The organism is Parvibaculum sp. (assembly GCF_039973015.1).
Taxonomy (GTDB): Bacteria; Pseudomonadota; Alphaproteobacteria; order Parvibaculales; family Parvibaculaceae; genus Parvibaculum.
Window position 1 is genome coordinate 172,351 of sequence record NZ_JBDWLT010000002.1, and the last position, 111,775, is coordinate 284,125.

Here is a 111,775-nt window from a genome sequence, read left to right on the forward strand (position 1 = left end):
ATGTGTGCTGAAGGTCGAGGATGCGGTCCTGCAGTTCAAGCTGGCTGCGCTTCAGCTTGATTTCCGTTTGCTTCGTCTGGGTGATATCCGTTTCGACGACGATGTAATTGCGGATCGTTCCGCGCTTGTCGCGGATCGGCCGTACCTCGACAGAGGCCCAGTATTGTCGGCCCTGTTTGGTCAGGCTGATCGTCTCGACATTGCGGGATTCGCCGTCTGCGGCGGACTCCGCGAGAATTTTCAATGCGCCCGCACCCGGGTGGTGGCCCAGGATTTCCGCCGGGCGACGCCCTCCCACATCGGAATGGATGAAGCCCGTCATACGGGCAAAGCCCGCATTGCTCCAGAGGATGACGCCGGTGCGGTCGGCAATGAGCACACCTGCATCCGTGCCGTTGGCAACGAGAGCAAGACGTTCGTTTTCCCTCAGACTGTATTGGAGACGTCCGAAGACCTGTGCGAAAAGGCCTGAGAGGTCGTCGATTTCGCCCTTTGGAATATGGGTGGGTGGCTCGAACCGGCCGCGTCCGCTTGCTCGCACGGCCGTCGCAAGCCGCTCAATGGGGCCGATCACCGCTTGGTGTAAAAGAACGAATAGCGCCGCCATGAGAACGATGGTCGTGACGACGCGACGGAACAACGAGGCGAGAATGGAAGCCTTGAGGTCCGCGCGTGCAGGACGCAGATCGACGAAACTTACTGTACCCAATTCTTCGCCTGGAACGGCAGCAGCATAGACCCAGCCGTCGATACCCCCGAAGGCCATCTCGAAACTCTGCGGACGAGCCAGGATGAAGCTTGCATTGATCGCAGTGCGAACTTCCGGATCGGTGAGGAATTTCTGCGTGTCGGGAATGCGCGCTTCGTCCTCGCCGGTCAACACGCGTCCGGCGGTATCGGTCAGGTAGATGGCAAGAACGTCATCGTTCCATATCGCCTCGCGCCGGACGGCCTGCGCTGCTTCGACGGGGCCGAAATCGTCATCGAGCCTGGAGCGCATCGCGAGGTGATCGCTGATTGCGGCGGCGCGCTGTTCGACATTTGCGAACATCACGTCGCGCAGCTGATAATAGTCGATGAGAGACTGGAAGGCGGTAATGACCAGAAGCAGCGTCAGCATCTTCAGCGCGAGAGCGCGCGCCGTTGGCCCGACCAGCGAGCGCAGCAAGTGATGAATGAAAGCGCTGCTTATGACCTTGCGCATAGACGTGCGTGTCCTGCCGGAATTCCGGCCCGCAAATGTTGAGGCCTCTCCCGGCCACATCACCCTTTCGGATACGAGCCTTGTCATAACAGCGTGAGGGTTAATAGGCGGCTAAAGCCTCCATTTCGGCACCCCGTTGAAGCCCCCGTTTTCGAACTCTTTTAATCTTTTGAGATTTGGGCGCGCTGAGGCGTTTGGCGGCATGCGCATGTCGTCAATGCAGGCTAGGGTGACAGCATTGTTCTTCCTGATGAGGCCAACGGGATAATTCATGTCGATCCGCAATCTCGATCTTATGTATGCCCCGAAATCGGTCGCTCTCCTGGGCGCAAGTGCCAGGAAGGGCTCGGTCGGGAACGTCCTTCTCCGTAATCTTCTGGCGGGCGGGCTGCCGGGGCCTGTCTGGGCGGTGAACCCGAAGGGCGGGCAGATGGAGGGCGTAGACGTCTTCAAGGATGTCGCCAGCTTGCCGGAGGCACCGGATCTCGCAGTCATTGCGACGCCGCCCCAGACCGTGCCGGGCCTTGTCGATGAACTCGGCAAACGGGGCACCAAGGCCGCTGTCGTCATTACGGCCGGCTTTGGCGAGCTTGGCGAAGAGGGCCGAGCTCTTCAGGCGAAGATGCTTGAAGCGGCAAAACCTTATCTCCTGCGCATTGCCGGGCCGAACTGCATCGGCATTGCCGCGCCTGGAAACGGGCTCAACGCCTCCTTCGTTCATGTGCCGCCGGAAAAGGGCAATGTCGCCTTTGTTTCGCAGTCGGGTGCTGTCGTTACCGCCGTTCTGGACTGGGCATCGAGCCGCGGCATCGGTTTCTCGCACATCGCCTCGATCGGTGGCATGGCCGATGTCGATTTCGGCGACATGCTCGATTATCTCGCCGCCGATCCGAAGACAAAAAGCATCCTGCTCTATATCGAATCCGTCACCGATGCGCGCAAGTTCATGTCGGCGGGCCGGCAGGCCGCACGTCTGAAGCCCGTCATCGTCATCAAGTCCGGCCGTCACGAGGCGGGCGCGAAGGCCGCGGCTTCGCATACGGGTGCGCTCGCCGGATCGGACGCTGTCTATCAGGCTGCCTTCCGGCGCGCGGGCATGTTGCGCGAGCTCGGCATCGAGGATCTCTTCGAGGCGGTGGAAACGCTTTCCGCCCGCTCCGAGCGCCGCCCGATCCTGGGCGATCGCCTCGGCATTCTCACCAATGGCGGTGGCGTTGGTGTCCTCGCGACCGACTTTCTGATCGATGAAGGCGGGCGGCTTGCGGAAATCTCGAAGGAAACCATCGCCGCGCTCGACGCTGTCCTGCCGCGCACATGGAGCCATGCCAATCCCGTCGACATCATCGGGGATGCGGGGGCCGAGCGTTACGCGCATGGCATGGAAGCCTTGCTTCAGGACAAGGGTGTCGATGCCGTTCTCGTCATGAACTGTCCGACGGCGGTGGTGAACAATCTGTCTGCCGCACAGGCAGTCATCAAGGCTGCAGAGGGGTCCAGCAAGCCCGTTTTCACGAACTGGCTCGGCGACAAGGGTGCGCGCGATGCCCGTCAAGCCTTTCAGGCGCATCGTATTCCGACATATGATACGCCGACAGGCGCGGTGCGCGCTTTCATGCTTCATGTCAGGCATGACAGGAACCAGCGCCTTCTCCTCGAAATTCCGCCTGCCGGACCGGCGCAGCCGATGCGCGACCTTGCAAAAGCACGCTCGCTTGTCGAAACGGCGCTATCGGAGAAGCGAGAATGGTTGAGCGAAGCGGAAGCAAAATCGCTGCTCGCCGCCTATGGTATTCCGGTGGTCGATACGCGCATCGTGTCCTCTGCCTCGGAAGCGGCGAAGGTCGCGGATGAAATCGGCTATCCCGTCGCACTCAAGATTCTTTCGCCCGATATCACCCACAAGAGCGATGTCGGCGGCGTGGCGCTCGGCCTGGAAAGCGCGGAGGCGGTGGAGGAGGCGGCTTCGCGTATGGTTGCACGGATTACACATCTCCGCCCGGCTGCCGACCTCGAAGGTTTCACCGTGCAGCAGATGGTGAGCAAGTCCGATGCCTTTGAACTCATTCTCGGCATCGTGGACGATGTGACCTTCGGCCCGGTCATTCTTTTTGGACAAGGCGGCACGGCGGTGGAGGTCGTGCGCGACAAGGCGATGGCCTTGCCGCCGCTAAATCGTACGCTGGCGCAAGATCTCATCTCCCGCACTCGCGTGGCGCGCCTTCTGGAAGGCTATCGCGGGCGCCCGCCCGCCGACCTTGCCGGCATCGAAACGGCGCTTATGGCGCTGGGCGATATTGCGGCGGACAATCCGGAAGTCGCCGAACTCGATATCAATCCGCTCTGGGCGGACGAAAAAGGGGTGATCGCGCTCGATGCGCGGGTGCGTATCCTTCCCGCCAAGAGCAAGGGCACGGCGCGTTTCGCGATCCGCCCTTATCCCACCTCGCTTGAAGGCAAGGTCGAGGACCGGGAAGGCCATGTTTATCCGCTTCGTCCGATCAAGCCCGAGGATGCGGCGCTTATCGATGAGTTGCTGGAACATACGGACCCCGAAGACGTGCGGCTGCGCTTCCTGTCGCCGCTTCGCAAGCTGCCGCGTCAGCTCGCCGCGCGTCTCACCCAGATCGATTATGACCGCGAGATGGCGTTCGTCGTTTTTGCGGATGAGAGCCGCGTGGAGGTGGTAGGCGTCGGCCGGCTTTCGGAAGACCCGGACCGGGAGCGCGCGGAGTTCGCGATCCTTGTGCGCAGCGACTTGCATGGCCACGGGCTTGGCTATTCGCTGATGCAGGAGCTCATCGCCTATGGCCGCCGCCGGGGTATTGGCGAAATCTTCGGTCATGTGCTGCGGGAAAATCGCGGCATGCTCAATGTCTGCGATGATCTCGGCTTCACCCGCCATGCGATCGAGGGCGATCCGACACTGCTCGAAACGCGGCTCAAGCTTTCCTGAGAAAGCGGGGAGACGGAAAAAGGGGCGCCGGATGGGCGCCCCTTCGCATTTGCGCGGCGGACTTGTCAGTCGGCGGCGGTCGCCAGCGCGCCTTCGAGTGTTTTCGTACCCGATGCCGGGGCCGAAATCTCGATCCGGCGCGGCTTCAGCGCTTCGGGCACGCGGCGTACGAGGTCCACATGAAGAAGCCCGTTTTCGAGATGGGCGCCGCTCACCTCCACATGGTCGGCGAGCTGGAAGCGGCGTTCGAAGCTGCGTCCGGCAATACCGCGATGGAGATAGTTGGTCTCTTCGCTCTCCGCGCGCTTGCCGCTGATCGTGAGAACATTCTGCTTCACCTCGATGTCGAGATCGTCCTGGCCGAAGCCGGCGACCGCGAGGGTAATGCGGTAGTCGTTCTCGCTGGTGCGTTCGATGTTATAGGGCGGATAGGTGGGTGCCGTTTCCTGCGTCACGGAATCGAGCAGCGACTGGAGTTGGTCGAAGCCGACGGTCGAACGGTAAAGGGGAGAAAAGTCGAATCCACGCATGTTCACATCCTCGTTCAAAGCGATGTTATCGAAAGGGGGCGTCAGCATTTCACCGCCTGATGGCCGGTGGCTCACGTCCCTCCGGGCCCGTCTCTCCGGCTCCCGGCTCCATTTATTTGGGAATTTCGCGTTCCCGCTTCAAGATGGGTATAAGGTCTCGAAAAGCGGCTTCTGCCGCCGGTTTCGGAGGGGGAAGATCATGAGGCATATGTTTTCCAGCCTGCTTCTGGGGGCAGCGCTTGTGCTGGGCGGCGCGGCGCAGGCCGAAGACATGGGCACCATCCGCCTGGGCGCCGCCGTCTCGCTCACAGGAAAATATTCCTCGAATGGCGCCTTCACGCGCAATGGCTACGACCTTGCCGTGAAACGCATCAACGAGGAGGGGGGCGTCACCGTCGAGGGCAAGTCCTACAAGCTCGAGATCGTCTATTACGACGACGAGTCAACGCCGGCCCGCGGCGCGCAGCTTGTCGAGCGGCTGATCCAGCAGGATGGCGTGAAGTACCTTCTCGGGCCCTATTCGTCGGGCCTCACGGAAGCGATTGCGCCCGTGACCGAGAAATACGGCGTGCCGATGGTCGAGGCGAATGGCGCCGCCGTGTCGCTTTTCCGGAAGAACTACCGTTATCTCTTCGCCGTTCTCTCCACCACGGACCAGTATCTGCGCGGCGCGGTCGATCTTGCAGCGAAAGTCCATGACGACCCCTCGAAGGTTCGCGTCGCGATGGCCTTCGAAAACGATCCCTTCTCGCAGGATGTGCGCGAAGGCGTCATGGAGGACACGGCGAAGCACGGCATGAAGGTCGTGATCGACGACAAGCTGCCGCCGGAACTCAACGACATGTCGGCGACGCTCACCAAGGCGAAGGTGCTGAAGCCCGACCTTCTGCTGCTTTCCGGCCATGACAAGGGCGCGGCGCTGGCCGTGCGTCAGGTCGCGGACCAACGGCTCAACCTGCCGATGATGGCGCTCACGCATTGCGACAGCGCACAGATCGCGGAAAAGTTCGGCGCTGCCGCCGAATACACGCTCTGCGCCGCGCAATGGGCGTCGACCCTGAAATATGCGGATGAGCTTTTCGGCAGCGCTGCCGACTATGCGATTCTCTATGAAGAGACCTATGGCCATACCGCGCCTTACCAGGCGGCCGAATCGAGTGCGGCGGTGCAGGTGTTTGCTGATGCCTTTGAGCGCGCCGGGTCTCTCGATCCGGCGGTCGTGCGCGACGCGCTGTCGGCCACGGACATGATGACGTTCTACGGCCCCATAAAATTCGACGAGACAGGAAAAAATGTCTCCAAGCCCACCGTTCTCTTTCAGGTGCAGGACGGCAATTACGTCGTGGTCTATCCGCAGGAATTTGCCGAGGCAGACTTCATCTGGCCGACGCCTGAATGGTCCGAGCGCTGATGCCGAGGGAAAACCTTGCTCGATAATCTGTCACTCTCCTTCCAGTATCCGTCGCTTGCGGCCGATGTCATCCTGAACGGGCTTCTCATCGGCGCGATCTTCGCGCTCGCCGCCTATGGGATGGCGCTGGTCTGGGGCGTGCTCAACATCGTCAATGTCGTGCAGGGCGAGCTTGTCGTGCTGGGCGGCTATGTCACCTTTCTGGCCGTGCAGGCGGGATTGCCGCCTCTTCTCGGCTTGCCGCTTTCGGCGGTGGTCATGTTCTGCGTTGGCTGGATTATCTACCGCGCGATTATCTTTCGTGTGGTCGACAAGGACATCTTCATTTCCATTCTCGCGACTTTCGGCCTCTCGATCCTGTTCCAGCAGCTTGCGAACGCCGTTTTCGGTTCGGATGTGCGCACCGTCGATGCGGGCCTCGGCTCGCTCCACCTCTTCGATGGCACGGTCACGCTCTCCTATGTGAAGCTCCTCGCCTTTCTCCTCGCGCTCGGGGCGGGTCTGCTGCTCTGGATCTTCCTCCGCCATGCCCGTCTCGGACAGGCGATCCGCGCCACGGCGCAAAACCCGCGCGCTGCACGTATCCTCGGCATCGATACGAACCGCGTCTATGCCATGACCTATGCGCTTAATGGCGCGCTATGCGGTGCAGCGGGCAGCCTCGCCGTCATGGCCTGGACGATCCATCCCTATATCGGCCTGCCCTATACGGTTCGCTCCTTCATGGTTGTCGTGGTCGCGGGCGTCGGCAATGTCGCGGGCGTCGTTGCTGCCGGGCTCGGCCTCGGCGCGCTTGAAAATGTCGCGGGCTTCGTCTTCGGCGTCGAATTCCAGATCGCTTTCGTGTTTGCGCTGATGGTCGTCATTCTCGTCTGGCGCAATGCGATGGCCGCGCGCAAGCGGGGCTATCTCGAATGAACCGTCTCTTCACTCTGCGTTTGAACGACTGGCAGATTGCCGCGGTGCTGGCCTTTCTCGGTCTTGCCGGGCCGTTTCTCTTGCCCGGCCTTGCAACGCAGATTGCCTTTCTCTGGCTCATGGTCGTCTTCGCGCTCACCTGGGACATGCTGGGCGGGCGCATGGGCTACAATTCCTTCGGCAATATCGTCTTCTTCGGCATTGGCTGTTATGCCGCTGCCGTCGTGCAGCGCGATGCGGGGTTCGCCTATTTCGAGGGGCTTGGGCTCGGCCTTCTCGCGGGCGCCTGCCTTGCCGTTCTGGCGGCGGTCGTCTTCGGGGCGGCCATGCTTGGCATTCGCGGGCATTACTTTGCGATCGGCACACTCGGCCTCGGCATTGCGGCAGGGGAAATCGCGGCAGGCTGGGATTATGTCGGAGCTGGCTCCGGAATGGCCTTGCCGCTTTATCCGGGCGCGCTCGGGCAACGGGAAATCTTCTTCTGCTATTCGCTCTTCGTGCTTGCCGCGATCTGCTTTCTTCTCTTTCGCTGGATCTATTCGACGCGCTTCGGCCTTGCGCTCAATGCGATCCGCGACGACCACGACAAGGCGGATGCGATGGGGCTTCGCACCACGCCGATCAAGATTTTCGCCTGGGCGCTTTCCGCGTTGTTTCTCGGTATCTCGGGCGGGCTCGCCGCCAACATGATCGGCTTCATCGACCCGCGCGATGTCGCCTTCGCGGGCGCGACCTTCGGCGTCTGGATGGTTCTGATGGCGATACTCGGCGGCAAGGGCACACTCTGGGGGCCTGTCCTTGGCGCTTTCGTGTTCCATGTGACGCAGGAACTTTTCTGGACCTATCTGCTTGGCTGGCAGCGCGTTGCGCTCGGCCTGCTCATCGTCGTCATCGTCGTCTTCTTTCCGCAGGGCATCATGGGCTGGCTTGCCGAGCGGCGTGCGAGGGCACTCTCATGAGCGCGCTTCTCGAAGTGAAAAATGTCACCAAGAGTTTCGGCGGCGTCGTTGCGAACCGCGATGTTTCGCTCATTGTTCGGCAGGGCGAGATCGCCGGGCTCATCGGTCCGAACGGGTCGGGCAAGACAACGCTTTTCGGTTCCATCACCGGCACCCATGCTGTCGATAGCGGCGATATCCTGTTTGAGGGCCGTTCCATCGCGCATCTGCGTCCCGCGCCCATCGCGAGGGCGGGGCTTTTGCGTACCTGGCAGCAGACGCGCGTCTATGGCGAAATGTCCTGCGCAGAAAACATGACGATCAGTGCGCGCGAGGCGCAGGGCCATGTGTTTTCGCTGCTCCGGCCCGTGCCCGCCGCCACGCGCCGCCGGGGCGACGATCTGCTCGCCTTTGTCGGGCTCCATGAGAAGCGGATGGAAAAGGCGGGAAGCCTCAGCTTCGGCCAGCAGAAGCTGCTCGAATTTGCGATGGCGCTGATGAACGAGCCGAAGCTCCTCCTGCTCGACGAACCGACGGCGGGCATCAACCCGACGCTGATCAACGGTCTGATCGATCGTCTCCGCCGCGCGAATACCGAGCTCGGTGTGACGCTGCTCGTCATCGAACATAATATGCGCGTCATCATGAACCTGGCGCATCGCATCACCTGTCTTGCGTATGGTGAAGTGCTTGCGGCGGGTACGCCGGAGGAGGTGCGCGACGACAAGCGCGTCCTCGATGCCTATCTCGGGGTGGCATGATGGCCGATGAAAAGGAAAAGAGTCTCGCAGGCGGTTACGGCGAGGGAACGGTCGACACCGTTCTCTCGGTTGGTGATGTGGCGCGCGAGGCTGAAGCCATGGCGCGCGCCGTCCCGCGCGAGGAAATTGCGGCGCTCGCAGAAGGCTCGCCGCTTCTCACGCTCGATGCGCTTCATGCCGGTTACGGCGCAATGGAAATCCTGCACGGGATCGATCTTGCCGTCGGTGCCGGGCAAAGTCTCTGCCTTGTCGGGCCGAACGGGGCGGGCAAATCCACCGTGCTTCATTCGATTTTCGGCTTCACGAAAATCTCGTCCGGTCGCGTCTTCGTTTCGGGGCGCGACATTACGAAACTTTCCCCAAGCGAGAAGCTCCGCGATGCGGGCATCGCCTATATCCTTCAGGATAATTCGGTCTTCCCGGACATGACGGTTGAGGAGAACCTGCTGATGGGCGGTTATCTGCTCGCCGATCAGGCGAAAGCACGGGAAGCAGCGGAGCGCATCTTCGCGCGTTATGACCGTCTGGCGAAGCGCCGCTCGGAGCGCGCCCGCGTTCTCTCCGGTGGCGAACGGCGTCTGCTCGAAATCAGCCGGGCGCTCATCATGGACCCGAAGGTGCTGCTGGTAGACGAACCCTCCATCGGCCTCGAACCGCGCATGATCGACATGGTCTTCGAAATTCTCGGTGACCTGCAAAGGGCGCAGGGCAAAACCATCGTCATGGTCGAGCAAAATGCAAAGCGCGGGCTCGATTTTGCCGATACCGGGTATGTCCTGGTGTCTGGCCGCGTCGCGCTTGCGGGGCGCGGCGACGCACTTCTGGAAAACCCGGATGTAGGCCGCCTCTTCCTCGGCGGCTGACCTTCCAAAATCCGCAGAAATCCTCATCCGAACCTGAACACCAGATGAACGGCGCGGCCATGAGCCGTTCAGTCGTTGGCGGGCATTCTTTGCGCGAATACGGGGTCGAGCGATTGGAAGGACAAAATGATGAACAAGTTTGTTGTTTCGGCCAGTCTCGCCGCAGCCCTCGGCTTTGCCTTCCCGGCCGCCGCGAGCGCGGTGACACTGGCATCCGCAGTCACTGTGCATGCCGGTACGCAGGTCGAACTGGCGCATGGCTCCAGGCACTATCACGGGCATCGCCGCCATTACGCACCTCCGCCGCGTGTGGTGCATCGCTATCATCACCGGCAGGTAAGGCCCTGGACGCATTGGCGGCCTTATGTGGTGCAGCACCACTATCACAGCTTCGGTGCGCCGGTTTACTACTCGTCGCATCCGACCTATGGGCCCTATTACCGGGTACGCGCGCATGACCGTTCCGATGTCGCGATCTGGCTCGGCATCAGCGCGATCACTGGCGCCATTCTCTTCTCGAACTACTAACTTCGAGGGGGAGCAAGAGGAAAGGCCCCGTATCGGGAGGTGCGGGGCCTTTCTGCTTTCCGTTATGTCCGTTTCAGGGCCGCATCGTCGTCCTGTAGGGGCCAAGCTCGATGGCGCGGCGCGGCTCCACCCAGTCGAGCCAGTCGCAGAGTTTCGCGCGTGTTTCGCGCGGGTCGATCAGCTCATGTACGGAAAAGCCTTCCGCACGAGGGAAAGGCGACTGCCCCGCCGCGAGCTTTTCTTCGAGTTCCGCGCGCAAGGCTTCGGGGTCGTCCGCCGCCGCGATCTGGCGCGCAAAGGCAACCGCCACGCCGCCTTCCACGGGCAGTGCGCCTGTCACCGCGCTCGGCCAGGAAAGCACATAGCCCTCCGGCCCGAAATGCGCAGCACCCGCGACGCCGAAGACCTTGTGCACGATCACGCTTGCCCAAGGCACACGGCTCTGCATCACCGCTGCGATCGCTGCCGTGCCGTGGCGGATGGTCGCCGCCTTTTCGGAGGCTGAGCCGATCATGAAGCCCGGCTCGTCCACGAAAGAGAGGATCGGCAGATTGAAGGTGTTGCACATGTCTGCGAAACGGCGGAGCTTCTGCGCCGCCTGCGCGGTCATCGCGCCCGCATAAAAGTGGCAGTCATTCGCGATCACACCGACGCTCTTGCCGCTCATGCGCGCAAGCCCGGTGATGAGAGAGGGGCCGAAGCGTCGCGTCATCTCGAAGAAGCTGCCCTTGTCGACGACCGCCTTCACCACCTTGCGCATGTTGAAGGGCTTGCGCCTGTCTCTCGGCACGATGTCGCGCAGGCTTTCCTCTTCCCGGTCGCGCGGATCGTCCGTTTCGATGTCGGCCGGCCGCTGCCATACATTGTCCGGCATGTAGGAGAGGAAGCGCGCGATTTCCTTCAGCGCCTCTTCCTCGTTCGCCGCCACATTGTCGATGACGCCGGAGCGCGAATGAATGTCCGAGCCGCCCAGTTCTTCCTTGGTCAGGTTTTCGTCAAGCGCGCGGGCGACCACTTTCGGACCGGCGATCAGCACCTGCGCGTCTTCCGCCATCACCGAGAAATGCGAGGCGACGAGCCGCGCGGCGGGCATGCCCGCCACGGCACCGAGCGCCGCCGTCGCCACAGGCACTTCGCCCAGCACCTGCGCGATGGAGCGGAAACGCGGCGTCGAGAAAACGGGGTCGCCGAGCGGCCGCGCATTTCCCTTGCCAGCGGAACCGGCGACCGAGCCGCCGCCGCCTTCGTGAAGCCGCACCAGTGGCACCTTGTAGGTGAGCGCCAGTTCCTCGGCATAGACGCTCTTGCGGAGCCCCGCCGGGTTCGGCGAGCCGCCCTTCATGGTGAAGTCCTCGCCGCCGACCGCGATCCGCCGCCCGTTTACCTTGGCAAAGCCGAGCACGTAGTTCGCCGGCTCGAAATCGACGAGATTTCCCTCCTCGTCGAAATGCGGCACGCCCGCGCCTTCGCCCAGTTCCTGAAAAGATTTCTCGTCGGCCAGTGCCGCGATCCGCTCGCGCACGGTGAGGCGGCCCTTCTCGTGGTGCCGTTTCACGGCTTCCTCGCCGCCCTGACGCTTCGCGAGGTCGCGGCGGCGCCTGATTTCGTCGGTTTCCTTTTCCCAGCTCATGACCTGGCGGTCCTCCCTGTCGCGAAGCCGGAACCCTAAAGGAAATCGGTTTCAGCCCAAAGCCTGTTGGGCGGAGCAAAACGGATGTTATGATCGGACAAAACGAGGCAAGGGACGGAAATCATATGGCAAGCGGCAAGGGCGAGACGCTTACGGCCGGCCCGCTAAAGGCAGCGGAGGACGAGATCGAGGCAATCCTCAAATCGACGCTCGCAGGCGGCGGTTCGCTCGGCGCGGTGCTGAAATTCGTGCATCCCGGCGCGGGCGTCGTCGTCATTGACGGCACGAAGACGCCGAACGAGGTTCACCGTCGCGACATGCCCGCCGATTGCACGGTTCATGTCGACCCGATGCTCAATCTCGCGATTTTCCAGCGGCATATCGACCAGAACACGGCCTTCCGGCAGGGCCGTATCCGCATCGTCGGCGATGTTTCCGTCGTTGCCCGGCTTCGCCCGATCATGCTCCGGCAGTCGCATGCGACGGAAGACGGGTTTCGCGAGTGAGCGCCCCTGTCATCCTCATTCCGGAGAACCCGATGCCGGAAGGCGGCGAGGCCTTCTGGCTGAAGACAGCCGATGGCGCGCGTCTGCGCTACCTCACATGGAAAAATGATGCCGCACCGCGCGGTACAGTGTTTCTGTTTGGCGGGCGAACGGAATTTGCCGAAAAATATTTCGAGGTGATCGGCGAGTTGCGCGCGCGCGGTTTTGCCGTCGCAACGCTCGACTGGCGCGGGCAAGGCCTTTCGGACCGTCCGCTCGCAGACGGCCGCAAGGGGTACATTGCCGACTTCGATATTTTCGACCGCGATCTCGCATGTTTCATGCGCGAGGTGGCGCCGTCATTCCCAAAACCGTGGACGGCGCTCGCGCATTCGATGGGCGGACAGATCGTGTTGCGTGCGCTTCACGATCAACCCGGCTGGTTTTCGCATGCCGTCTTCTCCGCGCCGATGTTCGGGCTCAATTTTCCGAAATGGGTGGAGCGGAGCATCCGCACCATGGTCAACCTTTATCATGTGCTCAGCCAGGATGAGCGTTATTTGCCGGGCAGCAGCGCGAAGTCGAATGACGAAATTCCCTTCGAGGAGAACCTCCTGACCCATGACGAGCGGCGCTATGAAATCCTGCAGGCGCTGACGCGGGCGGAGCCGAGGCTCGGTCTCGGCGGGGCGACGGTGGGCTGGCTTCATGCTGCCTTCCGCGCGATGGATCAGTCGGCGGCACCCGCCTATCTCGCCGATGTGAAAGTGCCTGTCCTCATTTTTGAGGCCGCGAAGGACAAGCTGGTCTCGCCGCGCTCTCTTTCCCATGCTGCCGCGCATATGCCAGAGGCAACGCTTGTCGTCGTGCCTCATGCGAACCACGAAATTCTGATCGAGCGCGACGCCGCGCGCGCCGTCTTCTGGGAGGCCTTCGACAATTTCATGAAGGCAGGCTGAGGCGTCAGCCCTTCGCCGCGCCTTCGAGAATCTTCAGCGCCTGTTCGTGCAGCTCACCATTCGCGGCCGCCACCACCTGCCCGCCATTCTGGGCGTCGCCGCCAGCCCAGTTCGTCACCACGCCGCCTGCATTCTCGATCACGGGGATCAGCGCCTGAATGTCATAGGGCTGGAGCCCGCTTTCGATGACGAGGTCGAGCGTGCCCGCCGCCAGCAGGCAATAGAAATAGCAGTCGCCGCCAAAGCGCCGCAGCCGCACCCTGGATGAAATCTCACGGAAGGCTGCTTTCTCGTCCTCAACGTCGAACATGGCCGGGTCGGTATTGCCGAGCAGCGCTTCTTCGAGCTTCGTGCAGGCGCTGGTCTTGAGGGGCTTCGTGCCCATCGGGCAGATCAGCTCGCTGCCGCCGGGTCGTCCGACAAAGCGTTCGCCGATATAGGGCTGGTCCATCAGGCCGATCACGGGCCGCTCGCCGTCGTTCAGCGCGATCAGCGTTCCCCAGAGCGGCACGCCCGAGATGAAGCTCCTTGTGCCGTCGATGGGATCGAGCACCCAGGTGAGCGGGCTCGTGCCCGTTTCCTTGCCGTGCTCCTCGCCGAAGATGCCGTGGTCCGGGTAGCGTTCGCCGATCAGCTTGCGGATCGCCGCCTCGCCGTCGCGGTCGGCCGCCGTCACAGGATCGAAGGCGAAATTGCCGCGCTTGTTGTCGACCGCAAGCCCGGAGCGGAAGTGCGGCAGCGTCACCGCCGCTGCGGCGTCGGCAAGATCGAGCGCGAAGCTTGCCAGTTCGTCAATTTCCTGGGGGTCGAGCATGAAGGCCTCTTTGTGAACAGCCGGCATATTGGAGCCCGTGACCGCGCTAGTCCAGCCGGTAAACCCGCTTCGCCGTGTCGTGAAAGAGGTTCTGTTTTTCGCTCTCGCTGAAGCCCCTGGCGATCTTTTTGAAAGCGTTCCACAAGACGCCATAGGAGCAGGAGAGCTTGTCGACGGGGAAGTTGCTTTCAAACATGCACCGCTCCGGCCCGAAGACGTCGATCGAATGGAGATACCAGTTGCGCGTTGCCTCCACGAGTTCATCCGATGTCGGCGGCAGGTTGCGCTTGTGCCAGCCGAAACCGTTCACCGCCATGTTGATGCCGCCGAGCTTGGCGACGACGTTCGGGCAGGCGGCGAGTTCGCTCACATCCTTCTTCCACTGTTCGAAGATTTCGCCGCGCTTGCCGCTATATGGGCCGATGCCCAGCGGTCCGCCGAAATGATCGAAGACGATCCGTGTGCCGGGATGGTCGCGTGCAAGTTCCGTCAGTTCCGGGATCTGATGATGATAGAGCCAGGCGTCGAAGGAAAGCCCGTAGCTTTCGAGGCGCGCGAAGCCCTCGCGGAAGGAGGGCAGGCCGAGCAAACCCTTGGGCGGCGCGGTATGCGAGGCGCGGATGTCGGGGTTCGGGTCGAAGGCGGCGGCGTGGCGGATGCCGCGAAACCGGTCCGGCGCGCGCGCGATATGTGCGTTCAGCACTTCGTCCACGGCATTACCGAGACGCAGATCCGCAAAGCCGACAATGCCTGCGGCAACGCGTGTGTCGCCGAAACCGCCGCTCGCCGATTTCGCGGCGATGCCGTTTACATATTCGGTTTCGCCGAGAGGCTTCAGCGCCTCGGGTCCGCCGTCGCGATACATCGCCTTGCATTCGACGAAGACGGTCTGGCGGATGTTATGGCCTTGCGCCAGGTCCGCCAGGATCTCGTCGAGTTCGTAGCGCGATCCGGGATGGTCCCAGAGATGATGATGCGGATCGATGATCGGAAGCTCCGGCTCAAGCGCCTCTTCCTTCACCTTTGCCAGCCAATCCGGGTTCCCGGCCATGTATCTCTCCTCCCTCGTTTATTTTGCGGGAAGAGTGGCATTGGCCGGGACGAGAGGCAATGGAAGAGGGCTTAGCCCGCCTTCGCGTATTTCTTGCGGTCGTTCGGGTCGAGCCAGCGCTTGCGCAGGCGAATCGACTTCGGCGTCACTTCCACCAGTTCGTCCTGCTCGATATAGGCAATCGCCTGTTCGAGCGTCAGCGGGCGCGGCGGCGTCAGGCGCACGGCTTCGTCCTTCGACGTCGTACGGATATTGGTGAGCTGCTTTGCCTTCAGCGGGTTCACGTCCATGTCGTCGGGCCGTGCATTCTCGCCGATGATCATGCCGCGATAGACCTTCACGCCGGAGCCGATGAAGAGAGTGCCGCGTTCCTCGAGATACCAGAGTGCGTAGGGAACGGAGTCGCCATCGCCCGTCGAAATCAGCACGCCGTTGCGGCGGCCTTCGATTTCGCCGCGATAGGGCTCATAGGCCAGAAAGATGCGGTTCATCACGCCGGTGCCGCGCGTGTCGGTCAGGAATTCGCCGTGATAGCCGATCAGGCCGCGCGAGGGGCAGTGGAAGATAATGCGCGTCTTGCCCGCACCGGTCGGCCGCATGTCGACCATTTCGCCTTTGCGGTTCGAAATCTTCTCGATAACGACGCCGGTATATTCATCGTCGACGTCTACCGTCGCTTCCTCGATGGGTTCGAGGCGCTTGCCGTTCTCGTCCTCGCGGTAAAGCACACGGGGACGCGAGATCGAAAGCTCGAAGCCTTCGCGGCGCATGTTCTCGATCAGAACGCCGAGCTGCAATTCGCCGCGGCCCGCCACTTCAAAGGCGTCGCGGCTTTCGCTGTCCGACACCTTGATGGCGACGTTCGATTCCGCTTCCTTCAACAGCCTTTCGCGGATGACGCGCGATTGCACCTTCGTGCCTTCGCGGCCGGCCAGCGGGCTGTCATTGATTGAAACGGTGATCGAGAGCGTCGGCGGATCGATCGGGAGGGCGGCAATCGCTTCCGTCACGGACGGGTCGCAAATCGTGTCGGCGACGGTGCCTTCCTGAAGGCCGGCGATCGCGACGATGTCGCCCGCCATGGCTTCCTCCACCGGAACGCGCTGGATGCCGCGGAACGCAAGCACCTTGCTGAGGCGGCCTTTTTCGATGGTGGCCACATCGCCGTCTTTCGGCTGACGCAGCACCTGCACGTTCATGTTCGGCTTCGCCGTGCCTTTTTCGATGCGGCCGGTGAGAATGCGCCCGAGATAGGGGTCGCTCTCGATGGTCGTGACAAGCATCGCGAAGGGTTCGGTCTCCGAGCCGTCGTTCAGGGCAGTGGGTTCGGGGAAGTGGCTGAGGATTTTGGCGAAGAGCGGCTTCAGGCCGTTATCCTTCGCATCCGGGGCGTTCAGGTCTTCCGTTGCCCAGCCCTGCTTCGCGGACGCGAAAATGGTCGGGAAGTCGAGCTGTTCGTCCGTCGCGCCAAGGGCTGCGAAAAGGTCGAAAGCCTCGATATGCACTTCGTCGGCGCGCGCGTCCGGCCGGTCCACCTTGTTGATGAGCACGATGGGTTTCAGACCGAGGGCCAGTGCCTTCGAGGTCACGAACTTCGTCTGCGGCAGCGGGCCTTCAGCCGCATCCACCAGCAGCACCACGCCGTCCACCATCGAGAGAATGCGCTCCACCTCGCCGCCGAAGTCGGCATGGCCGGGCGTGTCGATGATGTTGATGCGGGTGTGGGTGCCGTCCTCTTCGATCCAGTCGACGCTGGTGGGCTTGGCGAGAATGGTGATGCCGCGCTCGCGCTCCAGGTCGTTGGAGTCCATCACGCGCTCGGCAACCTGCTGGTTGTCGCGAAAGGTGCCGGACTGGCGCAGGAGCTGGTCGACCAGCGTCGTCTTCCCATGGTCAACATGGGCGATGATCGCGATATTCCGAATAGACATTATGTTCCGCCGGGGCATGGGCGTTTTCGGGAACGGAGGCCACCTGGTCTGCGAAGGGGGCTTTCCGTCCGGAAAACGCGAAAAAATCGGGAATCCGGCGGCCCGGCCGCGCAAATCGGAGGAGGCGCGGGGACGGCAGGAAATTGGGCGCCTTATAGCGGTTTCAGCCCTTCGCCACAAGATTTCCTTCGCGGGTGCGGAACAAGCCCCGGGGCAGGGTTAATTCCCCGCCCCGCACAGCCTTATTTTGCTGCGAGTGCCTGTTTCATGACGGCGGCGCCCTGCTCCATCATGCCGCGCACAGATGCTTCCGCCTCGGGGGGCAGAAAGTCGGCGAGCCAGACGAGGCGGCAGGCGGTCTCCCCCTCCGGGATGACCTGAAACGAGGCATGATGATGGCTCATCAGCTCGTTCGGCCTCACGGAATAGGCGAGGCGCATGGCCTCTCCGTCGAGGTCCACGATGAGTTCCTGCGCGATGAAGCCGGTCTCGAAGGTCACCGTCCGCAGGTTTCCCTCAAGCCTCGTGTCCGTCACGAAGCCCGGCACGAAGCGTGTGTGGATCGCCCCCACGTCGCGCACGGCGTCCCAGACGCTTTCGGCGGGAGCGGCGATCGGCATGTCCAGTCTGATCGACGTCATGTCATTCCTCACTTAAGGCAAACGGCTTCGACATTGTTGCCGTCCGGGTCGATGAGGAAAGCCGCATAATAAGTCGGCGCATAATCGGCGCGGATGCCGGGTGCGCCATTGTCCTTGCCGCCTGCTTTCAGCCCCTCTTCGTGAAACCCGTCCACTGCCGCCCGGCTGGGCGCCGCAAAGGCGAGGTGAATGCCTTTCCCCGCGCCCTTCGCGAGATAGAGCGCGGGCGTCTTTGCGCCGAAGCCCTTCATCGCCGCATCGTCGTAACAGAGTTTTGCGCCCAACGGTTTCAGCGCCGCGCCGTAGAACTCGGTCGCCTTGCCAAGGTCCTTCACCTTCAATTCGATGTGGTCGTACATCGTCTGTCCTCCGTTGTGGCGCGCGACATCCGCGCGCCTCTCGAAGGTCAGCGTGGCAGGGGAGGGCTCAGGCGTTCTTGGAGGAAGTTGCGCTCGCCTTTGGCCATCTTCCGGAATTCGCGCGGCGAGACGCCTGCTGCCCGGCGGAAGGTGCGCACGAAGTTCGACAGGTCGCCGAAGCCGACATCATAGGCTATGCCGGTCACGCTGCGTTCCTCGTTCGCGAGAAGCCGCGCCGCGTGGCGGAGCCGGGAGCGCACGAGATATTGATGCGGCGTCACGCCCAGCACCTTCGTGAAGCTTCGCAGAAAATGGTAGAGGCTGAGGCCCGCTTCGTGCGCCGCCTCTTCGAGGCCGATATCGCGGTGCGAATATTCGTCCATAAAGAGCGCGGCACGGACCGCGCGCCTGCGCTCAGGCGCGCTTGCCGTCACGCTTCTTTCCGTGGTGCCCGTCGCGACTTCGACGAAACGTCCTGCGAAAAGGAGGCCCGCCTCGTCGAGGCCGACATCGCTACGCCCTTCGGCTGCCGCCTGCGCCAGTTCGCCCAGCACCATCATTTCCGGCAGCGGCGGCAAATGCGTCAGACGGCGCAGGGCCGCGCTCCCGCTGATCGTTTCGGCAAGCTCGGGCGCGAGCTGAAAGGCGAGGCATTCGTCGCCGCAGACATGGTGGTCATGGGTGCAGACATATTCGTCGCCCGCATGACCGACGAGCACGGAGCCCGCTACCATTTCGGCGGCTTTTCCTTGTGCGTGATAGCCAAATGTACCCTCGCGCACATAGGAGATCGAGAACACCTCATGCCATTCGGCATAGGGCGCTTCCGCTTCTCCGGCCTCGCAGCGGTAATCCACCGCCGCGACCGCGCCGTCGCTCAATCGGGTCGCTGTCACCATGGGGTCAGTTTACGCCTCTTCGGAAGGGCCCGCCACGGTGCCGGAAGGAAGCGGCCGGAACTTGGCAAAAATTGCGGTTCCGGCCATTCCCGTTATTCCTGACGCTGCGCTTCCAGCGAAATGGTGATCGTCACCTCATCGCCCACCATCGGCACATATTTGTCGATGCCGAAATCGGAGCGCTTCAGGCTCGTCGTGGCGTTGAAGCCGACGGCCTTCATGCCTTCCTGCATCGGATAGTCGCCCTTCTTGGTGAAGGTCGTGTCGAGCGTCACCGGCTTCGTCACGCCATGCATGGTGAGGTCGCCGGTGATCTTGCCGGTCTCCTCTCCCGTCCGCTCGATGGAGGTCGACTTGAAGCTCATGTCGGGGAATTCCTCGACACTGAAGAAATCCTCACCGCGCAGGTGCTCGTCGCGCTCCTCGTGGCCCGTATAGACGGAAGCAGGCACGATCTTGACGTCGACCGAGCTTGCTTCCGGGTTTTCCTCGTCGAGGTTGATGGTGCCGCTCACATCGGAGAAACGGCCATAGGTGGTCGAGAAACCGAGATGGTTGATCTCGAAGCCGAGATAAGTGTGCGAGGTGTCGATCTGGTAGGTGTCGGCGGCCAGCACCGGCGTCGCGAGAAAGGCGAGGGCGGCGGCAGCGGCGGCAAGGCGGGTCATTTTCATTTGGGTTCCTCCGGGTGGGCATTTCGGGATGCCCGAGCTTAGAGGCTCATGCGCGGGGGGCAAGGTTTCGCGGCGGTCGCGGATTCCTTTGCGGAAATTGGTACTGGCGGAAAAGGGCGGATTCCCTCTTAATCCCGGCCCATGTCCGGTAGCGCGCCTCCCATCTCCCGTCTTTATGTCGTCTCTCTCGTCGGCATTCTCTGCCTCGTCTTCATGGTGAGCCAGTTCCTGCGCTCGTCCACGGGCGTCATCGCGCCCAACCTGATGGACGATCTGGGGCTCCGGCCAGAGGGGCTTGGCCTTCTGTCGGGGGCCTTCTTCCTCTCCTTTGCCTTTTCGCAGATCCCGGTCGGCATCCTGCTAGACCGTTACGGCGCGCGCGTCACCATGATCGGCTCGGTCGGCATCGCGGTTCTCGGCTGCTTTGCCTTTGCTTTCGCGCGTAACGAGATGGAGCTGACCGCTGCCCGTGTCCTGATGGGGCTTGGCTGTTCCTCCATGCTCATGGGCCCCTTGATGATCTATCGCCGCTGGTTCCCGGCCGAGCGTTTCGCCTCGCTTTCCGGTATCCAGATTTCGCTCGGCACCATCGGCGCGCTGATGGCGACAGCGCCGCTCGCCTTCACGACCGAGCTTTTCGGCTGGCGGGAAAGCTTCATGGGCGTCGGCGTCATCACGCTTGTCCTTGCCATCGCTATGGGTTTCATCGCGCGCGACACGCCGCCGGGCATGGCGCCGCCGCCGCGTTCCTCCGAAACGCTGCGCCAGAGCATCGGCGGCACGGCCGAGGTCGCGCGGGACCGTTCCGTCTGGCCGCTCTTCATCATGATTTCCTGCGGCTATGCGAGTTTCGCCGCCATGCAGGCGCTCTGGGTCGCGCCCTATCTTTCCGATGTGCATGGGCTGGACCTCACTGCGCGCGGCCATGTCCTTTTCGGCATGACGGGCGGGCAGGTCGTCGGCCTCTATCTCTGGGGCCATGCGGAGCGGCTCACCGGCAGCATCAAGAAGCCGATCATGGCGGGCGTCGTCCTTTCCGCCTCGATCCTCGTCCTTCTCGCGGCCCTCGATCATCCGCCGCTCTGGCTCGTCGCCACGCTCTTCATCGTGCTCGGCCTCAATGCGGGCTATACGCCGCTTCTCCTCGCGCATGGCCGGCTCGTCTTTCCCGACAGGCTCGCGGGCCGCGGCATCACGCTTCTCAATTTCGGCAACATGACGGGCGTCTTCGCGCTGCAGGCGCTGACCGGTGCGCTGATCGGCTTTCTCTGGCGTTCCGGCATCGGCACGGAGGCGGGATACCGTCTTACCTTCGCCTCGCTTGCGCTCGTGCTTCTTGCCGCGCTCGCCTATTATTCGACCATCCGCGATACCAGTTCCCGCGCCATCACGGAGCGTGGCTGAACACAAGGAGAAGAAAATGGCAAAGCAGTTCCCGTCGATCACGACCGAACTCAAGGCGTTCATCGAGCGTCAGCACATTTTCTTCACTGCGTCCGCCACGGCCGACAGCCGCATCAACCTCTCGCCCAAGGGGCTCGACGGGTTGCGCGTTACCGGGGAGAACGAAGTTGTCTTCCTCAACCGCACAGGCAGCGGCAACGAGACGGCGGCGCATATGCTCGCCGACGGCCGCCTCACCATCATGTTCTGCGCCTTTGACGGCCCGCCCATGATCCTGCGTCTCTATGGGCGCGGGCGCTGTGTCCCGCGCGGCTCGGATGAATATGCGCGCTATCTCGAAAGCGCCTTCGGCGGCGATGAGCCCGCTGGCGCGCGCCAGATCGTCATTCAGGATATCGATCTCGTGCAGACGTCATGCGGCTTCGGCGTGCCGCTCTACGACTACAAGGACGAGCGCCCCTCGCTTGTGCGCTGGGCGGAGTCGAAGGGCGAGGATGGCATCCGCGACTACTGGCGCGAGAAGAACATGGTCAGCATGGACGGGCTCTCGACGGGCATGGACTAGGCCGTCGCCACGGCCTCTCTCTGCGCCGTAACCTCTTCCTCCACCGGTATCTCCTCCAGCGCGAGGTTGGTGATGAACTGCTTGGCGCAGGCGTCCCAGGCGAAGTTCATCGCATAGGCCCTCGCGTCGTCGCGGTTGAGTTCAAGCGCTGCCATGCACGCGGTCTTCAGGTCGTCGTCCAGCGCGCCGGCCTTCGTGCCATCGGCTGTGAAGGCGAGGACGTCGCCCGGTCCCTGCACCGGGTAGCCTGCGATGGGCGTTCCCGCCGCCATCGCCTCGATCAGCACGAGCCCGAAGGTGTCGGTCTTGCTCGGAAACACGAAAACATCCGCCGCCGCATAGGCCTCCGCCAGTTCCTCGCCGAAGAGCGGCCCGGCGAAATGCGTGTCGGGAAACTTCTTTTTCAGGTGTTCCAGACGCGGTCCGTCGCCCACAACCATCTTGGTGCCGGGCAGGTCGAGTTCCAGAAAGGCGTCGATATTCTTCTCGACCGCCACACGCCCGACATTGAGCCAGACGGGGCGTGCCAGCCCGCGCGGATGCGCGTCCGCGAGATCGGGTCTCGGATGATAGAGTTCGGTGTCGACACCGCGCGACCAGATCACCGGCTCGCCGAAGCCACGCTGGCGAAGCTCGTCCTGCAATGAAGGCGTTGCCACCATCACGGCCGTCGATTTCGCATGGAAGCGGCGGAGAAACGCATAGCCCCATGAAAGGGGAATGCCGGTGCGCGCGTTCAGATATTCGGCGAAGCGCGTATGGAACGAGGTCGAGAAGGGAATCTTCTTGCGAATGCAGAAGCTCCGCGCCGCCATGCCGAGCGGGCCTTCCGTCGCAATGTGGATTGCGTTCGGGTTCGCCGTCTTGATCATCCGCGCGACCTTGCGGCCCGGAAAGAGTGCGAGGCGGATCTCCGGGTAGCTCGGCATCGGCACGGTGGTGAACTGGTCCGGCTTGATGAAGGTCACTTCATGGCCGTGCGAGGTCAGGTTCTGAATGAGTTGCTGGAGTGTGCGTACCACGCCGTTCACCTGCGGCGGGGCCGCGTCGGAAACGATGACGATGCGCAAGGGCTCGCAGGAGCGGCCGACGTCGCGCGGCAGGGGTTTCCCGCGCAGGCGGCCAAGAAGTCTTGCCACGCGGCGCTTCTTGCGGGGCGTGACGGGAATCGTTTCGGAATTATGGGGCATGTCAGGCAGCTGTTGGCACCGGTTGGGGCATGTCGTCTTCATCCGCCGTTTCCGTCTCGCCATTCGCGAGGTCGGTGTCCCAGGAGAAGGTCTGCCAGGTCATGAGGGAGAGCGCGCCTGCTTCGTCTTCACAGAGCGCTGTGCAGCTTTCCACCCAGTCGCCGTCATTGCAGTAGAGTACGCCGTCGAAATCGCGGATTTCCGCATGGTGGATATGGCCGCAGATCACGCCGTCGACGCCGCGTTCTCTTGCGGAGCGGGCGACGGCCTGTTCGTAGCTCGAAATATATTCGACCGCGTTCTTCACGCGGTTCTTGAGATAGGCCGAGAGCGACCAGTAGGAGAGGCCGAAGAAGCGGCGTATCTCGTGCAGCCAGTTGTTGAGAGCGAGCGCCATGCCATAGGCGCGGTCGCCGAGATGGGCGAGCCATTTCGCATATTTGACCACGCTGTCGAACTGGTCGCCGTGAATTACGAGAAACTCGCGGCCATCCGCTGTTTCGTGGATCGCCTCACCGACCACGTCGACCCCGCCGAAATTGAGGCCGGTATAGTCGCGCAGCGCTTCGTCGTGATTGCCGGGTACATAGATGATGCGCGCGCCCTTGCGCGATTTGCGCAGCAGCTCCTGCACCACCGCGTTATGCGCGGCATTCCAGTACCATGACCGCTTGATCCGCCATCCGTCGATGATGTCGCCGACGAGGTAGAACGTATCCGCGTCGTTGTGGCGGAGAAAATCGAGCAGCAGTTCCGCCTTGCATCCGGGCGTGCCCAGATGAATATCGGAGAGGAAGATCGTCCTGTGCTGCTTGCGGTGTTTGGGCCGGGGGCCGAGCAATCTTTCGTCGAGCCCGTTGCGTCTTGCCCTGGCGCGGGCGGCTTCCTTGCGGGCTTTCCTGGCGGCCTTGGCGGCGTTTTCCTTCGCCGGGCGGCTGGCCTTGTCGAACAAGGTGCTATCGAACAATGTCATGTGCCCGATCTTTCATCGCGCCTGTCTCGTGCTGCGCGGTTAGTGCGAATCGTTTTCGTGTCTTTCTTCACGACGGGAATATGGGTGCGCTGCAACAAGCTCTCGTGACGGTTCGGTGACGGTTTTGTGACAGAGCGGCTTTTTGCCTGCGGCGTTTGGCCTTCCAACCCCTTGGAAAGGCGGGGCTTTTCCTGTGCTAGGCTGAAGCCTTGAGGATGACGGGAATATGCGTGTTCTGATTATCGAGGATAACCGCCGCCTTGCGGCGCTGGTCGCGAAGGGCTGCGAAGCGGCAGGCTTTGCTGTCGATATCTGTCACGATCTCGACGAGGGGCGCTCTGCGCTTGCCACCGCGCGCTACGATCTCGCCATCCTCGATCTTGGCCTGCCGGATGGCGACGGGCTTGGCCTGCTCGCCTCGCTCCGCCGGCAGGGAAGCGAGCTTCCCGTTATCGTGCTCACGGCCCGCGATGCGCTCGAAGCCCGCGTCGAGGGGCTCAATGCCGGTGCCGACGATTATCTTCTCAAGCCTTTCGCGATGGAGGAGCTTGTCGCGCGCATTCGCGCTCTGCTCCGCCGTCCGGGGCAGGCGCTTGGCCGCAAGCTCACGGCGGGCAATGTCGAGTTCGACACCGTTGCGCGCGAGGTGGCCGTGGGCGGCGTCGCCACTGTTTTTTCCCGCCGCGAGACAGACCTGCTCGAAATTCTGCTTCGCCGCCAGGGACGTGTCGTGCCGAAGGATGCGATCGAGGAAAGTCTTTATGCCTTTGGCGACGATGTTTCCTCGAACACGATCGAGGTTGCGGTCCATCGCCTGCGCAAGCGTCTGGAGGAGACGGGCGCCGATATTCAGGTACATACGTTGCGCGGCATCGGCTATGTGCTGAGTCCTGCGGCATGACGGGCTTTTTCCGCAGCTTGTCCGGTTCCTCGCTGACGGCGCGACTGACGCGGCGTGTGCTTGTCATTGTTGCCGCAAGTTTCCTGCTGCTGCTTGTCATTCTGAAGATTCAATATCTGACGCAGCGCGACACGCTGCGCGACCGCGATCTCGCCGCACAGGCGGCGGACATAATTGCGCATACGGTGATCGATGCGGATGGGGTTCCCCGTGTCGATCTGCCCGCATCGCTCGCAGCGGCCTATAGCCGTCCCGACCGGCAATATGTCTATCTCGTTCTCGATGCGGAAGGCCGCGTTCTCGCCTCGCCGCATGAAATAGAAGCGCCGCTCGCGCCCATTCCGGCATCGGCGGATGATCGCTATTTCAGCCATTCGGCCGTGACGGGGCGGGGCCTTTATTACGGCATCACCGTTCCCTTCCCGAATACGGACCCGCGGCTTTATATGCAGGTCGCGCAAGGTTCGGTTCATCCCGATGTGCTGGCTGACTCCATCGTCGCGGAGTTTCTCGAACAATCATGGGCTTTTCTCCTCGCTCTCGGCATTGGCATTTCCGCCATCACTGTCTGGACGGTCCGCCAGTCGCTCGCGCCGATGAGACGGCTGTCCGTCATGGCACGGGGCATCGGCCCCGCCTCCCTCGACCGCCGATTGCCGGAAGACAATCTTCCCTCCGAGATCACACCGCTCGTCCACGCGGTCAATACCTCGCTCCAGCGCATTGAAAGCGGCTACAGGCGCGAGCGCGAGTTCACGGCAAATGCGGCGCATGAGTTGCGCACGCCGCTTGCCGTTCTCAAGGCCAATATCGAAACGCTGTCGAGCCTCGATGAAGTGCCGCAGCTGATCGACGAACTTGGCGATATCGAGCGTCTCGTGACACAGCTTCTTCGCCTCGCGCAGGCGGACAATCTGGAACTTCGTCCGGGCGAGGAGGCGGATCTTCATGCCGTCGCGTTTGGCGTTGCCGGGCAGATGGCGCCTGCGGCGCTCGCGGAGGGCAAGTCCATCGCGCTCACGGGTGAGGAAGAGCCTGTTCGTGTGCGGGGCAATGCCGATTTCCTTGCGCTTGCCCTTCGCAATCTCGTCGAGAATGCGCTTGCTCACACGCCGCGCGGCAGCAGCGTCGAAATCAGGGTGGGGAAGGATGCCAGTCTCGCCGTCATCGACGACGGGCCGGGTGTCCCGCCTGCCGATGCCGCCCGGATATTCCAGCGCTTCGTGCGCGGGAAACCGGGTGCCTATAAGGGCGCCGGTCTCGGCCTTTCGATTGCCCAGCGCGTTGCCGCGGTTCACGGCGGGGGCATCGAAGTCAGTCGCGCGCCGGGGAGGGGGGCTGTTTTCATCCTCAAATTGCCCGGAAATCCGCCACTTTCTTCTTTGTAAGGTTCTTGTAAGCGAGGGCCGGTGAACTCGGCTTGCCGGGGACGCGAAAGCGTCCTGTCTGGCGCATGCATTGCCACCGGAACCTCGAATGCCTCTTTCAAGCCTGTCCAAGGCCCTCCTGCAACGGCTCGCCGCTTTGCGGCTGCCTCCGGTTCATCCGCTGGTTCTGGCGCTGGCCGTCTCCGCTCTTTTCGTCCTTTTCTATAATGGCCAGCTCTGGTCGGCGGTTCTTGGCTGGTGGCCCGGCCGCTCGCTGCACGATCTCGCCTTCATCGCTTCGGTCGGTCTCTTCCTTGCGGCCGCGTTCAATCTGGTGCTTCAGCCCTTTGCCTTTCCGCGTGTGCTGAAGCCGGTTCTCGTCCTTCTCATTCTCGCGGCGGCGGGGGTCTCCTGGTTCGCCTCCAGCTATGGCGCGATGATGGACCGCAGCATGATCGCGAATGTAGTCGAGACGGATTCGCGTGAGATCGGCGACCTGCTGAGCACCGGTTTCCTGCTTCACATGGCACTGTTCGGTGTGTTTCCTGCGCTTGCCATCTCTCTCGTGCCGGTCCGGCTTGCGGGGCTTCGCCGCGAGGCGATCTATCGAGGTGCCACGATTCTCGGCAGCGTCGCGCTGGTCGGGCTCATCGCCGCCTTGTTCTTTCAGGATTATGCAGTTCTCGTGCGCGGGCATCGCGAGGTCCGCTTCATGATAAACCCGTCCGCCGCCGTCTATGCTTCCCTGCGTTATGCGACGGCTGTGCCCGAGGGGCTGACGGCGCAATTCACGCGCGTGGCCGACCATGTGGATCGTGGTGTTCTTCCGGCAAGCGCTGGCGGCAAGAAGACGGTCCTTGTCTTTGTCGTCGGTGAGACGGCGCGTGCGGATCACTTCTCCCTCAATGGCTATGCGCGCGAGACCAATCCCGAACTCGCGAAGCGCGATGTGGTGAGCTTCGGCGAGGTTCGCTCCTGCGGCACCTCCACGGCCGAATCCGTGCCTTGCATGTTTTCCGACCTCGCCCGCTCGGACTATTCCGCCGCCAAGGCAGGCTCCCGCGAGAATCTTCTCGATATTCTGGTCCGTGCCGATGTCGATGTGCTCTGGCTTGAAAACAATTCAAGCTGCAAGGGTGTTTGCGCGCGCGTGCCGCAAGAGACGACATGGGAACTCAACGATACGCAATATTGCGACGGCGGCGAATGCCTGGACGATCTCCTCGTCCGGCAGCTTCGTGAGGCGATTGCCCGTGACAATGGCCGCGATCTCGTGGTCGTGATGCACCAGATCGGCAGCCACGGTCCGTCCTATTTCAAGCGCTATACGCAAGACTACCGTGTCTTTGCGCCGACTTGCGAGACGAACCAGCTTCAATCCTGCACGCAAGACGAGATCGTGAACACCTACGACAATTCGATCCGATACACCGATCACTTCCTTGGCGATACGATAGACGTTCTTGCGCAGGCGTCGGATCGCTTCAATACCGCGTTGCTCTATGTTTCGGATCACGGCGAATCCCTCGGCGAGGGCGGTATGTATCTCCACGGCATGCCCTATATGTTCGCGCCGGAGACGCAGAAGCATGTTCCGATGGTGTTCTGGGCCTCGCCCGGTTACCGCAAGGCTTCCGCGCTCGACATGGCTTGCGTACGCGGCGATGCGGGCAGGGAATACAGCCACGACACGCTCTTTCATTCGGTTCTCGGCATGTTCGGCGTCCGCACGGAGGTCTACCGAACTGATCTTGATTTTCTCGCGCCCTGTCGTCCGGGCGCGCCGGTCGCTCACGTGGCGGGCTTGCCCGCCCCAGACCAGACGGCTCACCCGTGAGCGATGCGTCCCTGCCGTTCCTGCGCCGTAAGGCGCTGCGTTCGCCGGAGGTCGTGCTGTCGCTTGCCGCCCTCGCCCTCTTCACGTTCTGGCCGTCCATTCACGTTCTCGACTTCAGGTTGGAAACGCCGTTCTTCGATGCAGCGGCGGGCTCATGGTTCTTCCCGCCCGACGACAGGGGCGTCCTTTTCTGGCTGCTCTATCGCGGTCCGAAAATCTTTCTCGTCGTTGCCGGCGTCTCCGCGCTTCTCTGGCTCGTGTGGCGCGGCTTCATGAAGCGCTGGCGGGCTGTCGATACACGCTTCCTGCTCGCTCTTCTCGTTCTGGGCCTGACGCCTCTTTTCGTCGGCTTGCTCAAGAACTCGACGGGGGTCTCCTGTCCGGTTCAGGAAACGCTCTTTGCGGGGCCTTATGCGCATGCCGCGATCTGGGATCGTCTCTTCGCGCTTGTTCCGTCCAATGAGCATCTTCGATGCTGGCCCGCCGGTCATGCCGCCGCCGGGTTCGGCCTTCTCGGCATCCGCGTTCTCGCGCCTGCGGGGTCGCGTCTCTCCTGGGCATATCTCGCGCCGGGGCTTGCAGGCGGGTGGGTGCTCGGTCTCTACCAGATGGCACGGGGACAACATTATTTTTCTCACACTGTCGTTACCATGGCGATCGCCCTCATCCTCTCCGCAGCTGCCTGCATGATTCTTGATCGGATCGAGGAACGCGGTTGACCGGGGATTAGTTTTTCAGGCTAATCGGACATCGTGTGCATTTCTTCACATGTGACGTTTCGATGACATTCGTGTGACAACAACCCCCGGATATCCCCGCTTTGGCTCTCCGCCGCTTCATCCACATCATTCTCAATCCCACTGCGGGCAGGCGTAATCGCCGTCTTCTCGACGATGTCGTTGGACGGCTTCATGCCGCCGGCGCGGATGTCACGATCGAGCTCACGGAGGCCGCCGGACATGCGACGGATCTCGCGCGCGCCGCTGCCCGCTCGGGCAAGGCGGATGTGATCGTCGCTGCGGGCGGTGACGGCACGATCAACGAGGTGGCGCGCGGGCTTCTGGGGCAGGGTGTGCCGCTCGGCATCGTGCCGCTCGGCACGGCAAACGTCCTCGCCGTCGAGATAGGTCTTCCTCCGAAGGCGGATGAAATCGCGTCCATGCTTCTCGGTGGGCCGGCGGAGCTTGTTGGCACAGGCCTCGTGCAGGGCGAGATATTTCTCATGATGGTCGGCATCGGCTTCGATGGCGAAATCGTGCATGGCATCGATCCGAATCTGAAGCGCCTTTGGGGAAAGGGTGCTTTCATCTGGTCGGGTCTGAAGACCTGGGCGCGCGGGCCCGCACATGACATTCGCTTTGTCGTCGATGGACGTGAAAAGCGCGCCGCCTGGGCCCTTGTCACGAATGGCCGTCACTATGCTGGCCCTTACGTGCTGGCGCCCGATGCAAGCATCACTCAGCCGGGGCTGACGCTCTTTCTCTTTCACAAGCCGTCGCGTTTCGCCTTCGCGATCTATCTTGCGGGGCTCGGCCTTGGCATCGTTCCGCGCCTTCCAGGCGTCGAGGTGCTTCCCGCGCGTCACATCAATGTGCTCGGACCTGAAGGCCTTGCGGTTGAGGTCGATGGCGATGATCGCGGTTTTCTGCCGCAGGTCATCGAGCGCGGGACGCAGTTTCTCAGAATGGTTATTCCGGGCTAGGCCGCGTCTGCGTTCGCGTCGAAGCGCGGGCGGCCGATGCCGTTGCGCGAGGGCAGTTCCGACATGGCGCGCCAGCGCGCGTAATAGTCGGTGAGCGAAACGGAGATGCCGTCCGAGCCCATGATGCGTGCGTGGTCGCGTTTGAGTTTGCGGGGTTCGGCGACACCGCAGGAATGCGCGATCATGCAGACCTCATATGTCACGCGCTCGGCATAGCGCTTTACGCGTTCTGCCTTGTCGGTCACGTCGAGGCCGCGTTGCAGCCTCTTGTTATGCGTGGTGACGCCTGTGGGGCAGGTATTCTTGTTACACTGAAGTGCTTGAATGCAACCGAGTGCGAACATGTAGCCCCGCGCGGAAGAAACAAAATCGGCGCCGACACAAAGGGCCCAGGCGACTTCCGCAGGTGTAATGAGTTTGCCGCTGGCATTGATGCGGATGCGCGATTTCAGCTTGTGACGTTCCAGCGCATCGCAAAGCATGGGCAGGCTTTCCCAGATCGGAAGCCCCACATAGTCGATGAGCGGCATCGGTGCTGCGCCCGTTCCGCCATCGGCGCTGTCCAATGTGATGAAGTCCGGCGCGTTTTCGATGCCACGCGCGTTGATTTCCTTGCAAAAATCGTCCAACCAGTCATAGACGCCGAGCACCATTTTGAAGCCCACGGGCTTTCCCGTCACCTCGCGCACATGGGAAATGAAGTCGAGCAGGTCCGGGACGTTTTCAATTTCCGCGTGGCGGTTCGGGCTGATCGAATCCGCGCCTTCGGGAATGCCGCGAATATGCGCGATCTCTGCCGTCACTTTCGCGCCGGGCAGAATGCCTCCCTTGCCGGGCTTTGCGCCCTGGCTGAGCTTGATCTCGAACATCTTTACCTGGGGGAGCGCTGCGATCTCGCGCAACTTCTCGTCGGACATCGCACCGGCATCATCGCGGCAGCCATATTTCGCGGTGCCGATCTGGAAGACGATGTCCGCGCCGCCTTCGAGATGGAAAGGTGAGAGCCCGCCTTCGCCGGTATTCATCCAGACGCCCGCCATGCGCGCGCCATTCGACAAGGCGAGTACGGCGGGTTTTGAAATTGCGCCATAGCTCATGCCGGAAATATTGTAGATTGAGGCTGTGCGATAGGGTGTACGTGCGTGAGGTCCGATTTCGACGACCGCCGTGTCCGCCGCGTCCTGATCGAGCGGCGGGAAGGGGCAGTTTGCGAAAGTGACTGTGCCGGCGGGTCGCAGGTCACGCGTCGATCCGAAGGCGACCGTGGTGTCGACGCCTTTTGCGGCGCGATAGACCCAGGCGCGTTGTGCGCGGTTGAAGGGCAGTTCCTCTCGATCCATCGCGAAGAAGTACTGCCGGAAATATTCGCCCAGCGCTTCGAAGATGTAGCGGAAGCGGCCGATCACGGGATAATTGCGGCGCACGGCATGCTTCGTCTGCGTGCTGTCGATGACATAAAGCGCGATGACGGCAAGCAGGAGGCAGCCGATACCCATGATGAAGAGAGCGGAGAGTATGTCGACGATCTGCCAGAGCGCGGAGCTGTTAAGCGCGTCGGCGATATTTTTCAATGTCGTGCCGAACATCTTCTTCCCCCGCCTTCATGCCCCGGTCATATCTGATGAGGCGCTCTATGGGACGCCCGATGTTACGTCCGATCTTACGCGCCGGGCAATGACGCTTCCGCGACACGTGTCGGCCCATCTGAGACGGGTAGCGGTTCGAGTACGCGCGGCGCAGGCCGCTCGTTCGCCGCAGCGACTGCGGTTTCGGTATCCCCTTCGGCAATCGAAAGCCGCAAGCCCACAGCCGCGCTCGCCGTCTCGCGGACATTCTGCCCCGGCAGAGGGGCGAGCACCTTGGGTGCCGGGCGATAGGCGATGGATGCCACCGTTGATGTCACCGTTTCTGATGCAGGTACGATGCTGACTGCATGCCCGATGGCGGGTTTCAGGATGTCCGTGACATCGATCTTGGGCGTAAGCGCGGCGATGGCGCGGTTCACTACGCGCTCGCGTTCATTCTGCCAGATACGGATGACGCGTGCGAAATAGCGGTCGCCACGCGCCTCGCTCTGCGAATGATAATTTGCGACGGCTTCCGGCCATGAGCCCGACCGCTTGTGCAGGCGCATCAGGAAATCGGCACCATAGGCGACATTCGTCATTGGATCGAAGCCATCTTCGAGGCTCGCAAAGGCGTCGGGGTGGTAGCGCAGATTCACCTGCATGCAGCCGATGTCGATCGAACGCATGCCGCTGGCGAGCAGCGCTCGCGTCTTGGCGACGGCGTCAGCTTTGCTCTTGAAATAGTAGGGGCGGCCTTCGGCGTTGATTGTCCAGGGCCAGGCGCGCGCCTTGCGTGTCTTTGCGTCATAGCGGCCGGACTCGGCCATCGAGACGGCGGCGAGAAGCGCGCGGGGGAGACCGTGCTGCCCTTCGTGATGGATCGCCGCATCCTCACAGAGCATGGCAGGGTTCGTTTCATCGATGATGGCGGCATCTGGCGCGGGTGCGGCATATGCGCGGCTCGCGAGGGCGAAGAGGCCATAGGCCAGTACGCCCAGAATGATGTGTCGTGCCGACGGTGCCCGGTGATCGCTCCGGTGATTGCCGTGGCTGATGCGATGCGTCCTCATGAAGTTCTTCAAGCCCTTCTCGCGGTCGATATCGGGATTCATGGTGACGGCAAGACATTAAAAAACCTTTGGGCCCCCTTGAGGATGGAAGGATGGTCCTCGGATGGATTCGCTTCAGCGTTTGCTGCGTCGCAACAGCAGGTGATGGTGGCCGGGAATGTCCGGGGTGGGATACCCCTCCGCTGCACTGCGGTATTACGCCTCAGGTTTTGGCAAATCGAGGCCCTGCGTTGTCTAAAAAAACTGCGCTATGCCAATAAGTTGGGCGAAAATATTTTTTGCTGCACTGCGCAAGAAATTTTGAATTTCGGCCTTGATTTGTGTGCAGCGCAATGTCACCTTGTGCATCGCGGCATCGGTTGAGACTTTCTCCCGCTGCCGCAGCCCTTCCTGGGCGTTTCCTCCCTAAACTTGGGCCCTGGTTCGCCAGGGCCCCTTTTTTTGTCTGGAGCCTGGAACCGGCAGAAAATAGGGAGTTTTCAGAAGGCCGCGCCGCGTATGCCGGTCTCAAGCGCCGACCAGTCGCATTTCGCCATCTCGGCGGCGAAGGCCGCCATGTCATCACGCACCTGCACAAAATTCTCCGATCGCTCCAGCCTCAATTCGTCCATATAGAGGGCCCGGTTGATTTCGATCTGGAGGGTGTGAAGCCCCTGCGCCGGCCTGCCGTAATGTTCGGTGTTGAAGCCGCCGGCATAGGGGTTGTTGCGGGTGACGCTATAGCCGAGGCGGGTGAGGGCCCGTTCGGCTTCGGCGGTCACCACGGCCGCGCATGAGGTGCCGTAGCGATCGCCGAGTACGATATCCGGCCGGTCGAAGCCATTGTCGTCGTCGGCGGGCCCGCCAACCGATGGCATCGAGTGGCAGTCGATCAGCACCGCACAGCCGAAGCTTTTGAGGGTTTGTTCAAGAAGTGCCCGCAGCGCCTCGTGGAAAGGCATGTAGAGATGTCTGATCCGCTGTTCGGCAACGGCATAGGCGAGGGGCTCGCGGTAAATCTCCGCCGAATCGGCCACGACCCGGGCGATCGTGCCCAGACCGCCTGCGACGCGCAGCGAACGTGTGTTCACATGGGGCGGCAGCGGTTCTGCGAACATTGTCGGGTCAAGTTCATAGGGCTCGCGATTCGCATCCAGATAGGCGCGGGGAAAGCGGGCCTGCAGAAGCGGGGCTCCCAGCGTTACCACGCCGCCGAAAAGTTCCTCGACGAAGCAATCCTCCGAGCGGCGCAGCGTTACGGGATCGAGGTTTGAACCCTGTATGAAGGCTTCGGGATAGCACCGCCCGCTATGAGGCGAACTGAAAACGAAGGGGATATTCTGCGTGGCAGGCCTTGTGACGAGGATTGGATGTTCGAAGAGCCCGGCTTCGTCGTCGGCCAAGCCCGCAATGTCCGGCGTGCTGCCGGTTTCGCCCGTATCGGGGTATGTTTCGCGGGTTGTCTCAGGGACCAGATCCATCGGGAGGGGCTGCCTGCCTTGTCACCATTACCGGCGCCGGGGCGCATTTGCGAAAGCATAGCATGATGCGCCGGGAGCGACAGGGCGCGGAGGGCAAAGAGCCTCGTCTCTCTGCGGGGGGCCGTCAGAGGCCGGAAAATTGAACCGGAAAAGCGCCATTCCATACTTGCTTCACACCCTGTTTACTCTTCACGCCTTAGTGTCCTTCCTGAGAATCGCGGGTGGTCCTAGGCTGCGGCGACCCTTGAAAATGCGGGCAATCTGAAGACGAGCGGGCTGGGCAAATGGCACGAATTCTCCTCGCGGAAGACGATGAATCCATGCGCCGGTTTCTGGCCAAAGCGCTGGAAAATGCCGGGCATGAGGTCGTGCCCTGCGGCAAGGGCGATGAGGCTCATGGCTGCTTGAAAGAAGATGTGTTCGATATCCTTCTGACCGACATCGTGATGCCGGAAATGGACGGCATTGAGCTTGCCCGGGTGGCGGCCGAACTCGACCCCACGCTCAAGATCATGTTCATCACCGGTTTTGCGGCCGTCGCGCTCAACCCGGAAGTTTCCGCCCCTCGTGAGGCAAAGGTGCTTTCAAAGCCTTTTCACCTGCGTGATCTGGTGGCGGAAGTGGACCGGCTGATGGCGGCGGCGTGAGGCGAGCGAATTTGGGGCTCTGGTCCCTTGTTTCCGGCTTGTCTTTGCGGTTTATCCTAGATATACGAACGGCCTCCGGTCGATTGCGGTCGGCGAATGCCAAAGGCGTTCGAAATCTCCCTATGGCAATGGGCGTGTAGCTCAGCGGGAGAGCACTTCGTTGACATCGAAGGGGTCACAGGTTCAATCCCTGTCACGCCCACCATTGCCCCCCAATTTTGTCAGTAGATTTACGGTCCGGGCGGTTTTTGCCGTTTCCCTTGCGACATGCTGGCAAATTGCCATTTTAGCGCCGGGACAAATGGCCTATTCCAGACTGACCGTGCCGACATGGCTTCCCGCTTCGCGATGCGCCATTTCGCCGTCAAATAACAATGCCTAACGGGCGACAGTCTCAAGAGCGATATTCATGAAGTTCGATACCTCATCCCTGAAGACGTTTTCGCCTCGCACCGCGCTGATCGGTGTCGGCGCGATTTTGATTGCCCTCTTCGTCGTGATCTTCGTCTACCGGCTTTATGGAACGGTCATGGGGCAAGGAGAGCAGGGCGGGTATCCGGTTCCTGTTGTCGAGGTGATCGAGGCCAGCAAAGAGGAAGTGGACCTCAAGGTTTCCGCTCTGGGTACGCTTCAGGCCGATCAGGCGATCACGGTCAGGCCGGAGATTACCGGCATCGTCACCAGCATAGACTTTACGGACGGCACACGGATCGAGGAAGGCGACACCATCGTTACGCTCGATGACAGAGACCTCAAGGCGCGGTTGATGCAATCCGAGGCACGGTTGACGCTGACCCGCGCCAATTATCAGCGTGCCGAAAGACTGCTGAAGCAGGGTTCGGGCACGGCGCGCGCGCGCGATGAGGCGCTCAACGATTTCAAGTCGGCAGAAGCGGAGGTTGCGGCGACCGAGACAGCTCTCGACAAGGCGACGATCAAGGCGCCGTTTACCGGCATCATTGGTCTGCGTCAGGTGAGCCTCGGGCAGTTCCTTACGGCGGGCGATCCGATAGCAACGCTCGCCGATGTGGACAATCTGCGGATTGATTTTCAGGTTTCCGAAGTCTTCCTGACAGAAGTTGGCAAGGGGCAGGAAGTGAATGTCACCTTCGATGCGCTGCCCGATCAGATTTACAAGGGCGTTGTGAGCGCCGTCGATCCTGTCGTGAGTGTGGAGGGGCGTGCACTAAGTGTGCGCGCTGTCATCCAGAACGTTGACGGCAAGCTTCGGCCCGGCCTTTTCGGCCGTGTCGAGATCGTCACGGACAGGCGGCGTTCGATCATGCTGCCGGAAGCTGCCATCGTCACGACGCCGACAGGTGAGAGGGCCGTCTTCAAGGTGAAGGATGGTCATGCGCAGATGGCTCCCGTCACGATCGGTACGCGCATACCGGGCGAAGTGGAAATCCTCTCCGGCGTCGAAGATGGCGAGACGGTTATCGTAAGCGGCCAGCTCAAGGTACAGAACGGCGCCCCCATCGAGATTGCGAATGGCGAGGACACGGACGCCGGAGCGCCGGAGGCCAACAACAACGCAACTGCGGCCGAATAGGCAGGGAAAAGCGACGTGAACATTTCCGAGCTCTTCATCCGCCGTCCGGTTTTTGCAACGGTCGTGAGCCTCATTCTGGTGCTGGTGGGATTTGTTTCCTACGAGCGTCTGTCGGTGCGCGAGTATCCTGAAATCGACGAACCTGTCGTCACCGTGACAACGACCTATCGCGGTGCGAGTGCTTCGGTGATCGAACGCGAGGTGACCCAGCCCCTCGAAGATTCGATGGCCGGCATCGAAGGCATCGAGGTGCTTTCCTCTACGAGCCGCGCCGAAGAGAGCCAGGTGACGGCCCGCTTTACGCTTGAAACTGACCCGGATGTCGCGGCGAGCGATGTGCGCGACCGTGTAGGCCGCGCACGCGGACTGCTGCCGGACGAGATAGACGAACCGATCATCGCGAAGGTCGAGGCGGATGCTCAACCGATCATGTACATCGCTTTCAAGAGCGATCGCATGTCGGAGCTCGAGATCACCGACTATCTGGACCGCATCGTGACCGACCGGTTGCAGAACCAGCCCGGCGTTGCGCAGGTCAGCATCTTCGGTGGCCGCGAATATTCCATGCGTATCTGGGTCGACCGTTCGCGGCTCGCCGCCTATGGGCTGACCGTGCAGGATGTCGAGAATGCGGTGCGGGCGCAGAATGCGGAAATCCCTTCCGGCCGCATCGAAAGCATCGACCGGGAATTTACGGTGCTTGCGAAGACCGCGCTTCAGACGCCTGAGGAGTTCGGCAACATCGTCGTCAAACAGGCAGACGGCTTCCAGGTACGCCTCAATCAGGTGGCCCGGGTGGAAGTGGCTGCTGCCGACGAGCGCCGGTCTGCAACCTACAACGGCGAAACGTCGATCTCTCTTGGTGTCGTCAAGCAGGCAACGGCCAATCCGCTTGAAGTCGCGGCCAATATCCGGCAGGCGCTGAGCGATCTTGCACCGACGCTTCCCACGGGTATGTCGTCATTCGTCGGTTACGATACCTCGGTCTTCATCGCGGAATCGATCAGCTCGGTTTACGAGACGATTTTCGAGGCGGTGCTTCTCGTGGTGCTCGTCATTTTCGTTTTCCTGCGGACGATCCGGGCATCGTTTATTCCGGTCGTCACAATTCCGATTTCTCTCATCACCAGCTTTGCGATCATGCTGATGCTCGGCTTCAGCATCAACACCTTGACGCTTCTCTCGATGGTGCTCGCCATCGGTCTCGTGGTGGACGACGCCATCGTGATGCTTGAGAACATCTATCGGCATATCGAGGAAGGAAAGCCGCCGTTCCGCGCCGCGATCGAAGGCTCGAAGGAAATTACCTTTGCCGTCATCGCAATGACGCTGACGCTTGCTGCCGTTTATGCGCCGGTCGGTTTCGCCGAAGGCCGGACGGGCAAGCTCTTTCTCGAATTTGCGCTCACGCTGGCCGCGACGGTCGTCGTTTCAGGCTTTGTTGCCTTGACGCTGACGCCGATGCTTTGCTCCAAGCTGCTCAGGCATGAAACGAAGGAAAGCCGCATTCAGCGCTGGCTGCGCGAGCGCTTGGAAGAGCTGGATGAGGGTTACAAGAACACGCTTACGAAGGCGCTTGTGCGCCGCAAGCTGATCGTGGGCATTGCGGCGGTGATGGCGCTTTCCTGCGTTGGCCTTTTCATGGTGCTCAAGCAGGAACTGGCGCCTTTCGAAGACCGGGGCACGCTTCTTGTCGTCGGTCAGGCGCCGCAAGGTGCGACGCTCGAATTCTCACAGCGTTATGCCAAGCAGCTCCAGAACCTCTATGTCGATGTTCCAGAGGTTGCGGGTTATCTCGTCGTGTCCGGCTTTCCGCAGATCACAGACCTCATTTCCTTTGCGCGGCTGGTGCCGTGGGACGAGCGCAGCCGAACGCAGCAGGAAATCATCGCTACGCTGCAACCGAAACTCGGGAAAATTCCCGGCATCATGGCCTTTGGCGTCAATCCGCCCTCTCTCGGGCAGAGCGGTCGGTCGCAGCCCGTCGAATATGTGATTCAAGCCTCCGGGACGTATGAAGATCTCGAAGGTTACGTGAATGCCATGATGGATGAGATCCGGCAGAACGGCGGTTTCGTCAATCCGGATTCGAACCTCAAGTTGCAGAAGCCGCAGCTCGACATCCAGGTCAATCGCGACAAGGTTGTCGATGCCGGTATCGACGTTTCGACCGTGGGCCGCACCCTCGAAACGCTGCTCGGCGGTCGCCAGGTCACCCGCTATGAGCAGGGCGGCAAGCAATATGATGTCATCGTTCAGGTTGCCGCCGATGAGCGGCAGACGCCCACTGACATTCGCGATATCTATGTGCGCGGCGCCAAGGGTGAGATGGTGCAGCTTTCGAATCTGATCGAAGTGAGAGAAACGGTGGCGCCCAATTCGCTCAACCATTTCAATCAGCTTCGCGCGGCAACGATTTCAGCGTCGCTTATGCCGGGTTATTCGATGGGTGAGGCCCTCGAGTTTCTCGACACGACAGCGCAGCGCCTCCTGCCCACGAGTGCGCAAACCGATCTGGACGGTCAGCTTCGCGAATTCGTGAAGTCGTCGGGTACCATCGCGGTTACCTTCGCGCTGGCATTGCTCTTCATCTATCTGGTTCTGGCGGCTCAGTTTGAAAGCTTCATCGACCCGCTGATCATTCTCGTCAGTGTGCCGCTGTCGATTTCAGGCGCCTTGATGCTGCTCTTTCTGACGGACACGACACTGAATATCTACAGTCAGGTGGGACTGATTACGCTGGTGGGTCTTATCAGCAAGCACGGCATTCTGATTGTGGAGTTCTCGAACCAGCTCCGCGAGAAGGGGCATTCCGTCTACGACGCTGTGGTCGAGGCGGCGGGGCTTCGTCTGCGCCCGATCCTGATGACGACGGGCGCAATGGTGCTCGGGGCGTTGCCGCTCGCGCTTGCATCGGGTGCGGGGGCCGAGAGCCGCCGCTCCATCGGTTATGTGATTGTGGGTGGCATTAGTTTCGGTACGTTGCTGACACTCTTCGTCGTGCCCACCGTCTATCTCATCATCGCGGGCTGGCGCGAGCGGCGGCTCGAGGCCAAGACAGCCCAAGCCCCGAGTGTCCCGGCGGAATAGAAAAGTCAGAAGAAGCGGGCGATCCTGATCTGCACGTAGTCGTCGTCGGCGATGCTGTAGACAAGATCCTGTGGCGGTACATTTCCGAAGAAATAGGCTTCGGCGGAAAGGCGGTAGTCGTCGCCCAGCCGCCTTTCGCCGCGGAAACGCAGGCCAGTTGCGCCGGTTTCGGTGTCGACAACGATGCCGCCCAGCATGCTTGTCGTGGCGATGTCGTTTGCCGCCCAGCGGAGTGCGAGGAAGGCGTCGTCCTGATAGGCGTTGCGCTGGTTCTGGCCTCTCGTGTCATAGGCGTATTCGGCGACAAGGCCGAGATCGCCCTCGCTGCCAAAGGCACCGTAGAAAGTGTATTCGATGCCGCCGGTAACGGCGGCATAATCGTCATTCAGCTCGTGCCGCCCATATCCTTCAAGCTTGTAGAGCCAGGCGCCCTTGGTCGCCTGCAAGTCGATGGAAACCTGTTTCATCTGTGGGTAGAAGGGTGCGAGAACGAGCTTGCCTGCGCCGTTGAAGGCGGGCTGCAGGATCGGGTCGCGGGTTGTTCCCTGAAAATAGCCCAGACCGATATCAAAAACGTCCAACGCGTTGCTGTAGCGAAAAGCGAAGTCCGGATGCCATTCTTCCGCCCCGCTTTCATAGCGGGTGAGGCTCCTGTCGACAGGGATGTCCGTCGCGGGCCGGCCTTCCTCGCCCGGATAAGTACGTTCGCGGAAATAAGGCAGGAAGAATGCGTCGAATGTGCCGAAGGATTGCAGCGTCCGGATGCGGACCATCGGCTGACCGAGCTTCACTTCCTGTTTGACCGGGTCCTCGATGAGGTCGGTCTGGTTGACGGTATCGACCAGATGGACTGCTTCCGTGACGCCCCAGAACACCTTGTCGGCACCGATACGGAACTCCCAGTCGCCGGCGTAAAGCGCATAGCGCGCTTCGCGAATATCCCAGTGACTACGTTCGCTGTCTCTCTGGTCGAGCCGGGCAAAGGGCGTGAAGACGAAGGACTGGTCGTCATCGTCCCAGAGATATTCGGCCGTGACCTCGCCCGCAATCGAGAGGGTCGTGTCCTTCTGCGAGCGGCTTGAGGGGCTTTCGGTGAAGAGGCGGAGTTCCGGCGCAATATATCCGCGCAGCTCCAGATCCCCCGCCTGTGCGCATAACGGCAGGAACCCCGCGCAAAGCGCGAGGGCCGAACCCTTCATTTTCGCTGTTACCGACGCCACCCGATACGCCCCCGAAATGCAACCGAAGCAACCAGTATGCGCCACCGGCCTTAACCGCAGGCAAACGCGCCGGCGGCAATTCCAGGCGAAATCTCCTCAACGTGCCCGTTCGAGGCTGGCCGTGGAGAAATCATTTTCGGTGAGGCCGGTGCCGAATTCGTATTCCTTCCAGACGAGCCTGGTCTTCTTGCCGTTTTCGTGGTTCACCATTTCGAGTTCGCCCGGACGCCAGATGCGGCCCAGATACATGGCGTAGCCGTCGAAGGCGAGCGTCTTCAGGAGCGCGCCCTTGCGATCGTAATAGTCGGTCTTGCGCATGAGATAATCGGTGGTATCGATCCAGACGATCTGTTTCGTATAGCCAGACCCCTCATAAGCGGGTACGCGCTCGACGACATGGCAAGTCAGCGCACCGCAAGGTTCGTCCTTCAACCAGCTATACGTGTACTTGCCGACTTCCTGCGCGGCGAGATCCTCGAAGGCGAATTCACTGCCGACAAAAGGCCCGGCCTTGTTGGAAGACGAAATGCGCTTTACGCGTTTGACCGCGGGCAGATAGAGCCATTGATCGTCCGGCTTGCCGACATGGGCATGGGTGAGGAGGGCGGTGCCCTGAATGTCACGCGGTTTGTCGAACGTCATCAGGCTCCAGTCGCCTTCATTCGCTTCGGTCACTTCCAGCATCATGAGATGCAGTTCGCGCTCGCTCGTGTCGCCGGCAGCATTGGTGAGGATCATTCTCATATCGGCCTTGGCATCGCCCCAGCCGCTGTCGCGCCGGTCCATTTCCTCGACAATGGCAAGGCCGCGCGCTGCCGCGTCGCTTTCCGGTGGCAGCGATATGTCCGCCGCTACCGGCAGGTGCATCAGCGCGAGCAGCGCCAGGGCACCGGGAAGTACGAATGATTTTCTGGCAAGTCCGGTCACGTTTCCCCCTCCGTTCCGATTCAGGAGGGGATGATGCCTGCCCGATTTCCTCGTTCCAAGGGGAAATCCGGGTTTTGCAGAGTGTTAACCAACATCGGCGAGGGAAAGCCGTCTCTCCCGCACCGCGCGTATCACCGGCCCCAGCATTTCTTCGTGGAAACGGTCGCAGCCGATGCAAAGGTTCGCGTAAGGCTCGCCTTTGGGCGTTGTGGTGTGCGATGCGGCGCTGAAAGCCTCTTCGCCCCATCCCATGCTCTCGCCCATATGCAGCGGATCGCCTGCGTTCAGAGCTTCGAAGACCGGGTGACCCTTCAGGCTTTCAAGAATGCCGACCAGAGATTCTTCGGTAAGATTGCCAAGCGGCAGCTTCGTTTTCAGGCAGCAGGGAAAGACGTCGCCGTTCGGCTCAATGGCGACTTCCGATCCAGCGAAGCCGTGGTTCAGAAAATTTCTGGCACCCGACCAGCGCGAGCAGAAATTCGTCTCCATCGTTGCGGTGGAAAGGCCGTTCTCCCAGGCGCGGCCGCGCGGCCAGAGTTCGGCAATCCATTTTCCGGGCTGCGCGCCAAAAAAAACATAGAAGGGGCCGTCCTCGGTCAGGTGGTCCCGGCCGCTCGCCGGATCAGGAGCTTCCTCGAAGCCCGCTGCCTTGAACATGGATGTGAGTTTTTCCACGAAGGCGATGCGCTTCTCGCCCTCCATGCCGACGTGATAGTCGTCGAGGCTCGCCACCGCGATCATCCAGACGCCGCGTTCGCGCAGCTCGTGCAGAATTTCCGGTGTCACCACGTCGCCGGTCGTCTGCAGGCTGATGCGGGCACCGCCGTGCCCATACTTCTCCTGAACTGCGTCCATCGCCGGATAGAGAAGCGTCTCGCGTACAGGGTCGATCAGCAGTTCACCGCCCGCCATGATGATGCGGCCTGTGCGTTTCGAGGGGCTGCCATCCGTTTTCGGATGCGCGGGATCGAGATAGCTCATGCTGTCGGGCAGGTTCGCGATGATACGCCGATGATTATCGATGCCCTCGCCGATGACGGCCTTCAACTCGTCCCTGACATAAGGGCGAAAGCGCGTATCGTAGCAATGCTTGCACTTGCGGTGGCAGGCATAGGTGAGGACGTAGTAGATGGATTCCATCGCTCGCTCCGCTTTCTTGTTCGGGGAGCTTAGCGGAGACAGCTTGCCGGGTCCGATCACATCTGCGCGAGAGGTCAGTGAGGCCGGTCGCCATCCACCGTTACACGTTCCATGTGGCGGCGATGTCCGTGATAGTCGTTCAGGGCAAAGTGCTGCGCGGCCCGGTTATCCCAGAAGGCGATGGCATTCTTCGACCAGCGGAAGCGGCAGGTGAATGGTTCCTGCGTGCAGTGTTCAAAGAGAAAGTTGAGGAGAGGGCGGCTTTCGCGCCGCGTCATGCCGACGAATTTTTCGGTGAAAGCCGGGTTCACATAGAGAGCCTTGCGCCCTGTCTCGGGATGGGTGCGCACGACGGGATGCTCGAAAACGGGCGTATCGTCGTTTGCGGTTGCGACCTGCATCGAGGAGCGTTTCTGTGCCGAGGCACCGCGCTCGCTATATTCGCCCTTTGCAGTGTGCAGAGCTTTCAGGCCCTCCAGCATCTTTTTCATGCCATCGGACAGCGTCTCATAGGCGAGATACTGATTTGCCCAGAGCGTGTCGCCGCCATAGGGTGGCACTTCTTTGGCGTAAAGGATGGAGCCGAGCGCGGGCTCTTCCAGGAATGACATGTCGGAATGCCAGCCACCGCCAAAATTGATGCGGTCTTCCGGTTCCTTCACGATCTGCATGATTTCGGGATGCCCCTCCATACCCTTCACGTAAGGGTGAATATTGAGCGTCCCGAAGCGCCGGCCGAAGGCCTTGTGCTGCTCATGCGTGATGTGCTGATCGCGAAAGAAAATCACAACATGGTCGAGGAAGGCCTGATGAATATCGTCGAAGATTTCGTTGGATAGCTCCTTCGACAGATCGACGCCCTCGATCTCCGCTCCGAGAGCGCCGGAGATCGGCTTCACATCGATGGTCTTGTAGCTCATGCGAGGCCTCCCTCTTGCGATGTTTATGCGGTCGCCTTCTTGAATGCCTCGCGGCTGGCGAGCTGGCCGAAATAGCTGCCCACATTCGGGTAGTCGTCCGTCAGCAGGCCGAACATTTTGCACAGCACAAGATCATAGCCGAGCATGATGTCGGCGGCCGTGAACTCCGTGCCACAGATGAAGTCCTTCCCCGCCAGCTCCTTGTCGAGAATACCGAGAATCTTCTTTGCGCTCTCGACGGCTTCCGCGGCGACCTGCGGGATGCGCTGGTCTTCCGGGCGAATGAAGGAGTGCTGCGCGATGTTGCCGAGCGGCACCATGAAGGTCGCTTCCGCAAAGTGGAACCACTGGAGATATTTTCCGTGTTCGGCTGTACCGGGTTTCGGTTCCAGGCGTCCCTTGCCGTGCTTCGCCATCAGATACTGGATGATAGCGCCCGACTCATTCAGAATCAGCCCGTCTTCGTCGATGGATGGCACTTTGCCGAGCGGGTGGATCGCCAGATATTTCTCTGACTGCAAATCCTCGGCGGCAAACTTCAGTGTCTGCAGCTCGTAAGAAATGCCGAGCTCTTCGCAAAGCCAGATGAGACGAAGCGAACGCGTGTTCGGTGCATGATAAATCTTGAGCATGTTTCCTCCCTGCGGGCCCCTTTTTCGGGGCCTCCATTTCTCAATGGCGGAAGTCTAGCGAAGGAAGAGGGCTCTGTCAGTCCAGTGCACCGACAAGGGAGGCCCGCTGGGACATTTCGATCCAGTTGCCGTCCGGGTCGCGGATGAAGGAGATGCGCGCCACCTTGCCGAGAGTGCGCGGCGCATGCCCTTGTGTGCCGCCACGGGCGAGGATTGCGGCGTGCTCTTCGTCGACATTGCGAATCTGGATCGTGATGTAACGCAGGCCTGCTCCTTCCATGACGGGATCGGGCCGAGCGTCATCGGCTTTTTCGACGAGAATGACGCTGTCCCCGCAGAGAAAGCTGTCGCCGCCCAGTTCCGGCACGTCCGGCAGGCCGAGGGAGACGGCATAGAAGCGCCGATGCGTATTCACATCCCGTACGCCGAGCCGGATGCCGATCCTTTCGATGCCGAAAGCGCCCGGTGGTACCAGAGTCACCTTGTTGCCGTCCGGGTCGGTCAGGCGTTTGGCGCCCAGCAACCCTTCGCGCGCGATCAGCAATTCGCGGTAGCCGGAAGGGGGCGCGGCGGGCAGGTCGTTTTTCGTATGGTTGATCTTCAGCACGGAGCCCATCAGGTCGTGGCGGTGCTGTTGCAATCCGCCGCCGAGCGGCAGCACATGGTCGAGCGGCAGGCCAATTTCGTTCTGCCAGAAGTCGAGCATGGGTTCGAGATGGCTGGTGAAGAGGCCGACATCGATGTGCGGTTTTGCGAGTTCCATATCGGCCTCTCCTTTGCTCAGGGCGCTTCGTTCGAGAAGACGATGGTGCCGGACGCGGCGAACATGCCCCCGACGCCATGCGCGATAGAGATTTTCGCTCCCGGCACTTGCGCAGGCGCGATGCCCCGCATCTGACGTACACTTTCCTGCAATGCATACATGCCGTACATGCCGGAATGCATATAAGAGAGGCCGCCACCATTGGTGTTGAGCGGGAGTTTTCCGCCTGGCCGCGTATGGCCCTCGCGGATGAAGGCGGCTGCTTCGCCGCGCTCGCAGAAGCCCAGATCCTCGAGCCCGTAAAGCGGCAGATGTGCGAAAGCGTCATAGATCATCAGATGATCGACATCCGAATGTTTGATGCCCGCCTCATCAAAGGCCTTCTTGCCGGAGACGCGGAAGGCCTTGGAGGTGGTGAAGTCTTCCATCTGGCTGATCATGGGCGTCTCGCAGCTTTCGCCCGTACCGAGGATATAGGCAGGCTTCTGCGGGAAGTCCTTTGCGCGCTCGGCGCTGGTGAGAATGAGTGCGCCGCCGCCATCGGTGACAAGGCAGCACATCAAGAGCCGGAAAGGCCAGGCGATCATCTTCGAATTGAGAACATCGTCGACTGTGATCGGATCGCGGAATGAAGCGCGCGGGTTCTTTGCCGCCCATTCGCGCTGGACAACCGCAACCTGCGCGAGGTCTTCCTCGTTCATGCCGACATCCTTCATGTAGCGAAGGACGGGGATCGTGAACATGGTCGGCGGATTGGTCACGCCGTAAGGTACCTCGAACTGGCCCATCTGGCTTGCCGGGTCGCGGGAGAAGCGCCGCGCGCCGACGCGCGAACGTCCCGATTCCGCGTGGGTGATGAGCACCGTGTTGCAGAGCCCTTCATTGATCGCGGCCGCCGCGTGGCGGACATGCAGCATGAAGGAACAGCCGCCCACGCTCGTCCCGTCCACCCATGTGGGTGTGATGCCGAGATAATGCGCGACCTCGACCGGGCTGTCGCCCGCCGTCGCCACGCCGTCGATATCCTTCGCGGTAAGCCCCGCATCCTTCATCGCGTTCAGGGCGGCGTCCGCATGCAGCATGATCTGCGACATGTTCGGAATCTTGCCCATCTCCGTCGTTTCGGCGGCGCCGACGACGGCTACTGTTTTCTGTTTCATCGCGGTTACCCTTTCGACGGCTTGAACTTCGGAAGGCTGATCTCGTCATTCGCCTTCTCGAAGGTCACTTCGAGGGCCATGTCGAGTTCAAGTGCTTCCGGTGTCTGCGGGCAGCCGACGATGTTCGTCATCATGCGCGGGCCTTCGGCCAGCGTCACGACGGCAATCGAATGCGGCTTGTCGCCGAAGTCGGGGCGCGGGCGGTGGTTGATCACGTAGGAATAGAGAGTTGCCTTGCCACTCGCCTTGTAGATTTCCACGTCGCGCGAGCCACAGGCGGGGCAAAAGGGGCGCGGCGGAAAATAGCTTTCCTTGCAGCTTGTGCAGCGCTGAAGTCTCAGTCCACCCTCGCGGCAGCCGTCCCAGAAATGCCGGGTTTCGGGCGTCGGCGCGGGCAGCGGGCGATTATATTCCGCCATGTCATGCTCCCTGATTTTTTGTCGTTTTCGAGTGCGGGGAGAATAGCCGGGGGGGCCCCTTTGGCAAACTCCCGGATTTCCGCGGTTTGGCGGCGTTGAATTAGGGCTATCCAGCCTCTATGTTTCGATTTGAGACAGTGAGCGAGGTTTCGATGTCTATGCGCATGTTCGTTCTGGCCGGGTTGTTTGCGGCGGGCCTTTCGGGCCCGGCGGTGGCCGATGGTGCGCGCTGGATTGACCCCTGGGCGCCTCACGACGCCTATCCCGAGCTAGCGGGTGGTCCGCGGGAAGCTGCTCCCGCCTATCGGCAGGGCAGCGTCGTCTGGATCGACCCCTTCGCGGACGAGCGCTGCGATTGCGAGAGGGAAAGTGCGGAGGTTGCCGGCTCCCTCGGCCTTGCGGGCTTCAATGGCGGTGTGGGCAATCGCCAGAGCGTCGTCGTGATCCAGAACGGCTTCTATTTCAATCGCTCTCTTCCGGCCGGTCAGGTCGCGATGACGGGCGCGCGTGCCGCACCGGTTCATTCGCTCGGTCATCCGCGCTTCTGATTTCCTCTTTCATTCGAATCCGTGAAATGTCGCGAAGCTGTCGAGCGGTTCGCGCTCGGCGACAAGCGTGTTCACGGCTTGTGTTTCGTCCGCATAGCCGAGCGACATGCCGCAGATGATATATTCATCTTCGGGGACATTCAGCACACGCCGCGTCACCGACCAGAAGTTGTTCCATGCTCCTTGCGAGCAGGTGTCGAGGCCGCGCGCCTTTGCCGCCAGCATGATCGACTGCATGAAGATGCCGATATCGAGGAAACTCATCGCGTCGAGATCCTTGTCGATCGTGAAGATGATGCCGACAGGCGCGTCGAAGAACTGGTAGTTCCGGCCCCATTGTTTCCAGTTCGCCGCCTGGTCCCCCTTCGGAATGCCGAGCAATCCATACATCGCCTTGCCGAGTGTGCGCATGCGCGTCGTGTAGGGCTCCTTGCGCTTCGAGGTCCGGGGAAACTCCGCGCCCTTGTCTTCAGGGTCCGTTTCGCGATGCGCCAGCACTTCTTCTTCAAGGCGGCGGCGCACGTCGCCTGCGACCACATGGACCTTCCAGGGCTGGATATTCGTGCCGGATGGCGAAAGCCGCGCGAGTTCGAGAATCTCCGTCACGAGGGCGAGGGGCACGGGATCGGGTTTGAAAGCGCGCACGGATTTACGCGCCTTCAGCGCTTCGTCGAGTTTCATTGGTAATCTCCGGAAAACCGATGTCGATGGCCGGATTGTTAGCAGGCGGGCCGCGCCCCGCAAGAAACATCTGCCGTCTTGATATAATTGCACTCATTATGCCATAAGGCTTTGCTCGCCCATGACCTGGAAAGCCGGGCGCCGATGCCAACGGCGTGGATGATGTTCAAGAGGAAAAGATGAAACTCGTGAAACCGCTGGCGTTAGCCGCCGCTCTCGTCATCCCTGCTTTCGGGGCCGTTCAGGCGCAGGAAACGCGCCCCAACATCGTGCTCATCCTCATCGACGATGTCGGCTTCAGCGATCTGGGCGCCTATGGCAGCGAGATTGCGACACCGAACATTGATGCGCTGGCGGCGCGCGGCGCTCTCTTCTCCAACTTTCATGCTTCTCCGATCTGCGCGCCGTCCCGCGCCATGCTGATGACGGGTGTCGACAGTCATCTGGCCGGGGTCGGCAACTTGCCGGAGTCCCTGCCCCTCGAGCATCGCGGGGAACCTGCCTATCTCGGGCATCTGGCCGACGACGTCGTCACGGTCGCGAGCCGTCTTCAGGCCGCAGGCTACCGCACCACGATGGCGGGCAAATGGCATCTCGGCCATGATGAGCCGGACATGCTGCCGCCCGCCCATGGCTTTGATCGCTCCTTCGCGCTCGATGCATCGGGTGCCGACAACTGGGAGAAGCGCTCCTACTTGCCGATCTATGATACGGCGCCCTGGTTCGAGGATGGCAAGCCAGCAGACCTCCCGGAAGATTTCTATTCGTCGAAATTCATTGTCGACAAGACAATCCAGTATCTCGACCAGGGCGAGGAGAGCGGCAAGCCGTTCTTCTCTTATCTCGCCTTTCAGGCGAACCATATTCCGCTGCAGGCGCCGCGAGAATTCGTCGACAAATATGTCGGCCGTTACGACAAAGGCTGGCACGAACTCCGCCAGTCGCGTTTTGAAGGCGTCCTCGGCAAGGGGCTCGTGCCGCAAGACACGGCGCTCGGGCCGATGCCGGAGGGCCTCAAGGAATGGGACAAGCTTTCCGATGACGAGAAGAAATCCTTCGCGATGAACATGGCCGTTCATGCGGGTATGCTTGAGGCGATGGACCATCATGTAGGCCGCTTTGTCGAGCATCTGAAGGAGACGGGCGAATACGACAACACGATCTTCCTCGTGCTCTCGGATAACGGGCCGGAGCCAAACGATCCCCTCGCGACGCCCGGCTTCGCTCAATGGCTCTGGTGGGTCGGCTACAGCCGCGATCTCGACAAGCTGGGCGAGAAAGGAACCTACGCCTTCATCGGTCCGGAATTTGCCAGTGCCAATGCGGCGCCGGGTTCCTTCTTCAAACTCTATGCGGGGGAGGGCGGTATCCGCGTACCCTTCATCGTGTCGGGCGAGGGCATTCCCGCGCTCGGCACCGTCAATGGCTTCAGCTTCATCACCGACATTGCGCCGACGATCCTCGGCATCGCCGGTGTTTCCGCGACCGATGAATTCGAAGGCAAGCGGGTGAAGGAGATGACGGGGCGCTCCCTTCTTCCCGTGCTGCGCGGCGAGAAAGCATCGCCCTATTCGGACGAGGACGCTGTCGGCATGGAAGCGGCGGGCAATGTCGCTCTCTTTCAAGGCGGCTACAAGCTTGTGCGCAACATGCCGCCCTATGGCGATGGTGAATATTACCTCTACGACGTCGCCGCCGATCCGGGAGAGACGGAAGATATGAAAGAGGCTGAGCCCGAACGCTTCGCTGCCATGATGGCGGCGTATCGCGACTATGCGGCCTCGGTCGGCGCGCTTGAGGTGCCGGCCGGTTACGAGCAGATGAAGCAGCTCACGGTCAATCGGCTGCATGACCGGCGAGGGCAGCTGATTGCCGCCGCACTCGTCGCGCTTGCCGTCCTTGCAGGTCTTGTCTGGCTCGCCGTTCTCGGTGTCCGGCGACTTGTCAGCCGTTAAAGGCCGAGCACGGCCTTCGCCATGATGTTGCGCTGGATTTCGTTTGTGCCCGCATAGATGGAGCCTGCGCGGTCATTGAGATATTTCGGTGTAACCGGCCATGAATAATCCGGTCCCACCGGTGTCTCGTTCGGCGTGGTGGCGGGCGCGTCCGGCACGGGGCCGCCCGGTGCCGTCGCCTGCGGTTGGAACGGCAGCGTGTAATGCGCGACGGCTTCAACCGCGAGCTCCGTCAGCCGCTGGCTCAGTTCGGTGCCGCGTGTCTTCAGCAACGATGATTCCGCGCCCGGCGCTTCACCATTGGACAAGGCCGACATAATCCGGTGCTCGGTATATTCCAGTGCCGTGATCTCGGCGGCCGCTTCCGCGAGTTTCCGCATAAAACTCTCGTCATCGAGCAGGCGGGCGCCGCCGTCGCCGGTTTCCGTCTGCGCGATATGGCGGATGCGGTCGAGCCGGGTGTGCAGTCCCGGCGCATAGGCGTGGCCACCACGCTCGAACTGCATGAGATATTTTGCAACCGTCCAGCCGTCGCCGATCCTGCCCACGGCATTTTTCTTGGGCACGCGCACATCGGTAAAGAAAATCTGGTTCTGGATATGCTCGCCGGAAAGCATGATCAGCGGCTCCACTTTCACACCGGCCGTGTCCATATCGATCAGGATGAAGGTGATGCCGCGCTGCGGAATATCCTCTCTCGATGTCCGCACGAGATTGAAGATGCGGTTTGCGTAGTTCGCATGCGTCGTCCAGATCTTCTGGCCGTTGCAGATGAAATCGTCTCCGTCTTCCTTCGCACTCATCTGAAGGCTCGCGAGGTCGGAGCCTGAGCCCGGTTCCGAATAACCCTGGCACCAGAAATCCTCGCCACTGAGAATGCGGGGCAGATAATACGCCTTCTGCTCTGGCGTCCCGTAGCCGATCAGTACCGGCCCGCACATGCCGAGCCCCATGGGCGAGAGGGGCGGGGCGCCTGATCCCGAAAGCTCGCTCGAAAAGATGTAGTGCTGGATCACGCTCCAGTCGCAGCCGCCATGCTCGACCGGCCAGGATGGCGCCACCCATCCCTTTTCGTGCAATGCCTTGTGCCAGGTCATGGTCGTTTCGTAATCGGCATAGACGCTTGTCATGCGCCGCGTCACAGCGCGCAGGTCCGGCGTCAGTTTTTCATCGAGAAAGCTTCTGACTTCGTCGCGAAAGGCGGCATCTGCCGCACTGAATGCGAGTTCCACGTTTTTCTCCCGGTATTCATTCAAATGCTTGTTAGAGGGAGTAAGCCGCCGCCGGGCCAGCCCTGTCAAATTGCTCGCTTTTCATGAGCTTTTCGTTAGGTCATTCTTGCTACACCGACAGCATAAAGGGCATCGGGCGCAGAGGGCGGATCATGAGCATGGACGGCGAGAGGCTCGAGCTGCATCAGTTCCCTTATTCGCACTACAATGAAAAAGTGAGATGGGCGCTCGACTTCAAAAGCGTCTCCCACAAGCGCATTTCCCATTTGCCGGGCCCGCATATGGCCGCCGTTCGCAAGCTGGCCGGTGTGTCCGAGACGCCGATACTCCGGGTGGGTGGGGTCGTGGTAGCCGGTTCGGCCGACATTATCGACGTCATCGAAGACCACTATCCCGAGCCGCCGCTTTATCCGGCCGATGCCGCGCAGCGCAAATCCGCGCTCGCTGCGCAGACCTTCTTCGATGAGGAGATCGCCCCTGCCGTTCGCCGGGCGCTCTTTGGAGAACTTCTGAAGGAACCCGCCTATCTCTGCCGCATGCTTGCGTCCGAAAAGACGCTATTCACACGGCTTTCCTATCGCGCCATGCAGCCTGCGATCCGTCAGGTCATGCGCCGCATGATGGAGATCGACGAGAACAGCGTCGCAATCGCGCGGCGCGCGATCAGGGCGGGTCTCGACCATGTTGCGGCAGAAGCGGGGCCGGAAGGCTATCTCGCCGGTGACCGTTTCACGGTGGCCGATCTAGCTGCCGCAGCGCTGCTCGCACCGGCCTGCAATCCCCCTCATCCCGACATGGAATTCCCCCAGCCGCGTCCGGCGCGCCTCGACGCCTGGCTCAACGAGTGGGCGGACCATCCGGGCACCGCCTGGGTCCGCTCCATCTATGCGAAGCACAGGCCGCAGCGCGTACTGCCGCTAAGGGCGCCGGCAGACTAGATTCGTCGAGGACCGGGCTGGAAAGCATCTCCTGTTTCACGTAAAGGAGAGGCAGTCTCCGCGAGAGAGGCGGTTTCCGGGAAAGCTTTTCATTTCATGCCCGCAGACGAAGAAACAAGCACAGCGGCAAACGCTGCGCCGGTGCAGGCTCCGCCGCCCGCACCGGAGGATTCTCCGCGCCGGACAACGCCGCAAGAGCGTAAGCGCGCCTTTCTCATTCTTTTCGTCTGTCTTCTGTCCGTCGGCATGGGCCAGACGCTCGTCTTCGCCGTCCTGCCGCCCATCGCTGCCGATCTCGGCATGAGCGAATTCGAAACGACGATGATTTTCTCGCTTTCGGCCGCGCTCTGGGTGCTCACCAGCACTTTCTGGGGCCGCCGTAGCGATGTGATGGGCCGCAAGCCCGTCATCCTGATCGGTGTTTTCGGTTTTGCGATTTCGACCTCGCTGGTCGGCATCGTGCTGCTGGCGGGCTATCAGCATTGGATTTCGCTGGCGTTGATGTTTCCGCTCGTCATGGGTGCGCGCGCGATCTTCGGCATGTTCGGTTCGGGGTCCATGCCCGCCTCGCAGGCCTATGTTGCCGACCGCACGACGCGGGCGGAGCGCGCGGGCTCGATCGCGCAGATCGGCGCCGCTTTCGGTCTGGGAACGGTGGTGGGGCCGGGCGTTGCTGCTGCCTTTGCGGAAATCCACATTCTTGCGCCGTTCTTTGCCGTGGGGCTGATTGCCTTTGTCAGCGCCATTGCGATCTGGATATTGCTGCCCGAGCGTACGCGGCCCAAGAAACTTCTCAGCGAAAAGCAGGAGCAGCGCGCCGCGCTTAACTGGCGCGCTCCCAATGTACTGCCCTGGCTCGTCATCGGCGTGGTGCTGAGCCTCAGCCAGTCGATCATGATGCAGCTTTTCGCCTTCTATCTGATGGCGGAGCTTGGCATGCAGGGCTCGGAGGCGACCCAGCTCGTCAGCGTCGGCATGATGGCGATGGCGATGGCGACGCTCGTCGCACAGCTCGGTCTCATCCAGCGCTTCGATCTTTCGGTGCAGTTCCTGCTGCGCTGGGGGGCGATCACCATGATCCTTTCCTTCGCCATGCTGGTTTTTGGCGGCTCGTACGGTGTGCTCGTCTCGGCGCTGGCGCTGGCGGGCCTCGGTTTCGGCTTCCTGCGCTCAGGCCTTTCGGCGGGTGCCTCGCTTTCCGTCTCGCTCAAGGATCAGGGCGCGGTGGCAGGCCTTATCGGCTCCACGGCGGCGACAGGCCACATCCTCAATCCGGCGATCGGCATTCCGCTGTTCTACGTCCTGCACTCCGCTCCGTTCATCCTCGGGATTGTGCTCATGGTGATGATCCTTGCCTTTGCCTATTTCCATCCGGTGCTGAAGACGTTGCGCGGAACGGATGCCAGCATGGCCGATGAAGACGAGGAAGAGATCGGCCTGCACTAGTAGCGGCCGGTATGTCCGCCCATCAGGTTCACGATGTGGACCAGCATGACGACGGCAACGACGAGCGATAGAAAAATGAGCGGCGTTGTCGGCAGGAAGCGTATGCGGCCGGGCTCTGCCGGGCGTCTTTCAAGCCAGACAAGCAATCCCGCCGCCGCGAGGCTCGCGGCCAGCACCGCGAGCGTCGTTGCCATCGTCATCCCAGCGCGCCCTCTGCGCGCCATTGCGCCATCACGGCGCCGACCGCCGTCGCGAAGGCGTGCGGCTGGTCGAGCATGATGTGGTGCTGGGCGCCGGGCACGGTGAAGACCGGCTTTTCCGGCGCAAGCTCACGCAGGAAGTCGACTTTCTCCGGTTCGTAGTCCTTGCTTGCGAGGCCGAACATGATTGCGCCCCGGCAGGCGAGGTCGCGATAGATTTCCGCGTGATCGTTGCCCATGGCGAGCCCGTTGAAGATCGTCGGGTCGAATTTCCAGGTCCAGCCGGTTTCCTCGAAGGTGCGTTTGCCGCGGGTTTCGCCCTTGGTCACGGCGCGCAGGCTCAAGGGGCCGATATAGTCGAGAATGAAGCCGTTTGCGCAATCCTGCGGCGGGGCGAGGCGGAAGCGGCCCTTGGCCTCTTCGTAGTCCGTGTAAATGCGGGTGGGCTTGCGCGGTTCGGGATTGTCGAGAAACCATTCGCGCCGTTCGCCCGGCCTGGGAATGGTGTAGTCGCACAGGATGAGGCCGCCGAGCTTGCCGCCATATTGATGCGCCGCCATCAGCGACACGAAGGCGCCGAAGGAATGGCCGACGATGACGGGCTTCGGGCCGAGGCCTGCCGCAAGCGCCACTTCGCCGATCTCACGGGCAAATGTGTCGCGCGAATAGTCCATGCGCCAGTCGCTGTCGCCCATGCCGCCGAGGTCCATCGAGGCGATGTTGTAATGCGCGCTGAGGAGCGGTGCGATGAAGTGGAACCAGTGCGCGTGCGCACCATTGCCATGCACGAAGAGAAGACCGGGACGGTTCTTGTCCCCGTTTCCCCAATAGAGATAGTGAATGCTTGTTCCGTCCACGGTCAGGCGCCGGCTTTCATGCGGTGCGGCAATCGCTTCGCGAAACCAGAGCGGCTGGTGGCGGGTCACGTCTTCGGCTGGAAGCGCTTCAGGCGTTTCCCGGGGCCGCACGGGTGCGGCATTGCAGGTCGTGTTCATCGGATTGACTTTCGGGCGGTGCCGGTTCGTTTGGATATTCGGTTTTGATGGGGCGTCTGCTCAGGCATCCGGCAGCAGCGCGCGGAAAAGCGCGCGCTTGGATGTCGGCTTGCCGAGGCGCGGGATCGATGCGGCGGCGCCGGTAAAGAGCCGCGCATCGTCGGCATAGGCCGTGGCGAAGACAACGCGCACGCCGCGCTGCTGAAGTTCCACCGCAAAGTCGATCGAGTATTCGCCGTTCAGGTTCACGTCGATGACGGCCATGTCGACTTCTTCGTCTGCTGCAAGCTCTCGCGCGTCGGCGAGCGAGGATGCGGGGCCGAGGATTTTCGCGCCGGCCGTTTCGAGAATTTGCGCAAGCTCGATGCCGACGAAGAATTCGTCCTCGACGACGATCACCTTGCGTCCCGAAAGCGGCAGCTCGCCGCGCGGTGCGCCTTGAGCGTCTTCTCCCTGGCCCTCGCCGCCATTCGTGCCGGCAAGCCGCCAGACAGGAGCCATGCTGAAAATACGCCTGCCGATTACGGAATCGAGAAAGGACATTCTACCCCCGGTCCTCAGGCATCTTCTCGCCTTCCATGATCTGCAATTTCGGCAGCAGAATGTGGATCGAGGTTCCGCCGGATTCGTTCTTCCACTTCTTGATCTCTCCGCCATATTGCCGCGAGAGATTTTCGATGATCATCGAGCCGAGGCCGGACCGGCGAGCCGGTGCATTTTCCGGTTCGTCGATGCCCGCGCCGTCGTCCTGGACGGACATCACAGGCACCCCGTCGTCGTTGATCGCGAAGGACACCGAGATCGTGCCGTCGGGAAGCCCTTCAAATGCGTGTTTGATGGCATTTGATACTAGTTCACCCAGCACCACCGCAAGCGTTGTCGCATCGCGAGCGGAAACGATGAGCGGGGCGAAGCTGCTTGAAATGGTGATTGTACTGCTTTCGAGCGCCGCATCCGCGAGGTCGGAGACCACGGCTTCGAGCAGACTGTCGGCCCGTGTCGATTGCAGGTCGTCGCCGAGCCGCAGGCGGCGCTGCGCCGTGCTGATCGTCTGGATGCGTCCGCGCGCCGTTTCGAGCGCCGCGCGCGCGCCGTCATCTTCGAGTTTCGCCTGCTGCATCCGCAGCAGCGAAGAAACCATGGCGAGATTGTTGCCGACGCGATGGGTCACCTCGCGCAGCAGCAGTTCCACGCGGCCGCGCTCATATTCCGCGCGGCCCGCCTCCGATTCCGCCATCTCGCGCGCAATTTCGAGTTCGTGCGTGCGCTCACGGACGCGCGCTTCCAGCTCCTCATTGAGGAGGGCGAGCTGATCTCTGCGGTTCGCAATGCTCCTGAATTCGCGAAGCGTCGTTCTGAACGCGAGAAGGGCGAGCAGGAGCGCGGCCGCAATCGCGCCGATGAGCGAGAGCGAGAGCAGTTTGTAGGAGTTCGCCGCAGCTTCCTGACGGCCGACGAGAATCTTCGCCTCCTCGCGGAGCGCCCGCTCGACGATGTCGCGGCCCTCGGCCATCAGCGTGTGGCCGCGGTCACTGCCGACCTCCGCAATGGCTTCATCGAAACTGCCCGCTCCGGCTTGTGAGATGGTGCGATCGAGAATTTCGATCCGCTTCTCGGCGACGTCGCGAAGAGCCTTTACGCGCTGATGTTGCGACGGCCTGTCGCCAACATCCCGTTCAAGCAGCGTGAGCTTGCGTTCGATGGCCATCCGGGCCGAATAGTAGGGATCGAGATATTTCGGGTCCCGCGTCAGCAGGAAGCCGCGCTGACCTGTCTCCATATCCTGGATCAGGCTGAAAGTAGTGTGAAACTCCACGCGTATGGCGATTGTCTGGGCGACGGCGTCGGCGGTTTGCTGGGCGCGGGAGGCCAGAACGAGCGAGGCGGCGGCGGCGGCACATAGCAGAAGGAGGGCGAGCGTCAGCAGCCAGGCATTGATCCGGCGTGTGGTTGCGATATTGGCCCGGGCGGCCCTCAAAAGGTGCCTGAACCCGGATAATGTCGGCAGTCGGCTGCGCAGCATGGTCCTTGGAGACAATCCCAGACTCGAAATCCGATCATATGGAAGAAAACCCCCTATACCGGATAAGGAACGTCTTGTCCTCATGCAGAGCGGAAATCGGGGCAACCGGGGCTTTGCGGTTGACAGAAACAGGGCTGCCGCATAGGTTCCGCGCCAACATTCAAGGGCGTTCCGGCATCGGGCCGGAGGCGGGGCGCAGTCATTGCGCCGACCCGCGGGAGCCCGAGCCGAGGTTGAGCCATGAAGATTCGTAACTCATTGAGGTCGCTGCGGAACCGCCATCGGGACAACCGTCTCGTGCGCCGCAAGGGCCGTGTCTACGTCATCAACAAGACGAACCGCCGCTTCAAGGCCCGCCAGGGCTGATTGCGGCCGCGCCCTGTGGCGTGCGTCAGCATTATGAAATTTGGCTGCTGCCTCCGGGCAGCAGCCTTTTTTGTATTCGATCGGGGGAATCATGAGTGTGATTGAGGCTGTCGTCTTCGATATCGGCAATGTGCTGGTCGAATGGAACCCGCGCCACCTCTACCGCAAGGTTTTCGCCGACGAGGCCCGGATGGAAGCCTTCCTCGCCGATATCTGCACGATGGAATGGCATGTCGAGCATGACCGGGGTGTTTCCTTTAAAAGCAATGCCGCCCCCCTCAAGGAGCGGCATCCCGAGCATGCGGAGCTGATCGATCTCTGGGGAGACCGCCAGCTCGAAATGAATGCCGGGCCGGTTCCCGGCACTGCGGCGCTTCTCAGCAAGCTCAAGCAGCGGGGCGTCCCCGTCCACGGCCTCACCAATATGCCGTCGCCCGTCTTTCCCGCACTTTGCGAGCGGTTCCCCGAGCTTTGCCTGCTCGAAAAGGTCGTGGTCTCGGGCGATGAGGGTGTCATCAAGCCGGACCCTCGCATTTTCGAAATTCTGATCGAACGGGCTGCTCTCGACCCGCGGGCGACGCTTTACATTGACGATTCGCAGCGCAACGTGGAGGCAGCGGCGGCGCTCGGCTTCCGATCCCATCATTTCAGGGATGCGGACGGGCTCGCCCTCGACCTCGTCCGCCTCGGTCTCGCATAAGTTTATCGGGCGCGGATTTGCGTTCGTCCCCGCTCCCGGGGCTAATATGCCTTCAGCCATCCGTGCGGGATGGACCGGCCTACAGACCTCACCGAAAGGCAAGCTATGAGCGAACGCTTCATGATCTACGGAGCCACCGGCTATACGGGCAAGCTCATTGCCCGCACGGCGAAGGCGCAGGGGCTGAACCCGCTGCTCGCGGGGCGCAATGAAGCGCGGCTGAAGTCCATCGCCGCCCAGCATGGTTTCGAATATCAGGCGATCTCGCTCGACGAGCCCGAAGCTCTCGATGCCGGCCTCAGTCAGGTCGATGCCGTCCTCCATGCTGCCGGGCCGTTCTCGCAGACCTCGAAGCCGATGGTCGATGCCTGCATCCGCACCGGCACACATTATCTCGATATTACCGGCGAGATCGATGTCTTCGAAGCCTGCGCCGCGCGCGATGAGGAGGCGAAGAAGGCCGGCGTCATGCTGATGCCGGGCGTCGGCTTCGATGTCGTGCCGAGCGACTGCCTTGCCGCGCATATGAAGGCCCGGCTGCCAGATGCGACCGAGCTTACGCTCGCGATTTCCGGTCTTGGCCATATGTCCCACGGCACCGCGAAGACAGGTGTCGAAAGCATCGGTACGGGTACGCGTATCCGCCGCGACGGACGCATTGTTGCCGCGCGCAAGACGCCGCGCCGCGAGATCGATTTCGGGCAGGGTCCGAAGAATGCCGTTGCCATCGGCTGGGGCGATGTCGCGACCGCCTGGCACTCGACGCATATCCCGGACATCACGGTTTATTTCGAAAGCAGCCCGCAGCTTGAGCAGATGGCGAATATGGGCCGCATTGCGCGCTGGTTCGCGAGCCTTGGTCCCATGCAGCGTGCGCTCAAGAAGCGGATCGAACAGCAGCCCGAGGGGCCGACCGATGCCGAGCGCCGCGAGGGCTATTCCGTTCTCTTCGGCGAAGCGGTGAACGCCGACGGACAGCTTGTCCAGTCGCGCCTGCGCACACCCGAGGGCTATACGCTGACCGCGATGACGAGCCTGGAAATCGTCGGGCGCGTCATGGCAGGCGAAGCCAAGCCGGGCTACCAGACGCCGTCTTCCGTTTTCGGCCCGGACTTCATCACGGAGTTCGAGGGCTGCAACTGGCAGGATCTCAACGGGTGAGGTGCTGGGGGTGAGGCGGGAGCCTGGTTTGGTTCTCCCGGCGTCACGCCCTATCATCCGTGCATGATGCTGCGGGCCCTCCTTTATCTGCTGGTGACGATGACGATGCTTGCGGGCACCGCGCAGGCGGCGCCGCCTGCCGCCGGTGTCCCGCCGCCCGACGCCCCGCTCTCCGCGCAAGGGAAATCGGAAGCGCGCCAGACCGTTCTCGACAAGCTCTATGAACAACTTGCCCGGGCGCCCGACGAGGCAACGGGCCGCGCGCTCGAAAGCGCGATCCAGAGCGTCTGGCTCGAAAGCGGCAGCCCGAGTATCGACCTGCTGATGCGCCGCGGGCTCGATGCATTGCGCGAGGAAAATTACGACCGCGCCTATTTCTATTTCGATGAAGTGGTCACGCTCGCGCCGGGTTTTGCCGAAGGCTGGAACAAGCGCGCCACGATCCATTATGTTCGAGACGATTATGCGCGTGCGTTGCGCGATATCGAGCAGGTGCTGCGCCTTGAGCCGCGGCACTTCGAGGCGCTGGCGGGGCTCGGTGTCATTCTCGAAGAGCTGGGCGACAAGAAGGGTGCGCTCGACGCCTATCGCAAGGCGGTGGATATCGACCCCTGGCTTCTGAACGGCAGGGAGCGTATCAGGCCGCTGGAACTCGACGTCGAGGGCAGGGGCATCTGAGTGGTGATCCGGTGCCGCTGGGGCGTCGTATCTTCTGAATGAGCATCCGGACAAGTTTCATGGAATCCCTTCTTCTTCTCGCCGTTGCGCTCGCCGTCCTGTGGTTCTTTGCCTCCGGTGGTGCCGCCAAGGCCGCGACCATGTGGCCGCCCGACAAGTTCGTGAAACTCGACGGCGATTTCGATGGCGCGCGGCTGCATTATGTGGATCGCGGCGAGGCCAGGCCGGGCGTTTCGACAGTCGTTCTCGTTCATGGCGCAAGCGGCAATCTGCGCGATATGGAGATGAGCCTTGTGGAGCCGCTGTCGCGTGAGACGCGCGTCATTGCATTCGACCGGCCGGGGCATGGCTGGAGCGACCGCACCGCGCATCCCGCCATTGCGGACCCGGCCGTACAGGCGAAGGCGATCCGCAATGCGCTGAAAAATCTCGGCATCGAAAAGCCCGTGCTGCTCGGGCATAGCTGGGGCGGCTCGGTCGTCACCGCATATGCGCTGCAATGGCCGGGCGAAGTCTCCGGTCTGCTGCCGCTTTCGGGGGCGCTCTATCCCTGGCCGGGCGGCGTCGCGTGGTATCACTCGGTCGTGCGTACACCCGTTATCGGCTGGCTTTTCACGAATTTTCTGGTCGCGCCCGGCGGCAAGCTTCTGCTGGAAAAAGGTGTCGAAGGGAATTTCCATCCCGACAAGCCGCCTGCCGGCTATGCGGAGAAGACGGCGCTGCCCATGCTTTTCCGCCCGAAGGAGTTTCGTGCCAACAGCGAGGATACGGCGCAGCTCAAGGGCTATCTCGAACGCCGCAGCGCGCGCTATGGCGATATCGCCGTGCCCACCATCGTCATCACCGGCAATGCGGATTACACGGTCTCGCCCAAGATCCATTCCTATGCGTTGCACAATGCGGTCGAAGGCTCCGAGCTTATCAAGCTGAAGGGCACGGGCCACATGCCGCATTACGCGCATACCGATGTGGTGGTGGACGCGCTTGTTCGTCTCGCGCGGGGAGAGGCGCCGCGCGCGGGCGAAACGGTTATCCATGCGGATGGCCGGGTGGAGATACCCGCCGTCGCCGAATAGCTATTCCGTATGCTTGCCGACAAAGGCGACGCGCAACATGTTCGTTGCGCCGGGCGTGCCAAGCGGTACGCCTGCCGTCACCACGATGCGTTTTCCCGGTTGCGCGAAGCCTTCGCGATAGGCGATGCGGCAGGCCCGTTCCGCGAGGTCTTCGAGGTCGGTGGCATCTTCCGTCAGTACGCAATGTAAGCCCCAGACGAGGGCGAGGCGCCGTGCCGTCGCTTCGATGGGTGTCAGCACGATGATCGGAAAAAGCGGGCGCTCGCGGGCAACGCGCAAGCCGGTCGAGCCTGAATTCGTCCAGCAGACGATGGCGGCCGCATTGAGCGTGTCGGCGACCGAATGCGCTGCCGCGGCGATTGCGTCCGCGCCGGTCGCTTCGGGTTCGTTGCGCTGCGCATAGATGATGCCGGGATAAGTCGGATCGGTTTCGACCGATTGCGCCACGCTGTCCATCATGGATACGGCCTCGACCGGATATTGTCCCGCCGCCGATTCGGCCGAGAGCATGATGGCGTCCGCGCCTTCGAAGACAGCGGTTGCGACGTCGGAAACTTCGGCGCGTGTCGGCGTTGGTGTCGAGATCATGGATTCGAGCATCTGCGTCGCCACGACCACGGGCTTGCCGATGCGCCGCGCCGCGCGCGTCAGGCGCTTCTGCCAGCCGGGCACCTGCTCCAGCGGCAATTCCACGCCGAGGTCGCCGCGCGCCACCATGATGGCGTCCGATATTTCGAGAATTTCCTCCAGATGGGCGAGCGCCTGCGGTTTCTCGATCTTGGCGAGAACGGCAGCACGGCCGCGCGCGATCTTGCGCACCTCCGCCACATCGTCCGGGCGCTGCACGAAGGAGAGTGCCACCCAGTCCACGCCCAGTTCGAGCGCGGCGTCGAGGTCGCCGCGGTCCTTCTCCGTCAGCGCCGCCAGCGGCAGCACCGTGTCCGGCACGCTCACGCCCTTGCGGCTGGAAAGCTTGCCGCCGACCACGACCTGGGTCTCGATGTGGTCGCGTCCCTTGCCCGTCACGCGCAGGCGTACCTTGCCGTCGTCAAGCAGCAGCGACTGGCCTGCGCTCACCGCGTCGAAGATTGCGGGATGGGGCAGATGGGCGCGGGTGGCATCGCCTGTCTTTTGCGATGTGTCGAGCCGGAAGCGTGCGTCCTTTTCAAGCATCACACCGCCTTCGGGCATTTTACCGATGCGCAGCTTCGGGCCCTGGAGGTCGGCCAGAATGCCGATGGGACGCTCCACTTCCTTTTCGACCTGGCGCACGGCGGCGTGAACCCGTTTCAGGTTCTTGTGGTCGAGATGGCTCATATTGAGCCGGAAGACATCCGCGCCCGCGTCGAAGAGCTTGCGGATCATCTCCGGGTTGTCCGAGGCAGGGCCCAGCGTGGCGATGATCTTGACGTTGCGGCGGCGGGTCACGGGGGGAACTCCTGTCCTTGGTCTCATTCGGCTTTGTCTTTCCGGTCCGGATCTTCCGGGGATTCGGCTGCGGCGACGAGTATGGCCCGGAAATCGTTGACGTTGGTGTAACTTGGGCCGGTCGTCACCAGGTCGCCAAGTTCGGCAAAGAAGGTGCCCGAATCGTGGCGATCCAGAAATGCCCTTGCGTCGAGGCCCTTCTCTCTGGCACGGGCAAGTGTCGATGGCGTGACGATGGCGCCCGCGGGGTCGTCCGCCGCGCCCGTGCCGCCGTCGATCCCGTCCGTGTCGGCTGCGAGCGCGGAGATGCCGCTCGCGCCGTCGAGGGCAATGGCGAGCGCCAGCGCATATTCCTGGTTCGGCCCGCCCTTGCCGGTCTCGCCTTGCGCAGCCTCGCCGAATGTCACGCCCGCTTCGCCGCCCGAAATGATGGCGATCTGCCGGCCTTCCGCGCGCGCGGCAAGGGCGAGGCTCGCATGGGTTTCGGCAAGGTCGCGCGCTTCGTCCTCGATCGCATCGCCCAGCGCCACGGGTTCATAGCCTTCCGCACGGGCAATGGCAGCCGCCGCGCCGAGCGATCCCGTGCCGCTCGCGACCAGCCGGTAGCTTGCATGGGCGAAGACCTCGTCGTTCGGCTTCGGCGTTTCGGGCAGGGCGGCGATCCTTGCGCGCAGCTCGTCCGGTATCGGCGGCTTGAGCGAATCGAGAACCGCCATCACGCGCACCTTCGCCGTCGTGTCGGGCACGGTCGGACCGGAGGCGATGGTGCTCGGATTGTCGCCCGCCACGTCGGAGATTGCGAGCGTGACCGAGCGCGCGGGATGGAGCATCTCGGCGAGCCTGCCGCCCTTGATGCGCGAGATATGCTTGCGTACGCAATTGATGTCGCCGATGGGCCGGCCCGACGAAAGGAGTGCGCGCGTCAGGAAGATTTCGTCCTCAAGCGTCAGCCCGTGCATCGGCTGCACGCTGAGCGCCGATCCGCCGCCGGACAGAAGCACAAGCGCCAGGTCGTCCGGCCCTACCCATTCGGCAAGCCGGAGGAGGCGCTTCGATGCCGCTTCGCCCGCGGCATCCGGTATCGGGTGCCCCGCCTCCAGCACTTCCACATGCCGGGTTGGCCGCGCATGGCCGTAGCGTGTGAGCGCCAGCCCCTCGATATGGGTGCCGGGATGATGTTTGTCATACCAGTCTTCCGCCACAGCGGCCATGGAGGCGGCGGCCTTGCCGATGGCGAAGATGACGAGCCTTCCCTGCTCCGGTTCGGGCGGCGCGGGCAGGTGGGGCGGCAGGCAATATTCGGGCAGGGCGTCCCGCACGGCCGCATCGTAGAGGCGTTTCAGCACCGCTCTTGTTTCGGGCCCTGTTTCGGGGTCGTTCCCTGCCATCGCTCAGGTATAGTGCGCCTATGCACGATCTGCCACACCCAGCCGCCACATCGCTTGACCCGTTCGAGCTTGTCTCGCCGGAGGCGCGGGCGGATTTCATCGTCGTTTGCGACCATGCCTCGAACGCCCTGCCGCCGGAATACGGTACGCTGGGCCTCGATCCGGCCGCGTTCGAGCGCCATATCGCTTACGATATCGGCGCTGCCGGGGTCGCGCGCCGTCTCGCTGAGGCGCTTTCCGCTCCCGCCGTGCTCGGCCGTTTTTCGCGTCTCCTGATCGATCTCAACAGGGGCGAGGACGACCCCACCATCGTCATGAAGCTCTCGGACGGCGCGATCATTCCCGCCAATCGCGAGGTCGATGCGCATCGCGATGTGGTGGAGTTCAGGCGCCGGATCGAGCTTTTTCACGCGCCCTATCACGCGGAGATCGAAAAGCTGATCGGGCGGGCGAGGGCGCAAGACATCGTACCCGTCATCGTCTCGGTTCACAGTTTCACGCCGCGCTGGCGTGCCTTTGTGCGGCCGTGGGAGACGGGACTGCTCTGGGACCGCGATGACCGCATGATCGTGCCGCTTCTCACCGGGCTTCGCGCGCAGGGTTTCACCGTGGGCGACAATGAGCCCTATACGGGCAAGCTCAAGAACGACTGCATGTATGCCCATGCAACGGTGCACGGGTTCCCCCATGTACTGATCGAGATCAGGCAGGATCTGATTGCGGACGAGAGCGGGCAGGAGGAATGGGCCGCGCGTTACGCGAAGCATCTTCTTGATGCGGCCTCGGCTCCCGGTTTGCGCGAGGTTCGTTTCTTCGGCTCGCACACGGACCCCTCGCTCCCCATATCGGCACCCATATCGCTATAAGACCAGGAGGCAGAACATGGACAAGCAGACACAAACCGAACTCGAAGCGGCGGCCTTCCGCCGGCTCGTCGCGCATCTTGGCGCGCGCACCGATGTTCAGAATATCGACCTGATGATCCTTGCCGGTTTCTGCCGCAACTGTCTGGCGGACTGGTACGCGCAGGCAGCGGCGGAAAAGGACATCGCGATATCGAAGGACGAGGCGCGCGAATTCATTTATGGCGAGCCTTTCGCCGACTGGAAGAAAAAGCATCAGGCGGAGGCGACGCCTGAACAGATAGCGGCTTTCGAGGCGGCGCAAAAGAAAAGCCACGGCTGACCGGAAACGATCCACCGTTCATCCACATCTCTATCCACAGCTTTCTTCGGTCCGCATATTGCCGCGCCGTGCCGCCGCCTCTATCGTCGCGGCCCTCACGGCAATCAGTAATTAAGTGGAGTGGCGCAACATGGCGGACGGCAATACGCCTGCGAATTCGGGTGGTGTCGCACAGGACCAGCTCAGGTCCGTCGTCGAGCGCATCGAGCGTCTCGAAGAAGAAAAAGCGGCGATCGCGAACGACATCAAGGAAGTCTATGCCGAAGCGAAGGGCAATGGCTTCGACACGAAGACGCTGCGGCAGGTCATCCGCCTGCGCAAGCAGGACAAGGCGGAGCGGCAGGAGCAGGAAGCAATCCTCGATCTCTACATGTCCGCGCTCGGCATGATCTGAGCCCCCACGCCCCGGCGGCGGCCCTTCCCGGCATTGTGTCACGGGTGTTATCGAGTTCAAATGGAAGCGGCGATTGCACCTTGCGAGATGAAACGCGAGGATGCAGCGTTTTGCACTTGCACTTGCACTTGCACTTGCGTTTGAAGAGGGGGCGTGACGGCGATGGACGCCATCCTGCATGCCGGTATCACCAAGACCGGCACAACGACCATCCAGAAATTCCTGCGCGACAATCGCGATGCATTAAGCCGTCAGGGTTTTTTCGTTCCCGATAGCGTCATGGCCGCTGCACCGTTCGGACAGCATGTCGGTTTGCCGGCGATGGCCGCCGCGCGCGCGGGAGATCTCGGCATGGCCAGGTGGATGAGCCGCAATGTCATTGCGCCCAAAGCCAATCCTGAAAAGGGGCTCGAACGGGTTCACCGGAAATTTCTGCGAGAGATCGAGGAAGCCGCCGCTCATCCCACGGCGCTCATCTCGTCGGAAGGCATATCCGTGATCGACGAGCAGGCACTTGGCGAACTCCACGGGCTCCTTGCGCCGGTTTTCGACAAGATTACGGTTCTCGTCTATTTGCGGCGGCAGGACCGGCACAGCGTAAGTCTTTTCAATTCGATGGTGCGAATAGAAAAGCCGGTGACCTCTGTTTTCCAGGACCCGCCTGTTCCCTCTCACAGGTTTGACGTGATGCTCGGTCATTTCGCCGCACTTTTCGGGCGGGAAAACATCAAGGTCAGGCTGTTCGAGCCGCAGAAGATGAAGGAGGGAGATTCCCTTCGCGACTTCATCGATGTCTGCGGGATCGAGCCTGAGCCCGCCTCCGCCCCCGCCCTTGTCTTTCCCGCGCGCCAGAATGAAAGCCTGAGCGCCAGGCAGGCTGTCTTTCTTCATCTTCTTCAACAGGAACAGGGCAGCAAGAAGCTTCCGCCCATGCGGCTTCGTCCCGTTCTCGATGTGCTTCAGTGCGAAGAGATATTCATGCCTGCGCGGGCCGAGGCAGAGGCTTATTACGGGCAGTTCGCCGAAAGCAATGCGCGCGTCGCCCGCGACTATTTCGGTACGGACGGGCCTCTCTTCGACGAGGATTTCAGCATGTATCCCGAAAACGCCGGATTCGATGATTACCTGACCCTCGACGACATGGCGCAAGCGATGCTGAAACACCTCAAGGCCGAGCAGAAAGCGCACCGGCGGAAGAGCAGGTCCAGAACAGATGTCTGACAAGTCGCGGAGAAACGAGGCGGTAGCGTCTTCGCCAGTGTGCAGCGAGACTTAGCCCCTCATGGATGCCATTCTTCATATCGGTGTCACGAAAACCGGCACGACGACGATACAGAGATTCCTGCGCGAGAACCGGCAGCCGTTGAGCGGGCAGGGCGTCTTCGTTCCCATGAGTGTCATGCCCGCCAAGCCCACGATCGGGCAGCATGTGGGGCTGACCGCGCTTTCCTCCGGGCTGGCCGGAAATTCCGTAAGGGCGGCCTTGAGCCTGCGCCGGATGTTTCCGGTCAATGGTGATTTGGCCATCACGCTTGATGAGCTTCGTCGAGATTTCGTCGCGGAGATGCGTAAGGCACGCGGTCACCGAATGGCGATCTTGTCGGCGGAGGGACTTAACAGGCTGGAGCCGCCGGAAGTCACCGCCTTGCACGACCTTCTGTCCGGCCTTGTCGGGAAGCTCACTGTACTGATCTATTTGCGCAGGCAGGATCTCCATGCGGTCAGCCGCTTCAGTTCGATCTTGCGCATGACAAATCCCGATAGCGTGCTGTTTCGCGATCCGCCGCCGCCCCGTCATTTGTTTGACGAACTTGCCGAGCGCTATGCCGCGGTTTTCGGTCGGGAGAATATCATGATCAGGCTGTTCCAGCCGGACAAGCTGGCCGGCGGAGATGCCCTGAGCGATTTCCGGCATGTTTGCGGCATAGAGGACGATGCAGCCTTCACCCTGCCCGCGCGTCAGAATGAAAAGTTGAGCGCAAGGCAGGTCGCCTTCCTCCATCATATGCTGCGCGCGAATGACGGCCTGGCGCTGCCTTCGGCGGTCCGCCAGCTGGTTCTGGACATGCCGGATTGCGGCCGGACTTTCATGCCGGCGCGCGCCGAGGCCGAGGCCTATTACAGGCAGTTTACCGAAGGGAATGCCCGTATCGCCCGGGACTATTTCGGCACGGACGGGCCGCTTTTCGATGAAGATTTCAGCATGTATCCGCAAAGCGCCGCGTTGGACGATTGCATCACCCTCAATGACATGGCGCATGTGATGGTGAAGCATCTGAATGCCGGGAAGAAAATCCGCCGGGGAAAGCGGAAACAAAAAGCTTGAGGCGGAGCCGAATTTCTCCCCCTTTCATCCGCCGGACGGGCCATAATAGGTTTCAGGTGTGGTGACGGCCCGGTCGCGCGTTCAAGCGTCCGGGAAGATTGAAAGCGGGAGTTTCGCGTGGGGGATGATCTCCTTGACGCGCATGGCCGGCCCGGCGGCGCGGTGGATGTGACCAGTGGACAGGATGAGCAGGACGAACGCGCGGAGTTGCTCGGTGCGGCTGTCGATGCTGTCTATGGCTATGCTTCAGGCCGCTACAACTGGGAAGACCTGATCGGGTTTCTGTCTCATCTCGACCGCGATGGCTCGGATGGAGAGGCGGCGCTCGGGCGTACGCTGGAAGGTCATCTCCGGCGTGCAGGCGACCTCGCGACGCGGCTCCATACAGACGGTGCTGCTGCCGGTCCCGACTATGCGCTTCTTCTTCTGGACCGTGACCGGCGCATCCTTGCCTCGAACGAGGAGGGGCGAGCCTATTTTGCGCCCGTGTGCAAAACCGTTGAGAACGGCAAGCGTCTCGTCTTCCGCAATGATGACTATGCGGCGATCTTCGCGGATGCGCTTGGCGAGTTACGTGACGGGACGGGGGGTCCGGCGCTGCTTCGCTTCATGGGAGAGGAGGGCGGTACAAAGCTCTTATGTTATCTCGCGCGGGGCGACGGGCTTTCTTCCGCGATGCTGCATGCGGTGGAGCGCGACGAGGGCGACCCCCGGGCGCATTGTGCGCTTATCGCCGCCGCGCCGGGTGCGGGCGATGAGGTGCTTGAAATCTTCCGCAGCGCTTTCGGTCTGACGCCTGCGGAAGCGCGTCTTGCGGCGCGGTTGCGTTTCGGTCTGTCGCTCAAGGAAGCATCCGGGGAGCTGGGCATCTCCGTCAACACGGCGCGCAATCAGCTCAAAAGCGTCTTTGAAAAGCTCGGTGTGAACCGTCAGGCCGATCTGGTGCGCCATCTGGCGGAACTTGCGGCGCTTGCAGCCTCCATGCAGGGGAATACGCCTCGCGTCCGCCCGGCCGTGACGACGGCGGAGCGGCGCAATGTCGTCCTGCCGGACGGGCGGGTGATTGCGCTGCGCGATCTCGGCCAGCCTGACGGCTTTCCCGTTTTCATTTTTCATCCCGTCGTGCAGTCGAGCCTGATGCGTCCGCAAGAGGCGGAGATCGCGGGGGAGTGCGGGGTGCGTCTTATCAGTGTCGAGCGGCCGGGCATCGGCCTTTCGACACCGGACCCCGACACGCGCCCGCTCTCCTTTGCGCGCGATCTCGGCCATGTCGCGGATGCGATGGATATCGGCCGCTTCGCTGTCATCGGCTGGGCCTCCGGGGCGCCTTATGCGCTGGCATGCGGTGCGCATCTCGGTGAGCGCGTCACGCGGGTGGCCCTTGCCACGCCGCGTCTCGCCTTCCGCTCCGATATCGAGGCAACGACGCCTGCGCGCCAGTTCTTCGGCGGGCTGCGCCGTCATCCCTGGCTCTTCGAAACGGTTTTTACCATCATGCGCGCCAAGCGCTCGCGCCGCTTCTTCAGGCCGATGATCCGCAACTTCCTCGAAACCTCCGAGCCCGACCGCCGCCTTTTCGATGCCGACGCCTCGCTGCTCGACTGTTTCACCGACAGTCTGATCGAGGCAATTGACCGGACACATAAAGGCATCGTCGCCGAGCTCAATCTCTATGCGAAGGATACGCCGGTCGAGACGGAGGGCATTGCGCGGCCGCTCCTCGTGTGGCACGGCCTCGAAGACGAGATGAACAGCGCCGGAGACGTGCGCCGGATGCTTGACGGCGTTCCCGTCGATGCCTTTCATTTCACGGAAGGCGACGGTCATATGGTGCTCTTTTCGCATTTCCGCGAGGTGCTCTCCGCCCTTGTCAATGACGCGCATTAGGTCAATGACCCGCATTAAGTCGCTGCCGGATTGCGAAAAACGGCGTTTCATTTCCCGGTTTCATGTTCTGCTCCATACGTCCTAACATTGCCGCGCCGGAGCGGTGTGATGCCGGCAGTGTCAGGGGTTGGGTTTGTCCGGGTCTGAATCCGTTACAGGGAGCGACGTGCGCGGGAGACCGTTGCCGGACGAGGTATCGCGCCCGGACCTCGCGGTCGCGCTCGATGCGATCTACGGCTATGCCACCGATCCCGAGAACTGGGAGGAGATGAACTCCCTTCTCGACGAGATTGCGGCGGCAGGCGCGGACATCGCCCCGCTTGCGGATGGTATGCGCGCACATCTCTCCCGCGCCAAAGACCTCGCGCGACGCCTGCATGACGCACAGCCCGAGCAGAATGCGGGCCCTTCCTATTGCCACATGGTCGTTGGCCGCGATTTCCGCATCCTCGAAATTTCGGATGCCGCCGCTGTCATGCTCTCTCCCTTCTGCAAGCCGCTGCAATCCGGCGGTCTTCTGTCCTTTACGGACCCGGAAAACGCGGCGCGCTTCCGCGCGCTCGCTTCCGCCGCGGGGCAAGGGGCAGACGGTCCTGTTCTGCTCCGTCTCGTTCTGGATAGCGGCGATGAAGCCGTCTTCGGTTATCTCGTGCCCGAGGCGAGCCTGCCCGATCCGTTTCGCCGCCGTCTCGGTCTGCCATCGCCCGCGCGGGCGGGGGCCATTGCCTTTGTCGCGCCGGATCGCGAAGCGGCGAGCGATGCGAGCCGCATGTATCGCGATACTTTCGGGCTCACGCCGGCCGAAGCGCGTCTTGCGGCTGCGCTGAAGGACGGGCTTGCGCTCAAGGAGGCGGCGGCGCATCTGAATATTTCCGTCAATACGGCGCGCAACCAGATCAAGAGTGTCTTCGAGAAGCTCGGCGTCAACCGGCAGGGCGATTTGATCCGTCATCTGACGGAGTTGACGCAGCTCGCCGCCAGTATCGGCAATGCGGAGGACGATGCCGCAAAGCCCGCCGCGCCCGTGCCGGTTTCGGGCGACATGCCCTGTTCCTTCACCATGCTGCCGGACGGGCGCAGGCTCGCCTGGCGCGATTATGGCGTCAGTCACGGCGTTCCCGTCGTTCTGCTGCCGAGTTCCGTCAGCAGTTCATGGATATGGGAGCAGGAGGCGGAGGCAGCGGCGCGCATGGGCCTTCGCTATATCGTCGTCGAGCGGCCGGGCACCGGCGCTTCCACCCCGGACCCGGATCTCACCTTCGAAAGTTTCGCGCGCGACCTCGAACATTTTGCCGATGCGCTGGGAATTGGCCGCTTCCGTCTCATGGCGCGCTCTTCCGCCTCGCCCTTCGCGCTCGCTGCCGCCGCACATCTCGGTCCGCGTGTCGAGCTTCTCATGCTCACCTCCACACGGCTCGGCATTCCCGAAGATGTCCCCGGACGCGAGAACCGGCGCGCGCAGAAGCCCAAGGGCATGCTCGCCTCCTTTTTCAACAATCTGAAGCGCTATCCCTGGCTGCTCGATTCCACGCTCTTCATCCTGCGCGCGAAGATGTCGCGCAATTTCATCCGCCCGCTCGTCCACAAGTTCTTCGAGCCTTCGCCCGCCGATGTTGCGCTCATCAAGGCGACGCCCTCGCTCGAAGCGGCGATGATCCGCAGCACGATGGAAGCCGTCGCCCACAGCTACGCCGGGCTTTTGCGCGAGTCGCAGCTCTATCTCGACGGGCTCACGCTGGACCTTTCCGGTCTCACCGCGCCCGTTCTCGTCTGGCATGGCGAGGCGGATGGCATCGTGCCGCTTGACGAGCTGAAGCGCCGCCTCGCCGAACTCGGCATCGAGCCGTCGGAAATGCGCATCTTTCCCGGCGATGGCCATTGCTTCCTCAACCGGCATTACGAGGCCGCCTTCGCGCGCCTGCTTGCGGGCTGAGCGCGGCTTGGTCCATTTGCACTATTCAGGCGGCCCCTTCCCCTCGCTACGACTCCCTTGAGTGAAAACCCGGACATGGGGTGCCGGGTTCGATGCAAAGGGGCTTCCACATGAAAATGAAAACCGCAGCCATGCTTTTGGTGGCCGGAGCGATGCTGGCGGGGTGCCAGACCACCGGGCTCGACACGGCGGCGCTCGGCAATGCGGCGCTGGCCAACAGCTCGCTCGCGAATACGGGCACGACGCAGGCCGCCGCCACCTCGGCGGGCGCGGCGCTTGCCGGCCAGATGGTTGCCGATAGCTCCGGCACGGTCACGCCGGCCGCCGCTGGCATCCCCGATGCGCAGAAGAGCTGCGAGCAGCTCGCCGCTGAAATGGGCGCGCAGCAGCAGCTGATCGCGGGCGCCAACTCCACCGAGACCAACGCCCAGCTCGTCAATGCGGGCGTCGGCATTGCCCAGTCGCTCGGGCTCAATTTCGGCGGCATGGGCATTGGCGGGCTTCAGGCGGCGGGCGCGGTCGGCAATGCCGCCAGCCAGCAGGGCCAGAACGCGCAAGCCCAGGCCCAGCAGGCCGATATCCGCCTTCAGGTGCTCACCGGTTTCTATCAGGGCAAGGGTTGTGGGGCCTGACGCGGCCGCACCCGTCAGCCATCTGACGGCCGCTTCAGGCGTCGACCCGACGCACACCCCTGGGTGACCGTCGATGCCCGGGGGAGCCTTTCAGGCTCCCCCGGTTTTCTTTTCCGAGCGGCATGCGCCGCCGCGCTTGCATCCCGCGCCCGCCTCGCTTACCTCCGGCAGATCGCACATCCCGCCGGAGACGACCGACCCCATGGCCAGCGCCGCCCCCGCTCCCGATCATGCCCCCGATCCCGCCTCGCTTCGCGGCCGCATCGCCGCCCTTGTGGAGGCGCCGCTCTTCCAGCATTTCATCACCGCCGTCATCCTCGTGAATGCGGTGACGCTCGGCCTTGAAACCTCTCCCGCGGCGATGGCGGCGGCGGGCCCGCTCCTCCTCGTCTTCGACGCCATCGCGCTCGCGATCTTCGTTGTTGAAATCGGGCTCAAGCTTTTCGCCTTCCGGCTGAGCTTCTTCCGCAATGGCTGGAATATATTCGACTTCGTGATCGTCGGTGTCGCGCTCGTGCCCTCGGCCGGGCCGCTTTCGGTGCTGCGCGCGCTGCGCATCCTGCGTGTGCTCCGCCTGCTTTCGGTCGTGCCTTCGCTGCGCAAGGTGGTGGCGGCGCTTTTCGGCGCGCTGCCCGGCATGGGCTCCATCATCGCCGTGCTGCTGCTCGTCTTCTATGTCGGCGCCGTTCTCGCGACCAAGCTCTTCGGCGGCAGCTTCCCCGACTGGTTCGGCACCATTGGCGGGTCGATGTATTCGCTTTTCCAGATCATGACGCTGGAAAGCTGGTCGATGGGCATCGTCCGTCCGGTGATGGAGGTCTACCCCTATGCCTGGATCTTCTTCGTGCCCTTCATCATCCTCACGAGCTTCATGGTGCTGAACCTCTTCATCGCCATCATCGTGAATTCGATGCAGGCGCTGCATGAGGAAGAGCAGACCCTCGCGCAGAACGAGCGCGACGCCCGCGCCCGCGAGGAGCGCGCCGAAATCGAGCGGCGCGCCCATGAAGAGCGTGTGGTGACGGCGGAGGATGTCCGCGCCATGCGGGTGGAGCTGGCCGAGGTGAAGCGGCTGCTGGAGGAAAAGCGGCTCTAGAAAGGCGCCGGGGCTCAGGCCGCGCGGCGTTCGCCCCGCTGCGACATCAGCCTGCGCAGCTCGACCTCGCTCACGCCGTCGCGTTTCATCACCTTGCGCACGATGGGGTCGGCCAGCATTTCGTCCAGAGACAGTTCCGCCTTGAGGGCTTCCGTCAGGGTAGGGCGGAAGGAGGGGGCGTTGTCGGATGCGGACATGGGGCTTACCTCGCGGGATCGTGGCGGTCTCGTCGCCGTGCCGGGCCTGACGCAGCGTCGCGCTGGTGGCCGGAGAGAGTGTTATGGATTATTTGCGAATAATTCGCAACAAGAAGATAGGAAGCCCCGCGCTGATCGCAAGGGCTTCTTGCAAGGAAAACCGTTTCGGCCCCAAAAAGTTTCACGGCTCTTTCACCCCTCGCCCCTCCGGGGAGAGGGAGGGAGCGGGCGTTAGCCCGCGGAAGGGTGAGGGGGCTCTGCTCCCTGCAGAAGCTGCCCCCGTGCTAGTCTCCCGCCCAACAACAGGCCTGCCGGCAAATTCAAAAAAGGCAGGGAAATGAAGAAAAAGAACAGGGGGAGCGAGAGCCATGACGCAAACGACGCCGATGAAGCCGATGACCGCCGACAATATCGTGCTGGAACAGGCGCGGCCCATCGAGCCGGAGCTTGCCGCCCGCCTCATATACGACACCGGCTCATATGTCTTCGACTGCCTCTATAATCGCGACTTCGACACATATCTCCGCATCACCTCGGACTTGTGGACGCGCGAGGGCGGCGCCTTCTCGCATATCCATGCCAAGGCCGCGATGAGCGGCGGCCGGCTCGCCGGCATCGCGCTCGGCTTCCCGCAGCCGCTTTATGAGAGCGAGTTCGGCACCGGCATGATGGCGATGGCCGAGATGGGCACGCCCGAGCTTCTCGCCCATCTGCCCTCCGTCGCGGGCCACATCCCCTGGCTCTTCCCGGAGGTGCCCGAAGATGCCTGGTATCTCCTCTTCCTTTCCGCTCACCCAGATGCGCGCGGGCGCGGCATCGGCGAGAAACTGCTGCTCGATTGTTTCGAGCGCGCAAGGGCGGCGGGCTGCACCGCGCTCCATCTCGATGTCGCCGCGATCAACCCGGCCGTGCGTTTCTATGAGCGCATGGGGCTGGAACGCCTCGCCGAAACGAATGTGCCGAAGATCGCCGCCTCGCACGGCGTGCCCCCGCATATCCGCATGGTGAAGCATCTCGGGTGAGCCCCCGCTTGTTTCCCTCTCTCCCTCGGGGAGAGGACAATGCATTTGTCCAACCCTCCCCCGGCGGGAGGGTCAAAATTCGCCTGGCGAATTTTGGGGAGGGGGACGCAGCGTAGCGGCCAAGAGGGGCACCACCCCACCGGATAACCCGCTTCGCGCCAGCGAACGAAAAACGCCGGCTACTCCCCAACCGGGTCATGGCCCGATTTATTCGGGCCATCCACGTCTTTGCGGTGCGCGAAGCCCGGCGCGCGCGACCATGCCCGCGTCGCCCTCCAGCCTCTTTCCCATCCGTTATTGCCGGGCTTGTCTGTCCCGGCGGCCTGTCCCGCCGCCTCCTGCTAGCCTCGCACTCGGCAACAGGCCCGAAGTCTGGAACAGGAGAAGCGAGAAACCACAATTAAGTTTCCACGACGATGGGAACGTCTATCTCAGTTGCGACGGGCGTATAGATATTGGTCTCGGGCGTCGTGATTGTTACAATCAGTGCGTAATGCGAGGTCTTTCCGTAGGCGTTGAGATTGGGGCGTTTGTTCCACCACCCGTAGGTTGGAAAAACACCTATATGCCCTCGATTTGCAAGATCGGCCGCCGAGCCTCGCCACGTGTTGGAATGAATGGAGCCGGACGAAACGAGAGAGCGGTTCCACGGAAAAGTCCATAGCCCGGTCTCTTGTCGATAGTCAGCGTCGTATTCCTCATCCCGCGCAGCTTTGTTAATGCGCTGCTGAAATTCGAGGGCGCCCTCACTCGCCCTCCTCACAGAAAACCTAAGCCCGTGAGATTGGTAGCCATACTTCGTGGTCCAGCCACGATCACCAGGGTTGGGCTCTACAAAATACGAAAGGGTCACACGCATTGTGACCTCTGTATTCTGAAGGTCTAGGAGGGCATCCTTGGGCCACGGCAATTCGTGAAGCATCATTTCTCGATACTTGATGGTTCCATCTTCCACTTTGTGGAAGGGACGAATTGACTCCTGTGCAATTAGCGTGAGGGAGTTGTCTGCGCTGGAGAGTAACCTTCCAACATTGGGTGTACCATACCCGAAGCAGCGAACGAGAGACTCGTAATCGACTTCTCCGGCAGCATTTTTGAAACGCCTAACCATAGCGGGCGTCCAATCAGCAGAATGAACGATCAACGCTCGCACTGCCTCGGGTGTAAGGCTCGGATACTTTGCCCAAAGCATTGCGGCAAGTCGCGCAGCAAGTGCTGCTGCTCCGCTCGTATCGCCGAAGGTGGTCAGAGGACGGTTGATTGAAAAGTCATGAGGTGTGCTTAAAAGCTGTAGCGCATCATCAATGTAATCTGGATCAGCATGGTCTGCATGCCGAGCCATGTTTCCGGCCTCAAGAACGACATCGGGCTTAATCGGCCACTTCCTTCTTTCCCAAAGCACGGAAGTACAGGATGCGGGCGCAAGGTCGCCACTTGCAGCAAGAGGTTGCCAACCTGGGTACTGCACCTGATCGACAACTGATTTCTCCGTGTAGCCGCCAACGGTGAGCGCATTCCACGCTTGCCCCGGATCATGTACACCGTCGGTCAGATTGGAATCCGGATAATCCTTTCGCGCATCAGGATCCGTGTTACCCGCAGATAGCACCATCAATCGTCGAACATCATCATCAGCGCCAGACGTCAAGGCATCGACCGCCGCTGACCATGACGAAGGACGTCCACGATCCCGATCATCGGTAGCGGACACGGCCATGCAATAGACACGCTGCCGCTGCCCATTGATCTCGACACGGCTTGCGCTCTCGATAGTCACGGCACCATAGAGTTCCGGTGCATGGGGGTCAGCGTCGTTGACGACCTTTACCGATTCAAGGCGGTGGGTGAGTTGCCAAGGTCCCTGAGATGATAGCGCCGCAACCAGATCACCATACGCGGCAAGGCCCGCCATTGGTGTTCCATGTCGCCCTCTGTCATCGACATTCCACGCAGGCTTGTAGGCATGAAGATCGTCATCTTCTGTAATCGGTTCAAGCAGCGGGTGCCCGCGATTCAACCCCGTATCAAGCAAGCATATATAAGGCGCGCCGTCGCCGGGTGGCTGAAGGCGACCTGCAAGATCATTGACCCAGTCTCTTTGCTCGACCGCATTCATCTGTGTAAAGAAGTCTGCGGTTGTTTTAGCCAGGCGCAGCTCGGCAATAGCCCCGAGAATATCGGCGGAACGCGCCATATCTCGTCCCGTTCCATGCACGAGAATGATCGTGCGATCAATGAAGGAGACCGAGTTCTCACTTACCGTGAGAGCGTGCTCTTGCGCGTACTCCCTCAAGCGGGCCAGATGATCGACTCCATCCGATTTTCTCAGCCAGACTTCCCACACCACCTCCTGAGCTGGGTCGGGAAATAGTTCCGGCGAATCCGTCCAAAGCGCCTCAAGTGCTGCTACGCGAATAGCGGCAATGCTCTCCACCAACTCCCTATTCTTCGGCTGCGTACTGCCATCCGCCTTCGGTTTCGTTTCTTCGTCTCGATAAGCGGTGACGCGGTTCAGGAAAAGGGTGAGTTTACCGTCAGGCACAAAGACGGTCGCTTGAATCCGACCGTCCGCAGCCTTCCGAACAGCACAGAGCTCAATGCCGCTGGAAGCCAAATTCAGGCTTTCGAATTTCAGATCAAAACCGGAGTCACTGTCGAATTGAAGATAGACACCGTTTCCGGCGTCATACCCTTCTGCTTTCTGTTCAGCGGCGCGCGCTTCGGCCGTCTTGCCAACTTCTTCGATCTGCTCAAGAAGCTTGGCTGCGTGCTGCGCGCGATTTCGGGCTTGAATAGAAAGAGACACTCCCCGCCCCGGTCGGGGCGTCCGGAAGTCCTGGCTTACGCCACCGTTAGGATCGAAAATGTGTGGATGCAGCCGTACAATTTGGGGCGGCATTATTTAGCGGTCTCCGCCCGCCAGCGTAGCCTTGCGCTCTTTGATGCATCCTGCCAAATCGGCCTGCGTTATTGCTTCACGTCCATCAATAAGGACAGTCTTTATGGCATCCTCTATTGCACGAACAATGTCGGCATAGCTCAACCCGAGCGCTGCCTTCGAAAGTGTCGTCCATTTTACATTCTGGACAGAAGCACCTGAGAGCTTGTTTTGCATCAGGGTCTTGATCTGCTTTTCGTCGGGAAGACCAAACTCAATGATGTCATCGAATCTTCTAAACAACGCGCGATCCAGAAGAGCAATATGGTTGGTCGCCGCTATCACGAGGCTATCTGATTCGTCGCGTTCTACCATCTGCAGGAAACTATTCACGACGCGGCGAATCTCTCCAACATCGTTTCCGAGCCCTCGTTCCGAACCAATGCTATCGAACTCGTCAAACAGGTAGACGCCACGCGATTGATTCATGGCGTCAAAGACGAGGCGAAGTTTGGCCGCTGTCTCACCCATGAACTTTGTAATCAGACCATCAAGCCGAATAACAAACAGAGGTACCCCAAGCTCTCCAGCCAACGCCGATGCGGTGAGCGTCTTGCCGGTCCCCGGTTTTCCAATTAAAAGCAATTTGCGGCGCGGCGACAGACCAAGACTTCGAATCGAGCGCACAGCTTTATGTTCCCGGATGACACGCAAGAGCCTACCCGTCACATTCTCAGCGAGAACCATGTCTGCGAGTTTGGTCGTTGGATAAGTTACCGATAGAAGGTCGGCCAGCTCTCCGCGCGGTTTCGCTAGCGGGATAGGCGTAGCAGCTTCAACTCCTGACCTATTCTTGGCCTTGTCGATCAGCGAGCGCAGCTCCTTTGCGAGACGGCCATGTCCCTGACGCGCCTCTGCCGCTGCAATTTGCATAGCGACCGAAAAGAATTGCGCATCATCCCCTTCAGCGTGGGACGACAGGAGGGCTTTAAGTTGATCTGCGGTTGGCATAGGCAGCTGTGCTCTGTATTTTCATGATTCTACATGTGATTTGCGTTAAACGCACAGAAAAAATCGGAGGCACCGGAAATATACAGAAATCCGCCGATGAAATGCCCGAAATTTGAATCGGAATCAGAGACGCAGCTTCTAGCATAGTCTTATCGGCAGTCTCAGCCCTGTCAGAAGACCCACACTTCCACATCGACCACTGCGATTAGCAGCGCATCGTCAATCTCTAGGCAATGTAAGGCGCTAGCCGTTTTGGTGTGTCCGTTGTCTCTTTGCTTCTCGCTCAAAGAGGAAATCCCGCCCCGCTCCCGCCTTATCCCCCCTGTTTCCCGCCTGCCACATGCACCAAAGCCACACGCTCCTGCCACATGTCATTTTCGTCACACTGGGGACAAGTCCCGAACCGGGGACAAGATGCGCGGAATCCGGTGCGCGGGCAGGGGATAAAACCGGGGATAAATCCGTCTACGGATGAATTATGACGGTTCGATGACGTTCGTGTGACGGTCGGCCTCACTTGTCCCCGTTTGCCGCCCTTGCGCGCCCCCCAAAAGAAAGCGGCGCGGAATCTCTCCCACGCCGCCTGGACCCCCCCGGTCCCACTCAGTCTCTCACCCGGTCGCCCGGGTGTCTTTTCAGTTCTCGCGTACCTCAAGGCCCATATCGCGCACCTTGCGGTAGAGCGTCGAGCGGCCGATGCCGAGGCGGCGCGCCACCTCCGTCATGTGGCCCTTGTACTTGTCGATGGCGAGGCGGATCATTTCCGCCTCGATGTCCTCGAGCTTGCGCACATTGCCCGCATCGTCGGTGATCGAGATGCCGTCCGAAAAATTCGAGCGCGCGAAATCGGCGAGGCTGTTCGTCTGTGCATGTGCTTGCGGCTGGGCGGGCTGGCCTGCATAGACCGGCACTTCGCTGGCGGCGGCTGTGCCGATCATGCCGTTGCTCGCCATGCCGTTGCTCGCCATGCCGTTGCCCGTCATGCCGCTGCGGGCAGCGCCGGGTGCGTTCTGTTGCGCGGGCGGCGTGACCTGCAGCGCGGAGGTGCTGTCATAGTGCCGCGCGGCGTCCGAATAGCCTTCCACCATGGTTGCGATCTGCGGAAAGTCGGAGACCTGCAACACGTCGCCGTCGCACAGCACGATGGCGCGGAAGATCGTGTTTTCGATCTGGCGCACATTGCCCGGCCAGTCATAGGCCTTGAGCATCTGGAGCGCGTCCTGCGAAATGCCGACGACTTCCTTGCCCTCTTCGGCCGCGAGGCGGCGGATGAAATGGGCCACGAGGTCCGGGATATCGTCCTTGCGCTGACGAAGCGGCGGGATGTGGACCGGGAAGACGTTCAGGCGGTAATAGAGGTCTTCGCGGAAGCGGCCCTCCTTCACCATTTGCAGCATGTCGCGGTTCGTTGCCGAGATCAGGCGGATGTCGACCTTTACGGGCTTTTTCGAGCCCACGGGGTCGACCTCGCCTTCCTGCAGGGCGCGCAGCAGCTTCACCTGGATGTCGAGCGGCAGTTCGCCGATCTCGTCGAGGAAGAGCGTGCCGCCATTTGCTTCCTGGAACTTGCCGGCATGTTTGTCGGCCGCGCCCGTGAAGGCGCCCTTTTCGTGGCCGAAGAGAATGCTCTCGACGAGGTTTTCCGGGATTGCGCCGCAGTTCACCGTGACGAAGGGCTTGCCGGCGCGGTCGCCCTCGCCCTGGATCGCGGCGGCGATGAGTTCCTTGCCGACGCCCGACTCGCCTTCGATGAGGATCGGGATGTTCGATTGTGCGGCGCGCTTGCCAAGGCGGATCACGGGGTCCATCGAGGGGCTCGGCGCGATGATGTCGGCGAAGGTGAGGCGGCCGGTCTGGCGCTTCTGCAGGCGGGTGATCTCGCCCGTCAGTGCGTTCACCTTCAGCGCGTTGCGCATGGAGACGTGGAGGCGTTCGGGGCTGACCGGCTTCACCACGAAGTCGGAGGCGCCTTCGCGCATCACGTTCACCACCGTCTCGATGCCGCCATGGGCGGTCAGGACGATCACGGGGAGGTTGGGTTTCTGGGGATGGACGCGCTTCAGCACCTCCATGCCGTCCACGCCGGGCATGACGAGGTCCAGCACCACGAGGGCGATTTCGGCTCCCGCCGGGCCCTCGAGATAGGCAAGCGCCGCCTCGCCGCCGTCCACGGGGATGGCCCGGTAGCCGTCGCGGTTGACGACCTCTTCCAGGATCCGGCGCTGGGCGGGATCGTCATCGACTATGAGAATGGCCTGGGTCATTCGATCCTCGGATTCGTGCCGCAATTTTGTTGCACGGACCACCCCCCGGGGTCCGCCACTTGGCCCAATATGGGCCGTATTGGTAAAAGGGCCCTTAATCCTTCGACTGATAATCGGGCACCAGTGACACAAGCTGGCACACTCGTTGGCGCCCCGATTGCCGGGATTCAGCCTCGAAAGGCACCGATTCCGTCCGGCAACAGTGTTGCCCTCATGTGACGCCTGGCGCAGAACTTGTGGAATCCGGCCAATACAGGTTGATGGTTTCCGTAGTTCCATGCGATGAAATTGGGCTTATGAGGGCTTACCGGTGGGGTCCGGGCCACCCGTCGTATCGTCGGGGGGCAAAGCGAAATAACGACGGAGATTGGGATGAAAATGATATCCCGGCTTATAGCGTTGGGTTCTTTCCTTGTGCTGGCTGGTTGCGGCACATGGACCGCAGAATCGTACCTGCATGAAGACATTCAGGGTGATTCCTTCAACGCATGCCTGGCTCGCGAATATCAGGACAGGGCGACTTCGGAAGCCTATGTCGACTGCAACTGGGTCGATACGGCTGCGATCGTCGAGAAGGGCCGTGCCGCCGCTGCTGGCGAAACGGTGCTTCCTTACGACCCCGCCTCGAAGGGGGTTCTTGCGAGCGATCTGCCCGAACTGCAGGACGCCCGTTCCAAGCTCATGGCGGCGCTGGATAATGGCGGCCGCGACGAGCGTGGTTGCGCTTGCGCCAAGGCGCAGCGCTACTATGACGGCTGGGTCGAGCAGGCGAGCGATAACAAGCTCGGCGTGAATGGCTCGTATTTTGGTGGCGAAGGTGGTCCGGTGCAGCCGGATCGCGTTGAAGCCGAGAAGGCTGCTTTCTATGAAGCCCTCACGGCCTGTGCCCTCCAGGAATCCGGTCCGTGGACCATCTACTTCGGGTTCGACAAGTATAACCTGACGCCGGAAGCGCAGTCGGTGATCGATCAGATCGTCGCCGAGTCGACCGGCCCGCTCTCGGTTATCGGTCATACCGATACGTCGGGCAGCAATGCATACAACCAGGCTCTCGGCCAGCGCCGTGCCGACTCCGTGTCCAACGCGCTCACTGCGCAGGGCAAGGATCTTTGCAGCGCCGTGTCGAAGGGCGAGACCGAACTTGCGGTCCAGACCGGCGACGGCGTGCGTGAGCCGCTTAACCGCCGTGCGGTTGTCGCAGGCTGCTAAGCCGCGATGCATAACAACGATCAGGGCTCCAGCTTCGGCTGGGGCCCTTTTCTTTTGCTCGTTGGGACCGTTCTCTGGTGCCTTGTCGCCGCAGTGGCGTTGAATGACAGGCTGCTCCGCTCAATATAGGTTTCATGATCTTTTTCAGATGGAGCCTTCAGATGTTGTGTGCCCAGAAGACGTTCAATCATCGTCACGCAGCCGACGGAGCGGTCGGAAGTGCGGCCAGCGACGATGCTGATCTGGGCAAGCTTCCTGTCTGGAACCTCGCCGACCTCTATGCCTCTCCCGACGCGCCGGAAGTGATCGCCGATATCGCGCTCGCCGCAGAGGCAGCAGCCGACTTCAACAAACGCTACAAAGGGCAGATCGCCACTCTTGCCGGTTCGGAGACGGGCGGGGCGGAACTTGCCCGCGCGATTGGCGTTCTCGAGGAAATAGAAGACAGGCTCGGCCGTCTCATTTCCTATGCAGGCCTTCTCTATGCGCAGGACAACACGAATCCCGCGCACGGAAAATTCTATGGCGACATCCAGGAGCGCGTGACTGCGATCTCGACGGACCTCCTCTTCTTTGCACTCGAACTGAACAGGCTGGATGACGATACGCTGGCCTCAGCGCTCAAGGATCCTGCGCTGGCGCATTATGCCCCCTGGCTGCGCGACCTTCGCGCCATGCGGCCCTATCAGCTCTCCGATGAGCTCGAAACGCTTCTTCACGAAAAGAGCGTGACGGGTCATGCGGCCTGGAATCGTCTTTTCGACGAGACGATGGGACGGCTGAAATTCGATGTCGGCGGCAAGCCGCTCGCGCTGGAGGCGGCGCTTCACCGTCTTTCCGAGAAAGACCGAACAAAACGCGAGGAAGCGGCGCATGCGCTTGCTTCGACGTTCAAGGCGAACCTGCCGCTTTTTACCCTCGTCACCAACACCCTTGCCAAAGACAAGGAAATCGAAGACCGGATGCGCGGTTTCGAGGATATAGCGCAATCGCGCCATATCGCGAATCGGGTGGAGCCGGAGGTTGTTGCGGCCCTCGTCGATGCCGTGCAGCGCGCCTATCCCGAGCTTTCGCATCGCTATTATGCGATGAAGGCGAAATGGCTCGGCCTTGAACATCTCGAATACTGGGATCGAAATGCGCCGCTGCCGCAGTCGGACGACGCCGCCATCTCATGGGATCAGGCCCGCGCCACGGTGCTAGATGCCTATCGGGGCTTCACCCCCGAGATGGCGGACATCGCGGATCGCTTCTTCGAAAAGGGCTGGATTGATGCGCCGATGCGGGAGGGCAAAGCGACGGGCGCTTTTGCACATCCGACCGTGCCGAGCGCGCATCCTTACGTGCTCGTGAACTATCAAGGCAAGACGCGCGATGTGATGACGCTCGCGCATGAGCTCGGCCATGGCGTGCATCAGGTGCTCGCAGCGGGTCAAGGGCCGCTCATGGCCGACACGCCGCTGACGCTTGCCGAAACGGCCAGCGTTTTCGGCGAGATGCTTACCTTCCGCAAACTCCTCGCCGGCGCAACGAACAAGGAGCGGCGCAAGGCGATGCTCGCCTCCAAGGTCGAGGACATGCTGAACACGGTGGTCCGCCAGACCGCGTTCTACACTTTCGAGCGCCGGGTTCATACCGCGCGCCGCGAGGGAGAACTGACATCGGAAGATATCGGCCGCATCTGGATGGAAGTACAGGGGGAGAGCCTCGGCCCGGCCATTCATCTGGGCGAAGGTTATGAAACCTACTGGTGCTACATCTCGCACTTCATCCATGCACCCTTCTATGTCTATGCCTATGCCTTCGGCGACTGTCTCGTGAACTCGCTTTATGCGGTCTACGAAAACGCGCAGGAAGGCTTCGCCGAGCGCTATTTCGAGATGCTTTCGGCGGGCGGTACGCTCCGTCACAAGGAGCTTCTCGCGCCCTTCGGTCTCGATGCGTCCGACCCCGCCTTCTGGGACAAGGGGCTGTCGATGATCCGCGGCTTTATCGACGAGCTTGAGGCGATGGAATGAGCGACGAGCCGCCTCGTTCCGCCGGTACCCCGAAGGACCGCGAGGCGAACCGGCTCGGGCGGCGCGTCCAGCGTTACGCGCAGGTCGGCGCGGGCGTCGGCGGCATTGCGGCACGCTTTGCCTCCGCGCGTCTTTTCGGTCTCGATCAGGCGGATGGCAAGACAGCGCGCGAGCTCACCGCGGCGCTTGGCGGCCTCAAGGGGCCGATCATGAAGGTCGCGCAAATGATCGCGACGATTCCCGAAGCAGTGCCTGCCGAGTTCGCTGCGGAACTTTCGCAGCTTCAGTCTGCGGCGCCGCCGATGGGCTGGCCGTTTGTGAAGCGGCGGATGCGGAGCGAGCTTGGCCCGGGCTGGGAGAAGCGGTTCGGTTCTTTTGAGCGGGAAGCCGCTGCTGCCGCCTCTCTCGGTCAGGTCCACCGCGCAACCTCGCTTGAGGGCGAAGACCTTGCCGTCAAACTTCAGTACCCGGACATGCAGTCGGCCGTCGATGCCGATCTCAAGCAGCTCGCCCTCATCTTCTCGATCCATCGCCGGATGGATCAGGCCGTCGATACGCGCGAAATCTATGCCGAGCTTGGCGACCGGCTTCGCGAGGAACTCGACTACGAGCGCGAGGCCGCGCATATGCAGCTCTATGCGGATATCTTCGCAAGGGATGCGCGCATCGAGGTGCCAGGCGTTCATGCCGGTCTCTCCACCAGACGTCTCCTCACCATGAACTGGCTCACTGGCGAGCCTCTGCTTTCCTTCCGTGAGCATGCGCTAGAAGAGCGCAACGCCATTGCGGAAGCGATGTTCGCTGCCTGGTGGATGCCGTTCAGCCGCTACGGGGTCATTCACGGCGACCCGCATCTCGGCAATTATTCGGTGCGGGAAGATTTCGGAATCAACCTTCTCGACTTCGGTTGCATCCGCATCTTTCCGCCTGCCTTCGTCGCGGGCGTGGTCGAGCTTTACCGCGCGCTCGAAACGGATGATCGCGACCGCGCGGCGGCGGCCTACGAAAACTGGGGCTTCCACAATCTCTCGAACGATCTCATCGACGTACTGAACGTCTGGGCGCGCTTCATCTATGCGCCGATGCTCGATAATCGCGTGCGTTCCATCGCCGATGGCATCAAGCCGGGTGAATATGGCCGCAAGGAAGCGTTCGGCGTGCACAAGAGGCTCCGTGAACTCGGACCGGTAACGCCACCGCGCGAATTCGTCTTTATGGACCGCGCTGCCATCGGCCTCGGGTCGGTCTTCCTGCATCTCGGTGCGGAGCTCAATTTCCACAAGCTCTTCAACGAAACCATCAATGCCTTCGATGTGGCGAAACTCGACAAGCGGCAGAGCGCCGCGCTAAAGAAGGCAGGTGTGCCGCCCGCTGCCTGAGCGGCTCTTCTTTTCCCCGCCTGCCCGAGGTTCGGCCATGACCGACGATCTTCTCGAAGAAAATGCAATTACGCTGCCGGATGGCTACCAGACGCTGAACTGGTTCCAGGGTTTTGGACGCCAGATCGGTCCGCTTTATGAGCGCATCGGCGAGGACGGCCTCTATACGCGCGCCTTCTACGTCCAAGAGCATCACACCAATGGCATGGGCAATTGTCACGGCGGCATGCTGATGGCTTTTGCCGACATGGCGTTCGGCCATGCGATCACCATGTCGGTTCACCGCTACTGGGTGACGGTTCGCCTGATGACGGACTTTCTGTCCGGCGCGAAGATCGGCGAATGGGTCGAGGGCACAGGCGAGATCGTTGGCGCGGAAGATGATTTCTTCACCGTGAAGGGCCGCATCTGGTGCGGCGAGCGCACCATCATGTCGGGCACAGGGGTCTTCAAGGCGCTTGGCGAGAGGCCTGCCAAATGAGCGATTTCGAACTGGCGCCGGGGGATGAAGAGGGGACAGCCGTCACGCTCGCTCCGGGCTGGTTCTCGCGGGCCGTTGCTGTCGAGCCTGAAAGCCGTTTTGTCGAGGTGGAAGGCACGAAGGTTCACTATCTGCGCTGGGGCGACCCCGCAAAGCCCGGACTGCTGCTGGTTCACGGCAATGGCGCCCATGCGCGCTGGTGGTCTTTCGTCGCTCCCTTCCTTGCGCGCGAATATTCCGTCGCCGCCATCGACGTTTCGGGCATGGGCGATTCGGGTTGGCGCGATCGCTACACTCTGGAGACATTTGCAGAAGAGCAGATCGCCGTTTGCGAGGATGCGGGCTTCTTCAACTGCGAGGAGCCGCCCATCATCGTCGGGCATTCCTTTGGCGGTTTCATCACCATTCTCACCGGCGCGCTTTATGGCGACCGGCTGGCGGGCACGGTCATCGTCGATAGTCCGGTCAACCCGCCGGACAGGCCGGGAGGCCCGCCTTCCCGCGAGTTCCGGCCGCACCGCGTCTATCCCAAGCTCGATGCCGCGATGGGCCGCTTCCGCCTCGCGCCGCCGCAGCCTTGCGAGAATCGCTACATCGTCGATTACATCGCGCGCCATTCGCTGAAGCAGGTCGAAAACCCGGAAGGCGGGGAGGGCTGGACCTGGAAGTTCGACCCCGCGATCTGGCAGCGTTTCGACATTGGCGACATGGGGGCCCGTCTCGCCGCTACGCGCTGCCGTATCGCCATCATGCGGGGTGAATTTTCCGTGCTGCTCCCGGCGGAGATCGGCGAATACATGTTCAACCTGCTGGGACGCTCGGCGCCCGTCATCGAGATTCCGCAGGCGCGCCATCACGTCATGCTCGACCAGCCGCTCGCTTTTGTCGCGGCGCTGCGCGCGCTGCTTGCCGACTGGGACCATTCCGCGCCCTCACGCAAGATCGCGAGCGGGCCGCTTCCGTCACCCTTCGAGAGCTGAAAACGGTCTGTCGTTTCATGCCGGGTTGAACGGAATTGCACAGCTTCTATGGGTATTTAGCGCAAGGGCGGGGGCCAGGGTGCTTGCCGCGCACGGATCGTTTGCTATAGTCCGGCTCGCTCAAATCGAGCGTAACGAGCGGCATAAAGCGGGTGAGGTAACATGGCTGGATATCAGGAAGACTGGGGCAAGGAGATGGACCCGAAAGAGCACATCTCGACCTATGACACCTTCATCTCGGCGACGAAATGGGGCACGGCAGCGACTGTTATCGTTCTCGTTCTGATGGCGGTTTTCCTCCTCTGACGTCCGGTCGCAAGTGAGACTGATTTCTCACTTGAAAACAGTTCCCAGTGCTGCATATTCGAATAATTCTTATTCTCACTTGGCGGCCGTGATTTTCACGAGCCCCGGAGAACAGGCGACGTTCCATGAAACTTGCGATCCCAAAAGAACGGCTTGAAGGCGAAACCCGCGTAGCGGCCTCCCCGGAAACGGTGAAAAAGCTTTCCGCGCTTGGCCTTGAAGTCATCGTCGAGGCAGGGGCGGGCGAACATGCTTCCATCGCTGACCTGATCTATGCGGATGCGGGCGCGACCATCGCGCCGAGCGCTGCGGACGCCCTCAAGGATGCCGATATCGTCTTCAAGGTGCGCGCGCCTTCCGACGAGGAAATCGGCCTCATGAAGCGCGGCGCCATGCTTGCCGCGATTCTCAATCCCTGGGATGACAAGCCGCGCCTGCAGAAATACGCCGCGCAGGGCATCAATGCCTTTGCGATGGAGTTCATGCCGCGCATCACGCGTGCGCAGTCGATGGACGTGTTGTCCTCGCAGTCGAATCTCGCGGGCTACAAGGCGGTCATCAACGCAGCCTCGGTCTTCACCCGTGCCATGCCGATGATGATGACAGCGGCGGGCACCATCGCGCCTGCCCGTGTGTTCATCATGGGGGTGGGTGTCGCGGGCCTGCAGGCAATCGCCACGGCGAAGCGCCTCGGCGCCATCGTGTCGGCGACGGACGTCCGTTCGGCCACAAAGGAACAGGTCGAAAGCCTGGGCGGTACCTTCGTCATGGTCGAATCGGAAGAAAGCGGCGATGCCGCCGGCGGCTATGCGAAAGAAATGTCGGACGACTACAAGCGCGCTCAGGCCGCGCTCGTTGCCGAACACATCAAGAAGCAGGACATCGTCATCACCACCGCGCTCATTCCGGGCCGTCCGGCGCCGGAACTCGTGAGCGAGGAGATGGTGAAGAGCATGAAGCCGGGATCGATCCTTGTCGATCTCGCGGTGGAACGCGGCGGCAACTGCCCGCTCTCCGAGCCCGGCAAGCGCGTCCAGAAGCACGGCGTGACACTGATGGGCGATGTCAATGTCGCCGCACAGCTCGCAGTCGATTCTTCGGCGCTCTATTCGAAGAACCTCTTGAACTTCATCACCCCCCTGATCGACAAGGAAACCAAGGCTCTTGCGATCAACTGGGAAGACGAAATCATCACGGGTACCTGCCTGACCAAGGACGGTCAGGTGGTGCATCCGTCGCTCCGCGAAGGAGGCAACTGATGGAAGCGGCCGCTATCGATCCTTTTGTTTTCCGGCTTGCGATCTTCGTGCTCGCGATCTTTGTCGGCTATTTTGTGGTGTGGAGCGTAACGCCCGCACTGCACACACCGCTGATGTCGGTTACCAACGCCATTTCCTCGGTCATCATTGTCGGCGCGCTCATCGCCGTCGGCCTCGACCTCACCCAGGCGGGCGAGACGGGCTGGGTGTCCAAGGGGTTCGGCTTCGTCGCGGTGATCCTTGCCGCCGTCAACATCTTCGGCGGCTTCCTGGTCACGCAGCGAATGCTCGCCATGTACAAGAAAAAGCAGCGTTGAGGGGAAACGGGATATGTCAGCCAATATAGCGGCACTGCTCTATCTCGCTTCGGCGGTGCTTTTCATCCTCGCGCTTCGCGGGCTCTCCTCGCCGGAAACGTCCCGGCAGGGCAACACGTTCGGCATGGTCGGCATGACCATCGCCATTGTCACGACGTTCGCGTTGTTGCAGGCGCAGAACACGCTCACCTGGGGCCTGATCGTCCTCGGCCTCGTCATCGGTGGCGGCATCGGCGCCGTCATCGCGCGGCGTATCGCCATGACGCAGATGCCGCAGCTCGTCGCGGCCTTCCACTCGCTGGTCGGCCTCGCGGCGGTCTTTGTCGCCTGGTCAGCGTTTCTCGCGCCGGAAGCCTATGGCATCGGCGCCTATCATGCGATCCACGGCGCCAACCTTGTCGAGATGGGCATCGGTGCCGCCATCGGCGCGATCACTTTTTCCGGTTCGGTCATCGCCTTCGCGAAGCTTAACGGCAACATGTCGGGCGCATCGATCATGCTGCCGGGGCGTCACTTCATCAATGCGGCGCTCGCGGTCGCGATTGTGGGTGCCATCGTCTACATCGTGATGGATCCGGCGAACCAGACCTGGCAGCTCTTCCTCGCGATCACGCTGCTCTCCTTCATCATTGGCTTCCTCATCATCATTCCGATCGGCGGCGCTGACATGCCCGTCGTCGTTTCGATGCTGAACTCCTATTCGGGGTGGGCGGCGGCCGGCATCGGCTTCACGCTCGGCAACCTCGCGCTCATTGTCACGGGCGCGCTGGTCGGCTCGTCGGGTGCGATCCTCAGCTACATCATGTGCAAGGGCATGAACCGCTCCTTCATCAGCGTCATCCTCGGCGGCTTCGGCGCCGATGCTGCTGCTGCCGGTGGCGGCGCGGTCGAAACGCGCCCGGTGAAGCAGGGCTCGGCAGACGATGCCGCCTTCATCATGAAGAATGCCGGTTCCGTCATCATCGTGCCGGGCTATGGCATGGCGGTGGCGCAGGCGCAGCATACGCTTCGTGAGATGGCCGATATCCTCAAGGAAGAAGGCGTGAAGGTTTCCTACGCCATTCATCCTGTCGCCGGCCGTATGCCCGGTCACATGAACGTGCTGCTCGCGGAAGCGAACGTGCCCTATGACGAAGTCTTCGAACTGGAAGACATCAACAGCCAGTTTGCCCAGGCAGACGTTGCCTTCGTCATCGGCGCGAACGATGTGACGAACCCTTCTGCCAAGACCGATCCGGCGAGCCCCATCTTCGGCATGCCGGTGCTCGATGTCGAAAAGGCGAAGACGGTTCTCTTCGTGAAGCGCGGCATGGGCTCGGGCTATGCGGGTGTGGAGAACGAACTCTTTTTCCGCGACAACACCATGATGCTCTTCGGCGATGCGAAGAAGATGGTGGAAGAGATCGTGAAGAACCTCTGAGTATTCTCAGGCTGGACGAAACAGGCGGGCGGTGCTCAGGATGGGGACCGCCCGTTCTTTATGGGGCAGGCTTAAAGGAAGGGGAATAAAACGATGATCTGGCTGGGACGAATCAGTGTTGCCCTGGTGGGGCTTTTTTCGCTGGCGATGGGCCTGATGGCGTTCGCGCAGCCGACGCAGCTTGGCGAGGCGCTGGGCCTCGGGGCGCTGTCGCCGTTGGGCTTGAATTCGTTGCGCGCCGATCTTGGAGGGTTCTTCCTTGCAAGCGCGCTTGCCGCCGTTCTGGCGCTGTTTGCGGGCAAGCCGCAATGGATATGGGGCGCGGCTGTGCTTTACGGTTTCGCCGTGATCGGCCGTTTTCTCGGCGTCATGGTGGAGGGCGCGCCCGAAGGCGTGGTCCAGCCCATCGTGATCGAGCTGGTTCTGGTCGCTCTTTCCATCCTCGGCGCGAAAACGCTCGCGCGTAACTGAGGCCCCGCATAGCTTACTGGACGAACCGGGCGGGCGGCAGTCAAGATGATTGCCGCCCGTTTTCATTGGGCCTGTTTCATCTCGGGGAGAGGTCATGGATATCTATCACGGCTGGTTCAGTCTGAAGCCCGGCGTGCGCGACGTGGATTTTGTCGATGCCTTCACGCATTACATGGGCCGCCTTGAAAGCGAGGGCGTGATCGAGGGCTGGCGTCTCATGCGCAAGAAGCTCGGCCTCGCGCCTGCGCATCTCGGCGAATTCCATTTCATGATCGAAGTCACGGATCTCACCCAGCTCGACAGCGCCTTCGATTGGGTGGCGACACGGGCGGAGCCCATCGAGAGCGACCACTATGCGGTGAACTCGCTTGTCGAGAATATCCAGTTCGCGCTCTATCGCGACTTCCCTGACCCTGTTCGTGAACGCGGCGAGGAGCGTTTCTGAGATGCCCGGGGAAAGAGATCAGGCTATCAGGCTTCGCCGCGCGCAGCCGGAGGACCGCCCAGCTCTTGTGGCCCTCATGGGTGCGCTTCACGATTTCGAAGCCGCCATCGAAGAAAACCGCGCGGATGCGTCCGCCGCCGACAGTCATCTGGCCTGGGTGGAGGCGGCGATCGCACGGCTGGGCGGCGTCACGCTTGTGGCGGAGCTCAGCGGCGTTGTCGCCGGGTTCCTCTGCTACACCTTCGAGGAAGATCCAGGAACTTTCGTCCGGCCGGAACGCCGCCGCCATGCCTTGATCTGGGATATTGCGGTTGCCGAGGCCGCGCGAGGGCAGGGCGTGGGGCAGGCCCTTCTCGCCGCGGCGGAAGATGAGGCCAGGGCCGCGGGCATCGCCGAAATCCGTCTTTACGTGCTTGAGGCCAATACCCGCGCGCGCCGCATATATGAAGAGGCCGGATACGGCAATTACGAACGGTTCCTCGCCAAACGCATTTAGCGTTTGAGTCACGACAAAAGTGTCACGCCTTCGATTCAGGCCACACAGAATCTGCTTTGAGAAGCGTGGCTAAATCAATGTGACTTGATTTCGATTTCGACTCGATATCCTAAAGAATCTGGCGTTGACTTCGAGTTGAACCTTAATGGTTCGGGAGATTCCGTCTCCGATCTTTGCTTTGAGCCGTTGAAGTTTTACGGCGTGCTTTCTACTCAAACAGAACCCGAAGCTGGCCACAAACAGAGCCATGATTGCGTGAGTAACGCCGATAGCCGGGTTCATAAATGCGAAAGGAATACTGAGGACGGAAAGGCCCAGACTGATAAAATCAAATATATTTTGTGCTTGGTGGGGATGGTTTTTGAGTGCGGGCAAAAACTTCAGTAGCTGAGCTGCCCACGATTGCAGTTCGAGTACCAGTTTTCGATCAGTCAGTTTACGGAGAGGGTTATCTTCGTTGAACTGAATAACCGCGCTAGTGTCTGTAATCGGGGGCGTTTCTGGATGGATTGTCATTCGTTGTCACGAGGTCTATCGCCCCCCTCTTCGCCAGATGAATCTTCCCCCAGACCTGAATTCAAAGCGAGAAATTCCAACTTCATTTGGAGTGCAATATATTCTTCGCGGACTCTCGCCGATCGTCTGATATTTTGTAGAGATAAGCCGAATGCGCAGGCGGCAAGCAGGATGGTTACAAGCACCGGCACCGTGAACGCATCGAAATTGACGATAGTTAGCTCAGCAATCGAGGTCATTATTTTTATCCCATAATGTCCCTTTTGAGCCTAGCGTATTCACGACCGGGTAATCAATCCGATCCCTACAACGAAAAACGCCCCCGGAAACCGGAGGCGCTTCAAAAGCTTGAAATCTCCTGAAGGAGATTATTTCTTGGTCGTGATGCCGGCTTCGCGCTGGGCGCGCTTGCGGGCCAGCTTGCGGGCGCGGCGGATCGCTTCGGCCTTTTCGCGGGCGCGCTTCTCGGAGGGCTTCTCGTAGAAGTTCCGGAGCTTCATTTCGCGGAAAACGCCTTCACGCTGAAGCTTCTTCTTCAGAGCTTTCATGGCCTGGTCGACGTTGTTATCGCGAACGAGTACCTGCACGGGCTGATCCTGCTTTCGATTCAATAAGTTAGTCGCGGGAACCGGTTTCCCGGACCCGCGAGAGCCGCTTATCTAGCAAAGCCTGCGGTATTTGTCCACCACCGGCACCTGAAAAGCCCGCTTTTTGAGGCGCTGTGGCGCTTCTTCAGCCACCTGCGGCGAGCGGGCCTGTTGCCGCCGCCCGCGCCCGGCCTCATATTCAGCTCATGGCTATACGCAAGATCGCCCGCATGGGCCACCCGGTGCTTCAGGGGGTGGCCAAGCCCGTCCCGGACCCTATGGCGCCCGGCGTGAAGGCGCTTGTCCGCGACATGATCGAGACCATGATCGATGCGAACGGGGCGGGGCTTGCCGCGCCGCAGGTCTACGAGCCCTGGCGAATCGTTGTCTTTCAGGCGCCGCCCGAGCGCGCCCCCGAGGAAATTGACGAGGAGGAGGCCTTCGACCACACGGCTCCCCTCACGGTACTCATCAATCCCGTGATCGAGTTTCTTACCTCCGACATGGAGAAGGGCTGGGAGGGTTGCCTCTCGGTGCCGGGGCTTCGCGGCGCCGTGCCGCGCGTGACGGCGCTGCGCTACCGGGGCCAGACCCTCTCCGGCGAGACCATCGAGCGCGTCGCCCGCGGCTTTCATGCCCGCGTCGTGCAGCATGAATGCGACCATCTCGACGGCATACTCTACCCGCAGCGGATGGACGATCTCACGGAACTCATTTTCGAGACGGAAGCGAAGGCCTGGGCATCCGCACGATGTCCTGAGCCGGCAGAAGAGACAGAAGAGGAGAAGGCGAATGCCTGAAGGAAAACCCTCAAGGAAGCGTCCAGGCACCGGAACTGGCAGGACGAAGCCCGACCGGCTGGAGGCCACGCGCATCCAGATTCTCGAAGCAGCCCTGCCCAATGTCGCCTTTGACGGCTGGACGCCGCGCCTCCTTGCCGATGCGGCGGAAGCAGCAGGCATATCTCATGGTGAAATGCGTCTGGCCTTTCCGGGCGGCGTTCTCGATCTTGCCGATTTCTTTCTTGCCGATGGCGATCGCCGCATGGAAGAGGCTCTCGCGCGCGATGATATTGGCGCCCTGAAGATCCGCGAACGCATCACGCTTGCTGTGCGCACCCGCATCGAGGCCGATCTGCATCAGCGCGAGGCGGTGCGCCGCGCTGTTACGCTTTTCGCGCTGCCGACATCGGGTACGCGCGGTCCCCATGCGCTCTACCGCACAGTCGATGCAATCTGGCGGGCCGTCGGCGACACCTCCGCCGATTTCAATTTCTATACGAAGCGCGCGACGCTCGCGGGCGTTTTTTCCGCCGTCTCGTTCTACTGGTTTTCGGATGACAGCGAGAATTACGCGCGCACCTGGGCGTTTCTCGACCGCCGTATCGAAGATGTCATGCGGTTCGAGCGAGCGAAAGCGGGCGTGAAGAATATCGCCGCGAAGTTGCCGGACCCTGTCGCCCTGCTCGGGCGGCTGCGCTATGGGCGCGGGTGAATCAGCCCGGCACACCGAAGCCGATATCGATCCATATCATACGTTCGAACCCGGCCCCGAAAACCACGCTGTCCGCTTTGTTGCCATAGCTCGTCGGTTCTTCCGACCGGTGCATGCCAAGAATACGCGGGGGCTGGGGATAGGGTGCGCGCAGCGGCAGATAGAGTGTCTGCACATAAGATATCAGGCCGGATGCATAACGCGTGGCGTGACGCGCTTGCCAGCCGCAGGGACGGTAGCCTATCTCGTGCATGTCGCGCGAGCATTGCAGACGGGTCTCCGGCGGTACGAAGTCGAGCAGATTCGCTCCGGTCAGGTTGGCGTCAAGGCGCGACGTGACCTCTGTCCCGACGAGGCGATGGCTGATTTCGTCCGGGTCATTGAGCGACAGGATCGTGAGGTTCGGCAAATGAGGCTTTACCGCGGCGGGACTAAATGCCGACGCATCGGGAATCCCGCTCGGGCGCGGCAGGCTCAGCCAGTACTGAAAAACGGCAGTCTGTGCGGAAGAGTTCAGCAAGGGCGCCTCGGCCCGCTCGCCGGGGCTCGGGTCGCCAGACTCCATCAGATGCCGGACGTTTTCCGGCATCTCGTCGGAGTGTGCGGTGCTGGCCGGAATGCCGGACATGCCAAACCTTTCCCGGTAATGGCCCAATGCCCTGGGTGCCAGGTTGGCGCTTCACCGACCGTTAAGGTGGCGCGGAGTTGTTAACGGTTTCTTACCGGGTGCAGTCCGGCACGCCGAAGCCCAGATCGATCCAGACCATCCGGTCGATACTGCTTGCGAAGTTCGGTTCGGCGCTGCCCCGGGCGTAGCGCTGCGGGTCTTCGGGCGTGTGAACGCTGACGATCCGCGGCGGCTGCCCAGCGGGTCCTTTCAACGGCAGATAGATGCTCTGCACATTCGCGACGCGGCCCGAGGGGTAGTGGGTGAGATAGCGCACTTGCCAGCCGCAGGGGCGCCAGGCGACCTCGTGCATATCGCGTGCGCATTGCTCGCGATAGGAAGGGTCGATGAAATCGAGAAGGTTCTTTCCCGTCGCATCATAGCCGAGGCGGTCGGCGATGCCGGTGCCCACGAGGCGATGGCGGATATCGCCGGGTCCATTGACGCTCATGATGGTCATGTCGGCCAGCCAGCTTCGGATCGCGGCCGGGTCGAAATCCGACGATGAAGGAAGCCCGCCCCCGCGCGGCAGACTCAGCCAGTACTGGAAGAGGTCGGTATGCATCCGTGTGCCGAGTATCGGCGCGGTCGCGTGTTCGCCTGCGCTCGGCGCCATGGCATCCATGAAGCGCTGCGTTTCATCCGCTTTATCCGCCGTATGCGCGGCGTCGGCCCGGTCCTGCAACATTGGACCTCCCCTTCCTCTCCAGCGCGGACGCCTTTTCGGACGCCTCCGTTGGGCCTTGTGGTTCCCTTGTGTCCACAGTGGAAGTGCGAAGTTAAGAAGGGGTAACCGGGGGGCGCTTTCCGAGTGGGTAGAGCCGCGTCGCATGGCCCATCTTGCGGCCGGGCCGGGCTTCCGCCTTGCCGTAGAGGTGGATTGCCGTATCGGGTTCGGCGGCGAGCCGCTTCCAATCGTTCACCTGGTCGCCGATCAGGTTCGTCATCACGGCGTCGGAGTGGCGGCGCGGGTTTCCGAGCGACCAGCCGCAAACGGCGCGCATATGCTGCTCGAACTGGCTCACCGCGCAGGCATCCATCGTCCAGTGACCGGAATTGTGAACGCGCGGCGCGATTTCGTTCACGAGCAGGCGGCGTTCTGCGCCCGCCTCGGGCAGCAGGAACATTTCCACGCCCATCACGCCCACATAGTCGAGCTCGGAAGCGATGCGCGCGGCGATGGCGCGGGCCTCGTCCGCGAGCGCGGGCGTCAGCGCGGCGGGCGCGAGCGTGCGGTCGAGAATATGGTTCTTGTGGATGTTCTCGACGGGGTCATAGGCCGCCGTCTCGCCATTTTCCCCGCGCGCGACGATCACGGAAATCTCGCGTTCGAAGGTGACGAAGCCTTCGAGGATCGCGGGCTGGCGGCCGATCTCCTCATAGGCGGCAGCCGCGTCGCCGGGGGCCATGATCTTTGCCTGGCCCTTGCCGTCATATCCGAAGCGCCGCGTCTTCAACACGCTTGGGGCACCGATGCTTTCGACGGCGGCCCGCAAGCTCGCTTCGTCCGCGATGTCCGCGAAAGGCGCGGTCAGGATACCATGCGCCTGCATGAAGTTCTTTTCGACGATGCGGTCCTGCGCGGTTGCGAGCGCAAGGGGGCCGGGCCGCACGATGCCATGCTCGGAAAGGATGCGCGCCGTTTCGGCGGGCACATTCTCGAATTCATAGGTGACGGCATCGACGCTTCCGGCAAAGCGCGTCAGCGCTGCCTCGTCCTCATATTCCGCGCGCGTATATTGTGCGGCGACTTCCGCCGCCGGGGCGTCTTCGTCCGGGCAATATATATGCGTATGGAGCCCCATTTCCGCGGCGGCGCTCGCCAGCATCCGGCCGAGCTGTCCGCCGCCGAGAATCCCGATCGTGCCGCCGGGTGCTATGGGCTTGCCGCTCAAGGTCTATTTGTCCTGTGGAATGTCGCCGACGGCGTCCGTCTGCTTCGCGCGGTAGGCGTCGAGCCGTCCCGCCAGCGCCTCGTCCGACAGCGCGAGCACGGCGGCGGCCATGAGCCCCGCATTCTTCGCGCCCGCCTCGCCAATGGCGAGCGTACCGACGGGAATGCCGCCCGGCATCTGAACGATGGAGAGAAGGCTGTCCTGGCCCGAGAGTGCCTTTGACTGAACGGGTACGCCGAAGACGGGGAGCGGCGTCAGCGAGGCCGTCATGCCCGGCAGATGCGCCGCGCCGCCCGCACCGGCCACGATGACCTTCAGGCCGCGCGCCTTCGCCGTCTTCGCATAATCGACCATGCGTTCGGGCGTCCGGTGCGCGGAGACGATCCGCGCCTCATAGGGCACGTCCAGTGCTTCCAGAACGTCGGCTGCGTGCTTCATGGTCGGCCAGTCGGACTGGCTTCCCATGATGATGCCGACCAGCGCTTCTCCGCGTGTTTCTGCCATGGCCTTCCGCCGTTATCTCCCGGCCGCGCACGGTCCGGATTTCGGAAAGCGAGGGAGTATAGGCATGGTGGCCGCGTTGGCAAGGAGCGCGGAAAGGCGCGGAAACCCTCCTATTTCCGGTGGAGAGGGCGAATCCGCCCCCTCACGGCTCCACAATATTGAAGTTGGGCTTCGGTGCCTCGATCAGTCCCGTGAGCGCCTCGTAGAGCGCGGTGTCGCCTTCCGCCTTGATGCCGCCATTGGCGAGGAAATCCGCCACGGGGAAGCCCGCGAGCAGCGTCATGACGAGTTCGGCCCTTGTCATTGTCACGGTCGCGCCGGCTGACGCATCCTCCTGCGCCTCCTCATGGATCAGCACGCCATTCTCCACCGTCACGAGATGTTTCTCGTCGCGGTCGGTCAGGCGGATGTTCACCATGAAGTTCTTGCCCTCGGCCTTTGCCGGGTTCACGCGCACGGCGGCGATGTCGAGCAGCATCGGCGTCGTCATCGCGGAGAGCACATCGGCGTTCGGCGCCACGGGCGAGAGGTTGGCGACGCCATCCGTCAATTCCTGTGCGCCGGTGAGATAGATGTTGCGCCACGTGCCCGCTTCCGCCTCGAAGCCGAGCTTCGTATAGATGCCCGCGAGCTGTTCGCGCGCCGCGCGGTCGGACGCATCGTTGAAGACGGCGTGGTTCAGCAGCGTCGCCGCCCAGCGCAGCTCGCCCGCCTTCACGGCGTCGGCGGCGCGCGCCTTCACCGCTTCCTGACCGCCCATCGCTTCGACATAGCGCTTCGCGGCGGGCTCCGGCGGCAAGGGGTTCAGGTTTGCGGGGTTCGCGTCGTACCAGCCGATATAGCGCTGATAGATCGCCTTCGCATTGTGGCTCATCGTGCCGTAATAGCCGCGATTGTACCATTGCTTCGCCAGCACATCCGGCAGCTTCAGCACTTCCGCGATCTCGGTGGCCGTGAGGCCGGTATTGATCAGGCGGATCGTCTGGTCGTGCAGGAACTTGTAGGCGTCGCGGTGGTTCATCAGGAAGCCGATGATCTCTTCCGTGCCGAAGCGGGGAATCCCATGCGCGGCAAACATCACGTCGCTGCGCCCCGCAAAGAGGCGGATCGATTCCGTCAGGTAGTCCGCCCAGGCCTTTGCATCGCGCACCAGCGCGCCGCGCGCGGGCAGCAGGTTGTGCATGCACAGGTTCGCGTTCTCCGCCATGAAGACGGCGCGGTGATCCGGCAGGAAGAAGTTCATCTCGGCGGGCGCTTCCGTGCCCGGCGTGATCTGGAAGACGATCTTCACATTGCCGATGGTGAGCTCCTGTCCCGTATGCGTGATGTCGATGGTCGGCGCGATCAGCGAGGCCGTGCCCATGGAGGGCTTTGGGCCGAGGCCCGATGTCGCCTCGCCGCAGCAGCCATGCTTCAGCGTCAGGCCGAATTGGTAGCGCGCGCGGCGCAGCATCGCGGGGCCCGCGATGATGTTTTCCGACACGGCTTCCTTCAGGAAACCGGCGGGCGCGATCACCGAGACCTTCCCCGCCGCAACATCCGCCGCATTGGTCACACCGCCCACGCCCGCGTAGTGGTCGGCATGGCTGTGCGAATAGATGACGGAGATGACGGGTTTCTCGCCCAGATGCTCGCCCACGAGTTCATAGGCCGCGCGCGCCGCCTCCACGCTTGTCAGCGGGTCGACCACGATCCATCCCTCGCCCGCATCGATGAAGGTCACGGTCGAGACGCAGAAGCCGCGCACCTGATAGATGCCGTCCATCACCTTGAAGAGCCCGTGCATGGTCAGGATCTTCGCCTGCCGCACGAGGCTCGGATTGACGGTTTCGTCCGTGCCTTCGTCCTCCAGGTAATCATAGGCCGAGAGGTCGAGGGCGGGGCCGTCGCCCGTGTCGCGCGGGATCACCGGGTCTTTTCGGGTCGCGATGAAGCCGCGCCGGGCGAATTCGAAATCGCGGCGGTCGTCCGCGGCGACAAGCTGGCGGACCTCTTCAAGAGCTTTGCTGGCAGCGGACATGGTGGCGTTCCCTCGGTCTGTTGGTTGAGTGGAATCTAGCCGCCGTCCGCCGTCTAAATTGTTACGGAGGTTACAATCGAGCGGGCCGGATCTGGTGCGCTATTCCCCTGCTCAGGGTGGTTTTGCCGGGCGGCAGGGGCGTTTCGCGGCTTGTCTGGTGTTGGTTTTCTGGTGTTGATCTTCCGGCGTTGATTTCCGGGCTTTTGCATGCCCGGCATGGCGCTTCCCCGCGAAGAGTGGCATTTTGGGGGGAGACGCGAATCTTGAGCCAGAAAGGCGGCAGGCGCGGATGAAGGTCGGTGACGGTAAGCCGGTAAGCGGCGTTTCCTCGCTCAAGACGCGAGAGCGCACCCGTTCGCGCGATGGCAGCGAGACCGCGCCGCGCACCGTCAGCGACAGCGCCAGTATCATGGGTATCCCTGAAGCCGAGCTGACGCCGCGTGTGCGCGATGCGCTGATGGAGCTGATGGGCGAGGTGGACCGGCTGGGCCGCGAGGTTGCCGCCATGAAGGAGCGCCTGCGCGAGGCGCATGAGCTTGCCGACCGCGATCCCCTGATCCCCGTCCTGAACCGCCGCGCTTTCGTGCGCGAGCTGTCCCGCGCCATTGCCTATGCCCGGCGCTATGGCGATCCGGCGGGCCTCGTCTATTTCGACATCGACAATTTCAAGCAGGTGAACGACGCGCATGGCCACGCGGCGGGCGATGCGGCGCTGCATCATCTTGCAGAACTCGTGCTCGGTCATGTCCGCGAAACGGATATCGTGGGCCGTCTCGGCGGCGACGAACTCGGCCTTATCCTTGTGCGGACGGATGAGGCGGATGCGGCCGCGAAGGCTCGCTCGCTCGCCGATCTTGTGGCGCACCGGCCGCTCCGCTTCGGGGCCCGGGAAATTGCGCTGTCGATTTCGGTGGGAGCCGTCGCCTTTACCGGCGAGGACGGGCCGGACGATGCGCTCGCCCGCGCGGACCGCGCCATGTACGAGGCCAAGCGCAAGGGATAGCAGGTCTCAGGCGGTGATATCGGGGAGCAGGATATCCTCGATTTCCTGAATGCGGTCGCGAAGATGCAGCTTCCTCTTCTTCAGCCGCTTGATCTGCAGGTGATCCGGCATGGGCAGCGCCTCGAGCGCATAGATGGCGTCATCGAGGTCGCGATGCTCTTCCTTGAACTTCGCCAGCTCTGCCCGAAGCTCCTGTTCTTCCTGATCGGTCATCTCTTGTCCGGTTAGGAGGGGAGCCGCAGGCCCCGATGGAATGGTTGTAGCGTGGCGGCGGCGCGACCGACAAGCGCGAAGCGCCTCAGTCCTTCTTCTTTCGGGCAGGGGGCGTGGCCAGGCGCCTCACGGGGCTGCGTCTGCCATCGCTCAGGTCTTCGCCCCAGCGTTTCGTTTCGGGGAGGCCGAGGTCGAAAAGATCCAGGGCCCGCGCCGCCGTCTGGGTCACGAGTTCATCGACCGATTGCGGCCTGGCATAGAGCCCCGGCACGGGCGGCGCGACGATCGCGCCCATTTCGGAGAGCTGCGTCATGGTGCGCAAATGGCCGGTGTGAAGCGGCGTCTCGCGCACCATCAGCACGAGGCGGCGGCGCTCCTTCAGCACGACGTCGGCAGCGCGTGTCAGGAGCGAGGAGGTCACGCCGGTCGCGATTTCAGACATGGTGCGCACCGAGCAGGGCGCCACGATCATGCCGAGCGTGCGGAACGAGCCGCTCGAAATCGCCGCGCCGATATCTTCCACCCGGTAGCGCGTGTGCGCGAGCTTCTCGACGTCCTTCGCCTTCAGCCCGGTCTCGTAGCCAAGCGTCATCTCGGCGGCTTTGGTTATGACGAGATGCGTCTCGACGCCGGCCGTCTTCAGAAGTTCCAGAACACGTACGCCATAGGCGACGCCGGACGCGCCGGAAATGCCGACGACAAGCCGGGGCGTTGTCTGGTTTTGGGAATTCTTTGCTTGTGTTCTGGCCATAACGTCAAAGACTTACACGGAACCGGCATTTTTTGCGAGGGGGCGTTCGACAAGGCCGCGAAAAGGAGTCACAATTTTGTCGTCTCTGGCTTAACGAAAGGACGGAATGAGATGGCTTTGGAGTCTCACATTGCCGAGCTTCGTGATCGACATAAGGCTCTCGAACAGAAGATCGACGACCAGATACATCACCCCAGCAGTAGCGACATGCAGATCGCTGAACTCAAGAAACAAAAACTCAGGCTCAAGGAAGAAATAGAAAAGCTTTCTTCCCGCGCCGCCTGAAGGCGGCGACACAGAAACAGGAGTTTCAGCGCCGGGCTCAAAGCCCGGCGTTTTGTATGCGGGGGAGAGGGGCTCTCGGGCAGCGCCTCGCTAAAACCCTTCCGCCTGCTCCCTCAGCTTGAACTTCTGCACCTTCCCCGTGGAGGTCTTCGGCAGGTCGGTGAAGATCACCGTCTTCGGGCATTTGAAATGCGCGAGGTTTTCGCGGCAATAACCGATGATGTCCTTCTCGCTCAGCGCCACGCCCTTGCGGAGCGTCACGAAGGCGCAAGGGGTCTCGCCCCATTTTTCGTCCGGCCTTGCGACCACCGCCGCCTCGATGATGTCGGGATGCTTGTAGAGAATATCCTCGACTTCCAGCGAGGAGATGTTCTCGCCGCCCGAGATGATGATGTCCTTCGAGCGGTCCTTGAGCTGAATATAATTGTCCTTGTGCCAGACGCCGAGGTCGCCGGAGTGGAACCAGCCGCCGATAAAGGCTTCCGTCGTTGCCGTCTCGTTCTTGAGATATCCCTTCATCACCACATTGCCGCGGAACATGACCTCGCCCATGGTCTCGCCGTCGCGCGGCACCTCTTCCATCGTTTCCGGGTCGCGCACCGAAAGCCCTTCCAGCACGGGATAGTTCACACCCTGCCGCGACTTCACCTGCGCGCGTTCAGCTGCGCCAAGATCGTTCCATTCGTCGTGCCAGGCGTTCACCACGGCGGGCCCGTAGGTTTCGGTCAGGCCATAGACATGGATGACCTCGAAGCCCTGGTCTTCCAGCTTGCGGATGGTCGCGGCGGGCGGCGGGGCGGCGGCGGCGAAGAAGTAGACCTTGTTCGGCAGCGGCTGCTTTTCCTCCTCCGTCGCATTGATGAGGAAGCCCATCACGGTCGGCGCGCCGCCCATATGTGTCACGCGATGTTCCGCGATGGCTGCGAAGATGTTCGCTGCCGTCACGCGGCGCAGGCACACATGCGTCCCCGCGACGACGCTCATCGACCAGGTGAAGCACCAGCCGTTGCAATGAAACATCGGCACGGTCCAGAGATAGGTGGAGGCGCCGGTCATGCCTGCCGTCACGATGTTGCCCATGGCGAGCAGATAGGCGCCGCGATGGTGATAGACGACGCCTTTCGGGTTGCCGGTCGTGCCGGAGGTGTAGTTGAGGGAAATCGCCTGCCACTCGTCGGCAGGCAGTTGCCAGTTGAAATGCGGGTCGCCCTTGGCGATGAAATCTTCATATTCCGCCTCGCCGATGCGTGTCCCGGCACCGTCATATTCCGGGTCGTCCATGTCGATCACGACGGGCTTCACCTTGGCGTGGGCCAGTGCCTCCTTCACGAGGCTGGAGAACTCCCGGTCCACGAAAACCATCTTCGCTTCGCCGTGATCGAGGATGAAGCCGATCCCCGCCGCGTCGAGCCGCGTATTGATCGTGTTGAGGACGGCCCCCGTCATCGGCACGCCATAATGCATTTCGAGCATGGCGGGCGTGTTCGGCGCGATCACGGCCACCGTGTCGCCGAGCCCCAGCCCATGTTCCGAAATCGCCGAGGCGAGCTTCCGGCAGCGCGCATAAAGCTCCGCATAGTTCCGCCTGAGGGGCCCGTGCACCACGGCCAGCTTTTCGGGGTAGACCTCCGCCGCGCGCTTCAGAAAGCTCAGCGGCGAGAGCGCCTGGTGGTTCGCGGCTTGTCTGTCGAGGCCGGTTTCATAGGGGTTCGTCGTCATGGAGAAGCCTCACGGGCGGAAGGGAAGGGCGGTTGACCCCACGTTACTCAGCACGCGGCGGAGCGGCAAGGCGGGGGATGAGGCGCGGTCTCTGCTTCAAACAACAGTGTCACCCCGGCGGAAGCCGGGGCCCATGAGCGGACGAGGCAAAACACGCGAGTCAGATGGATCCCGGCTTCCGCCGGGATGACACCTGTGGGGGAGGGCGTGCCCCGTGCATGAAACTCCCCGCGCCCCGTGTTAGAAAGAGAGAGGGGAAGAAAGGGGAGAGTCGCCAATGAGGTGGGGCGTCAACATAAGTCTGCTCGTGGCGGTATCCATGGCATACTTCGCGCTGCGCGGGATCGTGGAACTCTGCTACTGGCTCGACGACGCCTCCGATCCAGATTTCGATTACTCCGTGCTTTCGCTTGCCGCCTATGGGATTGTCATGAATTCCACGGGTGCCGTTGCTGCTGCCTGCAATGGAGCAGGTTTCTTCCGGCAGCGGCGAGGCGCACCGATGTCATGGATGCTGCATCTCTCGAACGGCCTGTTTGTCGTCGTTTATTTGCCTGTCCCGCTCTATGCCCTCACGCTAATTTATGGAATGCCTTCCGAGGGCTTTTTCCATCTCATCTTCATGGTGACGCTTGTCACCCTCGCCGCCATCACGGGCGTCTATGCGGCGCTGCTGCGTAGACAATCCGCTCCAGAGACATTGAGCAAAGCATGACCCGGCACATCTGTCCTGTCTGCGGATATGACGGGTTGGCCGAGCCCGCCTATGACGCAGGAGGCTGTTCATCCTTCGAGATATGTCCCTGCTGTGGAATCGAGTTCGGTTATCAGGATGCGACGACCAGTCATCGTGTGCTGCGCCATAGGTGGGTCAACCAGGGGATGGCGTGGTCGCATGGTCTGCCACCCGCACAGTGGGATCCGTTGAAGCAGCTCCGGGATGCGGGGCTGGCGGACGATGCTTGAGGTGGCCTGTCATCGGCTGTTCCCCCGACTCCCTGAGCCCCGCTCCCCGTGCTAAAACCTCCCCAACAAGCATAAGCACGGGGAGAGCGGCAGCATGGGACGCTACAAGGACGTTTACGACAGCTGGAAGAAGGACCCGGAAGGATTCTGGGCCGAAGCGGCGAAAGAGATCGACTGGTTCAAGCCCGCAACCAAAACCCTCGAATTCGAGAACGGCCTGTCCCGCTGGTTCGCCGGCGCGGAAACGAACTCCTGCTGGAACGCGCTCGACCGGCATGTGAAGGCGGGGAACGGCGAGCGCATGGCCCTCATCTACGACTCGGCCATGCTCGGCCGCGTCAAGAAATTCACCTATGCGGAACTGCTCGACAAGGTCGCGACCTTCGCTGGCGTGCTGCAATCCCACGGCATAACAAAAGGCGACCGCGTCCTCATCTACATGCCGATGGTGCCGCAGGCTGCCGTCGCCATGCTTGCCTGCGCGCGTCTGGGCGCGATCCATTCCGTCGTCTTCGGCGGCTTCGCCGCGAAGGAGCTCGCAACCCGCATCGACGATGCGAAGCCGAAGCTCATTGTCTCGGCCTCCTGCGGGTTAGAGCCCGGCCGTGTCGTTGCCTACAAGCCGCTGCTCGACAAGGCGATCGAGATGAGCGCTCACAAGGTCAATACGACCATCGTCTTCCAGCGCGAAATGGAAGAGGCCTCGCTCATTGAAGGCCGCGATTTCGACTGGAAAGACGAGATGGACAAGGCCTCCGCCTCCGGCAACAAGCCTGCCTGCGTTTCCGTCGCCGCGACCGATCCGCTTTATGTGCTCTACACGTCGGGCACCACCGGCAAGCCCAAGGGCGTGGTGCGCGACAATGGCGGGCATATGGTCGCGCTCAAATGGTCAATGAAAAACGTCTACGACATCGACCCCGGCGACACCTTCTGGGCGGCCTCCGATGTCGGCTGGGTCGTGGGTCACAGCTACATCGTCTATGCGCCGCTCTTCCACGGCTGCACCACGATCCTCTTCGAGGGCAAGCCCGTCGGCACGCCGGACGCAGGCACCTTCTGGCGCATCATCGCGGAGCATGGCGTGAAGGCGCTCTTCACCGCGCCGACCGCCTTCCGTGCCATCCGCAAGGAAGATCCGAAGGCCGAACTTGTCGGCAATTACGATCTCTCGAAATTCGAGGTGCTCTATCTCGCGGGCGAGCGGGCCGACCCGGACACGATCCAGTGGGCGGAGAAGGCGCTGTCGGGCCGTCCGGTGATCGACCATTGGTGGCAGACCGAAAGCGGCTGGCCGATGGTCGCGAACCCGATGGGGATCGAGCACCTGCCCGTCAAATATGGCTCCCCCTCGGTGCCCATGCCGGGCTATGACATTCATGTCGTGGACGAGGCGGGCAAGCAGGTGGGGCCGAACACGACCGGCGCCATCGTCGTCAAGCTGCCGCTGCCGCCCGGCTGCCTGCCGACGCTCTGGGAGAATGAGGCGGGCTTCCGCGAAAGTTATCTCACCGAGTTCCCCGGCTACTACAAGACGGCGGATGCGGGCTTTCTCGACGAGGACGGCTATCTCTATGTGATGAGCCGCACCGACGACATCATCAATGTCGCGGGTCATCGTCTGTCGACCGGCGGCATGGAGGAAGTCCTCGCCGAACATCCGGACGTCGCCGAATGCGCCGTCATCGGTATCGCGGATGCGATGAAGGGGCAGGTGCCGGTCGGCTTCCTCGTCCTCAATGCGGGCGTGGACCGCGCGTCATCCGAGATCGAGGCCGAGGCCGTCCAGATGATCCGTGAACGGATCGGTCCCGTCGCCGCTTTCAAGAAGGCGATGGTCGTGAAGCGCCTGCCGAAGACCCGCTCGGGCAAGGTGCTGCGCGGCACGATGCGCAAGATCGCGGACGGCGCCGAGTGGGCGACGCCCGCCACCATCGACGATCCCGCGATCCTCGACGAAATCACCGCCGTCCTCGCCGATGCGGGGCTGGTGAAGGGGTGATACTGTTTTTTGTGTGTCCAGACCCCATATATGCCTGTCAACAAGCGGTGCATATGGAAGCAATTGCCGCCCCTCCCTTAGCCGGGCAACAGGTGCTATAACGCCCGCTTCCGGCGACCCCCCTTTTTGGGGCGACAAGGAGTGATCTCATGGCATCCGGTTCCCAGCTCAGCGGCAAGGTCGCGATTGTGACAGGCGCGTCAAACGGCATTGGCCGCGCCATTGCGCATGCTTTCGCGGATGAAGGTGCGAAGGTCGTCCTTGCCGATGTCGCCGAAGATGCGGGCGAGAAGGTCGCCGCCGAAATCACGGATCGCGGCGGTGAGGCCATGTTCCGCTATTGCGATGTGGGGGAGCGCCTCGATGTGCGCAATCTCGTCTGCGCCGCGACGGACGCCTATGATCGCGTGGATATTCTCGTGAACAATGCGGGTGTCGTGTCGAAGGCCGGCGATTTCCTCACGCTGGAGGAAGAAGAGTTCGACCGCATCATTCGCATCAATCTCAAGGGCCACTTCCTTGTCGGTCAGGCCGTCGCGCAGCGCATGGTCGCGCAGGTGGAGGAGGGCGGAGAGCCGGGCACCATCATCAACATGTCGTCGATCAATGCCGTCGTCGCCATTCCGGGCCAGGTCGCCTATGCGGCCTCGAAGGGCGGCATCAAGCAGCTCACCGAGGGCATGTCGCTCGCCCTCGCGCCCTGGGGCATTCGCGTCAATGCCATCGGCCCCGGCACCATCGAGACCGATCAGGCGGCGACGGTAAACAGCAATGCGGAGGCAAGGCGCGTGCTGCTGTCGCGTACGCCGCTCGGCCGCATCGGCAAGCCATCCGAAATCGCTTCCATCGCCGTTTTTCTCGCCTCGGATGGCGCGAGCTACATGACCGGCCAGACCGTCTATGCGGAAGGCGGCCGCCTCTCTCTCAATTACACCGCGCTTCCCCTCGCGAAGAAAAAAGACGGGGACAAGGAAAAAGACGAGTAGCGTCGGCAAAACCCGGGGAAAACTTATTTTCGTCTGTATACGGACGGGGATAAGGTCTCCATTTGTGACGTTATCGTGACGTTTCGATGACGGTCGCGCGGGCCAAACAAAAAAGGCGCGGTTTCCCGCGCCTTTTGATTTGTGACAATCGGTGTCGAAAGAGGGCGATTATTCCTCGCTTTCGTCCTCGATCTTGACGTCCTTGAGGCTCGCGAAAACGCTGTCGGCGTTGTAGCTCTTCTTCTCGCGGTCTTCTTCTTCCTCTTCGGGGGCCGGTTCCGGCTCCGCCGCGGCTTCGGGCGCCGTCGTCTCGCTTGTGGGCAGCAGCGTCTCGCCGGTCCCGGCCACCTTTCCGGCCTTCTTGCGTTCGCGCTCGGCCTTGCGGGCGGCCTTCTGCACGGCGGCGTCGAGTTCGATTTGTGTGCACAATCCGAGGGTTACTGGATCGACCGGCTTGATATTCGTCGAGTTCCAGTGGCTCCGGTCGCGCACGGACTGGATCGTCGGCTTGGTGGTGCCGACGAGCTTCGATATCTGCGCATCCGTCAGTTCCGGGTGGTTGCGGAGCAGCCATGCGATGGCGTCCGGGCGGTCCTGGCGGCGCGACACGGGCGTGTAGCGCGGACCCTTGCGGGGCGCGATAGGCGGCAATTTATATTTGCTTTCAGAGACTTGCAGGCGCGCGTCGGTGTCTTTCTGGCAGCGTTCGATTTCGGCGCGGGAGAGCTGGCCGGAGGCCACGGGGTCCATGCCCTTGATCCCCTGCGCCACGTCGCCATCGGCGATGCCCTTTACTTCGAGCACGTGAAGACCGCAGAAATCCGCCACTTGTTCAAAAGTGAGCGAGGTGTTCTCGACGAGCCAGACGGCCGTCGCCTTGGGCATAAGGGGCTGTGACATATCAATTCCTCTGATCCACCCGGGGCTTCCGGATAAACCGTTTTCATGTCCATTGATGAGGGATATTGGCCCCGTATATAGGGGGAAAAGGCGGCCAATGAAAGCGGAATGTCGGCCAGTCTCTCGTGCGAGAGGAAACAAAAAAAGGCCGGAACCTCAAGGATTCCGGCCTCTTTCCGTCATTTTGGCAGATATTAGCGGTCGATCTCGGAGATCTTCGTGCCCTCGATGCTCACGCCGGCCATCAGGCCTTCCTGGTCGAAGATGAAGGCATAGGCGTCTTCCTTCAGCGTGGAGGTCGAGAGGTTCTTGGCGACACCCTCATCGACGACCACGACCGTCGGACCAACGCCCACTTCCCAGCCGTGGCTTTCCTTGAGGTAGTCGACGGCCTTGTCGTTCATCAGGAACACGGCATAACCGTAGGACTGCGCACCCGCCTGCAGGCCCCAGGAGCCCGTCACGGAATTGTAGTAGTCCTTCGCCGCGCCATCTTCCATCAGCACGCCTTCGCCATAAGCGCCGCCGAAGACGAGACCCGCCTTCACGATGCTCGGAAAGACGAGGACAGCCTCGGCTTTCTCGGAGATTTCCTTCGCGACCGAGTTCGTACGATAGAGCTTGTCGAGTGCGAGCTCGGCTTCCTTGTTGAGGTCTTCCGCCGTCGCGGCCTTTGCGTTTTCGATGGTTCCCATAGAAACCAGAGCCGCAAGAGCGAGCGCGAGGCCCATGAAGCTGCGCCGTGTGGTGGCCATTTTGAGTTTCCCTGTTCAATTCATGCAAGGATCCAGCCAACATCACTCCTTGTACGGAGTATTATCCGCACGCCAGTGAATGCTGTTCCCTGCCCATAACTATGCATGGGCAGGAAAAAGGTTCCGCCGGGGAATAAATTTACAGGGGCGGCAGGCTCAGAGGGTCAGAACGATCTTGCCAATATGGCTGCTCTTTTCCATAAGTGCATGGGCATCCGAGGCTTTTGCCAGTGGAAATACCTTGTCTATCAATGGTTTGACGCGGCCGGCCTCAAGCAGCGGCCATACTTTTTCCTCAAGCGTTTCCGCCAGCGCCGCCTTCTCCTCGATGCTGCGGGGGCGAAGCGTCGATCCGGTCAGCGTCAGGCGTTTCAGCATGACCGGCATGAAGTTCACTTTTGCGGTCGAGCCGTTGAGGAAGGCGATCGAGACGATGCGGCCGTCAGTTGCCGCCGCCTTGATGTTGCGTTCAATATAGTCGCCGCCGACCATGTCGAGGATAACGTCCGCGCCCCGGCCCTCCGTCAGCTTCTTCACTTCTTCCACAAAATCCTGCTCGCGGTAGTTCACGGCATGGGCGCCGAGCTTCTCGATGGCCTGGCATTTTTCGGGCGATCCGGCTGTTGAGACCACCGTTGCCCCGAAGTTTAGGCCGAGCTGGATGGCGGTTGTGCCGATGCCGCTTGTGCCACCGTGAACGAGAAGGGTTTCGCCTGCTTTCAGGGCGCCGCGCTCGAAGACATTGGTCCAGACCGTGAAGAAGGTTTCCGGCAGTGCTGCGGCTTCCGTCATGGAAAGGCCTTTCGGCACAGGCAGCGCGTGGGCCTCATGCGCAAGACAGTATTCGGCGTAGCCGCCGCCACCAACAAGCGCGCAGACCTTGTCGCCTGTCTTCCAGCGCGTCACACCGGACCCTGCCGCGACAACCTCGCCCGCGACCTCGAGGCCCGGCGTCGCCGGCGCCCCGGGCGGCGGCGGATAGAGGCCCATGCGCTGGAATGTGTCCGGCCGGTTGATACCCGCAGCCTCCACCCGGATCAGGATCTCGTCATGGCCGGGCACGGGCGTTTCGATTTCCGCCAGTTCAAGTACCTCCGGCCCTCCAGGCTCGCGGATCGCAATTGCCTTCATCGTTTTTGGCAGGCCGGCCATGTTGTTTCCCCTGACTGGAAGGTATGCGGACGGGTTGCAGGTCTAGCCCGAGGCCAGCAGACTGGCAACCAAGGCGAGGAGGTGCGAGCTATGGATACAGACGATCTGGAGCCCAGACGGCGGCGCGGTGAGGCGCTTCAGGCGCTCGCCCGGGAGGATTTGAGCCTTCTGGGAATCGAGGAGCTCGGGGAGCGAATCGCTGCCCTTGAAACGGAAATCATGCGCATCCGGGATCAGCTCCAGAAGAAGCAGGGTTCTCTCTCAGCGGCTGAGGCATTGTTCAAAAAATAGACACTGTGTGGTTAACACCCTGTTTTGTCTCGTTTTTCTAATTTCCAACCAAGTCTCGTGAGCGCAGGCGACAAGTTCGCCGCCGCGACAAATTGCCACAAGATTAACTTGCTGTTAGGAATGAGGGCGCTAGGGTGACCTTGCGTAATCCAGTCTTCTGGATTTTGAGTGGCTCCTATCCACTCTGTTTGACGCCTCCCTGTTAGAACTGAGCCGCGGGCTTTCCCGCGGCTCTTTTTTGTTTGTCGGGGCCCGTTTTGTCGGGTTCCCGCTCCCGTGCTCTCCTGGCGCGGCCTCCTGTCCCGCGCCGGGCATGGCACGGATATTGATCCCTCAGTCCTTGAGTGTGCCGGTATGGAGCAACCGCCTCCGCCGGATGCGTAACAGGGACTGGGGACTGCGGGATGAGCGTTTACGAAACCAAGAACGACAGCGAGATCGGCTTTGCCGGGGGCGAATGCGTCACCCTTTCGGAATTCATGGCTTCTGGCCTGTTCCAGCGTACCTATGGCGAGGGCATGCGTCTTGTGGAGGAAACCTCCGCCTATCTCGACGGGCCGGGACGTGAGGCCGCCCGCGGGCTTCCTCGCGAGGCATCGCTGGCTTATGCGGGCGAAAGCATGCGCCTGACCACGCGTCTGATGCAGGTCGCCTCATGGCTTCTCGTCCGCAAGGCCGTCCATGAGGGGGAAATGACGGCCGAGGAAGCCAATTCCGAAAAATATGCGCTCGCCACCAAGCAGATCGCCCGTCAGCCGCGTTTCGACGGTGTGGAGGCTCTGCCGGCGCAGCTTCAGGGGCTCATCGAGCGGTCCGAGAGGCTCTATGCGCGCGTCGAGCGTCTCGACAGTCAGCTCCGTTCGGCCGGTGCGCCGGTCGCGAAAAATCAGCCGCTGGCCGAGCAGTTTGCCCGGGTCGAGGATTTCTTCCGCGAGCATCTCTCCATGGAGTTTCCGCGCCGCGAATTCGGCCGCCGGAAAAACCGGCCCGACTAGGTTTTGCCCCGGTTTCGTCGCGCGGCCAAAGAAAAAGCCCCGCAAAAGCGGGGCTTTTTGCCGTCTCGAGGAGCTCGAGGTCAGCCGCTGATAAAGCTGAACTTCTTTTTGAACCGGCTCACGCGACCGCCACGGTCGAGGAGCTGTTGGCCGCCGCCGGTCCAGGCCGGATGGGTCGTCGGATCGATGTCGAGAACCAGCGTGTCGCCTTCCGTGCCATAGGTGGAGCGGGTCTGGAACGTCGAGCCATCGTTCATCTGAACCGTGATGAAGTGGTAGTCCGGGTGGGTATCTTTCTTCATGGCTCTCGGCCTTCCTGAAGCTGGGGCCTCCCTGGGGGGCGCCGGTGTCTCGTGATGGCGCGCAAACGGGTTCCGTCAAGGAAGCTGCGCTGCCGGGATGGGGGCTTATAGCGAAGGCCGGATGCGGTTGCAAGGCCGCTTTTCGTACCCTTTTCCGCGGATTTGCGCGCTCATGCCGCAGCCGCCCCGCGCCGCTGGCGTTGTCCCCCGGTGCGGGGGATTGCTATACCAGCCGCACGCCGAAAATATCCCCGGGGGCCTCGGGTCCGGGGTAGGGTCTTGTCCCTTGCGCGACTGCCGAGCGCGCCAAATTGAGAGCGCTAGCCGAGCATATGAGCGAAACATCAAATCAGGTCGTCGAGGCAATCGAAGAGGAAGCGCAGCGGCGCTCGCCTGCCAAGGGTGTCGGCCCGCTGGTGAGGCTTCTTCCTTTTCTTGGACGCTACAAGGGGATGGTCGCGCTCGCGTTCGTTTCCCTCGTTTTTGCGACGCTTGCCACCCTTGCCATTCCGATGGCGAGCCGCCGTCTCATCGATAACGGCTTCAGCCGCGAGAACGCTGCTTTCATCGATCAATATTTCGTGGCGCTTGTCATCGTGGCGCTGATGCTCGGCGTTTCGAGTGCGGCTCGCTTCTTTTTCGTGAGCTGGCTGGGCGAGCGCGTCGTTGCCGATTTGCGCCGTGCCGTCTACGAACACATCCTCAAGCTTTCGCCCGCTTTTTTCGAACTCACACGAACGGGCGAGGTGCTGTCGCGTCTCACCGCCGACACCACACTGATCAAGACAGTGGTCGGCTCTTCCGCGTCCATCGCACTCCGCAATCTTTTCCTCTTCTTCGGTGCCGCGTCGATGATGGCAGCGACGAGCGCTTACCTGTCGGGTCTCGTGCTTCTCGCCATCCCTGCGATCCTGTTGCCGCTCATCGTGTTCGGACGTTGGGTCCGGCGTCTATCCCGTTCGGCTCAGGACCGTCTCGCGGATACGAGCGCATTCGGTACGGAAAGCCTCAATGCCATCCAGATCGTTCAGGCCTTCACGCATGAGGCGATGGACAATGAGCGTTTTGCCATGCGCGTCGAGCAGGCTTTCGATACATCGCGTTCGCGCATCATGGCGCGCGCGGTTCTGACCGCGCTTGTTTTCTTTTTCGGTCTGTCGAGCGTTGTCGGCGTGCTTTGGGTCGGCGCAAACGCCGTTCTCGCCGACACGATGACGGGCGGGGAGCTCTTTGAATTTATCCTCTATGCCGTCTTCGCGGCTTCGGCGCTCGCGGCGCTTTCGGAGATCTGGGGT

Annotated in this window: 112 protein-coding genes and 1 tRNA gene (2 of these 113 running past the window's edge); 63 read left to right on the forward strand and 50 right to left on the reverse strand. The window is 61.9% G+C overall.

The window, feature by feature from the left end; genetic code table 11:
• A protein-coding gene (locus tag ABJO61_RS01065; protein ID WP_348323619.1) for an ATP-binding protein crosses the window boundary here: on the reverse strand, positions 1-1,204 show its beginning. The gene continues 1,358 nt to the left of window position 1, outside the view; only the first 1,204 of its 2,562 coding nucleotides appear in the window; the start codon lies at positions 1,202-1,204; its stop codon lies off the left edge, out of view.
• A gap of 271 nt (positions 1,205-1,475) precedes the next feature.
• Between ABJO61_RS01065 and ABJO61_RS01070 the strand changes: the two genes are divergently transcribed.
• Complete coding sequence (locus tag ABJO61_RS01070; RefSeq protein WP_348323621.1) at positions 1,476-4,157, forward strand: bifunctional acetate--CoA ligase family protein/GNAT family N-acetyltransferase; 2,682 nt, start codon at positions 1,476-1,478, stop codon at positions 4,155-4,157.
• A gap of 65 nt (positions 4,158-4,222) precedes the next feature.
• Here the strand turns inward: ABJO61_RS01070 and ABJO61_RS01075 are convergent, their stop codons facing one another.
• Positions 4,223-4,687, reverse strand: coding sequence for an Hsp20 family protein (locus tag ABJO61_RS01075; protein ID WP_348323622.1), 465 nt, complete (start codon positions 4,685-4,687; stop codon positions 4,223-4,225).
• Between the two features lie 199 nt (positions 4,688-4,886).
• On the opposite strand from ABJO61_RS01075, the gene ABJO61_RS01080 reads away from it, so the two are divergent.
• From ABJO61_RS01080 to ABJO61_RS01105, 6 genes are all read left to right on the forward strand, one after another.
• Positions 4,887-6,098, forward strand: coding sequence for an amino acid ABC transporter substrate-binding protein (locus tag ABJO61_RS01080; protein WP_348323624.1), 1,212 nt, complete (start codon positions 4,887-4,889; stop codon positions 6,096-6,098).
• Positions 6,099-6,113: 15 nt separating this feature from the next.
• Positions 6,114-7,016, forward strand: a complete 903-nt coding sequence (locus ABJO61_RS01085; protein WP_348323626.1) for a branched-chain amino acid ABC transporter permease — start codon at positions 6,114-6,116, stop codon at positions 7,014-7,016.
• On the forward strand, positions 7,013-7,975 hold the full coding sequence (locus ABJO61_RS01090) for a branched-chain amino acid ABC transporter permease (RefSeq protein ID WP_348323628.1): 963 nt from the start codon (positions 7,013-7,015) through the stop codon (positions 7,973-7,975). Before ABJO61_RS01085 ends, ABJO61_RS01090 begins: the two co-directional genes overlap by 4 nt.
• A complete protein-coding gene (locus ABJO61_RS01095; RefSeq protein ID WP_348323629.1) occupies positions 7,972-8,715 on the forward strand; it encodes an ABC transporter ATP-binding protein in 744 nt (247 codons plus the stop codon). The genes ABJO61_RS01090 and ABJO61_RS01095 overlap by 4 nt, the downstream gene beginning before the upstream one ends.
• On the forward strand, positions 8,715-9,578 hold the full coding sequence (locus ABJO61_RS01100) for an ABC transporter ATP-binding protein (RefSeq protein ID WP_348330622.1): 864 nt from the start codon (positions 8,715-8,717) through the stop codon (positions 9,576-9,578). Before ABJO61_RS01095 ends, ABJO61_RS01100 begins: the two co-directional genes overlap by 1 nt.
• A gap of 126 nt (positions 9,579-9,704) precedes the next feature.
• On the forward strand, positions 9,705-10,106 hold the full coding sequence (locus ABJO61_RS01105) for a hypothetical protein (RefSeq protein WP_348323633.1): 402 nt from the start codon (positions 9,705-9,707) through the stop codon (positions 10,104-10,106).
• A gap of 73 nt (positions 10,107-10,179) precedes the next feature.
• Here the strand turns inward: ABJO61_RS01105 and ABJO61_RS01110 are convergent, their stop codons facing one another.
• Positions 10,180-11,736, reverse strand: a complete 1,557-nt coding sequence (locus ABJO61_RS01110) for a carboxyl transferase domain-containing protein (RefSeq protein WP_348323635.1) — start codon at positions 11,734-11,736, stop codon at positions 10,180-10,182.
• A gap of 125 nt (positions 11,737-11,861) precedes the next feature.
• Here ABJO61_RS01110 and ABJO61_RS01115 point away from each other — a divergent pair, with 125 nt between their 5' ends.
• Together ABJO61_RS01115 and ABJO61_RS01120 are read left to right on the forward strand one after the other, a co-directional pair.
• Entirely contained in the window at positions 11,862-12,242 is a 381-nt protein-coding gene (locus ABJO61_RS01115) for an SCP2 sterol-binding domain-containing protein (protein WP_348323637.1), read from the forward strand.
• Positions 12,239-13,180, forward strand: a complete 942-nt coding sequence (locus ABJO61_RS01120) for an alpha/beta hydrolase (protein WP_348323639.1) — start codon at positions 12,239-12,241, stop codon at positions 13,178-13,180. Before ABJO61_RS01115 ends, ABJO61_RS01120 begins: the two co-directional genes overlap by 4 nt.
• 4 nt (positions 13,181-13,184) lie before the next feature.
• Here the strand turns inward: ABJO61_RS01120 and hisN are convergent, their stop codons facing one another.
• From hisN to ABJO61_RS01155, 7 genes are all read right to left on the reverse strand, one after another.
• Positions 13,185-13,994, reverse strand: a complete 810-nt coding sequence (gene hisN / locus ABJO61_RS01125; RefSeq protein ID WP_348323641.1) for a histidinol-phosphatase — start codon at positions 13,992-13,994, stop codon at positions 13,185-13,187.
• A gap of 46 nt (positions 13,995-14,040) precedes the next feature.
• Positions 14,041-15,045 (reverse strand): amidohydrolase family protein, encoded by a 1,005-nt coding sequence (locus tag ABJO61_RS01130; protein ID WP_348323643.1) that lies wholly within the window; start codon positions 15,043-15,045, stop codon positions 14,041-14,043.
• A 71-nt stretch (positions 15,046-15,116) separates the two neighbouring features.
• On the reverse strand, positions 15,117-16,976 hold the full coding sequence (gene typA, locus ABJO61_RS01135) for a translational GTPase TypA (RefSeq protein ID WP_348323645.1): 1,860 nt from the start codon (positions 16,974-16,976) through the stop codon (positions 15,117-15,119).
• A gap of 242 nt (positions 16,977-17,218) precedes the next feature.
• Positions 17,219-17,617 carry an SRPBCC family protein gene (locus ABJO61_RS01140; RefSeq protein ID WP_348323647.1) on the reverse strand — a complete coding sequence of 133 codons (399 nt, stop codon included), beginning with the start codon at positions 17,615-17,617 and terminating at the stop codon, positions 17,219-17,221.
• Between the two features lie 8 nt (positions 17,618-17,625).
• Positions 17,626-17,976, reverse strand: coding sequence for a VOC family protein (locus tag ABJO61_RS01145; RefSeq protein ID WP_348323648.1), 351 nt, complete (start codon positions 17,974-17,976; stop codon positions 17,626-17,628).
• A gap of 47 nt (positions 17,977-18,023) precedes the next feature.
• Complete coding sequence (locus ABJO61_RS01150) at positions 18,024-18,875, reverse strand: AraC family transcriptional regulator (protein WP_348323650.1); 852 nt, start codon at positions 18,873-18,875, stop codon at positions 18,024-18,026.
• Positions 18,876-18,967: 92 nt separating this feature from the next.
• Positions 18,968-19,549, reverse strand: a complete 582-nt coding sequence (locus tag ABJO61_RS01155) for a YceI family protein (protein WP_348323652.1) — start codon at positions 19,547-19,549, stop codon at positions 18,968-18,970.
• A 141-nt stretch (positions 19,550-19,690) separates the two neighbouring features.
• Here ABJO61_RS01155 and ABJO61_RS01160 point away from each other — a divergent pair, with 141 nt between their 5' ends.
• Positions 19,691-20,953, forward strand: coding sequence for an MFS transporter (locus ABJO61_RS01160; protein WP_348323654.1), 1,263 nt, complete (start codon positions 19,691-19,693; stop codon positions 20,951-20,953).
• A 16-nt stretch (positions 20,954-20,969) separates the two neighbouring features.
• Positions 20,970-21,518, forward strand: a complete 549-nt coding sequence (locus tag ABJO61_RS01165) for a pyridoxamine 5'-phosphate oxidase family protein (RefSeq protein ID WP_348323656.1) — start codon at positions 20,970-20,972, stop codon at positions 21,516-21,518.
• Here ABJO61_RS01165 and ABJO61_RS01170 read toward each other — a convergent pair.
• Both ABJO61_RS01170 and ABJO61_RS01175 read right to left on the reverse strand, forming a co-directional pair.
• A complete protein-coding gene (locus tag ABJO61_RS01170; protein ID WP_348323658.1) occupies positions 21,515-22,708 on the reverse strand; it encodes a glycosyltransferase family 1 protein in 1,194 nt (397 codons plus the stop codon). The genes ABJO61_RS01165 and ABJO61_RS01170 overlap by 4 nt on opposite strands.
• 1 nt (position 22,709) lies before the next feature.
• Positions 22,710-23,681: a UDP-2,3-diacylglucosamine diphosphatase gene (locus tag ABJO61_RS01175; RefSeq protein ID WP_348323660.1), complete on the reverse strand. Its 972-nt coding sequence runs from the start codon at positions 23,679-23,681 to the stop codon at positions 22,710-22,712.
• Between the two features lie 226 nt (positions 23,682-23,907).
• On the opposite strand from ABJO61_RS01175, the gene ABJO61_RS01180 reads away from it, so the two are divergent.
• From ABJO61_RS01180 to ABJO61_RS01200, 5 genes are all read left to right on the forward strand, one after another.
• Positions 23,908-24,582 (forward strand): response regulator transcription factor, encoded by a 675-nt coding sequence (locus ABJO61_RS01180; protein WP_348323662.1) that lies wholly within the window; start codon positions 23,908-23,910, stop codon positions 24,580-24,582.
• On the forward strand, positions 24,579-25,970 hold the full coding sequence (locus ABJO61_RS01185) for an ATP-binding protein (protein WP_348323664.1): 1,392 nt from the start codon (positions 24,579-24,581) through the stop codon (positions 25,968-25,970). The genes ABJO61_RS01180 and ABJO61_RS01185 overlap by 4 nt, the downstream gene beginning before the upstream one ends.
• Before the next feature lie 88 nt (positions 25,971-26,058).
• Positions 26,059-27,786: a phosphoethanolamine--lipid A transferase gene (locus tag ABJO61_RS01190; protein WP_348323666.1), complete on the forward strand. Its 1,728-nt coding sequence runs from the start codon at positions 26,059-26,061 to the stop codon at positions 27,784-27,786.
• Complete coding sequence (locus ABJO61_RS01195; RefSeq protein ID WP_348323668.1) at positions 27,783-28,505, forward strand: phosphatase PAP2 family protein; 723 nt, start codon at positions 27,783-27,785, stop codon at positions 28,503-28,505. The genes ABJO61_RS01190 and ABJO61_RS01195 overlap by 4 nt, the downstream gene beginning before the upstream one ends.
• Before the next feature lie 101 nt (positions 28,506-28,606).
• Positions 28,607-29,488 carry a diacylglycerol kinase family protein gene (locus ABJO61_RS01200; protein ID WP_348323670.1) on the forward strand — a complete coding sequence of 294 codons (882 nt, stop codon included), beginning with the start codon at positions 28,607-28,609 and terminating at the stop codon, positions 29,486-29,488.
• Here ABJO61_RS01200 and ABJO61_RS01205 read toward each other — a convergent pair.
• Positions 29,485-31,074: an FMN-binding glutamate synthase family protein gene (locus ABJO61_RS01205; protein WP_348323672.1), complete on the reverse strand. Its 1,590-nt coding sequence runs from the start codon at positions 31,072-31,074 to the stop codon at positions 29,485-29,487. The two genes, ABJO61_RS01200 and ABJO61_RS01205, sit on opposite strands and share 4 nt — an antisense overlap.
• Before the next feature lie 74 nt (positions 31,075-31,148).
• Positions 31,149-32,126, reverse strand: a complete 978-nt coding sequence (locus tag ABJO61_RS01210; RefSeq protein ID WP_348323673.1) for a hypothetical protein — start codon at positions 32,124-32,126, stop codon at positions 31,149-31,151.
• Here ABJO61_RS01210 and ABJO61_RS01215 point away from each other — a divergent pair.
• Positions 32,103-32,489 carry a hypothetical protein gene (locus tag ABJO61_RS01215; protein WP_348323675.1) on the forward strand — a complete coding sequence of 129 codons (387 nt, stop codon included), beginning with the start codon at positions 32,103-32,105 and terminating at the stop codon, positions 32,487-32,489. The two genes, ABJO61_RS01210 and ABJO61_RS01215, sit on opposite strands and share 24 nt — an antisense overlap.
• Before the next feature lie 116 nt (positions 32,490-32,605).
• Here ABJO61_RS01215 and ABJO61_RS01220 read toward each other — a convergent pair whose 3' ends face one another.
• A complete protein-coding gene (locus ABJO61_RS01220; RefSeq protein WP_348323677.1) occupies positions 32,606-33,586 on the reverse strand; it encodes an N-formylglutamate amidohydrolase in 981 nt (326 codons plus the stop codon).
• A 284-nt stretch (positions 33,587-33,870) separates the two neighbouring features.
• On the opposite strand from ABJO61_RS01220, the gene ABJO61_RS01225 reads away from it, so the two are divergent.
• The 4 genes from ABJO61_RS01225 to ABJO61_RS01240 all read left to right on the forward strand — a co-directional run bounded on the left by ABJO61_RS01225 (position 33,871) and on the right by ABJO61_RS01240 (position 38,875).
• On the forward strand, positions 33,871-34,233 hold the full coding sequence (locus tag ABJO61_RS01225) for a response regulator (protein WP_348323679.1): 363 nt from the start codon (positions 33,871-33,873) through the stop codon (positions 34,231-34,233).
• Between the two features lie 130 nt (positions 34,234-34,363).
• A tRNA-Val gene (locus ABJO61_RS01230) sits at positions 34,364-34,438 on the forward strand.
• 204 nt (positions 34,439-34,642) lie between these two features.
• A complete protein-coding gene (locus ABJO61_RS01235; protein WP_348323681.1) occupies positions 34,643-35,785 on the forward strand; it encodes an efflux RND transporter periplasmic adaptor subunit in 1,143 nt (380 codons plus the stop codon).
• 15 nt (positions 35,786-35,800) lie between these two features.
• Positions 35,801-38,875, forward strand: coding sequence for an efflux RND transporter permease subunit (locus ABJO61_RS01240; protein ID WP_348330626.1), 3,075 nt, complete (start codon positions 35,801-35,803; stop codon positions 38,873-38,875).
• 5 nt (positions 38,876-38,880) lie between these two features.
• Here the strand turns inward: ABJO61_RS01240 and ABJO61_RS01245 are convergent, their stop codons facing one another.
• From ABJO61_RS01245 to ABJO61_RS01280, 8 genes are all read right to left on the reverse strand, one after another.
• Positions 38,881-40,074 carry a hypothetical protein gene (locus ABJO61_RS01245; protein WP_348324688.1) on the reverse strand — a complete coding sequence of 398 codons (1,194 nt, stop codon included), beginning with the start codon at positions 40,072-40,074 and terminating at the stop codon, positions 38,881-38,883.
• Between the two features lie 117 nt (positions 40,075-40,191).
• Complete coding sequence (locus ABJO61_RS01250) at positions 40,192-41,022, reverse strand: outer membrane lipoprotein-sorting protein (protein ID WP_348324690.1); 831 nt, start codon at positions 41,020-41,022, stop codon at positions 40,192-40,194.
• An 84-nt stretch (positions 41,023-41,106) separates the two neighbouring features.
• On the reverse strand, positions 41,107-42,162 hold the full coding sequence (locus ABJO61_RS01255) for a radical SAM/SPASM domain-containing protein (protein WP_348324692.1): 1,056 nt from the start codon (positions 42,160-42,162) through the stop codon (positions 41,107-41,109).
• A gap of 74 nt (positions 42,163-42,236) precedes the next feature.
• A complete protein-coding gene (locus ABJO61_RS01260) occupies positions 42,237-43,082 on the reverse strand; it encodes a TauD/TfdA family dioxygenase (RefSeq protein WP_348324694.1) in 846 nt (281 codons plus the stop codon).
• 23 nt (positions 43,083-43,105) lie between these two features.
• Positions 43,106-43,714 carry a glutathione S-transferase family protein gene (locus ABJO61_RS01265; RefSeq protein WP_348324696.1) on the reverse strand — a complete coding sequence of 203 codons (609 nt, stop codon included), beginning with the start codon at positions 43,712-43,714 and terminating at the stop codon, positions 43,106-43,108.
• Positions 43,715-43,790: 76 nt separating this feature from the next.
• Entirely contained in the window at positions 43,791-44,477 is a 687-nt protein-coding gene (locus ABJO61_RS01270) for a VOC family protein (RefSeq protein WP_348324698.1), read from the reverse strand.
• A 17-nt stretch (positions 44,478-44,494) separates the two neighbouring features.
• Positions 44,495-45,637: a thiolase gene (locus ABJO61_RS01275; RefSeq protein WP_348324700.1), complete on the reverse strand. Its 1,143-nt coding sequence runs from the start codon at positions 45,635-45,637 to the stop codon at positions 44,495-44,497.
• Between the two features lie 5 nt (positions 45,638-45,642).
• Positions 45,643-46,056, reverse strand: coding sequence for an OB-fold domain-containing protein (locus tag ABJO61_RS01280; protein ID WP_348324702.1), 414 nt, complete (start codon positions 46,054-46,056; stop codon positions 45,643-45,645).
• A gap of 152 nt (positions 46,057-46,208) precedes the next feature.
• Between ABJO61_RS01280 and ABJO61_RS01285 the strand changes: the two genes are divergently transcribed.
• On the forward strand, positions 46,209-46,604 hold the full coding sequence (locus ABJO61_RS01285; protein WP_348324704.1) for a hypothetical protein: 396 nt from the start codon (positions 46,209-46,211) through the stop codon (positions 46,602-46,604).
• Between the two features lie 9 nt (positions 46,605-46,613).
• Here the strand turns inward: ABJO61_RS01285 and ABJO61_RS01290 are convergent, their stop codons facing one another.
• A complete protein-coding gene (locus ABJO61_RS01290) occupies positions 46,614-47,285 on the reverse strand; it encodes a nitroreductase (RefSeq protein WP_348324706.1) in 672 nt (223 codons plus the stop codon).
• A 179-nt stretch (positions 47,286-47,464) separates the two neighbouring features.
• Between ABJO61_RS01290 and ABJO61_RS01295 the strand changes: the two genes are divergently transcribed.
• Positions 47,465-49,240 carry an arylsulfatase gene (locus tag ABJO61_RS01295; RefSeq protein WP_348324708.1) on the forward strand — a complete coding sequence of 592 codons (1,776 nt, stop codon included), beginning with the start codon at positions 47,465-47,467 and terminating at the stop codon, positions 49,238-49,240.
• On the opposite strand, the gene ABJO61_RS01300 is transcribed toward ABJO61_RS01295, so the two are convergent.
• Positions 49,237-50,472 carry an acyl-CoA dehydrogenase family protein gene (locus ABJO61_RS01300; protein ID WP_348324710.1) on the reverse strand — a complete coding sequence of 412 codons (1,236 nt, stop codon included), beginning with the start codon at positions 50,470-50,472 and terminating at the stop codon, positions 49,237-49,239. The genes ABJO61_RS01295 and ABJO61_RS01300 overlap by 4 nt on opposite strands.
• 152 nt (positions 50,473-50,624) lie before the next feature.
• On the opposite strand from ABJO61_RS01300, the gene ABJO61_RS01305 reads away from it, so the two are divergent.
• Together ABJO61_RS01305 and ABJO61_RS01310 are read left to right on the forward strand one after the other, a co-directional pair.
• Positions 50,625-51,410: a glutathione S-transferase gene (locus ABJO61_RS01305; protein ID WP_348324711.1), complete on the forward strand. Its 786-nt coding sequence runs from the start codon at positions 50,625-50,627 to the stop codon at positions 51,408-51,410.
• Positions 51,411-51,506: 96 nt separating this feature from the next.
• Positions 51,507-52,856 (forward strand): MFS transporter, encoded by a 1,350-nt coding sequence (locus ABJO61_RS01310; protein ID WP_348324712.1) that lies wholly within the window; start codon positions 51,507-51,509, stop codon positions 52,854-52,856.
• Here ABJO61_RS01310 and ABJO61_RS01315 read toward each other — a convergent pair.
• Genes ABJO61_RS01315 through ABJO61_RS01330 form a run of 4 tightly spaced genes read right to left on the reverse strand, consistent with a single transcriptional unit; the run spans position 52,853 to position 56,074 of the window.
• On the reverse strand, positions 52,853-53,056 hold the full coding sequence (locus ABJO61_RS01315) for a hypothetical protein (protein ID WP_348324714.1): 204 nt from the start codon (positions 53,054-53,056) through the stop codon (positions 52,853-52,855). The genes ABJO61_RS01310 and ABJO61_RS01315 overlap by 4 nt on opposite strands.
• On the reverse strand, positions 53,053-54,051 hold the full coding sequence (locus ABJO61_RS01320; RefSeq protein WP_348324716.1) for an alpha/beta hydrolase: 999 nt from the start codon (positions 54,049-54,051) through the stop codon (positions 53,053-53,055). The genes ABJO61_RS01315 and ABJO61_RS01320 overlap by 4 nt, the downstream gene beginning before the upstream one ends.
• A gap of 60 nt (positions 54,052-54,111) precedes the next feature.
• Positions 54,112-54,594 carry a response regulator gene (locus ABJO61_RS01325; protein ID WP_348324718.1) on the reverse strand — a complete coding sequence of 161 codons (483 nt, stop codon included), beginning with the start codon at positions 54,592-54,594 and terminating at the stop codon, positions 54,112-54,114.
• A 1-nt stretch (position 54,595) separates the two neighbouring features.
• The gene (locus tag ABJO61_RS01330; RefSeq protein ID WP_348324720.1) at positions 54,596-56,074 is read right to left on the reverse strand and encodes a CHASE3 domain-containing protein; all 1,479 of its coding nucleotides are present in this window, start codon (positions 56,072-56,074) and stop codon (positions 54,596-54,598) included.
• A 240-nt stretch (positions 56,075-56,314) separates the two neighbouring features.
• On the opposite strand from ABJO61_RS01330, the gene ykgO reads away from it, so the two are divergent.
• The 5 genes from ykgO to ABJO61_RS01355 all read left to right on the forward strand — a co-directional run bounded on the left by ykgO (position 56,315) and on the right by ABJO61_RS01355 (position 60,055).
• A complete protein-coding gene (gene ykgO / locus ABJO61_RS01335; protein WP_293334849.1) occupies positions 56,315-56,440 on the forward strand; it encodes a type B 50S ribosomal protein L36 in 126 nt (41 codons plus the stop codon).
• A gap of 91 nt (positions 56,441-56,531) precedes the next feature.
• Complete coding sequence (locus ABJO61_RS01340; RefSeq protein WP_348324722.1) at positions 56,532-57,140, forward strand: HAD family phosphatase; 609 nt, start codon at positions 56,532-56,534, stop codon at positions 57,138-57,140.
• Between the two features lie 105 nt (positions 57,141-57,245).
• Positions 57,246-58,301, forward strand: coding sequence for a saccharopine dehydrogenase NADP-binding domain-containing protein (locus tag ABJO61_RS01345; protein ID WP_348324724.1), 1,056 nt, complete (start codon positions 57,246-57,248; stop codon positions 58,299-58,301).
• A gap of 63 nt (positions 58,302-58,364) precedes the next feature.
• Positions 58,365-58,979, forward strand: coding sequence for a tetratricopeptide repeat protein (locus tag ABJO61_RS01350; RefSeq protein ID WP_348324726.1), 615 nt, complete (start codon positions 58,365-58,367; stop codon positions 58,977-58,979).
• 59 nt (positions 58,980-59,038) lie between these two features.
• Positions 59,039-60,055: an alpha/beta hydrolase gene (locus tag ABJO61_RS01355; protein ID WP_348324728.1), complete on the forward strand. Its 1,017-nt coding sequence runs from the start codon at positions 59,039-59,041 to the stop codon at positions 60,053-60,055.
• On the opposite strand, the gene pyk is transcribed toward ABJO61_RS01355, so the two are convergent.
• Positions 60,056-61,483, reverse strand: a complete 1,428-nt coding sequence (gene pyk / locus ABJO61_RS01360) for a pyruvate kinase (protein ID WP_348324730.1) — start codon at positions 61,481-61,483, stop codon at positions 60,056-60,058.
• Positions 61,484-61,506: 23 nt separating this feature from the next.
• Positions 61,507-62,871 (reverse strand): glycerate kinase, encoded by a 1,365-nt coding sequence (locus ABJO61_RS01365; protein ID WP_348324732.1) that lies wholly within the window; start codon positions 62,869-62,871, stop codon positions 61,507-61,509.
• Positions 62,872-62,891: 20 nt separating this feature from the next.
• Here ABJO61_RS01365 and ABJO61_RS01370 point away from each other — a divergent pair, with 20 nt between their 5' ends.
• The 9 genes from ABJO61_RS01370 (at position 62,892) to ABJO61_RS01410 (ending at position 72,324) form a co-directional block, all read left to right on the forward strand.
• Positions 62,892-63,737 carry an N-formylglutamate amidohydrolase gene (locus ABJO61_RS01370; RefSeq protein WP_348324734.1) on the forward strand — a complete coding sequence of 282 codons (846 nt, stop codon included), beginning with the start codon at positions 62,892-62,894 and terminating at the stop codon, positions 63,735-63,737.
• A 16-nt stretch (positions 63,738-63,753) separates the two neighbouring features.
• Positions 63,754-64,056, forward strand: coding sequence for a DUF1244 domain-containing protein (locus ABJO61_RS01375; protein WP_348324736.1), 303 nt, complete (start codon positions 63,754-63,756; stop codon positions 64,054-64,056).
• Between the two features lie 130 nt (positions 64,057-64,186).
• The gene (locus ABJO61_RS01380; protein ID WP_293334825.1) at positions 64,187-64,450 is read left to right on the forward strand and encodes a DUF2312 domain-containing protein; all 264 of its coding nucleotides are present in this window, start codon (positions 64,187-64,189) and stop codon (positions 64,448-64,450) included.
• 153 nt (positions 64,451-64,603) lie between these two features.
• Entirely contained in the window at positions 64,604-65,671 is a 1,068-nt protein-coding gene (locus ABJO61_RS01385; RefSeq protein WP_348324738.1) for a hypothetical protein, read from the forward strand.
• A gap of 61 nt (positions 65,672-65,732) precedes the next feature.
• Complete coding sequence (locus ABJO61_RS01390) at positions 65,733-66,776, forward strand: hypothetical protein (protein WP_348324740.1); 1,044 nt, start codon at positions 65,733-65,735, stop codon at positions 66,774-66,776.
• Positions 66,777-66,893: 117 nt separating this feature from the next.
• Entirely contained in the window at positions 66,894-68,663 is a 1,770-nt protein-coding gene (locus ABJO61_RS01395; RefSeq protein WP_348324742.1) for an alpha/beta fold hydrolase, read from the forward strand.
• Positions 68,664-68,844: 181 nt separating this feature from the next.
• Positions 68,845-70,596 carry an alpha/beta fold hydrolase gene (locus ABJO61_RS01400; protein ID WP_348348365.1) on the forward strand — a complete coding sequence of 584 codons (1,752 nt, stop codon included), beginning with the start codon at positions 68,845-68,847 and terminating at the stop codon, positions 70,594-70,596.
• A gap of 110 nt (positions 70,597-70,706) precedes the next feature.
• Positions 70,707-71,228 carry a hypothetical protein gene (locus tag ABJO61_RS01405; RefSeq protein ID WP_348324746.1) on the forward strand — a complete coding sequence of 174 codons (522 nt, stop codon included), beginning with the start codon at positions 70,707-70,709 and terminating at the stop codon, positions 71,226-71,228.
• Positions 71,229-71,430: 202 nt separating this feature from the next.
• Positions 71,431-72,324, forward strand: coding sequence for an ion transporter (locus ABJO61_RS01410; RefSeq protein ID WP_348324748.1), 894 nt, complete (start codon positions 71,431-71,433; stop codon positions 72,322-72,324).
• A gap of 14 nt (positions 72,325-72,338) precedes the next feature.
• Here ABJO61_RS01410 and ABJO61_RS01415 read toward each other — a convergent pair whose 3' ends face one another.
• Positions 72,339-72,521 carry a hypothetical protein gene (locus ABJO61_RS01415; protein ID WP_348324750.1) on the reverse strand — a complete coding sequence of 61 codons (183 nt, stop codon included), beginning with the start codon at positions 72,519-72,521 and terminating at the stop codon, positions 72,339-72,341.
• A gap of 368 nt (positions 72,522-72,889) precedes the next feature.
• Here ABJO61_RS01415 and ABJO61_RS01420 point away from each other — a divergent pair, with 368 nt between their 5' ends.
• Positions 72,890-73,543, forward strand: a complete 654-nt coding sequence (locus ABJO61_RS01420) for a GNAT family N-acetyltransferase (protein ID WP_348324752.1) — start codon at positions 72,890-72,892, stop codon at positions 73,541-73,543.
• 400 nt (positions 73,544-73,943) lie between these two features.
• Here the strand turns inward: ABJO61_RS01420 and ABJO61_RS01425 are convergent, their stop codons facing one another.
• The 3 genes from ABJO61_RS01425 to ABJO61_RS01435 form a co-directional block, all read right to left on the reverse strand.
• The gene (locus ABJO61_RS01425; RefSeq protein WP_348324754.1) at positions 73,944-76,349 is read right to left on the reverse strand and encodes a S8 family peptidase; all 2,406 of its coding nucleotides are present in this window, start codon (positions 76,347-76,349) and stop codon (positions 73,944-73,946) included.
• A gap of 96 nt (positions 76,350-76,445) precedes the next feature.
• Positions 76,446-77,432, reverse strand: a complete 987-nt coding sequence (locus ABJO61_RS01430; RefSeq protein WP_348324756.1) for an ATP-binding protein — start codon at positions 77,430-77,432, stop codon at positions 76,446-76,448.
• A gap of 635 nt (positions 77,433-78,067) precedes the next feature.
• On the reverse strand, positions 78,068-79,696 hold the full coding sequence (locus tag ABJO61_RS01435) for a sigma-54 dependent transcriptional regulator (protein ID WP_348324758.1): 1,629 nt from the start codon (positions 79,694-79,696) through the stop codon (positions 78,068-78,070).
• A gap of 372 nt (positions 79,697-80,068) precedes the next feature.
• Here ABJO61_RS01435 and ABJO61_RS01440 point away from each other — a divergent pair, with 372 nt between their 5' ends.
• The 12 genes from ABJO61_RS01440 (at position 80,069) to ABJO61_RS01495 (ending at position 90,477) form a co-directional block, all read left to right on the forward strand.
• Complete coding sequence (locus ABJO61_RS01440) at positions 80,069-80,905, forward strand: OmpA family protein (protein WP_348324760.1); 837 nt, start codon at positions 80,069-80,071, stop codon at positions 80,903-80,905.
• Positions 80,906-81,066: 161 nt separating this feature from the next.
• Complete coding sequence (locus ABJO61_RS01445) at positions 81,067-82,923, forward strand: M3 family oligoendopeptidase (RefSeq protein ID WP_348324762.1); 1,857 nt, start codon at positions 81,067-81,069, stop codon at positions 82,921-82,923.
• Positions 82,920-84,302: an AarF/UbiB family protein gene (locus tag ABJO61_RS01450; protein ID WP_348324764.1), complete on the forward strand. Its 1,383-nt coding sequence runs from the start codon at positions 82,920-82,922 to the stop codon at positions 84,300-84,302. The genes ABJO61_RS01445 and ABJO61_RS01450 overlap by 4 nt, the downstream gene beginning before the upstream one ends.
• A gap of 37 nt (positions 84,303-84,339) precedes the next feature.
• Positions 84,340-84,783 carry a PaaI family thioesterase gene (locus ABJO61_RS01455; protein ID WP_348324766.1) on the forward strand — a complete coding sequence of 148 codons (444 nt, stop codon included), beginning with the start codon at positions 84,340-84,342 and terminating at the stop codon, positions 84,781-84,783.
• Positions 84,780-85,763, forward strand: coding sequence for an alpha/beta hydrolase (locus ABJO61_RS01460; RefSeq protein WP_348324768.1), 984 nt, complete (start codon positions 84,780-84,782; stop codon positions 85,761-85,763). Before ABJO61_RS01455 ends, ABJO61_RS01460 begins: the two co-directional genes overlap by 4 nt.
• 162 nt (positions 85,764-85,925) lie before the next feature.
• The gene (locus ABJO61_RS01465) at positions 85,926-86,069 is read left to right on the forward strand and encodes an aa3-type cytochrome c oxidase subunit IV (RefSeq protein ID WP_348324770.1); all 144 of its coding nucleotides are present in this window, start codon (positions 85,926-85,928) and stop codon (positions 86,067-86,069) included.
• 125 nt (positions 86,070-86,194) lie between these two features.
• Positions 86,195-87,328, forward strand: coding sequence for a Re/Si-specific NAD(P)(+) transhydrogenase subunit alpha (locus ABJO61_RS01470; RefSeq protein WP_348324772.1), 1,134 nt, complete (start codon positions 86,195-86,197; stop codon positions 87,326-87,328).
• The gene (locus tag ABJO61_RS01475) at positions 87,328-87,645 is read left to right on the forward strand and encodes a proton-translocating transhydrogenase family protein (protein ID WP_348324774.1); all 318 of its coding nucleotides are present in this window, start codon (positions 87,328-87,330) and stop codon (positions 87,643-87,645) included. Before ABJO61_RS01470 ends, ABJO61_RS01475 begins: the two co-directional genes overlap by 1 nt.
• A 13-nt stretch (positions 87,646-87,658) precedes the next feature.
• Complete coding sequence (locus tag ABJO61_RS01480; RefSeq protein WP_348324776.1) at positions 87,659-89,065, forward strand: NAD(P)(+) transhydrogenase (Re/Si-specific) subunit beta; 1,407 nt, start codon at positions 87,659-87,661, stop codon at positions 89,063-89,065.
• Between the two features lie 93 nt (positions 89,066-89,158).
• Positions 89,159-89,536: a DUF4345 family protein gene (locus tag ABJO61_RS01485; protein WP_348324778.1), complete on the forward strand. Its 378-nt coding sequence runs from the start codon at positions 89,159-89,161 to the stop codon at positions 89,534-89,536.
• A gap of 94 nt (positions 89,537-89,630) precedes the next feature.
• Positions 89,631-89,981 (forward strand): DUF6614 family protein, encoded by a 351-nt coding sequence (locus tag ABJO61_RS01490; RefSeq protein WP_348324780.1) that lies wholly within the window; start codon positions 89,631-89,633, stop codon positions 89,979-89,981.
• Between the two features lies 1 nt (position 89,982).
• Positions 89,983-90,477 (forward strand): GNAT family N-acetyltransferase, encoded by a 495-nt coding sequence (locus ABJO61_RS01495; protein ID WP_348324782.1) that lies wholly within the window; start codon positions 89,983-89,985, stop codon positions 90,475-90,477.
• A 69-nt stretch (positions 90,478-90,546) separates the two neighbouring features.
• Here the strand turns inward: ABJO61_RS01495 and ABJO61_RS01500 are convergent, their stop codons facing one another.
• The 3 genes from ABJO61_RS01500 to rpsU form a co-directional block, all read right to left on the reverse strand.
• Complete coding sequence (locus ABJO61_RS01500) at positions 90,547-90,993, reverse strand: hypothetical protein (RefSeq protein ID WP_348330631.1); 447 nt, start codon at positions 90,991-90,993, stop codon at positions 90,547-90,549.
• Positions 90,990-91,232 (reverse strand): hypothetical protein, encoded by a 243-nt coding sequence (locus tag ABJO61_RS01505; RefSeq protein WP_348324784.1) that lies wholly within the window; start codon positions 91,230-91,232, stop codon positions 90,990-90,992. Before ABJO61_RS01505 ends, ABJO61_RS01500 begins: the two co-directional genes overlap by 4 nt.
• Positions 91,233-91,361: 129 nt before the next feature.
• Positions 91,362-91,580 carry a 30S ribosomal protein S21 gene (rpsU, locus tag ABJO61_RS01510; RefSeq protein ID WP_293334772.1) on the reverse strand — a complete coding sequence of 73 codons (219 nt, stop codon included), beginning with the start codon at positions 91,578-91,580 and terminating at the stop codon, positions 91,362-91,364.
• A 134-nt stretch (positions 91,581-91,714) separates the two neighbouring features.
• Here rpsU and ABJO61_RS01515 point away from each other — a divergent pair, with 134 nt between their 5' ends.
• Both ABJO61_RS01515 and ABJO61_RS01520 read left to right on the forward strand, forming a co-directional pair.
• Positions 91,715-92,380 carry a peptide deformylase gene (locus ABJO61_RS01515; protein WP_348324786.1) on the forward strand — a complete coding sequence of 222 codons (666 nt, stop codon included), beginning with the start codon at positions 91,715-91,717 and terminating at the stop codon, positions 92,378-92,380.
• Positions 92,373-93,074 carry a COQ9 family protein gene (locus ABJO61_RS01520; protein WP_348324788.1) on the forward strand — a complete coding sequence of 234 codons (702 nt, stop codon included), beginning with the start codon at positions 92,373-92,375 and terminating at the stop codon, positions 93,072-93,074. Before ABJO61_RS01515 ends, ABJO61_RS01520 begins: the two co-directional genes overlap by 8 nt.
• 1 nt (position 93,075) lies before the next feature.
• Here ABJO61_RS01520 and ABJO61_RS01525 read toward each other — a convergent pair whose 3' ends face one another.
• From ABJO61_RS01525 to ABJO61_RS01545, 5 genes are all read right to left on the reverse strand, one after another.
• A complete protein-coding gene (locus ABJO61_RS01525) occupies positions 93,076-93,702 on the reverse strand; it encodes a PAS domain-containing protein (protein ID WP_348324790.1) in 627 nt (208 codons plus the stop codon).
• 91 nt (positions 93,703-93,793) lie between these two features.
• On the reverse strand, positions 93,794-94,429 hold the full coding sequence (locus tag ABJO61_RS01530) for a PAS domain-containing protein (RefSeq protein WP_348324792.1): 636 nt from the start codon (positions 94,427-94,429) through the stop codon (positions 93,794-93,796).
• Positions 94,430-94,520: 91 nt separating this feature from the next.
• Complete coding sequence (locus tag ABJO61_RS01535; protein ID WP_348324794.1) at positions 94,521-95,636, reverse strand: 5-(carboxyamino)imidazole ribonucleotide synthase; 1,116 nt, start codon at positions 95,634-95,636, stop codon at positions 94,521-94,523.
• Between the two features lie 3 nt (positions 95,637-95,639).
• Positions 95,640-96,140, reverse strand: a complete 501-nt coding sequence (gene purE / locus ABJO61_RS01540) for a 5-(carboxyamino)imidazole ribonucleotide mutase (protein WP_348324796.1) — start codon at positions 96,138-96,140, stop codon at positions 95,640-95,642.
• 142 nt (positions 96,141-96,282) lie between these two features.
• Complete coding sequence (locus tag ABJO61_RS01545; protein ID WP_348324798.1) at positions 96,283-98,160, reverse strand: alkyl sulfatase dimerization domain-containing protein; 1,878 nt, start codon at positions 98,158-98,160, stop codon at positions 96,283-96,285.
• 289 nt (positions 98,161-98,449) lie between these two features.
• On the opposite strand from ABJO61_RS01545, the gene ABJO61_RS01550 reads away from it, so the two are divergent.
• Positions 98,450-99,163: a GGDEF domain-containing protein gene (locus tag ABJO61_RS01550; RefSeq protein ID WP_348324800.1), complete on the forward strand. Its 714-nt coding sequence runs from the start codon at positions 98,450-98,452 to the stop codon at positions 99,161-99,163.
• 6 nt (positions 99,164-99,169) lie between these two features.
• Here the strand turns inward: ABJO61_RS01550 and ABJO61_RS01555 are convergent, their stop codons facing one another.
• Both ABJO61_RS01555 and ABJO61_RS01560 read right to left on the reverse strand, forming a co-directional pair.
• Entirely contained in the window at positions 99,170-99,376 is a 207-nt protein-coding gene (locus tag ABJO61_RS01555; RefSeq protein ID WP_348324802.1) for a DUF465 domain-containing protein, read from the reverse strand.
• Positions 99,377-99,461: 85 nt separating this feature from the next.
• Positions 99,462-100,127 (reverse strand): UbiX family flavin prenyltransferase, encoded by a 666-nt coding sequence (locus tag ABJO61_RS01560; protein WP_348324804.1) that lies wholly within the window; start codon positions 100,125-100,127, stop codon positions 99,462-99,464.
• A gap of 111 nt (positions 100,128-100,238) precedes the next feature.
• Here ABJO61_RS01560 and ABJO61_RS01565 point away from each other — a divergent pair, with 111 nt between their 5' ends.
• On the forward strand, positions 100,239-100,412 hold the full coding sequence (locus ABJO61_RS01565; protein ID WP_348324806.1) for a DUF465 domain-containing protein: 174 nt from the start codon (positions 100,239-100,241) through the stop codon (positions 100,410-100,412).
• A 90-nt stretch (positions 100,413-100,502) separates the two neighbouring features.
• On the opposite strand, the gene ABJO61_RS01570 is transcribed toward ABJO61_RS01565, so the two are convergent.
• A complete protein-coding gene (locus ABJO61_RS01570; RefSeq protein ID WP_348324808.1) occupies positions 100,503-102,131 on the reverse strand; it encodes an acyl-CoA synthetase in 1,629 nt (542 codons plus the stop codon).
• A gap of 277 nt (positions 102,132-102,408) precedes the next feature.
• On the opposite strand from ABJO61_RS01570, the gene ABJO61_RS01575 reads away from it, so the two are divergent.
• The 4 genes from ABJO61_RS01575 to ABJO61_RS01590 all read left to right on the forward strand — a co-directional run bounded on the left by ABJO61_RS01575 (position 102,409) and on the right by ABJO61_RS01590 (position 106,085).
• Positions 102,409-102,846 (forward strand): hypothetical protein, encoded by a 438-nt coding sequence (locus tag ABJO61_RS01575; protein ID WP_348324809.1) that lies wholly within the window; start codon positions 102,409-102,411, stop codon positions 102,844-102,846.
• Positions 102,843-103,097, forward strand: a complete 255-nt coding sequence (locus ABJO61_RS01580; RefSeq protein ID WP_348324811.1) for a hypothetical protein — start codon at positions 102,843-102,845, stop codon at positions 103,095-103,097. The genes ABJO61_RS01575 and ABJO61_RS01580 overlap by 4 nt, the downstream gene beginning before the upstream one ends.
• A 94-nt stretch (positions 103,098-103,191) precedes the next feature.
• Entirely contained in the window at positions 103,192-105,099 is a 1,908-nt protein-coding gene (locus tag ABJO61_RS01585; RefSeq protein ID WP_348324813.1) for a propionyl-CoA synthetase, read from the forward strand.
• Positions 105,100-105,248: 149 nt separating this feature from the next.
• Entirely contained in the window at positions 105,249-106,085 is an 837-nt protein-coding gene (locus tag ABJO61_RS01590; RefSeq protein ID WP_348324815.1) for an SDR family NAD(P)-dependent oxidoreductase, read from the forward strand.
• Positions 106,086-106,253: 168 nt separating this feature from the next.
• Here the strand turns inward: ABJO61_RS01590 and ABJO61_RS01595 are convergent, their stop codons facing one another.
• From ABJO61_RS01595 to ABJO61_RS01605, 3 genes are all read right to left on the reverse strand, one after another.
• Positions 106,254-106,985, reverse strand: a complete 732-nt coding sequence (locus ABJO61_RS01595; protein ID WP_348324817.1) for a cell cycle transcriptional regulator TrcR — start codon at positions 106,983-106,985, stop codon at positions 106,254-106,256.
• Between the two features lie 194 nt (positions 106,986-107,179).
• The gene (locus tag ABJO61_RS01600) at positions 107,180-107,740 is read right to left on the reverse strand and encodes a lipid-binding SYLF domain-containing protein (protein ID WP_348324819.1); all 561 of its coding nucleotides are present in this window, start codon (positions 107,738-107,740) and stop codon (positions 107,180-107,182) included.
• Positions 107,741-107,896: 156 nt separating this feature from the next.
• Positions 107,897-108,892 carry an NAD(P)H-quinone oxidoreductase gene (locus tag ABJO61_RS01605; protein WP_348324821.1) on the reverse strand — a complete coding sequence of 332 codons (996 nt, stop codon included), beginning with the start codon at positions 108,890-108,892 and terminating at the stop codon, positions 107,897-107,899.
• A gap of 90 nt (positions 108,893-108,982) precedes the next feature.
• Here ABJO61_RS01605 and ABJO61_RS01610 point away from each other — a divergent pair, with 90 nt between their 5' ends.
• On the forward strand, positions 108,983-109,183 hold the full coding sequence (locus tag ABJO61_RS01610) for a DUF1192 domain-containing protein (protein WP_348324823.1): 201 nt from the start codon (positions 108,983-108,985) through the stop codon (positions 109,181-109,183).
• A 404-nt stretch (positions 109,184-109,587) separates the two neighbouring features.
• Positions 109,588-110,178, forward strand: coding sequence for a DUF1465 family protein (locus tag ABJO61_RS01615; RefSeq protein WP_348324825.1), 591 nt, complete (start codon positions 109,588-109,590; stop codon positions 110,176-110,178).
• A gap of 80 nt (positions 110,179-110,258) precedes the next feature.
• On the opposite strand, the gene rpmE is transcribed toward ABJO61_RS01615, so the two are convergent.
• Entirely contained in the window at positions 110,259-110,480 is a 222-nt protein-coding gene (rpmE, locus tag ABJO61_RS01620; RefSeq protein ID WP_348324827.1) for a 50S ribosomal protein L31, read from the reverse strand.
• A gap of 332 nt (positions 110,481-110,812) precedes the next feature.
• On the opposite strand from rpmE, the gene ABJO61_RS01625 reads away from it, so the two are divergent.
• Positions 110,813-111,775 carry the 5' portion of an ABC transporter transmembrane domain-containing protein gene (locus tag ABJO61_RS01625; protein ID WP_348324829.1) on the forward strand. 888 nt of this gene lie beyond the right edge of the window, so only the first 963 of its 1,851 coding nucleotides appear in the window; it begins with the start codon at positions 110,813-110,815; the stop codon falls past the right edge of the window.

Coding starts and splice junctions, on each gene's coding strand:
- ABJO61_RS01320 (WP_348324716.1), bottom strand. CDS start 54,051: ATGAACACGACCTGCAATGCCGCACCCGTGCGGCCCCGGGAAACGCCT.
- ABJO61_RS01615 (WP_348324825.1), top strand. CDS start 109,588: ATGAGCGTTTACGAAACCAAGAACGACAGCGAGATCGGCTTTGCCGGG.
- ABJO61_RS01275 (WP_348324700.1), bottom strand. CDS start 45,637: ATGAAACAGAAAACAGTAGCCGTCGTCGGCGCCGCCGAAACGACGGAG.
- ABJO61_RS01580 (WP_348324811.1), top strand. CDS start 102,843: ATGACCCGGCACATCTGTCCTGTCTGCGGATATGACGGGTTGGCCGAG.
- ABJO61_RS01410 (WP_348324748.1), top strand. CDS start 71,431: ATGGCCAGCGCCGCCCCCGCTCCCGATCATGCCCCCGATCCCGCCTCG.
- ABJO61_RS01605 (WP_348324821.1), bottom strand. CDS start 108,892: ATGGCCGGCCTGCCAAAAACGATGAAGGCAATTGCGATCCGCGAGCCT.
- ABJO61_RS01220 (WP_348323677.1), bottom strand. CDS start 33,586: ATGGATCTGGTCCCTGAGACAACCCGCGAAACATACCCCGATACGGGC.
- ABJO61_RS01440 (WP_348324760.1), top strand. CDS start 80,069: ATGAAAATGATATCCCGGCTTATAGCGTTGGGTTCTTTCCTTGTGCTG.
- ABJO61_RS01245 (WP_348324688.1), bottom strand. CDS start 40,074: ATGAAGGGTTCGGCCCTCGCGCTTTGCGCGGGGTTCCTGCCGTTATGC.
- ABJO61_RS01450 (WP_348324764.1), top strand. CDS start 82,920: ATGAGCGACGAGCCGCCTCGTTCCGCCGGTACCCCGAAGGACCGCGAG.
- hisN (WP_348323641.1), bottom strand. CDS start 13,994: ATGCTCGACCCCCAGGAAATTGACGAACTGGCAAGCTTCGCGCTCGAT.
- ABJO61_RS01270 (WP_348324698.1), bottom strand. CDS start 44,477: ATGGAACTCGCAAAACCGCACATCGATGTCGGCCTCTTCACCAGCCAT.
- ABJO61_RS01130 (WP_348323643.1), bottom strand. CDS start 15,045: ATGGCCGGGAACCCGGATTGGCTGGCAAAGGTGAAGGAAGAGGCGCTT.
- ABJO61_RS01150 (WP_348323650.1), bottom strand. CDS start 18,875: ATGGTGACAGCGACCCGATTGAGCGACGGCGCGGTCGCGGCGGTGGAT.
- ABJO61_RS01455 (WP_348324766.1), top strand. CDS start 84,340: ATGACCGACGATCTTCTCGAAGAAAATGCAATTACGCTGCCGGATGGC.
- ABJO61_RS01305 (WP_348324711.1), top strand. CDS start 50,625: ATGAGCATGGACGGCGAGAGGCTCGAGCTGCATCAGTTCCCTTATTCG.
- ABJO61_RS01160 (WP_348323654.1), top strand. CDS start 19,691: ATGTCCGGTAGCGCGCCTCCCATCTCCCGTCTTTATGTCGTCTCTCTC.
- ABJO61_RS01600 (WP_348324819.1), bottom strand. CDS start 107,740: ATGGCCACCACACGGCGCAGCTTCATGGGCCTCGCGCTCGCTCTTGCG.
- ABJO61_RS01485 (WP_348324778.1), top strand. CDS start 89,159: ATGATCTGGCTGGGACGAATCAGTGTTGCCCTGGTGGGGCTTTTTTCG.
- ABJO61_RS01390 (WP_348324740.1), top strand. CDS start 65,733: ATGGATGCCATTCTTCATATCGGTGTCACGAAAACCGGCACGACGACG.
- ABJO61_RS01235 (WP_348323681.1), top strand. CDS start 34,643: ATGAAGTTCGATACCTCATCCCTGAAGACGTTTTCGCCTCGCACCGCG.
- ABJO61_RS01430 (WP_348324756.1), bottom strand. CDS start 77,432: ATGCCAACCGCAGATCAACTTAAAGCCCTCCTGTCGTCCCACGCTGAA.
- ykgO (WP_293334849.1), top strand. CDS start 56,315: ATGAAGATTCGTAACTCATTGAGGTCGCTGCGGAACCGCCATCGGGAC.
- ABJO61_RS01075 (WP_348323622.1), bottom strand. CDS start 4,687: ATGCGTGGATTCGACTTTTCTCCCCTTTACCGTTCGACCGTCGGCTTC.
- ABJO61_RS01330 (WP_348324720.1), bottom strand. CDS start 56,074: ATGCTGCGCAGCCGACTGCCGACATTATCCGGGTTCAGGCACCTTTTG.
- ABJO61_RS01475 (WP_348324774.1), top strand. CDS start 87,328: ATGGAAGCGGCCGCTATCGATCCTTTTGTTTTCCGGCTTGCGATCTTC.
- purE (WP_348324796.1), bottom strand. CDS start 96,140: ATGGCAGAAACACGCGGAGAAGCGCTGGTCGGCATCATCATGGGAAGC.
- ABJO61_RS01225 (WP_348323679.1), top strand. CDS start 33,871: ATGGCACGAATTCTCCTCGCGGAAGACGATGAATCCATGCGCCGGTTT.
- ABJO61_RS01285 (WP_348324704.1), top strand. CDS start 46,209: ATGTCTATGCGCATGTTCGTTCTGGCCGGGTTGTTTGCGGCGGGCCTT.
- ABJO61_RS01295 (WP_348324708.1), top strand. CDS start 47,465: ATGAAACTCGTGAAACCGCTGGCGTTAGCCGCCGCTCTCGTCATCCCT.
- ABJO61_RS01345 (WP_348324724.1), top strand. CDS start 57,246: ATGAGCGAACGCTTCATGATCTACGGAGCCACCGGCTATACGGGCAAG.
- ABJO61_RS01105 (WP_348323633.1), top strand. CDS start 9,705: ATGATGAACAAGTTTGTTGTTTCGGCCAGTCTCGCCGCAGCCCTCGGC.
- ABJO61_RS01155 (WP_348323652.1), bottom strand. CDS start 19,549: ATGAAAATGACCCGCCTTGCCGCCGCTGCCGCCGCCCTCGCCTTTCTC.
- ABJO61_RS01405 (WP_348324746.1), top strand. CDS start 70,707: ATGAAAATGAAAACCGCAGCCATGCTTTTGGTGGCCGGAGCGATGCTG.
- ABJO61_RS01375 (WP_348324736.1), top strand. CDS start 63,754: ATGGACAAGCAGACACAAACCGAACTCGAAGCGGCGGCCTTCCGCCGG.
- ABJO61_RS01500 (WP_348330631.1), bottom strand. CDS start 90,993: ATGACAATCCATCCAGAAACGCCCCCGATTACAGACACTAGCGCGGTT.
- ABJO61_RS01365 (WP_348324732.1), bottom strand. CDS start 62,871: ATGGCAGGGAACGACCCCGAAACAGGGCCCGAAACAAGAGCGGTGCTG.
- ABJO61_RS01185 (WP_348323664.1), top strand. CDS start 24,579: ATGACGGGCTTTTTCCGCAGCTTGTCCGGTTCCTCGCTGACGGCGCGA.
- ABJO61_RS01205 (WP_348323672.1), bottom strand. CDS start 31,074: ATGTTCGGCACGACATTGAAAAATATCGCCGACGCGCTTAACAGCTCC.
- ABJO61_RS01315 (WP_348324714.1), bottom strand. CDS start 53,056: ATGACGATGGCAACGACGCTCGCGGTGCTGGCCGCGAGCCTCGCGGCG.
- ABJO61_RS01610 (WP_348324823.1), top strand. CDS start 108,983: ATGGATACAGACGATCTGGAGCCCAGACGGCGGCGCGGTGAGGCGCTT.
- ABJO61_RS01470 (WP_348324772.1), top strand. CDS start 86,195: ATGAAACTTGCGATCCCAAAAGAACGGCTTGAAGGCGAAACCCGCGTA.
- ABJO61_RS01280 (WP_348324702.1), bottom strand. CDS start 46,056: ATGGCGGAATATAATCGCCCGCTGCCCGCGCCGACGCCCGAAACCCGG.
- ABJO61_RS01310 (WP_348324712.1), top strand. CDS start 51,507: ATGCCCGCAGACGAAGAAACAAGCACAGCGGCAAACGCTGCGCCGGTG.
- ABJO61_RS01070 (WP_348323621.1), top strand. CDS start 1,476: ATGTCGATCCGCAATCTCGATCTTATGTATGCCCCGAAATCGGTCGCT.
- ABJO61_RS01445 (WP_348324762.1), top strand. CDS start 81,067: ATGTTGTGTGCCCAGAAGACGTTCAATCATCGTCACGCAGCCGACGGA.
- ABJO61_RS01370 (WP_348324734.1), top strand. CDS start 62,892: ATGCACGATCTGCCACACCCAGCCGCCACATCGCTTGACCCGTTCGAG.
- ABJO61_RS01100 (WP_348330622.1), top strand. CDS start 8,715: ATGGCCGATGAAAAGGAAAAGAGTCTCGCAGGCGGTTACGGCGAGGGA.
- ABJO61_RS01565 (WP_348324806.1), top strand. CDS start 100,239: ATGGCTTTGGAGTCTCACATTGCCGAGCTTCGTGATCGACATAAGGCT.
- ABJO61_RS01380 (WP_293334825.1), top strand. CDS start 64,187: ATGGCGGACGGCAATACGCCTGCGAATTCGGGTGGTGTCGCACAGGAC.
- ABJO61_RS01350 (WP_348324726.1), top strand. CDS start 58,365: ATGATGCTGCGGGCCCTCCTTTATCTGCTGGTGACGATGACGATGCTT.
- ABJO61_RS01080 (WP_348323624.1), top strand. CDS start 4,887: ATGAGGCATATGTTTTCCAGCCTGCTTCTGGGGGCAGCGCTTGTGCTG.
- ABJO61_RS01420 (WP_348324752.1), top strand. CDS start 72,890: ATGACGCAAACGACGCCGATGAAGCCGATGACCGCCGACAATATCGTG.
- ABJO61_RS01505 (WP_348324784.1), bottom strand. CDS start 91,232: ATGACCTCGATTGCTGAGCTAACTATCGTCAATTTCGATGCGTTCACG.
- ABJO61_RS01495 (WP_348324782.1), top strand. CDS start 89,983: ATGCCCGGGGAAAGAGATCAGGCTATCAGGCTTCGCCGCGCGCAGCCG.
- ABJO61_RS01145 (WP_348323648.1), bottom strand. CDS start 17,976: ATGTACGACCACATCGAATTGAAGGTGAAGGACCTTGGCAAGGCGACC.
- ABJO61_RS01115 (WP_348323637.1), top strand. CDS start 11,862: ATGGCAAGCGGCAAGGGCGAGACGCTTACGGCCGGCCCGCTAAAGGCA.
- ABJO61_RS01260 (WP_348324694.1), bottom strand. CDS start 43,082: ATGAGCTACAAGACCATCGATGTGAAGCCGATCTCCGGCGCTCTCGGA.
- ABJO61_RS01090 (WP_348323628.1), top strand. CDS start 7,013: ATGAACCGTCTCTTCACTCTGCGTTTGAACGACTGGCAGATTGCCGCG.
- ABJO61_RS01140 (WP_348323647.1), bottom strand. CDS start 17,617: ATGACGTCGATCAGACTGGACATGCCGATCGCCGCTCCCGCCGAAAGC.
- ABJO61_RS01465 (WP_348324770.1), top strand. CDS start 85,926: ATGGCTGGATATCAGGAAGACTGGGGCAAGGAGATGGACCCGAAAGAG.
- ABJO61_RS01490 (WP_348324780.1), top strand. CDS start 89,631: ATGGATATCTATCACGGCTGGTTCAGTCTGAAGCCCGGCGTGCGCGAC.
- ABJO61_RS01170 (WP_348323658.1), bottom strand. CDS start 22,708: ATGCCCCATAATTCCGAAACGATTCCCGTCACGCCCCGCAAGAAGCGC.
- ABJO61_RS01180 (WP_348323662.1), top strand. CDS start 23,908: ATGCGTGTTCTGATTATCGAGGATAACCGCCGCCTTGCGGCGCTGGTC.
- ABJO61_RS01255 (WP_348324692.1), bottom strand. CDS start 42,162: ATGGAATCCATCTACTACGTCCTCACCTATGCCTGCCACCGCAAGTGC.
- ABJO61_RS01110 (WP_348323635.1), bottom strand. CDS start 11,736: ATGAGCTGGGAAAAGGAAACCGACGAAATCAGGCGCCGCCGCGACCTC.
- ABJO61_RS01480 (WP_348324776.1), top strand. CDS start 87,659: ATGTCAGCCAATATAGCGGCACTGCTCTATCTCGCTTCGGCGGTGCTT.
- ABJO61_RS01525 (WP_348324790.1), bottom strand. CDS start 93,702: ATGTCCGGCATTCCGGCCAGCACCGCACACTCCGACGAGATGCCGGAA.
- ABJO61_RS01520 (WP_348324788.1), top strand. CDS start 92,373: ATGCCTGAAGGAAAACCCTCAAGGAAGCGTCCAGGCACCGGAACTGGC.
- ABJO61_RS01095 (WP_348323629.1), top strand. CDS start 7,972: ATGAGCGCGCTTCTCGAAGTGAAAAATGTCACCAAGAGTTTCGGCGGC.
- ABJO61_RS01555 (WP_348324802.1), bottom strand. CDS start 99,376: ATGACCGATCAGGAAGAACAGGAGCTTCGGGCAGAGCTGGCGAAGTTC.
- ABJO61_RS01210 (WP_348323673.1), bottom strand. CDS start 32,126: ATGAGGACGCATCGCATCAGCCACGGCAATCACCGGAGCGATCACCGG.
- ABJO61_RS01165 (WP_348323656.1), top strand. CDS start 20,970: ATGGCAAAGCAGTTCCCGTCGATCACGACCGAACTCAAGGCGTTCATC.
- ABJO61_RS01595 (WP_348324817.1), bottom strand. CDS start 106,985: ATGTCACAGCCCCTTATGCCCAAGGCGACGGCCGTCTGGCTCGTCGAG.
- ABJO61_RS01435 (WP_348324758.1), bottom strand. CDS start 79,696: ATGACCCAGGCCATTCTCATAGTCGATGACGATCCCGCCCAGCGCCGG.
- rpmE (WP_348324827.1), bottom strand. CDS start 110,480: ATGAAGAAAGATACCCACCCGGACTACCACTTCATCACGGTTCAGATG.
- ABJO61_RS01545 (WP_348324798.1), bottom strand. CDS start 98,160: ATGTCCGCTGCCAGCAAAGCTCTTGAAGAGGTCCGCCAGCTTGTCGCC.
- ABJO61_RS01530 (WP_348324792.1), bottom strand. CDS start 94,429: ATGTTGCAGGACCGGGCCGACGCCGCGCATACGGCGGATAAAGCGGAT.
- ABJO61_RS01460 (WP_348324768.1), top strand. CDS start 84,780: ATGAGCGATTTCGAACTGGCGCCGGGGGATGAAGAGGGGACAGCCGTC.
- typA (WP_348323645.1), bottom strand. CDS start 16,976: ATGTCTATTCGGAATATCGCGATCATCGCCCATGTTGACCATGGGAAG.
- ABJO61_RS01415 (WP_348324750.1), bottom strand. CDS start 72,521: ATGTCCGCATCCGACAACGCCCCCTCCTTCCGCCCTACCCTGACGGAA.
- ABJO61_RS01265 (WP_348324696.1), bottom strand. CDS start 43,714: ATGCTCAAGATTTATCATGCACCGAACACGCGTTCGCTTCGTCTCATC.
- ABJO61_RS01355 (WP_348324728.1), top strand. CDS start 59,039: ATGGAATCCCTTCTTCTTCTCGCCGTTGCGCTCGCCGTCCTGTGGTTC.
- ABJO61_RS01570 (WP_348324808.1), bottom strand. CDS start 102,131: ATGACGACGAACCCCTATGAAACCGGCCTCGACAGACAAGCCGCGAAC.
- ABJO61_RS01585 (WP_348324813.1), top strand. CDS start 103,192: ATGGGACGCTACAAGGACGTTTACGACAGCTGGAAGAAGGACCCGGAA.
- ABJO61_RS01560 (WP_348324804.1), bottom strand. CDS start 100,127: ATGGCCAGAACACAAGCAAAGAATTCCCAAAACCAGACAACGCCCCGG.
- ABJO61_RS01175 (WP_348323660.1), bottom strand. CDS start 23,681: ATGACATTGTTCGATAGCACCTTGTTCGACAAGGCCAGCCGCCCGGCG.
- ABJO61_RS01340 (WP_348324722.1), top strand. CDS start 56,532: ATGAGTGTGATTGAGGCTGTCGTCTTCGATATCGGCAATGTGCTGGTC.
- ABJO61_RS01190 (WP_348323666.1), top strand. CDS start 26,059: ATGCCTCTTTCAAGCCTGTCCAAGGCCCTCCTGCAACGGCTCGCCGCT.
- ABJO61_RS01575 (WP_348324809.1), top strand. CDS start 102,409: ATGAGGTGGGGCGTCAACATAAGTCTGCTCGTGGCGGTATCCATGGCA.
- ABJO61_RS01550 (WP_348324800.1), top strand. CDS start 98,450: ATGAAGGTCGGTGACGGTAAGCCGGTAAGCGGCGTTTCCTCGCTCAAG.
- ABJO61_RS01290 (WP_348324706.1), bottom strand. CDS start 47,285: ATGAAACTCGACGAAGCGCTGAAGGCGCGTAAATCCGTGCGCGCTTTC.
- ABJO61_RS01590 (WP_348324815.1), top strand. CDS start 105,249: ATGGCATCCGGTTCCCAGCTCAGCGGCAAGGTCGCGATTGTGACAGGC.
- ABJO61_RS01325 (WP_348324718.1), bottom strand. CDS start 54,594: ATGTCCTTTCTCGATTCCGTAATCGGCAGGCGTATTTTCAGCATGGCT.